At 36.2% G+C, this 115,343-nt stretch carries 104 protein-coding genes (1 of these 104 running past the window's edge); 96 read left to right on the top strand and 8 right to left on the bottom strand.

Features of this window, described 5'->3' with window-relative positions:
• From fliY to GH715_RS03315, 78 genes are all read left to right on the top strand, one after another.
• Positions 1-788: the 3' portion of a flagellar motor switch phosphatase FliY gene (fliY, locus tag GH715_RS03700; RefSeq protein ID WP_153834284.1), read on the top strand. Its footprint begins 391 nt before the window's first position; 788 of the gene's 1,179 nt are visible here — the last part of the coding sequence; its start codon lies beyond the left edge, outside the window; it ends in the stop codon at positions 786-788.
• Between the two features lie 22 nt (positions 789-810).
• Positions 811-1,173: a response regulator gene (locus GH715_RS03695; protein ID WP_018932662.1), complete on the top strand. Its 363-nt coding sequence runs from the start codon at positions 811-813 to the stop codon at positions 1,171-1,173.
• A gap of 106 nt (positions 1,174-1,279) precedes the next feature.
• Positions 1,280-1,840, top strand: a complete 561-nt coding sequence (locus GH715_RS03690; protein ID WP_163578436.1) for a flagellar biosynthetic protein FliO — start codon at positions 1,280-1,282, stop codon at positions 1,838-1,840.
• Positions 1,824-2,498, top strand: a complete 675-nt coding sequence (gene fliP / locus GH715_RS03685) for a flagellar type III secretion system pore protein FliP (RefSeq protein WP_153834308.1) — start codon at positions 1,824-1,826, stop codon at positions 2,496-2,498. Before GH715_RS03690 ends, fliP begins: the two co-directional genes overlap by 17 nt.
• A 25-nt stretch (positions 2,499-2,523) precedes the next feature.
• Positions 2,524-2,793, top strand: a complete 270-nt coding sequence (fliQ, locus tag GH715_RS03680; protein ID WP_163578435.1) for a flagellar biosynthesis protein FliQ — start codon at positions 2,524-2,526, stop codon at positions 2,791-2,793.
• A gap of 3 nt (positions 2,794-2,796) precedes the next feature.
• The gene (gene fliR, locus GH715_RS03675; protein WP_153834281.1) at positions 2,797-3,567 is read left to right on the top strand and encodes a flagellar biosynthetic protein FliR; all 771 of its coding nucleotides are present in this window, start codon (positions 2,797-2,799) and stop codon (positions 3,565-3,567) included.
• A 3-nt stretch (positions 3,568-3,570) separates the two neighbouring features.
• Positions 3,571-4,650, top strand: coding sequence for a flagellar biosynthesis protein FlhB (gene flhB, locus GH715_RS03670; protein ID WP_153834280.1), 1,080 nt, complete (start codon positions 3,571-3,573; stop codon positions 4,648-4,650).
• A gap of 38 nt (positions 4,651-4,688) precedes the next feature.
• Positions 4,689-6,722 (top strand): flagellar biosynthesis protein FlhA, encoded by a 2,034-nt coding sequence (flhA, locus tag GH715_RS03665; RefSeq protein ID WP_153834279.1) that lies wholly within the window; start codon positions 4,689-4,691, stop codon positions 6,720-6,722.
• Positions 6,719-7,828 carry a flagellar biosynthesis GTPase FlhF gene (gene flhF, locus GH715_RS03660; RefSeq protein WP_153834278.1) on the top strand — a complete coding sequence of 370 codons (1,110 nt, stop codon included), beginning with the start codon at positions 6,719-6,721 and terminating at the stop codon, positions 7,826-7,828. The genes flhA and flhF overlap by 4 nt, the downstream gene beginning before the upstream one ends.
• 1 nt (position 7,829) lies before the next feature.
• Positions 7,830-8,684: a MinD/ParA family protein gene (locus tag GH715_RS03655; protein ID WP_153834277.1), complete on the top strand. Its 855-nt coding sequence runs from the start codon at positions 7,830-7,832 to the stop codon at positions 8,682-8,684.
• A gap of 6 nt (positions 8,685-8,690) precedes the next feature.
• Complete coding sequence (locus GH715_RS03650; RefSeq protein WP_153834276.1) at positions 8,691-9,740, top strand: protein-glutamate methylesterase/protein-glutamine glutaminase; 1,050 nt, start codon at positions 8,691-8,693, stop codon at positions 9,738-9,740.
• 7 nt (positions 9,741-9,747) lie between these two features.
• Complete coding sequence (locus GH715_RS03645) at positions 9,748-11,793, top strand: chemotaxis protein CheA (RefSeq protein WP_153834275.1); 2,046 nt, start codon at positions 9,748-9,750, stop codon at positions 11,791-11,793.
• Between the two features lie 10 nt (positions 11,794-11,803).
• On the top strand, positions 11,804-12,274 hold the full coding sequence (locus GH715_RS03640; RefSeq protein WP_153834274.1) for a chemotaxis protein CheW: 471 nt from the start codon (positions 11,804-11,806) through the stop codon (positions 12,272-12,274).
• A 4-nt stretch (positions 12,275-12,278) separates the two neighbouring features.
• Positions 12,279-12,905, top strand: coding sequence for a chemotaxis protein CheC (locus GH715_RS03635; RefSeq protein WP_018932650.1), 627 nt, complete (start codon positions 12,279-12,281; stop codon positions 12,903-12,905).
• Positions 12,902-13,393, top strand: coding sequence for a chemotaxis protein CheD (locus tag GH715_RS03630; RefSeq protein ID WP_153834273.1), 492 nt, complete (start codon positions 12,902-12,904; stop codon positions 13,391-13,393). The genes GH715_RS03635 and GH715_RS03630 overlap by 4 nt, the downstream gene beginning before the upstream one ends.
• 34 nt (positions 13,394-13,427) lie before the next feature.
• A complete protein-coding gene (locus GH715_RS03625) occupies positions 13,428-14,192 on the top strand; it encodes a FliA/WhiG family RNA polymerase sigma factor (RefSeq protein ID WP_153834272.1) in 765 nt (254 codons plus the stop codon).
• A 21-nt stretch (positions 14,193-14,213) separates the two neighbouring features.
• Positions 14,214-15,581: a FapA family protein gene (locus tag GH715_RS03620; RefSeq protein ID WP_153834271.1), complete on the top strand. Its 1,368-nt coding sequence runs from the start codon at positions 14,214-14,216 to the stop codon at positions 15,579-15,581.
• Positions 15,582-15,645: 64 nt separating this feature from the next.
• A complete protein-coding gene (locus GH715_RS03615) occupies positions 15,646-15,951 on the top strand; it encodes a hypothetical protein (protein ID WP_153834270.1) in 306 nt (101 codons plus the stop codon).
• A gap of 10 nt (positions 15,952-15,961) precedes the next feature.
• A complete protein-coding gene (locus tag GH715_RS03610) occupies positions 15,962-16,432 on the top strand; it encodes a DUF6115 domain-containing protein (protein WP_153834269.1) in 471 nt (156 codons plus the stop codon).
• 152 nt (positions 16,433-16,584) lie between these two features.
• Entirely contained in the window at positions 16,585-17,337 is a 753-nt protein-coding gene (gene rpsB, locus GH715_RS03605) for a 30S ribosomal protein S2 (RefSeq protein WP_018932644.1), read from the top strand.
• 79 nt (positions 17,338-17,416) lie between these two features.
• Positions 17,417-18,304 carry a translation elongation factor Ts gene (gene tsf, locus GH715_RS03600; protein WP_153834268.1) on the top strand — a complete coding sequence of 296 codons (888 nt, stop codon included), beginning with the start codon at positions 17,417-17,419 and terminating at the stop codon, positions 18,302-18,304.
• A gap of 151 nt (positions 18,305-18,455) precedes the next feature.
• Positions 18,456-19,178, top strand: a complete 723-nt coding sequence (gene pyrH / locus GH715_RS03595; protein ID WP_018932642.1) for a UMP kinase — start codon at positions 18,456-18,458, stop codon at positions 19,176-19,178.
• Between the two features lie 3 nt (positions 19,179-19,181).
• Positions 19,182-19,739 (top strand): ribosome recycling factor, encoded by a 558-nt coding sequence (gene frr / locus GH715_RS03590; protein ID WP_153834267.1) that lies wholly within the window; start codon positions 19,182-19,184, stop codon positions 19,737-19,739.
• A gap of 131 nt (positions 19,740-19,870) precedes the next feature.
• Entirely contained in the window at positions 19,871-20,638 is a 768-nt protein-coding gene (locus GH715_RS03585; RefSeq protein WP_153834266.1) for an isoprenyl transferase, read from the top strand.
• A gap of 14 nt (positions 20,639-20,652) precedes the next feature.
• Positions 20,653-21,435, top strand: a complete 783-nt coding sequence (locus GH715_RS03580; protein WP_153834265.1) for a phosphatidate cytidylyltransferase — start codon at positions 20,653-20,655, stop codon at positions 21,433-21,435.
• Between the two features lie 24 nt (positions 21,436-21,459).
• Positions 21,460-22,602, top strand: coding sequence for a 1-deoxy-D-xylulose-5-phosphate reductoisomerase (gene dxr, locus GH715_RS03575; protein ID WP_153834264.1), 1,143 nt, complete (start codon positions 21,460-21,462; stop codon positions 22,600-22,602).
• Between the two features lie 30 nt (positions 22,603-22,632).
• On the top strand, positions 22,633-23,889 hold the full coding sequence (gene rseP / locus GH715_RS03570; RefSeq protein ID WP_163578434.1) for an RIP metalloprotease RseP: 1,257 nt from the start codon (positions 22,633-22,635) through the stop codon (positions 23,887-23,889).
• A 52-nt stretch (positions 23,890-23,941) separates the two neighbouring features.
• Positions 23,942-25,642 (top strand): proline--tRNA ligase, encoded by a 1,701-nt coding sequence (locus GH715_RS03565; protein ID WP_153834263.1) that lies wholly within the window; start codon positions 23,942-23,944, stop codon positions 25,640-25,642.
• Positions 25,643-26,288: 646 nt separating this feature from the next.
• On the top strand, positions 26,289-30,575 hold the full coding sequence (locus tag GH715_RS03560) for a PolC-type DNA polymerase III (protein ID WP_153834262.1): 4,287 nt from the start codon (positions 26,289-26,291) through the stop codon (positions 30,573-30,575).
• A gap of 545 nt (positions 30,576-31,120) precedes the next feature.
• Positions 31,121-31,594, top strand: a complete 474-nt coding sequence (gene rimP / locus GH715_RS03555; RefSeq protein ID WP_153834261.1) for a ribosome maturation factor RimP — start codon at positions 31,121-31,123, stop codon at positions 31,592-31,594.
• 14 nt (positions 31,595-31,608) lie between these two features.
• Positions 31,609-32,757, top strand: coding sequence for a transcription termination factor NusA (gene nusA, locus GH715_RS03550; protein ID WP_018932633.1), 1,149 nt, complete (start codon positions 31,609-31,611; stop codon positions 32,755-32,757).
• A gap of 12 nt (positions 32,758-32,769) precedes the next feature.
• Positions 32,770-33,039, top strand: coding sequence for an RNase P modulator RnpM (gene rnpM / locus GH715_RS03545; RefSeq protein ID WP_153834260.1), 270 nt, complete (start codon positions 32,770-32,772; stop codon positions 33,037-33,039).
• Position 33,040: 1 nt separating this feature from the next.
• On the top strand, positions 33,041-33,361 hold the full coding sequence (locus GH715_RS03540) for a YlxQ family RNA-binding protein (RefSeq protein WP_163578433.1): 321 nt from the start codon (positions 33,041-33,043) through the stop codon (positions 33,359-33,361).
• Between the two features lie 4 nt (positions 33,362-33,365).
• Positions 33,366-35,441: a translation initiation factor IF-2 gene (gene infB, locus GH715_RS03535; RefSeq protein WP_153834258.1), complete on the top strand. Its 2,076-nt coding sequence runs from the start codon at positions 33,366-33,368 to the stop codon at positions 35,439-35,441.
• Positions 35,441-35,719, top strand: a complete 279-nt coding sequence (locus GH715_RS03530) for a DUF503 domain-containing protein (protein ID WP_153834257.1) — start codon at positions 35,441-35,443, stop codon at positions 35,717-35,719. The genes infB and GH715_RS03530 overlap by 1 nt, the downstream gene beginning before the upstream one ends.
• A gap of 26 nt (positions 35,720-35,745) precedes the next feature.
• Positions 35,746-36,102, top strand: coding sequence for a 30S ribosome-binding factor RbfA (gene rbfA, locus GH715_RS03525; RefSeq protein WP_153834256.1), 357 nt, complete (start codon positions 35,746-35,748; stop codon positions 36,100-36,102).
• 199 nt (positions 36,103-36,301) lie between these two features.
• A complete protein-coding gene (gene truB, locus GH715_RS03520) occupies positions 36,302-37,213 on the top strand; it encodes a tRNA pseudouridine(55) synthase TruB (protein WP_153834255.1) in 912 nt (303 codons plus the stop codon).
• Positions 37,214-38,167, top strand: a complete 954-nt coding sequence (locus tag GH715_RS03515) for a bifunctional riboflavin kinase/FAD synthetase (RefSeq protein ID WP_338029418.1) — start codon at positions 37,214-37,216, stop codon at positions 38,165-38,167.
• A gap of 126 nt (positions 38,168-38,293) precedes the next feature.
• A complete protein-coding gene (gene rpsO / locus GH715_RS03510) occupies positions 38,294-38,563 on the top strand; it encodes a 30S ribosomal protein S15 (RefSeq protein ID WP_153834254.1) in 270 nt (89 codons plus the stop codon).
• 262 nt (positions 38,564-38,825) lie between these two features.
• Positions 38,826-40,931, top strand: a complete 2,106-nt coding sequence (gene pnp, locus GH715_RS03505; protein ID WP_153834253.1) for a polyribonucleotide nucleotidyltransferase — start codon at positions 38,826-38,828, stop codon at positions 40,929-40,931.
• Between the two features lie 547 nt (positions 40,932-41,478).
• Positions 41,479-42,696 carry a M16 family metallopeptidase gene (locus tag GH715_RS03500; protein ID WP_153834252.1) on the top strand — a complete coding sequence of 406 codons (1,218 nt, stop codon included), beginning with the start codon at positions 41,479-41,481 and terminating at the stop codon, positions 42,694-42,696.
• Between the two features lie 19 nt (positions 42,697-42,715).
• On the top strand, positions 42,716-42,955 hold the full coding sequence (locus GH715_RS03495) for a YlmC/YmxH family sporulation protein (protein WP_194928252.1): 240 nt from the start codon (positions 42,716-42,718) through the stop codon (positions 42,953-42,955).
• Positions 42,956-43,248: 293 nt separating this feature from the next.
• On the top strand, positions 43,249-44,127 hold the full coding sequence (gene dpaA / locus GH715_RS03490) for a dipicolinic acid synthetase subunit A (protein ID WP_153834250.1): 879 nt from the start codon (positions 43,249-43,251) through the stop codon (positions 44,125-44,127).
• A 104-nt stretch (positions 44,128-44,231) separates the two neighbouring features.
• Entirely contained in the window at positions 44,232-44,822 is a 591-nt protein-coding gene (locus GH715_RS03485; RefSeq protein WP_163578432.1) for a dipicolinate synthase subunit B, read from the top strand.
• 94 nt (positions 44,823-44,916) lie between these two features.
• A complete protein-coding gene (gene asd / locus GH715_RS03480) occupies positions 44,917-45,969 on the top strand; it encodes an aspartate-semialdehyde dehydrogenase (RefSeq protein ID WP_153834249.1) in 1,053 nt (350 codons plus the stop codon).
• Positions 45,970-45,982: 13 nt separating this feature from the next.
• The gene (gene dapG, locus GH715_RS03475) at positions 45,983-47,197 is read left to right on the top strand and encodes an aspartate kinase (RefSeq protein WP_153834248.1); all 1,215 of its coding nucleotides are present in this window, start codon (positions 45,983-45,985) and stop codon (positions 47,195-47,197) included.
• Positions 47,198-47,530: 333 nt separating this feature from the next.
• A complete protein-coding gene (gene dapA, locus GH715_RS03470) occupies positions 47,531-48,403 on the top strand; it encodes a 4-hydroxy-tetrahydrodipicolinate synthase (protein WP_153834247.1) in 873 nt (290 codons plus the stop codon).
• A gap of 424 nt (positions 48,404-48,827) precedes the next feature.
• Complete coding sequence (locus GH715_RS03465; protein ID WP_018932616.1) at positions 48,828-49,547, top strand: ClpP family protease; 720 nt, start codon at positions 48,828-48,830, stop codon at positions 49,545-49,547.
• Positions 49,544-49,765: a YlzJ-like family protein gene (locus GH715_RS03460; RefSeq protein ID WP_153834246.1), complete on the top strand. Its 222-nt coding sequence runs from the start codon at positions 49,544-49,546 to the stop codon at positions 49,763-49,765. Before GH715_RS03465 ends, GH715_RS03460 begins: the two co-directional genes overlap by 4 nt.
• A 125-nt stretch (positions 49,766-49,890) precedes the next feature.
• Positions 49,891-52,197 carry a DNA translocase FtsK gene (locus GH715_RS03455; protein WP_153834245.1) on the top strand — a complete coding sequence of 769 codons (2,307 nt, stop codon included), beginning with the start codon at positions 49,891-49,893 and terminating at the stop codon, positions 52,195-52,197.
• A 103-nt stretch (positions 52,198-52,300) separates the two neighbouring features.
• Positions 52,301-53,023, top strand: a complete 723-nt coding sequence (locus tag GH715_RS03450; protein ID WP_153834244.1) for a GntR family transcriptional regulator — start codon at positions 52,301-52,303, stop codon at positions 53,021-53,023.
• A 213-nt stretch (positions 53,024-53,236) separates the two neighbouring features.
• Complete coding sequence (gene yfmF / locus GH715_RS03445; RefSeq protein ID WP_153834243.1) at positions 53,237-54,520, top strand: EF-P 5-aminopentanol modification-associated protein YfmF; 1,284 nt, start codon at positions 53,237-53,239, stop codon at positions 54,518-54,520.
• A complete protein-coding gene (gene yfmH, locus GH715_RS03440) occupies positions 54,510-55,796 on the top strand; it encodes an EF-P 5-aminopentanol modification-associated protein YfmH (RefSeq protein WP_163578431.1) in 1,287 nt (428 codons plus the stop codon). Before yfmF ends, yfmH begins: the two co-directional genes overlap by 11 nt.
• Positions 55,797-55,805: 9 nt before the next feature.
• Positions 55,806-56,525 (top strand): elongation factor P 5-aminopentanone reductase, encoded by a 720-nt coding sequence (gene ymfI, locus GH715_RS03435; RefSeq protein ID WP_153834242.1) that lies wholly within the window; start codon positions 55,806-55,808, stop codon positions 56,523-56,525.
• Positions 56,526-56,711: 186 nt separating this feature from the next.
• Positions 56,712-56,969 (top strand): DUF3243 domain-containing protein, encoded by a 258-nt coding sequence (locus GH715_RS03430; RefSeq protein ID WP_153834241.1) that lies wholly within the window; start codon positions 56,712-56,714, stop codon positions 56,967-56,969.
• A gap of 261 nt (positions 56,970-57,230) precedes the next feature.
• The gene (locus GH715_RS03425) at positions 57,231-58,127 is read left to right on the top strand and encodes a helix-turn-helix domain-containing protein (RefSeq protein ID WP_153834240.1); all 897 of its coding nucleotides are present in this window, start codon (positions 57,231-57,233) and stop codon (positions 58,125-58,127) included.
• Positions 58,128-58,467: 340 nt separating this feature from the next.
• Positions 58,468-59,046, top strand: coding sequence for a CDP-diacylglycerol--glycerol-3-phosphate 3-phosphatidyltransferase (gene pgsA, locus GH715_RS03420; protein WP_153834239.1), 579 nt, complete (start codon positions 58,468-58,470; stop codon positions 59,044-59,046).
• The gene (locus GH715_RS03415) at positions 59,046-60,293 is read left to right on the top strand and encodes a competence/damage-inducible protein A (RefSeq protein WP_153834238.1); all 1,248 of its coding nucleotides are present in this window, start codon (positions 59,046-59,048) and stop codon (positions 60,291-60,293) included. Before pgsA ends, GH715_RS03415 begins: the two co-directional genes overlap by 1 nt.
• A gap of 193 nt (positions 60,294-60,486) precedes the next feature.
• Positions 60,487-61,518: a recombinase RecA gene (recA, locus tag GH715_RS03410; RefSeq protein ID WP_018932605.1), complete on the top strand. Its 1,032-nt coding sequence runs from the start codon at positions 60,487-60,489 to the stop codon at positions 61,516-61,518.
• Between the two features lie 606 nt (positions 61,519-62,124).
• Complete coding sequence (gene rny, locus GH715_RS03405; RefSeq protein WP_018934489.1) at positions 62,125-63,684, top strand: ribonuclease Y; 1,560 nt, start codon at positions 62,125-62,127, stop codon at positions 63,682-63,684.
• A 279-nt stretch (positions 63,685-63,963) separates the two neighbouring features.
• Complete coding sequence (locus tag GH715_RS03400) at positions 63,964-64,761, top strand: TIGR00282 family metallophosphoesterase (RefSeq protein WP_153834237.1); 798 nt, start codon at positions 63,964-63,966, stop codon at positions 64,759-64,761.
• A gap of 124 nt (positions 64,762-64,885) precedes the next feature.
• On the top strand, positions 64,886-65,146 hold the full coding sequence (locus tag GH715_RS03395) for a stage V sporulation protein S (protein ID WP_003468886.1): 261 nt from the start codon (positions 64,886-64,888) through the stop codon (positions 65,144-65,146).
• A gap of 76 nt (positions 65,147-65,222) precedes the next feature.
• Positions 65,223-66,140, top strand: a complete 918-nt coding sequence (locus tag GH715_RS03390) for a dipeptidase (protein WP_153834236.1) — start codon at positions 65,223-65,225, stop codon at positions 66,138-66,140.
• A 106-nt stretch (positions 66,141-66,246) separates the two neighbouring features.
• Positions 66,247-67,824 (top strand): tRNA (N6-isopentenyl adenosine(37)-C2)-methylthiotransferase MiaB, encoded by a 1,578-nt coding sequence (gene miaB / locus GH715_RS03385; protein WP_153834235.1) that lies wholly within the window; start codon positions 66,247-66,249, stop codon positions 67,822-67,824.
• A complete protein-coding gene (locus GH715_RS03380; RefSeq protein ID WP_018934485.1) occupies positions 67,825-68,244 on the top strand; it encodes a YlbF/YmcA family competence regulator in 420 nt (139 codons plus the stop codon).
• Between the two features lie 278 nt (positions 68,245-68,522).
• Positions 68,523-69,218, top strand: coding sequence for a vancomycin resistance response regulator transcription factor, VanR-F/VanR-M family (gene vanR, locus GH715_RS03375; RefSeq protein WP_153834234.1), 696 nt, complete (start codon positions 68,523-68,525; stop codon positions 69,216-69,218).
• Positions 69,211-70,320, top strand: a complete 1,110-nt coding sequence (locus GH715_RS03370) for a sensor histidine kinase (RefSeq protein WP_153834233.1) — start codon at positions 69,211-69,213, stop codon at positions 70,318-70,320. The genes vanR and GH715_RS03370 overlap by 8 nt, the downstream gene beginning before the upstream one ends.
• Before the next feature lie 101 nt (positions 70,321-70,421).
• On the top strand, positions 70,422-71,312 hold the full coding sequence (locus tag GH715_RS03365) for a M15 family metallopeptidase (RefSeq protein ID WP_153834232.1): 891 nt from the start codon (positions 70,422-70,424) through the stop codon (positions 71,310-71,312).
• Positions 71,313-71,581: 269 nt separating this feature from the next.
• Complete coding sequence (gene cotE / locus GH715_RS03360; RefSeq protein ID WP_153834231.1) at positions 71,582-72,145, top strand: outer spore coat protein CotE; 564 nt, start codon at positions 71,582-71,584, stop codon at positions 72,143-72,145.
• A 548-nt stretch (positions 72,146-72,693) separates the two neighbouring features.
• A complete protein-coding gene (mutS, locus tag GH715_RS03355; RefSeq protein WP_153834230.1) occupies positions 72,694-75,297 on the top strand; it encodes a DNA mismatch repair protein MutS in 2,604 nt (867 codons plus the stop codon).
• Positions 75,298-77,148 carry a DNA mismatch repair endonuclease MutL gene (gene mutL, locus GH715_RS03350; protein ID WP_153834229.1) on the top strand — a complete coding sequence of 617 codons (1,851 nt, stop codon included), beginning with the start codon at positions 75,298-75,300 and terminating at the stop codon, positions 77,146-77,148.
• Between the two features lie 67 nt (positions 77,149-77,215).
• Positions 77,216-78,151, top strand: coding sequence for a tRNA (adenosine(37)-N6)-dimethylallyltransferase MiaA (gene miaA, locus GH715_RS03345; protein WP_153834228.1), 936 nt, complete (start codon positions 77,216-77,218; stop codon positions 78,149-78,151).
• A gap of 38 nt (positions 78,152-78,189) precedes the next feature.
• Positions 78,190-78,414, top strand: a complete 225-nt coding sequence (gene hfq / locus GH715_RS03340; RefSeq protein WP_018934477.1) for an RNA chaperone Hfq — start codon at positions 78,190-78,192, stop codon at positions 78,412-78,414.
• Between the two features lie 89 nt (positions 78,415-78,503).
• Complete coding sequence (gene hflX, locus GH715_RS03335; RefSeq protein WP_324186976.1) at positions 78,504-79,757, top strand: GTPase HflX; 1,254 nt, start codon at positions 78,504-78,506, stop codon at positions 79,755-79,757.
• Positions 79,754-80,974, top strand: a complete 1,221-nt coding sequence (locus GH715_RS03330) for a methionine gamma-lyase family protein (RefSeq protein WP_153834227.1) — start codon at positions 79,754-79,756, stop codon at positions 80,972-80,974. Before hflX ends, GH715_RS03330 begins: the two co-directional genes overlap by 4 nt.
• A 119-nt stretch (positions 80,975-81,093) precedes the next feature.
• Positions 81,094-81,489 carry a MerR family transcriptional regulator gene (locus GH715_RS03325; protein WP_153834226.1) on the top strand — a complete coding sequence of 132 codons (396 nt, stop codon included), beginning with the start codon at positions 81,094-81,096 and terminating at the stop codon, positions 81,487-81,489.
• Between the two features lie 25 nt (positions 81,490-81,514).
• Positions 81,515-82,846: a type I glutamate--ammonia ligase gene (gene glnA / locus GH715_RS03320; protein WP_153834225.1), complete on the top strand. Its 1,332-nt coding sequence runs from the start codon at positions 81,515-81,517 to the stop codon at positions 82,844-82,846.
• Between the two features lie 345 nt (positions 82,847-83,191).
• The gene (locus GH715_RS03315; RefSeq protein WP_153834224.1) at positions 83,192-84,004 is read left to right on the top strand and encodes a DUF899 domain-containing protein; all 813 of its coding nucleotides are present in this window, start codon (positions 83,192-83,194) and stop codon (positions 84,002-84,004) included.
• Between the two features lie 880 nt (positions 84,005-84,884).
• Here GH715_RS03315 and GH715_RS03305 read toward each other — a convergent pair.
• The gene (locus GH715_RS03305) at positions 84,885-85,067 is read right to left on the bottom strand and encodes a hypothetical protein (RefSeq protein ID WP_153834223.1); all 183 of its coding nucleotides are present in this window, start codon (positions 85,065-85,067) and stop codon (positions 84,885-84,887) included.
• A gap of 301 nt (positions 85,068-85,368) precedes the next feature.
• Between GH715_RS03305 and GH715_RS03300 the strand changes: the two genes are divergently transcribed.
• Positions 85,369-85,698: an HIT domain-containing protein gene (locus GH715_RS03300; protein ID WP_153834222.1), complete on the top strand. Its 330-nt coding sequence runs from the start codon at positions 85,369-85,371 to the stop codon at positions 85,696-85,698.
• A 687-nt stretch (positions 85,699-86,385) separates the two neighbouring features.
• Here GH715_RS03300 and GH715_RS03295 read toward each other — a convergent pair.
• The gene (locus GH715_RS03295; RefSeq protein ID WP_153834221.1) at positions 86,386-86,949 is read right to left on the bottom strand and encodes a hypothetical protein; all 564 of its coding nucleotides are present in this window, start codon (positions 86,947-86,949) and stop codon (positions 86,386-86,388) included.
• Positions 86,950-87,371: 422 nt separating this feature from the next.
• On the opposite strand from GH715_RS03295, the gene GH715_RS21740 reads away from it, so the two are divergent.
• Positions 87,372-88,145: an N-acetylmuramoyl-L-alanine amidase family protein gene (locus tag GH715_RS21740; protein ID WP_153834220.1), complete on the top strand. Its 774-nt coding sequence runs from the start codon at positions 87,372-87,374 to the stop codon at positions 88,143-88,145.
• 332 nt (positions 88,146-88,477) lie between these two features.
• Here GH715_RS21740 and lexA read toward each other — a convergent pair whose 3' ends face one another.
• The gene (gene lexA, locus GH715_RS03285) at positions 88,478-89,098 is read right to left on the bottom strand and encodes a transcriptional repressor LexA (protein ID WP_153834219.1); all 621 of its coding nucleotides are present in this window, start codon (positions 89,096-89,098) and stop codon (positions 88,478-88,480) included.
• A 262-nt stretch (positions 89,099-89,360) separates the two neighbouring features.
• On the opposite strand from lexA, the gene GH715_RS03280 reads away from it, so the two are divergent.
• The 6 genes from GH715_RS03280 (at position 89,361) to GH715_RS03255 (ending at position 94,373) form a co-directional block, all read left to right on the top strand.
• Positions 89,361-90,008 carry a YneB family resolvase-like protein gene (locus GH715_RS03280; RefSeq protein WP_153834218.1) on the top strand — a complete coding sequence of 216 codons (648 nt, stop codon included), beginning with the start codon at positions 89,361-89,363 and terminating at the stop codon, positions 90,006-90,008.
• A 114-nt stretch (positions 90,009-90,122) separates the two neighbouring features.
• On the top strand, positions 90,123-90,350 hold the full coding sequence (locus GH715_RS03275) for a DUF896 domain-containing protein (RefSeq protein WP_153834217.1): 228 nt from the start codon (positions 90,123-90,125) through the stop codon (positions 90,348-90,350).
• 166 nt (positions 90,351-90,516) lie between these two features.
• Complete coding sequence (tkt, locus tag GH715_RS03270) at positions 90,517-92,517, top strand: transketolase (RefSeq protein WP_153834216.1); 2,001 nt, start codon at positions 90,517-90,519, stop codon at positions 92,515-92,517.
• A gap of 218 nt (positions 92,518-92,735) precedes the next feature.
• Positions 92,736-92,960 (top strand): YneF family protein, encoded by a 225-nt coding sequence (locus tag GH715_RS03265; protein ID WP_018934021.1) that lies wholly within the window; start codon positions 92,736-92,738, stop codon positions 92,958-92,960.
• A 239-nt stretch (positions 92,961-93,199) separates the two neighbouring features.
• Positions 93,200-93,904, top strand: coding sequence for a cytochrome c biogenesis CcdA family protein (locus tag GH715_RS03260; RefSeq protein WP_026287390.1), 705 nt, complete (start codon positions 93,200-93,202; stop codon positions 93,902-93,904).
• 43 nt (positions 93,905-93,947) lie between these two features.
• Positions 93,948-94,373 carry a Na(+)/H(+) antiporter subunit B gene (locus GH715_RS03255; RefSeq protein WP_153834215.1) on the top strand — a complete coding sequence of 142 codons (426 nt, stop codon included), beginning with the start codon at positions 93,948-93,950 and terminating at the stop codon, positions 94,371-94,373.
• Between the two features lie 58 nt (positions 94,374-94,431).
• On the opposite strand, the gene GH715_RS03250 is transcribed toward GH715_RS03255, so the two are convergent.
• Positions 94,432-94,905, bottom strand: a complete 474-nt coding sequence (locus tag GH715_RS03250) for a DUF2621 family protein (protein WP_153834214.1) — start codon at positions 94,903-94,905, stop codon at positions 94,432-94,434.
• A gap of 189 nt (positions 94,906-95,094) precedes the next feature.
• On the opposite strand from GH715_RS03250, the gene GH715_RS03245 reads away from it, so the two are divergent.
• Positions 95,095-96,198 (top strand): ATP-binding protein, encoded by a 1,104-nt coding sequence (locus GH715_RS03245; protein WP_153834213.1) that lies wholly within the window; start codon positions 95,095-95,097, stop codon positions 96,196-96,198.
• A 181-nt stretch (positions 96,199-96,379) separates the two neighbouring features.
• Positions 96,380-99,082, top strand: a complete 2,703-nt coding sequence (gene acnA, locus GH715_RS03240; protein WP_153834212.1) for an aconitate hydratase AcnA — start codon at positions 96,380-96,382, stop codon at positions 99,080-99,082.
• A gap of 152 nt (positions 99,083-99,234) precedes the next feature.
• Here the strand turns inward: acnA and GH715_RS03235 are convergent, their stop codons facing one another.
• The gene (locus tag GH715_RS03235; protein ID WP_153834211.1) at positions 99,235-99,690 is read right to left on the bottom strand and encodes a CBO0543 family protein; all 456 of its coding nucleotides are present in this window, start codon (positions 99,688-99,690) and stop codon (positions 99,235-99,237) included.
• Between the two features lie 283 nt (positions 99,691-99,973).
• Here GH715_RS03235 and GH715_RS03230 point away from each other — a divergent pair, with 283 nt between their 5' ends.
• From GH715_RS03230 to GH715_RS03215, 4 genes are read left to right on the top strand one after another with little or no spacing between them, the layout of a single operon-like run.
• Positions 99,974-100,570, top strand: a complete 597-nt coding sequence (locus tag GH715_RS03230) for a redoxin domain-containing protein (RefSeq protein WP_163578430.1) — start codon at positions 99,974-99,976, stop codon at positions 100,568-100,570.
• Between the two features lie 18 nt (positions 100,571-100,588).
• Positions 100,589-102,874, top strand: a complete 2,286-nt coding sequence (locus GH715_RS03225; protein WP_153834209.1) for an AAA family ATPase — start codon at positions 100,589-100,591, stop codon at positions 102,872-102,874.
• The gene (locus tag GH715_RS03220; protein ID WP_153834208.1) at positions 102,871-103,293 is read left to right on the top strand and encodes an acyl-CoA thioesterase; all 423 of its coding nucleotides are present in this window, start codon (positions 102,871-102,873) and stop codon (positions 103,291-103,293) included. Before GH715_RS03225 ends, GH715_RS03220 begins: the two co-directional genes overlap by 4 nt.
• A gap of 2 nt (positions 103,294-103,295) precedes the next feature.
• Complete coding sequence (locus GH715_RS03215; RefSeq protein ID WP_153834207.1) at positions 103,296-103,595, top strand: hypothetical protein; 300 nt, start codon at positions 103,296-103,298, stop codon at positions 103,593-103,595.
• A gap of 98 nt (positions 103,596-103,693) precedes the next feature.
• On the opposite strand, the gene yidD is transcribed toward GH715_RS03215, so the two are convergent.
• From yidD to plsY, 3 genes are all read right to left on the bottom strand, one after another.
• On the bottom strand, positions 103,694-103,921 hold the full coding sequence (yidD, locus tag GH715_RS03210) for a membrane protein insertion efficiency factor YidD (protein ID WP_083939080.1): 228 nt from the start codon (positions 103,919-103,921) through the stop codon (positions 103,694-103,696).
• Between the two features lie 10 nt (positions 103,922-103,931).
• Positions 103,932-104,855 (bottom strand): GTP cyclohydrolase FolE2, encoded by a 924-nt coding sequence (folE2, locus tag GH715_RS03205; protein ID WP_153834206.1) that lies wholly within the window; start codon positions 104,853-104,855, stop codon positions 103,932-103,934.
• Positions 104,856-104,961: 106 nt separating this feature from the next.
• A complete protein-coding gene (plsY, locus tag GH715_RS03200; protein WP_018934008.1) occupies positions 104,962-105,546 on the bottom strand; it encodes a glycerol-3-phosphate 1-O-acyltransferase PlsY in 585 nt (194 codons plus the stop codon).
• A gap of 219 nt (positions 105,547-105,765) precedes the next feature.
• On the opposite strand from plsY, the gene GH715_RS03195 reads away from it, so the two are divergent.
• The 4 genes from GH715_RS03195 (at position 105,766) to GH715_RS03180 (ending at position 115,118) form a co-directional block, all read left to right on the top strand.
• The gene (locus GH715_RS03195; protein ID WP_153834205.1) at positions 105,766-106,179 is read left to right on the top strand and encodes a CoA-binding protein; all 414 of its coding nucleotides are present in this window, start codon (positions 105,766-105,768) and stop codon (positions 106,177-106,179) included.
• Between the two features lie 71 nt (positions 106,180-106,250).
• Positions 106,251-108,203 (top strand): DNA topoisomerase IV subunit B, encoded by a 1,953-nt coding sequence (gene parE / locus GH715_RS03190; protein WP_153834204.1) that lies wholly within the window; start codon positions 106,251-106,253, stop codon positions 108,201-108,203.
• Positions 108,204-108,342: 139 nt separating this feature from the next.
• Positions 108,343-110,796, top strand: a complete 2,454-nt coding sequence (parC, locus tag GH715_RS03185; protein WP_153834203.1) for a DNA topoisomerase IV subunit A — start codon at positions 108,343-108,345, stop codon at positions 110,794-110,796.
• Positions 110,797-111,515: 719 nt separating this feature from the next.
• Positions 111,516-115,118, top strand: a complete 3,603-nt coding sequence (locus GH715_RS03180) for a dynamin family protein (protein WP_153834202.1) — start codon at positions 111,516-111,518, stop codon at positions 115,116-115,118.
• Positions 115,119-115,343: the final 225 nt, after the last annotated feature.

Raw genomic sequence — 115,343 nt, 5'->3', positions numbered from 1 at the left:
AATCACAGGAGTTAAATGATATCCATTTAAGTGCTGTTCAAGAAGCAATGAATCAAATGATGGGAACTGCAGCGACAAGTATGTCTACTGTTTTTAATAAAAAGGTAGATATTTCTCCGCCAACAACATCTATTATGGATGTAACAGAAGAAGAAACACAATTCTTAACACCAGATGATGATGTCTTAATCAAGGTTTCGTTTCAATTAAAAATTGGAACATTAATAGATTCCAAAATAATGCAGTTGTTACCCGTTACGTTTGCTAAAGATTTAGTAGATCAATTACTGAATTCATCAGAGGAAACAAGTGCATCAAATAATCAAACGACTGATAATACTGAAATCAATCAACATCATGAGGCTACTGAATCTGTGCCTAATACACAACCGGTTCAACAACAAGCACAGAGTAATACTCAGCAGCACCAACCAAAACAATTAGGAACTCAATCAGCAGGAACAAGTCAAGGGGTTCAAGCAGCAGCATTCTCAAGCTTTGAAGATGTACCTTTACAACAAAGCGAAAAACGAAATCTAGACTTATTAATGGATATTCCATTACAGGTAACGGTCGAGTTAGGGAGAACAAAGCGAACGGTAAAAGAGATTTTAGAACTATCCTCAGGTTCTATTGTAGAATTAGATAAACTCGCAGGTGAGCCGGTTGATATATTAGTCAACCAAAAACTGATAGCCAAAGGTGAGGTAGTCGTTATCGATGAAAACTTTGGTGTACGGGTAACAGATATCGTAAGTAAAGAAGATAGATTAAAGCAACTAAAATAGATATTTGAAAGGATGGATAAACATGGCTAAAACAGTATTAATCGTAGATGACGCTGCTTTTATGAGAATGATGATCAAGGATATTTTAACAAAGAATGGGTATGACGTAGTAGGAGAAGCGCAAGATGGACAGGAAGCTGTTGAAAAATATAAAGAATTACAACCTGACTTAGTAACAATGGACATTACAATGCCAGAGATGGATGGAATTGCTGCTTTAAAAGAAATTCAAAGTATCAATGGAGATGCAAAAGTTATTATGTGTTCTGCTATGGGGCAACAAGCAATGGTAATTGATGCAATTCAAGCAGGAGCTAAAGACTTTATTGTAAAACCATTCCAAGCTGACAGGGTAATCGAAGCCATTTCAAAAGTTTTAGGTTAATGAGGTGATTAGCATTAACCTGAAATCATGTATTAGCATATTTTTTATTTCCCTTCTAGTATGGATTTCACCAATAAATCTAGAAGCAAGAATGGTAAATGAAATATTGGATAATCAAGAAGAAATACAACTAGAAGAAGAGAACGAAGTGGATGAAAGTGAAGGAGTCACAGAAACCGATGATCAGCTGGCTGTTGAGTCCCCTAGTTTTATAGGCAGTTTCTTTAAACTCATTCTCGCCTTAGTTGTAGTAATTGGTTTGATTGTGCTGATCTCAAAGTTTTTGCGTAAAAAAAACGGTTTTCTCAAAAAGCACCAAGTAATTGAGAATTATGGTGGTATAACCGTTGGATCGAATAAATCGATTCAAACGATAAAAATAGGGGAGCGTTTTTATGTCATTGGTGTTGCAGATAATATTGAATTGCTAATGGAAATTACGGACCCTAATACAATCGAACAGTTATTAAAACAAGAAGAAACAAATGATTCTTTAGATAAACTCAAGGCGAAATTGACAAAACAACCAGTAGAGTCAACGAAAAATAGCAATCAAAACTTCTCTTCGCTATTTAATAAGGAGCTTAATACAATGAAAGAAGGAAGAAAGAAAGTATATCAAAAACTGAAGGAAAGTAGTCGAAAAAATGATGATACACCTCATTGATGTTTTCTCTGGTACAGATCCTGAGAGTATATCTACATCTGTCCGTTTACTTTTATTATTAACTGTTCTTTCATTGGCTCCTAGTATATTAATATTGATGACTAGCTTTACTAGAATATTGATTGTTTTATCATTTGTGCGGACGTCTCTAGCGACACAGCAAATGCCGCCAAACCAAGTATTGATCGGCCTCGCTTTATTTATGACATTTTTTATAATGGCACCTACATTTCAAGAGGTAAACGAGGAAGCGTTACAGCCATTATTTGATGAAGAGATAACGTTAGAAGAAGCTTATGATAATGCTAGTGTCCCCATTAAAGAGTTTATGTCGAAACATACAAGGGAAAAAGATTTAGCGTTATTCATGAATTATGCAGAAATAGACAGACCGGAAACGGTTCAAGATATCCCATTGACAACATTAGTTCCAGCTTATGCGATTAGTGAATTAAAAACTGCTTTTCAGATGGGCTTTATGATATTTGTTCCATTCCTTGTCATTGATATGGCAGTTGCAAGTGTCTTAATGTCTATGGGGATGATGATGTTACCGCCAGTAATGATTTCATTACCATTTAAAATATTATTGTTTGTTCTAGTAGATGGGTGGTATTTAATTACACATTCATTATTAGATGGTTTCTTACCACTTTGACATAGTTTGAGAGGAGATACTGATAGTGAGTGGAGAATTTGTCGTTTCATTAGCCGAGCAGGGGATATTCACCATATTAATGGTGGCAGGGCCAATCCTTATATTGGCGCTAGTAGTAGGTTTATTAGTAAGTATTTTTCAAGCTACTACCCAAATTCAAGAACAAACACTTGCATTCATACCGAAGATTGTTGCTGTTTTATTAGGTATTGTTATATTTGGTCCTTGGATGTTGGCAACAATGGTAGAATTTGCAACAAATTTATTCGAAAATATGAATCAGTTTGTGGGATAGATTATGTTTGAGTTAATAGATATCAATCGCTTTCCGGCATTTATTTTAATCTTGGTCAGAGTCATATCATTTTTTGCAACAGTACCGATCTTCTCTTATCGAAATATACCAACACAATTAAAAATTGGTATTGGTGTTTTTATAGCATGGATTATGTTTTATACACTGGATGTTCCTGAGCTTGCATTTGATGGCATGTATATTTTACTCATTATGAAAGAGGCGGTTATTGGTTTATTATTAGGTTTAATTGCCTATTTGATTTTATCCGCTATTCAGATTGCAGGTGGCTTTATCGATTTTCAAATGGGTTTTGCGATTGCAAATGTTGTTGACCCGCAAACTGGAGCTCAAAGTCCATTAATAGGACAATACTTTTATACGATCGCTATTCTTTTTTTGTTATCAGTTGACGGTCATCACCTGCTGCTTAATGGGCTGATGTATAGTTTTGAAGAGTTGCCGTTAGATCAGTTATTTCAATTTAATAGTCTAGATTTGATTCTGCAAACGTTCAGCCAAATGTTTTTAATGGCATTTCAATTAGCTCTTCCAATAGTAGGTTGTTTGTTTTTAGTGGATGTAGCATTGGGTATTATTGCCAGAACTGTGCCACAACTAAATGTTTTTGTCGTAGGACTTCCACTGAAAATTTTTGTTTCCTTTGCTGTATTATTTATGTTTGTAACTTTTTATATGATGATTGTGCAACAACTTTTTCAATATACATTAGAAACGATGCAAAGTCTTATTCAAATGTTCGGAGGTGCTTAATAGATGAAATTAAGGCTTGATCTTCAATATTTCGCAGGCGAAAAAACAGAAAAAGCCACTCCGAAGAAAAGACAAGATGCTCGTAAAAAGGGCCAAGTTGCCAAAAGTCAAGATGTAAATACAGCCATTTTACTATTTTTTGTGTTTATTATTTTGTTAGTGACAGGCGATAACCTGAAAAGTACGATGTCAGCCATGTTTAGCAAATCATTTACGGAATATATTCATCATGATCTAACTGAAGAAGAACTATCCCGTATGTTTTTAGATGTTTTGTCCCAAATAAGTATAGCTATCGCGCCCATTATGCTTATTGCAATTGTTGCTGGGCTAGCCTCAAACTTTATGCAAATAGGCTTTTTGTTTACAACTGAACCGCTAAAAATGAAGTTAAATAAAATTGATCCGATTCAAGGTGCGAAGAGGATATTTTCCGCCAGAGCACTGGTAGAATTAGTAAAATCGTTATTAAAAATCGCCGTTGTAGGTGTAATTACATTCTCAATTATATGGATCAATCGAGATGAAATGATGATGCTAGTTGATAAAGACATTCATGGTGCATTAGCTTTCTTTGGACAGATGACAATTCAAATGGGAGTTGCAGCGGCGATCGGTCTACTGATTATTTCGGTGATTGATTATGCTTATCAAAAATATGATTTTGAAAAGCAAAACAAAATGTCAAAAAATGATGTGAAAGACGAACATAAAAATATTGAAGGGGACCCATTAATCAAATCAAAAATTAAAGAGAAGCAAAGACAGATGGCGATGCAGAGGATGATGAGTGAAGTACCTAATGCGGATGTTGTTATTACGAATCCAACTCATTATGCTATAGCAATTAAATATGATGAACGAAAGGCAGATGCGCCATATGTTGTTGCCAAAGGTGTCGATTTTGTTGCGATGAGAATTAAGGATATTGCTCGAAATCATGACGTGGTAATGGTAGAAAATCGACCTTTAGCAAGAGCATTATATGATCAAGTCGAGATTGATGAAATGATAGGTGAAGATTTTTTCCAAGCTGTTGCAGAAATTTTGGCTTATGTCTATCGAATTCAAAAAAAGATTTAAGAATGTTTGTGTGTTTTACGTAAAGGAGTTGTAAGAAGATGAAAGCTAGAGATTTTTCCGTTTTATTTGGTGTTATATCTATTATTATTATGTTAGTTATTCCTCTTCCAGGGTGGTTATTAAGTATATTAATTTTAACCAATATATCTCTAGCATTAATCGTGATTTTAGTCTCCATGAATACAACAGAGGCTTTGCAATTCTCTGTTTTTCCTTCTTTACTATTGCTATTGACATTATTCCGGTTAGGTTTGAATGTATCAACTACTAGATCTATTCTATCAGAGGCAGATGCAGGTGGCGTAGTAGAGACATTTGGTACTTTCGTTATCGGAGATAATCCATTGGTAGGTTTTGTTGTGTTCGTTATTTTAGTGATTATTCAATTTTTAGTTATTACCAAGGGTAGTGAGCGTGTATCAGAAGTTGCTGCTCGGTTTACATTAGATGCAATGCCAGGTAAGCAAATGAGTATCGATGCCGATTTAAATGCAGGAATGATTAATGAACAACAAGCAAAAGAACGACGAGAAAAAATTGAGCATGAAGCTGATTTTTATGGCGCAATGGATGGTGCCAGTAAATTCGTAAAAGGTGATGCGATTGCTGGTATCATTATTGTACTCATCAATATTATCTTTGGATTAATTATTGGAATGGCACAGCTTGGATTGAGTTTTAATGAAGCAATTGATATATATATGCGGTTAACCGTTGGGGATGGATTAGTTAGTCAAATCCCAGCCTTACTAATATCAACAGCTACCGGGATCGTGGTTACTAGAGTTGCCTCAGATGGTAACTTGAGTGCGGATGTCAGTAAACAATTATTGAGATATCCTACACTACTTTATATCGCGGGTGGTACGATTTTCTTCTTAGGTTTAACACCGATCAATTTTCTTCTGACAACGATGATCGCTGCTGTATTAATTGTTAGTGCATATCTGTTATCGAGAAGCACGCAGCTAGATGAAGCTCCAAGTGATGAGCAGGTAGATGAAGCAGAATCGGAAGAAATGCAATCACCAGAAAATGTAGTTGGTCTGATTAATATGGATCCAATTGAATTCGAATTTGGTTATGGCTTAATTCCGTTAGCTGATTCTAATCAAGGTGGAGATTTATTAGACCGAGTTGTTATGATTAGACGTCAATTGGCAATTGAATTAGGTTTAGTTATTCCAGTGGTAAGAATTCGAGACAATATTCAGTTAAACCCTAATGAATATCGGCTTAAAATAAAAGGTAATGAAATTGCTAGAGGAGAGCTACTACTTGATCATTATTTAGCGATGAGTCCAGGTATTGAAGATGATGAATTAGAAGGTATTGATACAGTGGAACCGGCATTTGGGTTACCGGCTAAATGGATTACGGAAGATGTTCGAGATGATGCAGAAATGTCTGGTTATACCGTTGTAGATCCTCCATCTGTTGTATCGACCCATATAACAGAGTTAATCAAACGTTTTGCACACCAATTAATTGGTCGTCAAGAAACACAACAACTGATTGATCATTTGAAGGAGTCTAATCCAATTTTAGTAGAAGAAGTAACACCAGAGCCATTGGCGGTTGGAGATGTCCAAAAAGTATTAGCTAAGTTGTTGCGTGAAAATGTGTCTATTAAGAATTTGCCAGTTATATTTGAAACATTAGCCGATTTTGCCAAAATGACAACTGATACAGATCTACTGACCGAATATGTAAGACAATCATTATCCGTCCAAATTACGAATGATATCGTACAAGGTAAGCAACAATTAAAAGTGATCACTGTTTCAGGTGAAGTGGAAAAATTAATTGCTGAGCACATACAACAAACTGAGCATGGAAGTTATTTAGCAATGGATCCTGATACACAACAACAAGTGATTCATTCTGTTTCGGAAAATGTCGAGAACATGAGTTTACAGGAAGAAACCCCTGTTATCTTATGTTCACCGACCATTCGCATGTATTTCAAACAATTATTAGACCGCTTTTATCCACATGTGATTGTTCTGTCTTACAATGAGATTGAGCCAACTGCAGAAATTCAAAGCATCGGGGTGGTGAACGTAGCATGAAAGTAAAAAAATTCAAAGGTGCAACAATGCCAGAAGTGATGCAAGTCGTCAGAAAAGAATTAGGGTCAGATGCTGTTATTTTAAACTCTAAGGTCATACACGAAGGCGGATTTTTGGGGCTTTTTAAGAAGAGAAAAATCGAAGTCTTAGCGGCAATGGATCAAACAAAACTGCCAAAGAGAAAGAATAACGTGAGTAAACAGGTAACAGAACCTAAATTAAATATTCAATCTACAGTCAAGAACCCAAACCAAGAAGAGGTCTTAAAAGAATTGCGGGAAATGAAACAATGGATGCAAAAGAATACTACAAAAGATATGACATTTAAGCTACCCTATCAAGTGGTTTACGATCATTTAGTCAAGCAAGAAGTAGATGAGGGAATCGCTTATGAATTAATTGAATCTATTCAAGCAAGATTTGATCATGAGGAGATAGCGGAAAGTAAAGTATGGGATCAGCTTTCTTTTGAAGTAAAGCACCGTATTGCAAACAAAGGGACTTTCGGTGGAGAAATTTTTGATAAACAGTTTATTCATTTGGTTGGACCTACTGGGGTAGGAAAAACGACAACGATCGCAAAACTAGCTGCTCATTGCGTATTAAACCGCCAAAAAAAAGTAGCATTTATAACAACAGATACGTATCGAATTGCTGCGATTGAGCAACTAAAGACTTATTCAAAAATCTTAGATGTCCCAATAGAAATCGCATATAATTTGGATGATTATCAAAAAGCGAAAGAAAAGTTTCGAGAGTATGATTATGTTTTCGTTGACACAGCTGGCAGAAATTTTAGAGATGAAAAATATATAAAAGAATTAGGTAAAATAGTTGATTTAAACCACGAGGTCAATACGTATCTAGTCCTTTCCTTAACTACTAGGGCAAAAGATCTAGAAGATATATATCAACAATTTGATAATATTCCAATCAAACAACTTATTTTAACGAAGAAAGATGAAACAACTACTTATGGTCCTGTATTAAATTTATGCTTAAAATATCAAATTGGAATTGCCTATATGACAAATGGTCAGGATGTACCAGATGATATTGAAGAAAGTTCTATAGACCAAATTGCAAAATTAATAGTTGGTGATTAAAATGGCTGATCAAGCAGCAAAGCTTAGACAAAAATTAATAGGGGTACACAGTCATTATCATACAAAAACGATAGCTATAGTTAGTGGTAAAGGAGGCGTAGGAAAGTCTAATATTGCATTAAACTTTTCTTTATCCTTAGCCAGTAAAGGAAAAAAAGTTTTATTATTCGATCTTGACGTTGGTATGGGTAATATTGACATATTATTAGGGAAAAGTACTAACTATTCTATTATAAATCTATTCGAGAATAATTTGTCGATATATGATATTATAGAAATAGGTCCAAACTCACTGTCTTATGTTGCTGGTGGTAGTGGACAAGATCATATTTTCTATCTTGATGCGGAAAGGTTGCAACATTTCCTTGAGCAATTAGAACTACTAATGAGAGAATATGACTACATTATTTTTGATATGGGTGCAGGTGTTACACGAGAAACGATCCATTATATTTTAGCTGTTGATGAATGTATTCTTGTAACAACTCCAGAACCAACTTCGATGACGGATGCATATTCCATGATTAAGCATGTGTTATTGCAACAACCAATAAAGTTTCATTTAATTATTAATCGAGCTAAAAATAAGAAGCAGGGTGTCGATATCATGAATCGGATGAATCGTGCTGTGAAACGATTTTTACATCATGATGTTATCCCGCTTGGAACAATCCCTGATGATTCAGCTGTTACAGATGCTGTATTAGCACAGCAACCTTTTCTTATACATAACCCTAAATCAAAAGCATCAGTGGCAATCGAACATGTTGCTAATCAGTACCTAGGGGAACCATCAACAAAATTAGATGACTCAGGATTTCTAAACAAACTCAGAAGATTAATTACAGAAAGGTAGAAATCTATGAACAGAAAACGTGTATTAGTCGTTGATGACTCAGCATTCATGCGAAAAATGATATCAAATATTGTCCATTCGTCTGCTTATTTGGAAGTGATTGGTACGGCAAGAAATGGTGAAGATGCGTTACAGAAAGTGATGGAATTGAAGCCTGATGTTATTACTTTAGATGTGGAAATGCCTCTTATGGATGGTATATCAACGTTAAAAGAAATCATGAAAAAGATGCCAACACCTGTTGTTATGCTTTCCAGTTTAACGAAATCTGGTGCAGATAAAACGATAGAGGCAATGTCTTACGGAGCTGTTGACTTTATAGCAAAACCTTCCGGATCGATATCTTTAAATATTAAAGACGTTGAATCAGAGATAGTTCAAAAAGTAGAGCATGCATCACGTGCCAATTACAAGTTATCCATCAATACGTCATCTTCTATTAAAAAGAAAAGCTATAAACCTATTTCAAGTAACCGTCCGATTGTCGCGATAGGTTCTTCTACAGGGGGACCAAGAGCATTGCAACAAGTCATCACTAAGTTGCCAGCTGGTTTTCCATCACCAGTTGTGATTGTGCAACATATGCCAAAGGGATTTACCAAATCATTGGCTGAGCGTCTTGATAAATTATCCAATGTCACGGTTAAAGAAGTAGAAGATGGAGATTTAATAGAGAATGGCAATGTTTACCTAGCACCTGGGGGGAAGCAATTTAAAGTAAAAGAAATCGACAGCAGATTGTATGCAGAAGTTAAAACAGAACAGCCGGTTAATGGACACCAGCCATCTGTTGATGTACTGTTTGAATCGATTGCCAATGTAAAAGAGTGTCATCCTCTTGCAGTCATACTTACAGGTATGGGGAGTGATGGATCAAATGGCCTGTTACACCTCAAACAAAAACACCCTAGAACCATTGCAATATCTCAGTCGAAAGAAACCTGTGTAGTTTATGGTATGCCTCAAGCAGCAGAAAAAACTAGTTTAGTAGATTATGTAGAAGACTTGGACAACATTAGTGATGCATTAGTGCAAAAAATCCAAACGAAGAGGTGAAATACCGATGGAAAATAACGAGTATCTAGAAGTATTTATTGAAGAAAGTAAAGAACATATTCAATCTTTAAACGACCAACTATTAATTTTAGAAAACGAACCCGAAAACATGGATACAGTAGGCGAAATCTTCCGGTCTGCACACACGTTAAAAGGTATGGCAGCGACAATGGGTTTTCAAGATCTAGCTGATTTAACTCATAAGATGGAAAATGTTCTAGACGCAGTACGAAATGATCAAGTGAAAATAACTTCTGAGATCATTGATGTGATATTTCAAGCGGTCGACCAACTGGAGGGAATGGTATTAGATATTGCTGAAGGTGGCGATGGTTCCTCAGATGTACAAGAACTTGTGAATACCTTACAAGCAATCGAAAGTAATCAAGGTTTTGAAAAGGTAAATGAATCAACTACCAATACAAACACCAATACAACAAATACAAAGACAAGTGATCAAGCACACTTTGACGGACTAGATCAATTTGAATTAGCAATATTAGATCAATCAAAAGAAAATGGATTCGAGAACTTAGAAGTAACGGTGAAATTAAATGATAATTGTCTATTAAAAGCTGCTCGCGTATATATGGTGTTCGAAGTCTTAGAACAAATTGGTGAAGTAATTAAGGCTGACCCAACAGTTCAAGAATTAGAAGAAGAAAATTTTGATCTGCAGTTTCATGTGTTACTAGTAACGAAGGATAGCGCTGAAGATGTAAAGCAAAAAATTCTAAAAGTGTCTGAGATAGAGGAAGTTATTGTATCAACGTTCGAACAAGTTACGAACGTACAGGAACATCATGAAGAGAAAGAAAATGTTGAAAAACAATCAAATGAAGTTAAGGAATCATCTAAGAATAAAACCGCAGATGATAGCAAGAAAAAGGCTGCCAAAGGTGTTGCAAGTAAGACGATTCGGGTCAATATCGATCGTCTTGATGGTTTAATGAATTTGTTTGAGGAATTAGTAATCGACAGAGGCCGTTTAGAGCAGATTTCAGCAAATCTGAAACATGCAGAATTACAAGAGACTGTTGAGCGCATGTCGAGAATTTCGGGAGATTTACAAAATATTATATTAAATATGCGTATGGTTCCGATTGAACAAGTCTTTAATCGTTTTCCAAGAATGGTGCGTCAGCTTTCAAAAGATTTAGGGAAAAAGATCAACCTTGAAATTGTTGGTGCAGAAACGGAATTAGACCGAACTGTTATTGATGAAATTGGTGATCCATTAGTACACTTGATTCGAAATGCATTAGATCACGGGATTGAAACGCCTGAGAAACGACAGGAAGCAGGAAAAAATGAAGAAGGACATTTATTATTAGAAGCGTATCATAGCGGAAATCACGTCTTTATTGAAATTTCTGATGATGGAGCGGGAATAAACAGAGAAAAAGTGGTAAACAAAGCAATTTCTAATCACGTAATTACAGAAGAGGAAGCTAAGCAGTTAACAGATAAAGAAGTATATCAGTTGATCATGTCAAGCGGCTTCTCTACTGCTGATAAGATTAGTGATGTTTCAGGTCGTGGAGTAGGTTTAGATGTAGTAAAAAATACTATCGAGTCACTTGGTGGAACGATTACGATCGAATCAGAAGAAGGCAAAGGTTCGCTATTCTCTATCCAATTGCCATTAACACTATCAATTATATCTGTTCTATTAGTAGAAGTAGAGAAAGAAAAGTACGCGATTCCGTTATCATCTATTATTGAAACAGCAATTATAAGCAAATCAGAAATTCTAAATGCTCACAACAAAGAAGTAATAGATTTCCGAGGAAAAGTAGTACCATTAATAGATTTAAAGAATGTATTTGAAGTACCAACTGAAGAAGAAGACGATGAACTATATTCTGTTGTTATTATTCGCAAAGGCGACAAGATGGCAGGACTAGTTGTGGATACATTCATTGGTCAGCAGGAAGTTGTTTTAAAGTCATTAGGCGATTATTTAGGCGATGTATTTGCAATATCAGGTGCCACTATTTTAGGTGATGGACAAGTAGCGTTAATTGTGGATACGAACACATTAATAAACTAGGAGGGGTAGCATGGAAGAAACAACTAGCAATCATCAATCGATTATTATCGAATTGGATAAAGAAGAATATGCGATTCCTGTGGAAGTAGTCGGAGCTATCGAACGGATGCAACATATTACGAGAGTACCAAAAACAGCTAATTTCGTAAAAGGTGTTATCAATCTTCGTGGTGTAGTTACACCAATTATCGACTTGCGCGAGCGGTTCGGAATGGAAAGGGCAGAGCATACAGAAAGTACAAGAATCATTATTATTCATATGGAGAACTATGATGTTGGTTTTATTGTAGATGCTGCCTATGACGTTTTATATATTCCAGAAGATGCTATTGAGCCTGCTCCACAGGTTATTGGAACAGTTGACTCAGATTATATAGGTGGAGTAGCAAAAGTCGACAAAAGGTTGATTATGCTTTTAGAATTGGAAAAAGTATTATCCCAAGAATCCTATCAGGCAGCATTTTTAGGACAAGAAGGTTAGATAAATGGTCCAGATGGAAAACTTATCGCAACATCATTTAGACGTATTAAAGGAAGTTGGTAATATTGGTGCTGGGAACGCTGCTACAGCACTCTCAAGCTTATTAGGAAAAAAGATAGAGATGTCTATTCCATCTATTAGGATTGTTGATTTTAATGAATTAATGGATTATGTAGGTGGGCCAGAACAAGTCATAGTAAGTGTATTTTTAAGAATACAAGGTGAAGCACCTGGGAGTATGTTTTTTGTACTATCACCAGAAGAATCAAGTTCATTAGTGGAACAATTGACAGGTACATCAGGAGATAATATCGAAGAAAATGATCTCGCTATTTCAGCTATTTCTGAAATTGGCAATATTCTTTCAGGATCTTACTTATCTGCTTTATCTGATTTTACATCTATTAATATGCAACCAACTGTTCCTAATCTAACGATTGATATGGCAGCCGCTATTTTGATGCAAGGGCTTCTTGAGATTTCGCAGGAAAGTGATTATGCCATTATCATAGATACGATGATTGAGGAAGAAGAACAGTCAAACGAGTCGGTGAAAGGCCATTTCTTTTTATTACCAGACCCTGACTCTTTTGATGAAATTTTCAAAGCACTAGGGGTCGAAGAGGAATGACAATCATAACTACTGTTGTAAAAGTTGGTATAGCAGATTTAAAAGTAACACAAATACCAAACACCTTAAAAACATCTGGACTAGGATCTTGCGTAGGAGTTGTCATCTATGAACAGAAGATAGCAGGACTTGCACATGTCATGTTACCAGATTCAACTGCATCGAAAAAAAGATTAGTAAACGAAATGAAGTATGCAGATACATCGATTGATTTATTATTGGAGCAACTCTTAACGGAAGGTGTTAATAAATCTAAGTTGAAAGCAAAAATAGCAGGTGGAGCACATATGTTTTCTTTTCAGTCAAATAACAATATGTTAAAAATTGGTGAACGTAATGTCGAAGCGGTGCTTACTAAATTAAGAGAACATAAAATTCCGGTGGTAGCACAGGATGTAGGCGGCAATAAAGGGAGAACAATCGAATTCGATATCGAAACAGGCATGCTCGAAGTAAGAACAGTAAATAGTGGAATTATGCAAATTTAATTAGGATTCATTACTTTTGAAATGAGGTGATTCGATGGTCAAAGATACGTCTATGGAAAAAAGTTTGTGGAATAAATGGTTAAGCAACAAAAGTGAAGATAATACGAATGAATTAATTGAAAACTATATGTATCTTGTACATTACCATGTCCAACGAATCGCTGTTAATCTGCCTAAAAGTGTTAACAAAGATGATATCAAAAGTTTAGGGTTATTTGGATTGTTTGATGCGATATTAAAATTTGATAATAGTCGTGATTTAAAATTTGATACCTATGCTTCTTTTCGGATCAAGGGAGCCATCATAGACGGATTAAGAAAAGAAGATTGGCTTCCTCGAACGACAAGAGATAAAGTGAAAAAAATTGATCATGCCATGGAATCGTTAGAACAATCACTTCAACGAGAAGTAACGACAGAAGAGGTTGCTGAATATCTAGGTTTGACTGTGGAAGAAGTAGAGGATTCATTGAAGGATAGTTTTTTTGCTAACTTGTTATCAATGGAGGAGAAAAGTAAAAATAACTCAGAAGATACAAAAGAAGGAATTGGCTATCTTATTCCAGATGATCGAGAGCCGTTACCTGAAGATAATATGGTACGAAAGGAAAACTATCAGGAATTATCGAAGTGTATCCAACAATTAAACGAAAATGAGCAAATGGTATTAAGTTTATTTTATGATAAAGAATTAACATTTACGGAAATCGGTAAAGTATTAGGCTTAACAACATCAAGGATCTCACAAATTCATAAACAAGCGATAGTAAAAGTTCGTCATTTATATAAAAAAATATAAGAGTATAGGCGGGGCTTGATCATGAATGAAATAAAAGAAAAAATAGATATTAATATCTCGAAAAATCGATTAGTGGCAACGCTGTATGTGAAAGATCCAGATGCAATCGAAGACATAACAGAGGAAGATATTCAAGAGTTACTCAAAAGTTATAACATCGAATTCGGAGTTATGAATCTAGCTGAGATAGACTGGAAACAAAAACTAATAGCGGATGAGGAATTTATCATCGCGGAAGGGAAAAAGCCGGAAAACGGTACAGATGGTAAATTAATCGTAAAGCAATCAACAGACAATTCTTTAGCCGAAGAAGAAAAAACGAATTTTAGAGATATTACTAGAATCCCAATGGTTGAGACAAATGACATTTTGGCACAATTAATACCACCAACTGATGGTGAAGAAGGGATAGATATTTTTAATAACCCGGTTAAACAAAGAAAAGGTAAGCCTTATAAGTGTAGATCAGGAGAAAATGTTTCTTTTGATGAATCGACTTATACATTTATTGCCACTTCAGATGGGCAATTATCTGTTGGTGATCAAGTCATAAGTGTGTTTCCACTTTATGAAGTAAATGGTGACTTATCCCTTGAAACAGGTAATATACAATTTAATGGTTCCGTAATGATTAAAGGTAATGTTCCCACTGGTTATAGTGTAACAGCAAATGGTGATGTAACGGTATATGGAATTGTAGAAGCATCCTATATTCATGCAGGTGGTAATGTCTTAATAAGAGAAGGTATTGCAGGTATGGAGAAAGCCATTGTAACGGCTGATGCGGATATTGAAGTAGGTTATATTAATCAAGCTGAAGTAACGGCAGGTAGAGATCTGAAGGTGAAGAAGTCGATCATGCATTCCAACTGTGTTGCGCAACATAATCTTTTCTGTACGAACGGAAGTATCATTGGAGGTAGTTGTTCAGCTGGAAAAATCATGGAAGTAAAGAATTTAGGGAATTTGGCAAATTCAAAAACGGAATTAGCGTTTGGAATCAGTAAAAAAATCTTAGATCGTGTAAGCGGTTTAAAACAAAATCGAAAAGAATTAAAAGAGAACCAACAGAAATTACGAATCTTAGGTGACCAATTGAAGCAGAAAAAAGATGCTGTAGGGGAACTACCAACAAAAGAAAGAATTATGTTATTAAAACAGCGTAATATGCTTAGTAAAACTAATGAAAAGTTACAGTTAATTGAGGACGAATTAAATGAATTAGAATTTGAAATTGGTAATTATGCTGATATGAAATTAATGGTTAAAGGAAAAGCGTATGAGAATGTTGAATTAATGTTTGGTAAATATAAACGGGTTTTATATCAAGAGCATCAATATTTTCAAGCTTACTTAGAAGAAAAAGAAATAACGATTCAATCTTTATAGCTAAACTGTTATACTGGAAACAAATGAAAGTGCGGATATTTATTTCAAATATTGGAGGTATCCCATGAGTTGGAAAGCAGTAGAAATGCAGGTAGCGTTGCCTAGAACACAGGATGCTGGTAAAATTCAGGATCAGATGCAACAACAAGGCAGGATTGATCAGAATCAACTAGCACAATCAATGGCTAAAGAAGACTTGAGAAGACGAAAGCAAGTTTTGGAACAAGAAGCAAGTCAACAACTAAAAAACAACAAGCAAAAAAGGGACAGCCACTTCCAAGAAGTATCGGAAGATAAGAAAAAAGAGAAACAGCATCAACAGCAATACAAACATCCTTACTTAGGAAATAAAGTGGATTTTAGTGGTTAAGAGGTAGATTATGCTATATATATTGTTATTGTTTAGTTTTATCATTCATATTGTAACTTTTGTCATCATCCGACAACTGAAATTAAAACAAGATACATTAGTTGGAGTAGAAGATAACGTGAACCAGCAAGTGAAAAATATCGAAGACACTCTTGCTGTTTATCTGGTGGAATTAAAAGAAGAAAACGAGAAATTTGTACAACAAGTAGAAAAGTTTAATCGTAATAACTCAGATAATAATAATCAAAAACAACCTGAAGTCAGAAAATCTGTTAAGGAAGTCCATACACCTAAACAGTCAACAAAAGAATATCAAGCCATTGCACATGTTGAACAGGTCGAAGATGTTGTAGAACGTTCAACAACAGCTTCTGTGTTACATTTGCATGAAAAAGGTTATACAGTAGATGAAATAGCGAAAGAGCTGGACAAGGGTAAAACAGAAGTTGAGCTATTATTGAAATTTCAACAAAAAAAATGAAATATCGCTTGATTGCAACTATACATTATGGTATATTTGTTTTCGGTGTTAAATACACACGTTTGTGGAAGGTACAAGTGGTGCTATTCACTAGTCCTTGTATCGTATGAAACAAATGGAGGAATAAAAACCAATTTACAGGAGGAAAAATAATGGCAGTTATTTCAATGAAACAACTACTAGAAGCTGGTGTTCATTTTGGACATCAAACACGCCGTTGGAACCCAAAGATGAAGAAATATATCTTCACAGAGCGTAACGGCATTTACATTATTGACTTACAAAAAACAGTGAAAAAGGTAGAAGAAGCGTACAATTTCGTAAAAGAAATCGCTGAAAATGATGGAACTGTTTTATTCGTAGGTACAAAGAAACAAGCACAAGAATCAGTAAAAGAAGAAGCGATCCGTTCAGGAATGTACTTTGTAAACCAACGTTGGTTAGGTGGAACATTAACGAACTTTGAAACAATTCGCAAACGTATCAACCGCTTAAAAGATATTGAAAAAATGGAAGAAGACGGCACTTTCGATGTTTTACCGAAGAAAGAAGTTGTAGGTCTTCTTAAAGAAAAAGAACGTCTAGTGAAATTCTTAGGCGGTATTAAAGAAATGAATAAAATTCCTGATGCTTTATTCATTATCGACCCAAGAAAAGAACGTATTGCTGTTGCAGAAGCACATAAATTAAACATTCCGATCGTAGGTATTGTTGATACAAACTGCGATCCAGATGAGATTGATTATGTAATTCCAGCGAATGATGATGCTATTCGTGCTGTGAAACTTCTTACTGGTAAAATGGCAGACGCTATTTTAGAAGCGAAACAAGGAGAAGTAACAGAAGAAGCTGCTGAGCAAGCAGAAGCTACAGAAGAAGCAGAAGTTGAATCTGTAGAAGAGTAATTAAAGGTTTTGGTGATAAGAGGGAGACCTTTTATCACCTTTTTTTCAGCAATATATGATATTAAAGGAGGAAATTCTAATGGCAATTACAGCAAAATTAGTAAAAGAACTAAGAGAAAAAACTGGTGCAGGTATGATGGATTGTAAAAAAGCACTTCAAGAAACTGATGGTGACATCGAGCAAGCTATTGATTATCTACGTGAAAAAGGTATCTCTAAAGCTGCGAAAAAAGCAGACCGTATTGCTGCGGAAGGTTCTGCGTATGTAGAAGTTTCTGGAAACGAAGCGGTATTATTAGAAGTAAACTGTGAAACAGACTTTGTTACTAAAAACGATCAGTTTAAGACATTAGCACAGGATCTTGCTAAACACATTCTTTCTCAAAAACCAGAAACTGTTGAAGATGCTTTAAAACAACCACTTAACGGTGACGGTGAAACACTTGAAGAATTCATCAACTCCAATATTGCAAAAATCGGTGAGAAAATTTCCTTGCGTCGTTTTACACTATTTAACAAAACAGATAATGATGCGTTTGGAGCATATATCCACATGGGTGGTAATATTGGTGTAGTTACAGTTCTTGAAGGAACAACTGATGAACAAGTAGCCAAAGATATTGCAATGCACGTAGCTGCTGTAAATCCTAAATATCTATCTCGTGATGCTGTTTCAGCAGAAGATGTTGAAAAAGAACGCGAAGTACTTAAAACACAAGCATTAAACGAAGGTAAACCAGAACATATTGTTGAAAAAATGGTAGAAGGTCGTCTTAACAAGTTCTTTGAAGAAATTTGCTTATTAGAGCAAAGTTTTGTAAAAGATCCTGATCAAAAAGTAAAACAAATTGCAAAAAATCACAATGCAACAGTTAAATCTTTCGTGCGCTATGAAGTTGGCGAAGGAATTGAAAAGCGTGAAGATAACTTTGCTGAAGAAGTAATGAATCAAGTAAACAAAAAATAACTTTGATTAAAAAGAGGGGCACATGGTGTCCCTTTTCTTTGAAAAGTAACAATAGTTTTATTAATATATTTTAGGAAATGAGAGATTCTTATCCTTTTACTTGGCTAAAATCTTCGTTTTCTTTATAATATTTACATATATGGAGGTAATTATGGCTACTGCTAACTACAGAAGGATTGTTCTTAAATTAAGTGGAGAAGCTCTGAGTGGTGAACAAGGATTTGGTCTTGAGCCATCTATCATTCAATCAGTGGCAAAACAAGTAAAAGATATAGTTGAATTAGGTGTAGAAGTTGCAATTGTTGTTGGTGGTGGCAATATATGGCGTGGTAAAGTAGGAAGCGAAATGGGGATGGACCGTGCTAATGCTGATTATATGGGAATGTTGGCTACTGTCATGAATTCTTTGGCTCTTCAGGATAGCCTTGAAAATGTAGGCATTCCAACACGCGTTCAAACTTCCATCGAAATGCGTCAAGTAGCAGAACCATATATTCGTCGTAAAGCAATTCGACATCTAGAGAAAAAGCGTGTGGTTATTTTTGCTGCTGGGACTGGTAATCCATATTTCTCAACTGATACAACTGCAGCTTTACGAGCAGCAGAAGTGGAAGCAGATGTTATTCTGATGGCTAAAAATAACGTAGATGGTGTATACACTGCTGATCCAAAAGTTAATAAAGAAGCTAAAAAGTACGATGAGTTATCTTATTTAGAAATTTTAAATGAAGGATTAGGTGTAATGGACTCAACGGCATCATCATTGTGTATGGATAACAACATTCCTTTACTTGTATTCTCCATTTCAGAGGAAGGAAACATTAAGAAAGCTGTAATTGGCGAAAATATTGGAACCATTATAAGGGGGAGCTAAAACATGTCTGAAAAGTTAATGAAAGAAACTCGTGAGAAAATGGATCAAGCGGTAAAAGCATATTCTAAAAATCTTGCAACAGTAAGAGCGGGAAGAGCAAACCCAGCTTTATTAGATAGTGTACAAGTGGAATATTATGGTGCATTGACACCATTAAACCAATTGGCATCTATTTCTGTGCCAGAAGCTCGGTTATTAGTTATAACACCATTTGATAAATCTACCGTTTCTGATATCGAGAAGGCTATTCAAAAAGCTGATCTAGGTTTATCACCATCAAATGACGGAAATGTAGTTCGAATCAGTATTCCTCCACTAACTGAAGAACGTCGTAAAGATTTAGTGAAAGTAGTTGGCAAGTATGCGGAAGAATCAAAAGTGCAAATCCGTAATATTCGCCGTGACACAAATGATCAATTGAAGAAAGATGAAAAGAATGGTGACCTTACAGAAGATGAATTAAGAGGTTTCCAAGATGATGTACAATCAATAACAGACACACACATTCAAAAAATTGATGAATTAACGAAAGAAAAAGAACAAGAAATTATGGAAGTCTAAGCCAAAAAAAGGTAGAATATATGATGAGTGTAGAAGCCCTCTTAATAAGAAGAGGGTTTTTCCACTTTACATAATAGCCATAGATATATGGAGTATTGAATAGAACGGTTTTTTAATGATGGAGGATAATTATGCGTTTGTTTAAACTTCCTTTTAAGAATAGTAAAGACAACACTGTAGAAGTATCACAAACAGTGTCCGAAAATATCCCTAAGCACATTGCTATCATCATGGATGGGAATGGCAGATGGGCACAAAAAAGAGGATTGCCGCGTATTGCAGGTCATCGAGAAGGAATGGATAATGTCAAGCGAATTGTAAAAGCAGCCAATCAATTACAAGTTGAAATATTAACATTATATGCATTTTCAACTGAGAATTGGAAACGACCATCAACTGAGGTAGAATATATTATGAAGTTGCCTATCGATTTCTTGCAGCATTATTTACCAGAATTAGTGGAGGAAAATGTTCGGATCCAAACCATCGGTGAATTCGATGACTTACCTAAAAATACAAAAGCAGCAATTCAGAAAGCTAAAGATCAAACCTCTGATAATAATGGATTAATATTAAATATTGCAATTAATTATGGTAGTAGGTTTGAAATGATTCGTTCGATCAAAGAGATTTGCCAAGAAGTACAAGAAGGTAAGTATGGAATCGAAGAGATTACAGAAACTACACTAAGTGATCATTTATATACTTCTCATATTAAAGATCCTGATCTATTAATCCGCACGAGTGGTGAATTAAGACTTAGTAATTTCTTACTTTGGCAATCCGCTTATACAGAATTATGGTTTACAGATACATTGTGGCCTGATTTTAGTACAGCAGAATTTGAGAAAGCTATCAACGATTTTCAGAAACGAAAACGTCGTTATGGTGGAATATAAGGTGTGAAAATAATATGAAAACAAGAATTATTACTGCGATTATTGCAATTTTGCTTTTCTTCCCATTTATTTTTTTAAGTGGTTTACCCTTTCAAATAATCATGTATATCATTGCCACAATAGGTTTTCTGGAACTTTTACATATGAGAAGGATGACCAAGTATCCAATTCCTACTGTTCTAAGTGTTATTTTATTATGGTCTTTGTTATTTCAAGATGAATACTTATTTTTTTCTACACGCTTAGAGTTACTCATGTTTTTTGTATTAGTTTTACTAGGTTATACAGTGTTAGTTAAAAATAAATTTACATTTGAAGATGCAGGTTTTTTAATTTTAGCATCGATTTACGTCGGTTTAGGCTTTCATTATTTCATCCAAACTAGGGAAGTAGAAGATGGACTAGTTTATATTTTTTATGCTATTCTTGTAATATTGTCAACTGATACAGGGGCTTATTTCTTTGGAAGAGCATTTGGCAAGCATAAGCTTTGGCCGCAAATCAGTCCAAAGAAAACTGTCGAAGGGGCACTTGGCGGAATATTAGTAGCTAGTATAGTAGCCATTATTTTTCAGTATTTTTTCCATGTACATGAATCGATATTGTTAGTTGTTATCGTTACAATTATCGCTTCTATATTTGCTCAGATAGGGGATTTAGTCGAGTCTGCTATCAAAAGGCATTATGATGTGAAGGACTCTGGAAAAATATTGCCTGGTCATGGTGGAATACTAGACCGCTTTGATAGTTGGTTATTTGTTTTTCCTTTATTACATTTTATTCATTTTATATCATAGATATTATTAATAGGAGTACCAGTTATGAAAAACATTACTTTATTAGGAGCAACAGGTTCTATAGGTCTACAAACATTAGATGTTATGAGGGAGCATCCCCATCAGTTTCGGTTATATGGGATCGCTTTTGGTAAAAATGTAGACAAGGCTAAAGAAATTATAGCGGAATTCAAACCTGAAAAAGTTGTAGTTCAAGATGAAAAAATCCGCAATGAGCTGTTAATTAATACTGACCAAAACACGATATTAGTTGGGAAAGAAGGAATGGAAGAGGTTAGTGCTGATCCAGAAACAGATGTATTAGTGAATGCTGTAATGGGTAGTGTTGGATTAGGGGCGACTCTAACTGCGATCAAACACAAAAAGCAAATTGCGATAGCTAATAAAGAAACATTGGTTACTGCAGGTCACCTAGTCATGAAAGCAGCTAAACAGTATGGCGTTGACTTATTACCTGTGGATAGCGAGCATTCGGCTATCTTTCAAGCACTTAATGGAGAATCACAGAAAGACATCAATAAAATCATTTTAACTGCTTCAGGTGGCAGTTTCCGTGATAAAACGAGAGATCAGCTTCAAGGAGTAACAGTAACGGATGCTCTTAATCACCCTAATTGGAGTATGGGTGCTAAAATAACGATAGATTCTGCTACCATGATGAACAAAGGGCTAGAAGTCATTGAGGCGCATTGGTTATTTGATGTACCTTACGACAAAATAAAAGTCATTCAGCATAAAGAAAGTATTATCCATTCCATGGTTGAATATGCTGATAAAAGTATTATTGCTCAATTGGGAACTCCCGACATGCGTGTACCAATTCAGTATGCTCTAACATATCCAGATAGATTGCCACTGTCATCATCCAAAAGCCTTGATTTAGTAGAAATGAGTGCACTTCATTTTTCAAAAATGGATATGGAACGATTTCCGTGTTTAGCTTTTGCTTATCATGCAGGTAATAAAGGTGGTTCATTACCTACAGTGTTGAATGCAGCAAATGAAGCTGCAGTAGATTTATTTTTGCGCGAAAAGATTACCTTTCTAGAGATTGAACAAGTAATCGAGAATGCTATGGAAAACCATAGTTTTGTGAAACAGCCTGATTTAGAAACAATCAATGAGATCGATCAGGAAATAAGAAATAAAACGTACGAAAAATATTAAGGAAGTGTTAGAGGGAAGGAGTGCTCCTAAGTGACAACTGTTATTGCCTTTATTTTAATGTTTGGACTACTTGTATTTGTTCATGAGTTTGGTCACTTTTATGTTGCTAAGAAGACTGGGATGCTAGTTCGGGAGTTCGCAATTGGTTTTGGACCTAAAGTATTTTCTACGGTAAAAAACGAAACGTTATATACCATAAGACTATTACCGATGGGTGGATATGTACGAGTTGCTGGCGAAGATCCGGAAATCATTGATATTAAACCAGGTCAACATATCGGGTTAACTTTTAATAATGATGGCGAAGTAAAAGAAATTATTGTAAACAACAAAGAAAAACATCCCGATGCTTTTGTGATTGAAGTAGAACATATTGATTTAGATCATGCTTTAACCATTCAAGGCTATGAGATTAATGAAGATGAAAAGTATTCCTTCCGTGTCAACAGAAAAGCATCCTTTATTATGGATGAGAAAGCAACCCAAATCGCACCATACGATCGTCAGTTCTCCTCAAAAACAGTTGGTCAAAGAGGTTTACAATTGTTCGCAGGACCTTTCATGAACTTTGTGCTTTCAATAGTGATTTTTCTTGTATTAGCTAATATACAAGGTGTTCCAGTAAAAGAGATGCAGGTCGGGGCTGTCGCAGATAATAGCCCTGCACAAGAAGCTGGTTTTCAAGCTGATGATAAAGTAATTGAGATTGAAGGCCAAAGCATTAGTAAATGGGAAGACTTTCAAGAAATTGTTCAAGAAAGTCCGAATGAAACGTTGGAAATGATTGTGTTACGTGGCGAACAACAAGTTCCGCTTGAAGTCACTCCGGCATTAATCGAATCACCTGAGGGAGATTTTGGACAAGTAGGTGTAATTCAAGCGACAGAGAAATCATTTGTCCGAAGCATTCCTTATAGTTTAGAAGAAACATATCGTTGGTCAACTATGATTTTAACTAATTTAGGCAAGTTGATAACTGGTCAATTTTCTATAGATGTATTATCTGGACCCGTTGGAATTTACGACGCTACAGATCAGATCGTCAAAACAGGCTTTATGAACTTTTTAATGTGGACAGCAGCATTAAGTGTTAATTTAGGAATTATTAATTTATTGCCGTTACCTGCATTAGATGGGGGAAGGCTCTTGTTTGTCGGGCTAGAAGCAGTCCGAGGCAAACCGATCGATCCGCAAAAAGAGGGTGTTGTTCATTTCATTGGCTTCGCATTATTGATGCTACTGATGATCATCGTTACATGGAATGATATCCAGAGACTGTTTTTGTGATGTTAGCTAATCTATATGGGTAATATTGAAATTATCGAGGTGAGTTGAGAAGATGAGACAAAGTCAAACTTTAATTCCTACATTAAAGGAAACACCTGCTGATGCTGAGATTAAAAGTCATCAGTTGTTAGTCCGTGCAGGATTTATAAGACAAACAGCTTCAGGTGTATATAGCTTTTTACCAATGGGCAATAAAGTATTAAAAAATGTTGAGAAAATTGTACGTGAAGAAATGGAAAAAGCAGGAGCTGTCGAGATGTTAATGCCAGCTTTGCAACTATCTGATCTGTGGAAAGAAACAGGAAGATGGTATACGATGGGGCCTGAACTGATGCGGCTAAACGATCGTCATGAAAGAGAGTTTGCACTTGGAGCAACACATGAGGAAGTTGTTACAAGCCTTATTGGTGATGAAGTAAAAAGTTATAAAAAGCTACCGCTGTATGTATACCAAATACAAACGAAATTCCGTGACGAAAAACGTCCAAGATTTGGCCTTTTAAGAGGACGAGAATTTATTATGAAAGATGCTTATACGTTCCACACCGATCAAGGAAGTCTTGACGAGGCCTATCAAAAAATGTATCAAGCCTATTCAAACATTTTTACTCGTTGCGGCTTGAATTTCCGAGCAGTTATTGCTGATTCTGGTGCAATGGGTGGTAAAGATACGCATGAATTTATGGTATTATCAGAGATCGGTGAAGATACAATCGCCTATTCCGATACTTCTGATTTTGCCGCTAATATTGAAATGGCACCGGTCCATGTTACATATGAACAGAGTGATGAAGCTGCCCTTGATTTAGAAATGGTTGATACACCGGGCTATAAAACTATGGTGGAAGTCTCTGAATTTTTAGGTCTACCATTAGAACAAGGGATCAAGTCTTTACTGTTCAAAGTAGATGAACGATTTGTTTTAGTTTTATCTCGTGGTGACCATGAAATCAATGATATTAAGTTGAAGAATGCGTTAGCTGCTAATAATGTAGAATTAGCTTCAGAGCATGAAACAAAACAACTATTGAATACAGAAGTAGGCTCGATTGGACCTATTGATCTACCCGAAGATATCGAAGTTATTGCTGATCATGCCGTTGCTGTTATTCGTAATGGCTATTGCGGTGCTAATAAGAATGACAAGCATTACCAAAATGTAAACCCAGATCGAGATTTTAAAGTGTCTTCTTATCAAGATCTTCGTTTTATTCAAGAAGGGGATCCGTCTCCAGATGGTCAAGGTAAGATTAAGTTTGCTAGAGGAATTGAAGTAGGCCATATATTCAAATTAGGTCAATTCTATGCAGAAAAACTAGGCGCACAATATTTAAATGAACAAGGTAAACAAGAAACGATGACAATGGGTTGTTATGGTATTGGAGTGTCTCGGACTCTAGCTGCAATTGTAGAACAATATCATGATGATAATGGTATTAAATGGCCAAAAGAAATTACGCCATATCATGTCCATTTAATTGCAGTAAATCCAAAAAATCAGGAACAGCAGGTTCTAGCAGAGAATATTTATGAACAACTGCAAGAAAACAATATCTCCGTTTTATTTGATGATCGAAAAGAACGACCTGGTGTTAAGTTTGCTGATAGTGATTTGATCGGATTGCCAGTGAGAATAACCGTAGGTAAAAAAGCTGCAGAAGGATACGTAGAGTGCAAATTAAGAGAGAACGGGGAGCAAGAAGATCTTCACGTGTCAGAATTAATTGATAAAATCAATTCATTACTAAAATAACTACATTCCCTTGTCTCAACATCGCAGGCAAGGGAATTATCTATTTAACAAAAAGACAACCATTCAATTAAACATGTTATAGTTTACACATATACTACGAAGTAACTGGACATGGATTTGCTCTCTTCCGTACTGAATTTTGATGAGTGTTGCCATACGCTTCGGCAGAATACTGCGCTATTTTTGTTCTCTGATTATAGAAAGGAATGAATTCACGGATCTAAATTTTTTGTTTTACTACAGTTCTAATCAGCTGTAATTCTGTTACATATGGTGGAGAAATCGACTGGCTGATTTCGGATAAGTGTTGTGGAGCATATCTTAACGAAGGCCGCCCACTTCCACTCCTGTGGGACCTGTTTGACCTGAAGTTCCACTTTTTCGAGCGGTTTTTGCTCGAAAAAGTTAGCTGAAGGGCAAACCCCACGGAAAGGGAAGTGGGCAGCCGGAGTGGCGGTTAGGATCACGATATCTGTCAAAATTACTTCATAGTTGACTGTGGATTTAGTTTCACAGACAGTATTTTCACTACTTCGCAGTTTGTATCAGTTACGAAGTTTTTTAGGAGAGAAGATGGAACTGGTTTTTACGTGGTTTTGTCTTATGATAAAATAATAGGAAGATTAATAGGTAAAGGAGATCGAAGATGAGTATCTCTAGTCAGGAAAAATTTCAGTTACTAATGAAACAGATTGGTATTGCTGATGATATGAAAAATAAATACTTTCAAAATGGTGCTATTGAAAAGCTGGAAGTTTATCGGTCTAATCCATTATGGCACTTCTATTTTCATCTTGAACAAACGATCCCTGCTGATATATATCAAGCGTTTATTTTGAAACTAACCGAAGCTTTTTCATCTATTGCTAAAGTTTCATGGACGATTAGAGTGGATCAACATGCATTAGACGAACAGGAACGATTCCGCTATTGGCAAATCTTTTTATCAGAATTGATGAGTGAATCTCCCAAATATCGTACTTTTGAAAATAAAAAACCTCTATTTAACGATAATAATATTATGTTAACTGTGAGCAATCAAATTGAGGCTCAGTGGAGTAAAACGATTCAATCACAATTTGATCAATTCTGTCTGAAAGTTGGTTTACCGAAACAACTTATTCAACTTGAAGTAGCCGCACAACAAGAGGAAATTGAAAAATTCCAACAGGCGAAGGCGATGGAAGATCGTAAAAAAGTAGAAGAGGCTTTTAAAGAACAAGAAAAGCGTGCAAAAGAGGCGAAACCAGAAAGTCCATCAGGTCCAGTTCAACTTGGGTATCCTATCAAAGAAAGTTCTATTCCAATGAAAGATGTAGTGGAAGAGGAAAAAAATGTTATTTTTCAAGGGTTTGTTTTTGATGCTGAAATTAGGGAATTACGTTCTGGTAGACATTTGTTAATACTTAAAGTGACAGATTATAGTGATTCTTTTCAGATAAAAATGTTCTCAAAAGGTGACCAAGATGCTGAGAAGTTCAAACAGTTAAAAGAAGGTATGTGGATTAAAGCTAAAGGGATGGTTCAAACTGATAATTTCTCAAATGAACTAACAATGATGGCCAAAGATATTCAAGAGGTAGCTTCGATTACAAGAGAAGATCATGGATATGATGATGAAAAACGAGTAGAATTACATGCACATACATTAATGAGCCAAATGGATTCCGTTGTGTCCGCTTCGAAATTGATTGAACAAGCTAGTAAATGGGGACATAAAGCAATTGCCATTACAGATCATGCCGTAGCTCAAGCTTATCCAGAAGCATATGCTGCTGGACAAAAACATGGTGTGAAAGTTGTCTATGGTGTGGAAGCAAACATAGTCGATGACGGTGTACCAATTGCCTATAATGAATCAGACCGCACCTTAGCAGAGGATACGTATGTTGTATTTGACGTGGAGACAACAGGATTATCGGCAATATATGATACCATTATCGAGCTCGCTGCTGTTAAAGTCCATAATGGAGAAATAATTGATCGTTATGAATCTTTTGCTAATCCCCACCACCCGTTATCTGAAACTACTACTAACCTGACTGGAATAACAGATGACATGGTAAGAGATGCTCCAGAAGTGGAAGAAGTATTAAAAGAATTTCATGAATGGATGGGAGACGCCGTTTTAGTAGCACATAATGCTGATTTTGATATGGGATTCTTAAATACTGGGTTTAAGCGTATTGGTTATGAAGAAGCAAATAATCCTGTTATTGACACGTTGGAATTAGCTCGTTTACTGTTCCCAGAATTAAAAAATCACCGTTTAAATACATTGTGTAAGAAGCTTGATATCGAGCTTACTCAACATCACCGGGCGATTTACGATGCAGAAGCAACGGGTTATTTGTTATGGAAGTTTGTTAAATTGTCAATTGAGCGAGGTATTGTGAATCATAACCAATTTAATCAGCATATGGGAGAAGGCAATGCATATCAACGTTCTCGCCCTTTTCATGCTACATTATTAGCTATAGATCAAGAAGGGTTGAAAAATATTTATAAATTGGTTTCTTTAGCACATATTGATTATTTCTACCGTGTTCCACGAATACCTCGGTCTAAATTACAACAATACCGCGAAGGTATTTTAGTAGGTACGGCATGTGACCAAGGTGAAGTATTCGAAACGATGATGCAAAAATCAAAAGAACAAGCTGAGAAGGTTGCGCAGTTCTATGATTTTATCGAGGTTCAACCTCCTGAAAATTTTGTGCATCTTTATGATCGAGAATTAGTTCAGAATGAAGCGCAGTTATTTGATATTATTCGCAATATTGTTCAACTTGCTGAAGAACTAGGTAAACCTTGTGTTGCTACAGGAAATGTCCATCATTTAGAAAAGAATGATATGGTTTACCGGCAAATACTGATCGCATCCCAAAGTGGTAATCCATTAAATAGACAAACATTACCGAATACGTATTTTCGTACAACGAACGAGATGATGGATGCATTTTCGTTTTTGGGACAAGAAAAAGCAAAAGAAATTGTAATTACTAATCCAAACACACTTGTCGATCAAATTGATGAAGTCAAACCAGTAAAAGAAGATCTTTATACACCAAATATCGAAGGTGCAGAGGAAGAAATTCGTGAATTAAGTTATAACTTTGCTAAATCAGTCTATGGTGAACCAATACCAGAAATTGTGGAGAAACGGGTAGAAAAGGAATTAAAAAGTATTATTGGCCATGGATTTGCGGTTATTTACTTAATTTCGCAAAAGCTAGTAAAAAAATCATTAGATGATGGCTATTTAGTAGGATCACGTGGATCTGTCGGTTCTTCATTAATCGCGACTTTTACCGAGATTACAGAAGTTAATCCATTGCCACCCCACTATGTATGTCCAGAATGTAAGTATAGTGAATTTTTTAATGATGGTTCAGTCGGTAGTGGTTTTGATTTGCCTGATAAGAAATGTCCAAAATGCAATGCAGAATTGAAGAAAGATGGACAAGATATTCCGTTTGAAACTTTCTTGGGCTTCAAAGGGGACAAGGTTCCAGATATTGACTTGAACTTTTCGGGTGAATACCAGCCACGTGCCCACAATTATACGAAAGTACTTTTTGGCGAAGATAATGTATACCGAGCAGGAACAATTGGTACGGTAGCCGAAAAAACAGCTTATGGATATGTTAAAGGATATGCAAGTGACAAAGAATTAACGCTGAAACAAGCAGAAGTTGACCGTTTGGTAAAAGGGTGTACCGGTGCTAAACGGACAACGGGACAACACCCTGGTGGTATCATTGTTGTACCAGATGATAAAGAAATTTATGATTTTACCCCGATTCAATATCCAGCAGATGATCGAAATTCGGAATGGCGGACAACACACTTTGATTTCCATTCGATTCATGATAACTTGTTGAAACTTGATATCCTTGGACACGATGACCCGACTATGATTCGCATGCTTCAAGATCTAAGTGGTATTGATCCACAAACAATACCGACTGATGACGATGAGGTAATGAAGATTTTTTCCGGTCCTGAAGTGTTAGGTGTAACACCAGACCAAATTATGTGTAAGACCGGAACATTGGGTGTACCTGAATTCGGTACAAGATTCGTACGCCAAATGCTCGAAGATACCAAGCCGAAAACATTTGCGGAGTTAGTTATTATCTCAGGTCTAAGTCACGGGACAGATGTATGGTTAGGTAATGCTCAAGAACTTATTAATAATGGTATTTGTGGATTACCAGATGTTATTGGTTGTCGTGATGATATCATGGTGTATTTAATGCACAAAGGCTTAGAGGCATCACTTGCCTTTAAGATTATGGAGTTTGTACGTAAGGGGAAAGGCTTAGAGCCGGAGTGGATCGAAGAAATGAAGAAACACGATGTACCAGATTGGTATATCGATTCTTGTAAAAAGATAAAATATATGTTCCCGAAAGCACACGCTGCTGCATATGTATTAATGGCGATTCGAATAGCCTATTTTAAAGTCCATTATCCGATTTATTTTTACGCAGCATATTTTACTGTAAGAGCTGATGACTTTGAATTAGATACGATGATCAAAGGTTCAGAAGCAATGCGCAAAAGGATCAAAGAAATTCTGGATAAAGGTAATGATGCGCCACCTAAAGAAAAAAGTTTACTTACTGTTTTAGAATTAGCATTGGAAATGAGTGAACGAGGCTACCATTTTCAAAAAGTAGACCTCTATCGTTCTTCCGCGACGGAGTTTTTAGTAGATGGTGACAGTCTGATCCCTCCATTTAATGCAGTCGATGGATTAGGAACAAATGCCGCAATCAATATTGAGAAAGCGCGAGAAGACGGAGAATTCTTATCAAAAGAAGATTTAAGAGAACGTAGCCGTATTTCTAAAACTGTATTGGAATACTTGGATCAACATGGTTGTTTAGACGGGATGGCAGAGAAAAATCAATTATCTCTGTTTTAATAAGGAACTTTTTATTGGATAAATCCAGTAAATCCCTTGCATTATTCCGCCATTCATGCTATATTTTATACAGATTTCATTTGATGCGGACAGAAAGAGTGGGCCTTCCCACTCTTTCTTCTTAGGTATCAACAAAGAGCGATATAGGGTTTTGATAAATCCCTTGCCATTATTGGCAAGGGATTTATCATTCCGACTTCACTAAATGTGAATGGTTCCATGAAACTTGTTGGGCTACATAGATTATTTATCAACTTTAAATTTTTGAACAGCGTTTAGCGGAAAAATAAATGTAATGAACACCCAACATTTGTATTAGAGCCCTTTTATCACAGTGTTAATCGTCCGTAAATGCCTCGCTTCAAGGTCAAATAAATCGAAGAAGTTTGGGAGGATCAGGTGAGATCTAACACTCTGATAAGTTTCGCTAATCCTTAGTCAAGGATAAAAACTCACTGTGGGAAGTCTCACTTTATGTGTGTATCGTTTAATAAATATGGGAAATATATCTTAAAGAACATAATCGCAGTGGAGGAGGTATCAGAATGGCAAACAAGATAGTGCAGCAAACAGAAGAACTAGTTCAACCCATATTAGATGAGCTTTCTTTAGAACTTGTAGATATTGTCTATGAAAAAGAAGGACCAAATTGGTTTTTACGCGTATACATCGATAAGGATGGCGGTGTAGATATTGAAGAGTGTGGTCAAGTCTCTGAAAGGTTAAGTAGCGAGTTAGATGATAAAGATCCTATTAGTGAAGCCTATTTCCTTGAAGTTTCTTCACCAGGCGTAGAACGTCCATTGAAAAAAGAGGCTGATTTCAAGCAGCATATCGGAAAACATGTCTATGTAAAACTGTATGAGCCGATTGCAGGTGAGAAGGAATTCACTGGAGATTTAGTTGATTTCAAGGATGGTTACGCAACTATTCAATATAAAGAAAAAACGGTGCAAAAAGAAGTGGAGATTCCATTTGCCAAAATTGCGAAAGCTCGTCTAGCTGTAACTTTTGATTAAAGGGGGAGAAATTCGTGAACAGAGAATTGTTCGATGCGATGAATTATTTAGAAAAGGAAAAAGGAATTAACAAAGAGATTCTGATGGAAGCGTTAGAAGCTGCCTTAATTTCTGCTTATAAAAAGAATTTTAAATCTGCAACCAATGTTAGAGTGGATTTAAATGAGGAAGCTGGAACGATGGGTGTGTTTGCTCAAAAAGAAATTGTAGAAGAGGTAGAGGATCATAATCAGCAAATTTCGCTTGAAGAAGCACATAATATTAATCCGGCATATGAGATTGGTGATGTAATAGAAATTGAAGTAACACCAAGAGATTTTGGTCGAATAGCTGCTCAAGCCGCAAAACAAGTGGTAACACAGCGAGTTCGAGAAGCAGAACGAGGTATCATCTACAATGAATATATTGACCGTGAAGAAGACATCATGAATGGTACGATTCAGCGTATGGACGGTCGTTTTATTTATGTGAATTTAGGTAAAGTCGAGGCCAAGTTGCCAGAATCGGAATGTATGCCAACCGAGACATATCATGTTCATGACAGAATTAAAGTGTTTGTAACCAAAGTGGAAAATACGAATAAAGGACCTAATATTTTTGTATCTAGAACACATCCTGGTTTATTGAAGCGATTATTTGAAATGGAAGTACCGGAGATTTATGATGGAACCGTTGAAGTTAAATCTGTTGCGCGTGAAGCAGGAGATCGTTCTAAAATCTCTGTTCATGCGGAGGATCCTGAAATTGATCCAGTAGGGTCATGTGTTGGTCAAAAAGGACAAAGAGTACAAACGATTGTCGATGAATTAAAAGGAGAAAAAATTGACATTGTAGAATGGTCTGAGGACCCAGTAGTCTATGTATCCAACGCACTTAGCCCATCCAAAGTGATCCAAGTAAATGTTGATGAAGAGGAAAAGGCAACTACTGTAATCGTTCCAGATTATCAATTATCGCTTGCGATTGGAAAACGAGGGCAAAATGCTAGATTAGCTGCTAAATTAACAGGTTGGAAAATTGATATTAAAAGTGAATCTGAAGCAAAAGAAGAAGGCCTGATTTCAGAAGAAGAAATTGAAGAAAGTCTAGAGGCCTTAGAATATGAGGATAGCTTGGAATATGAAGAATCCTACGAAGATATGGACGAAGATCTGTTTAAGTAAGGAGGTATTCATATGGCTAAAAAACGAAAGGTACCATTAAGAAAATGCGTCGTAACTCAAGAAATGATGCCTAAAGGGTCATTAATCCGAGTGGTGAAAACCAAAGAAGGTGAAGTATTTGTAGATCCTACTAGCAAGCGAAATGGGCGGGGAGCTTATGTGTCAAAGGATTTACAAGTAATCGACAAAGCAGAGAAAAATGGTGCACTAGAAAAACAGTTAGAAATAAAGATTCCACAAGAAATATATGATGAATTAAGAAAACAGATTGAAGGCGAATAATGTGGTCAATCATAAATCTTATCTTAATATAATTGGATTAGCCAATCGTGCTGGAAAATGTACGTTTGGCGAAGAACTCATTGTCAAAGAAATTCAGTCAAAAAAGTCAAAAATTGTATTAATTGCAAGTGATATAGGCGATCAGACTCGAAAGAAATTAACAGATAAATGTACGTTTTATCATATTCCGTATTTCTTCGTAGACGATCGAGAAACACTTTCACAAGCAGTTGGTAAATCAGGTCGTGTAGCTATTTCCATTCATGAAAATGGATTTGCGAAGAAATTAATTGCATTACTTGATGAAAATATTCGGGGGTGAACGTATGTCAAAAATACGAGTATATGAGTACGCTAAGCAAGTAAATAAAACCAGTAAGGAAGTTATTAATAAACTAAAAGAATTAGAGCTTCCGGTTTCCAATCACATGTCGACTATTTCTGATGAAATGAAAGCAAAGCTAGATCAAAGCTTTCAACCAAAGCCAAAAGAGCAACCAAAAAAGGCACAGGATCATAAACAATCCAAAAACACAAAGCCAAATAATAATCAACAATCTAACAAGAAAAAGAATAATAATAAACATCAGAAAAACAATCAAAAAAACAACAAACCAGAGGCTAAGAAGCCAACTAATACTCAACCACAACAGCCTGAAAAAATAACTTACTCAGGTTCTATAACTGTTGGAGAACTGGCAGAAAAGTTAAATAAAGAGCCAAATGAAATTATTAAAAAGCTTTTGTTTTTAGGGGTTATGGCTACCAAAAACCAAGACCTTGATGAAGATGCTTTAGAATTAATTTGTGGTGAATATGGAGTAGAAGTAGAACAAGAAATTGAAATTGATAAAGCAGACCTTGAAACATATATTGAAGAAGATGATCCAGCTAAATTAGAGGAACGTCCTCCAGTAGTAACGATTATGGGGCACGTAGACCACGGGAAAACTACTTTACTTGATTCTATTCGCCATACGAAAGTTACAGAGGGTGAAGCAGGCGGAATCACTCAACATATTGGTGCATACCAAGTAAGAGAAAACGATAAAAAAGTAACTTTCTTAGATACACCAGGCCACGCAGCATTTACGAGCATGCGTTCACGTGGTGCTCAAATTACAGACCTTGCTATTTTAGTAGTAGCAGCTGATGATGGTGTCATGCCTCAAACCGTTGAAGCGATCAACCATGCTAAGGCAGCGGAAGTACCAATAATTGTAGCAGTGAACAAAATGGATAAAGAAGGCGCAAATCCGGATCGTGTTATGCAAGAATTAACAGAATATGAATTAATCCCTGAAGACTGGGGTGGAGATACAATATTCGTACAACTATCTGCGATAAAAGGAGAAGGAATCGATGACTTGTTAGAAATGATCCTCCTTGTAGCAGAAGTGGAAGAATTAAAAGCAAATCCAGACCGTCGTGCTAATGGTACAGTAATTGAAGCACAATTGGATAAAGGTCGAGGTTCTGTTGCATCATTACTTGTACAAAATGGTACACTAAAAGTAGGAGATCCGATTGTAGTTGGTAATACGTTTGGTCGTGTTCGTGCGATGGTAAATGATCTAGGTAAACGTATTAACTCAGCTGGACCTTCAACACCTGTTGAAATTACAGGTCTGAATGATGTGCCATTAGCAGGAGATCGATTTGTTGTATTTAAAGATGAAAAACAAGCGCGACAAATCGGTGAAATGAGACAAGAAAAACAATTGGAAGAAAAACGTGGTACACAGTCTCGTGTCAGCTTGGATGACTTATTCGAACAAATTAAACAAGGTGATATCAAGGACATTAATGTGATTATTAAGGCAGACGTACAAGGATCTGCTGAAGCATTAGCTGCATCATTGCAAAAAATTGATGTAGAAGGTGTTAAAGTCAACATTATTCACACAGGTGTTGGTGCAATTAAAGAATCAGATATTATTCTCGCTTCAGCATCTAACGCTATTGTTATTGGGTTTAATGTTCGACCAGATAATAACGCGAAAAAAGCAGCAGAATCTGAAAATGTTGATATTCGTCTTCACCGTGTTATTTATAAAGCAATTGAAGAAGTAGAAGCTGCTATGAAAGGTCTCTTAGACCCTGAATATCAAGAAAAAGTAATTGGTCAAGTAGAAGTAAGAGAAATCTTTAAAGTGTCCAAAATTGGTACGATAGCAGGAGCTTATGTTACGGATGGAAAAGTAACCAGAGATTCTGGTGTTCGTTTAATTCGTGATGGTGTAGTTATCTATGAAGGTGAGATTGATACATTGAAACGCTTTAAAGATGATGTCAAAGAAGTTGCCCAAAATTATGAATGTGGTATTACGATTAAAAACTACAATGATATTAAAGAGGGCGATATAATCGAAGCATATGTAATGGAGGAAATTGAAATTTAATGATTACCTATGCAGAAGTTGAAATCTTTTTGTATGAATGTCATTCGTTAAAGGATAAACGATCTGTATTAAAAAGAATTAAAAATCGTCTTAGTAAAGATTTAAATATTGCCATCTCTGAAATGGATTATCAAGACTTATGGCAACGATCTAAACTAGGGATAGTCACCGTATCGGAGTCGGGTGAAATTGGTCAGCAAATTATCCAACAAGCACTAGGTATACTCGATTCTTTTACGGAAATAGAACGGACTATAACAAATACTGAAATAAGATGAAGTAAGCTAGGAAAGAGGTGATACAGATGGGAGAACTACGCTCTAATCGAGTCGCCGAACAAATGAAAAAAGAGCTTGGTGATATCATTTCCCGCAAAATCAAAGATCCTCGGGTAGGATTTGTTACTATTACAGATGTAGAAGTTACCGGAGACTTGCAGCAGGCAAAGGTATTTATCTCGGTTTTAGGTGATGAAAATAAAAGGCAAGATACGTTAATTGGTCTTGCCAAAGCAAAAGGATTTATCCGTTCAGAGATTGGCAAACGAATCAGGTTAAGAAAGACACCTGAATTAATATTTGACTTTGACGATACAATCGAACGAGGAAACCGAATTGAGCATATCTTGAGAGAATTAAACGAGTCTGAAAAAGAACAGTAAGAATGGAAAACCCTTGTCTTTCAACAAGGGTTTTCTGACTGAAACAACGAAATCAAACAGTATATATAAACTGCGCAGTAACTTAAGTAAGGATATGCTCTCTTCCATACTGAATTTTTGCTGAGTGCATAACCATCGCTAAGGAAAAAACGATGAATTATACTTTTTTTGTCTACAATATATAGAGTGGAGGTGACGTATGGACGGGATTTTACCATTATGGAAAAGTACAGGAATGACATCACATGATTGTGTTTTTAAGGTAAGAAAATTACTTGGCACCAAGAAGGTAGGGCATACAGGTACATTGGACCCGGAAGTAGAAGGGGTTCTACCTATTTGTATAGGGGAAGCAACCAAAATTGTTCCTTATTTAACAGATACGACAAAAACGTATCGAGCAACGGCAACATTAGGCTACTCTACCGATACAGAAGACCACACAGGTGAAATTCTGCAAGATGAGAACGTTGCAATCGAAGTATCGAAAGAAGCTATTCTTCAAGTATTACAAGAATTCTGTGGGGTCATTACCCAACAAGTTCCTTTATATTCTGCGGTTAAAGTGAATGGCAAAAAGCTTTATGAATATGCAAGAGCCAATGAACCAGTTGAAAGACCGTTTCGTCAAGTGAAGATTCACAATATTCGTTTTTTATCTACTACATATGATAAAGTAAAGAAGACTCAATCAGTAGAATTTGAAGTTACATGTTCAAAAGGTACATATATCCGTACACTATGTGTTGATATCGGAAAAGCTTTAGGATTCCCCTCCCATATGTCACATTTAGTGAGAATAGCTACAGGGAATTTATCAGAACAAGATACAATTACTCTTGACCAAATTCAAGAGTGCTTAGATCAAAACCAACCAGTACCACTTATATCGATCAATAAAGGGCTTGCTCATCTAGATAATTGGGCAATCGACGAAAAAATGATGGAAAAAGTTTTACATGGACAAAAATTACCATTACCAAGCCCAATGCCTAAGACACCTTTTTTTCGAGTAACCTTTCACGATAGAATGGTAGCTATTTATCAAGTACATGATAATAAGAAAGAAATAAAACCAGCACGTGTTTTCAGATTGAATGAAAGAAAGTAGGTGAGACAGGTGGAAGTGCAATCACTTGTATATCCCCATGACTTAAAAAGAGAAAATTTGCCGGATACTGTAGCTGCTATTGGATTTTTTGATGGGGTTCATAAGGGACACCAGGCAGTAATAGAACAAGCAATGAATATTGCCAGCCAATCAAAAAAAGAATCTGCAGTAATTACTTTTGATCCGCATCCTTCTGTAGTATTACAAAAACAAATTGAACAAGTACGGTATATTACCCCTATTGATGATAAAATTAAAAAGATGGAAGCATCAGGGGTGGATCGTTTATATATTATTCGATTTGATCAATCATTAGCGAAATTAACACCAAAACAATTTATTGACCATTTTATTGTAAATCTACATATCTCTCACTTAGTGGCGGGATTTGATTTTACGTTTGGACATAAAGGTTCAGGTAATATGGAAAATATCCATGAGTTTACTGGTAACGAACTGGAGATTACAACAATCAGCAGATTAGATTATCAGGATGATAAAATTAGTTCAACTAGAATTCGTCATGAGTTGAAGCAAGGGAATATGGAAAGAGCAGAGATCTTACTTGGCAGGCCCTATTCTTTAACTGGAGAAGTTATTCATGGCGATAAACGTGGTCGAACAATTGGCTATCCAACTGCAAACATCAAAATAGAGGATTATTATTTTTTACCTAGAATTGGTGTATATGCTGTGGAAGTAGAAGTTGGAGATAAGCATTATTATGGTATGGCAAACCTTGGATATAACCCGACATTTACAGATGATCGGGAAAATACAAAGCTTGAAGTACACATTTTCGATTTTGATGAGAATATTTATGGCGAACAGATAGTCGTCTATTGGAAAAAATTTATTCGAGATGAAGAAAAATTCTCTGGAATCGATGAATTGGTAGAAAAGCTGAGAGATGACGAAGAACAAAGTCGTGAATTTTTTGCAATAAATGAATAAAACCACTTGCATTTTAAGTCGAAAAGTTGTAACCTTTAATACGGAAACCATCCACTTGGCAATTCGAATTCTCCGGCGATTGCTAGGGGATAGGGGTTCAATTTGAAATATTAGGAGGTGAATAGGATGGCTATTACACAAGAGCGTAAAAACGAAATCATCAATGAATACAAAACACATGAGAACGACACTGGGTCACCAGAAGTTCAAATTGCTGTCCTTACTGAGGAAATCAATAATTTGAATAACCACTTACGTACTCATAAGAAAGATCACCACTCACGTCGTGGTCTATTAAAAATGGTAGGTAAACGTCGTAACTTGTTAAACTATTTACGTAACAAAGATGTTGCTCGTTACCGTACACTAATTCAAAAATTAGGTTTACGTCGATAAACCAACTAAAAAGCGGGAGTGATCCCGCTTTTTCTGTATGTAAAAAACTAGTGAAATACAACGTAATACGGAATAAGTATATTTTTTCTTGATGTTGATGAAATAAATGAATAACATATTGATTATTTCTAGGCAAAATAGAAAATACTAATACTATTCCGAATAATGTTTAATCAATAGAACTAGTTACATATGTGGAAACAACATGCTAAAATAAAAAGTAGTCATGTACAAGCATAGTTGTTTTGAGAGGAGTACTATAATGGTAGAAGAAAAGAAAGTATTTTCAACTGAAATCGCTGGTCAACCGTTCCGAGTGGAAATTGGTGAACTAGCCAAGCAAGCAAATGGAGCATGTATGGTGCATTATGGTGATACTGCTGTATTAGCAACTGCAACTGCTTCAAAAGAACCAAAGGATTTACCTTTCTTCCCGTTAACCGTCAATTATGAAGAACGTTTATACGCGGTTGGGAAAATCCCGGGAGGATTCATCAAAAGAGAAGGTAGACCTAGTGAAAAAGCTGTATTAACGTCAAGACTAATTGACCGTCCGATCCGCCCGTTGTTCCCAGATGGTTTCCGAAATGAGGTACAGGTGATTAGTACCGTAATGAGTGTGGATCAAAACTTGCCATCTGAAATCGCGGCAATGATCGGTTCATCGATTGCTTTAAGTGTATCTGATATTCCTTTTGGAGGGCCTATTGCGGGTGTTGTAGTAGGAAGAGTCGATGGAAATTTCGTTGTTAATCCAACATTGGAAGAACGTGAAAAAAGTGATATTGATCTAACAGTAGCTGGTACTAAAGATGCGATTAACATGGTTGAAGCAGGAGCAAATGAAGTACCGGAAGAAATTATGTTAGAAGCGATCATGTTTGGTCATGAAGAAATCAAACGATTAATTGCTTTTCAAGAAGAAATCATTGAAGCATTACAAGTAGAGAAGATGGAAATTCAATTATTCGAAGTTAATGATTCCATCGTAGAAGAAGTAGAAAATAAAGCAAAAGCTCGACTTGTGGAAGCAATTCAAGTACAAGAAAAGCATGCACGCGAGGAAGCAATTGAACAAGTAAAAGCAGAAATAAAAGAAGCGTATGAAGAAGCTGAGGCAGACGCTGATACATTAAAACAAGTAGCTACTGTATTAGACAAGATTGTGAAAGAAGAAGTTCGTCGTTTAATTACGAAAGAAAAAGTACGTCCCGATGGAAGAAAAATTGACGAAATCAGACCGTTGTCTTCAAGAATTGGTGTCTTACCACGTACTCACGGTTCTGGATTATTTACACGTGGTCAAACTCAAGCATTAAGTGTATGTACATTAGGTGCATTAGGTGATGTACAAATCTTAGATGGATTGGATGCAGAGGAATCAAAACGATTTATGCACCACTATAATTTCCCATCTTTCAGTGTAGGGGAAACTGGACCAATCCGTGGACCGGGACGACGTGAAATCGGTCATGGTGCATTAGGTGAACGCGCATTAGAAAAAGTAATTCCAGATGAAAAAGAATTTCCTTATACTGTTCGTCTTGTTTCAGAAGTTTTGGAATCTAATGGTTCAACGTCTCAAGCAAGTATTTGTGCAAGTACATTAGCAATGATGGATGCAGGTGTTCCGATTAAAGCACCAGTAGCTGGTATAGCGATGGGTCTTGTTAAATCTGGTGAAGATTATACGATCTTAAGTGATATCCAAGGTATGGAAGACTTCTTAGGAGATATGGACTTCAAAGTAGCGGGTACTGAAAAAGGTGTTACAGCGTTGCAAATGGATATTAAGATTGAAGGCTTATCACGTGAAATCCTTGATGAGGCTCTAACACAAGCGAAAAAAGGACGTATGCACATCCTTTCTCATATGTTAGAAACGATTCAAGAGCCTAAACATGAATTATCTGATTATGCTCCGAAAATTTTAACAATGGATATTAATCCAGATAAAATTCGTGATGTGATTGGTCCAAGCGGTAAACAAATCAATCAAATTATTGAAGAGACTGGTGTCAAAATTGATATTGAGCAAGATGGACATGTCTTTATTTCTTCAACTGATACAGAGATGAACAAAAAAGCTCAAAAATTAATTGAAGATATAGTCCGTGAAGTAGAGGTTGGACAAATGTACCTCGGTACAGTGAAACGTATTGAAAAATTTGGTGCTTTTGTAGAGTTATTTAAAGGAAAAGAAGGATTAGTGCACATCTCAGAATTAGCCGAGGAAAGAATCGGCAAAGTAGAGGATGTAGTGTCAATTGGCGATCAGATTATGGTCAAAGTAAAAGAAATTGACCGTCAAGGACGTATCAATCTTTCAAGAAAAGCAGTACTTATTGAACAAAAAGAAAACAATTAATCAAAGAAGAAGCTGGCCAACCAGTTTCTTTTTTTAAACCTTCAGGTAAAGGATTACACCATACATAAACTGCGCAGTAACGTGAGTAAGGATAGGATCTCTTCCATAATGATTTTTGATGTGTGAATAATCGTCGCTGTGGAAAAATACTCCCTTTCCGGAGGCGATCTTGAGCTAACTTTACAAAGTGCATCTTCGGCTCGTGCTGTTCCCCCAGGAGTGTCGCATTTTTCCGCAGCTTCGAATAGTGTTCTGGAAAAAAGAGAGGAAAGCAAGTGTATATATTCTAGATGATTATTTCCATTCTAATTCAGAACACTACAATGTAGCGGAGGCAGAATACGGAGACTCCTGTGGGACAGCGAGAGCTGAAGATCCACTTGGTGAAGTGCCTTTCTTCACCAAGTTAGCTGAAGCCGAGCCCACGGAAAGCGCAGTATTCTGCCGGAGCGCATGTGAGCACTCATCATTAATCAGAATGGGAGAATGCCGCACTTTTTCTTACTACGCAAATTAGGTACTAGCATAGTTTTAGGAGGATTTTGATTTGTTACATCGTAAGGAATGCAGTAATGGAATGCGAATTGTATTGGAAGAAATCACATCTGTCAGATCAGTAACTATCGGTATTTGGGTTAAAACCGGTTCAAGAGATGAATCGACAGAACTAAACGGCATATCTCATTTTATCGAGCATATGTTATTTAAAGGAACAGAAAATCGAACATCACAGGAAATTGCGGAAGCATTTGATGGCATTGGTGGCGAAATTAATGCGTTCACTTCAAAAGAATACACTTGCTTTTATGCCAAAGTCCTCGATACGCATAAAGAATTGGCAATAGAAATTTTAGCAGATATGCTACTTCACTCTACCTTTGATCAAACAGAGATGGAAAGAGAAAAGAATGTAGTGTTAGAAGAGATTAATATGACAGAGGATACACCAGATGACATTATTCATGATTTATTAGCTGAGGCAGCATACCAGCAACATCCATTGGCAAAGCCAATATTGGGTACTAAGTCTACCGTTAATCAACTAGCACAACAAGATATATTTCAATATATGCAAAATCACTATGTTCTTGAAAATATCGTTGTTTCGATCGTAGGTAATGCGACTTCCAGTTTTATTAAAACAGTGGAAGAGACGTTAACTGTAGAAAATCAATCATTACCCGATAAAAAAGGTGCAAGCAAACCAGTATTTTATCCTAAGCAAATTTCACAAACAAAAGAAACAGAACAAGCACACCTCTGTCTAGGATATGAAGGTGTAGGGATAGAAGATAACCTTGAATACGCCATGATGATTGTTAATAATGTTTTAGGTGGCAGTATGAGTTCTAGGTTGTTCCAAGAAATAAGAGAAAAAGAAGGGATGGCATACTCCATTTTTTCTTATCATAGTGCCTTTGTTGATAGTGGTCTGTTAACCATTTATGCGGGAACTTCGAAAAATCAGTTGTATATCGTTCAAGATAAAATATCCTATATTGTCGATCAGTTGAGGATGAATGGTTTATCTAATAAAGAGTGGCAAAACAGTAAAGAACAATTAAAAGGACTTTATATGTTAAGTCTTGAAAGTACAAATAGCAAAATGAGCCGGAATGCCAGAAATGAATTATTATTGCAAACTCATCCTTCCCTTGATGAAATGATGAAAAAAATTGATGAAGTCAAATTAGATGATGTTCAACATATTCTTGATACATTACAATCTGATCGAGTTGCAACTGCCATTATTTCACCTGAATAATAGATTGGAGGTGTTAATGATGCGTTTTAACGATTTAAGCAGTAAAGAGTTGATTGACTTAACTACAGGTTCTAGACTCGGTGTTTTGGGACAAACAGATCTTGAAATTGATGAAAAAACAGGTCAAATCATTTCTTTTACCATTCCACAATACAGTATGTTTGGCTTAAGAAAGTCAGAATCCTATTCACGAATTGATTGGAAACAGATTAAAAAAATCGGTGACGATATGATTATTGTGGAAACAGATGATGTGTAAAAAACGAAGCTAATCGGCTTCGTTTTTTATTTTAGATAGAAAATTATATAACCATTGGTATCACAACTTTATTTAGAGGTTTCAATGCCATATTTCAACACTTCTATGAGGATAATAATCTAAGTTTCTAACTTTGGCATATGTTGTAGAGCAGACCTTGCCCTCTTTCACTCCTGGGGGAAAAGCTTTTCTTCTTTCTTAGGATATTTGCCTCTTCACTTCTGTTCCATGTTTTCATATGATAATTTTAGATAAGATTTATTGTTTAGATAGAGAGTTGGTGAGGTGACAAGATGCAGAAGACAAAACATATTGCAATTGTTGGAGGCGATGCACGATATTTGCCTTTAATACATGCACTTAAAACGATTGATCACTTAAGTATTCGCATATTAGGTTTTGAACAAGTAGAGCAAAGCTACACAGGCGTTATGCAGTCAACAATCGAGAATTTGGATACATCTCAATTAGATGGTGTCATATTACCGATTACCGGTATAGATGATGATGGCTTTGTCGAAACAATGTTTTCAAATGAAAAAATACAATTAACTGAGGAATGGTTTCAGTCATTACCAGAAGATTGTATAGTGTTCACCGGCATATCCAATCAAAAGCTGGATCAGCATATTAGCAACAACGGTTTACATTTGATCAAATTAATGGAAAGAGATGATGTTGCTATTTATAATTCCATCCCTACTGCCGAAGGAGCTATTATGCTTGCTATCAAACATACCGATTTCACCATTCATCATTCGAATGTATTCGTATTTGGATATGGGCGAGTTGGTGAAACGACTGCCAATAGCTTTGCTGGTCTTGGAGCTAATATAGCAGTTATTTCCAAGCATGAAACTGATTTGGCACGTGTTTATGAAAAAGGATGGGAAGCGTATCCGTTAGACAAGATCGAGCAATATATAGATAAATGTCAAATTTTAATTAATACGATTCCTGCAAAAGTAGTAGATAAATCTCTTATTGAAAAAATGAATAGTCAGGCGATTATTATCGATCTAGCCTCCAAGCCTGGGGGAATTGATTTTGAATATGCGAAAACCAGAGGGATAGAAGCAATCCATGCTTTAGGTTTGCCGGGGATGGTAGCTCCGACAACGGCAGGCGAAATTCTGGCTGATCGCATAGCCAAAATACTATTCACCTCCTAACAGTAACACACAGATGATCTGGGCATATACTGGGCATATAACGTAAGCCCAATTGGTGAACCCTGTGATTCTGTATAAAGATTACGAAAATAGGAGGTATTTTAGTGGATTTAAAAGGGAAAAAAATTGGATTTGGTTTAACTGGATCACATTGTACTTATGCAGATGTTTTTCCACAAATGGAAAAATTAGTTGAGTTAGGTGCCGAATTAGTGCCAGTTGTTTCCTATACATTTAAAGAGACAGACAGTAAATTCGGTAAAGCTCAAGATCATATGGATCGCGTTAAAGAAATTACAGGTAGAGAACCGATCGCAACGATTGTAGATGCTGAACCGTTAGGACCGATCGAACCATTAGATGCTATGATATTAGCTCCTTTGACTGGTAATTCCATGAGTCGTCTCGCTAATGCCATAACCGACAGCCCTGTTCTGATGGCAACAAAAGCAACGATTAGAAATGGAAATCCAGTTGTCATTGGCGTTTCAACCAATGATGCATTAGGCTTAAATGGTGTTAATTTAATGAGGTTAATGTCTACTAAGCTAATATATTTCGTTCCATTTGGTCAGGACGATCCGATTAAGAAACCAAATTCAATGGTATCAGATATGACACTCATTCCGGAAACGGTAGAGAATGCTCTTGAATATAAGCAAATACAGCCAGTAGTTATAGAAAGAAACAAGTAATTATGATGAAATAATTAAAGAATAATCGATAATATGTTATGATAAAAAAGATAATCAAATTAAACATTGAATCAAATGGAAGGGGACAATAAACATGGCAACAGGACAACAATATAATGTAGCAGTAGTGGGTGCTACTGGTGCAGTAGGAGCAAAAATGCTAGAAACATTGGATAAAAAGAACTTTCCAATCAACGAATTACTATTATTATCTTCTAAACGTTCAGCCGGAAAAGAAATGGAGTTTCAGGGTAAAACATATACGGTACAGGAAGCTACACCAGAAAGTTTCGAAGGTGTTGATATTGCGCTGTTTTCAGCTGGTGGATCAGTCTCTAAAAAGTTAGCACCGGAAGCAGTAAAACGTGGTGCAGTCGTTGTTGACAATACAAGTGCATTCCGAATGGATCCTGAAGTACCACTAGTGGTACCAGAAGTAAATGAAGAAGATATCCAGAAGCATAACGGAATCATCGCAAACCCAAATTGTTCTACCATTCAAATGGTAGCTGCTCTTAAACCAGTTCAAGATAAGTTTGGTATGTCTAGAGTAATTGTTTCGACATATCAAGCAGTATCAGGAGCTGGAAATGAGGCCGTCGAGGAATTGCATTCTCAGTCCAAAGCATTTTTAGATGGTGAAGAATTAAAGCCAGAATTATTACCTGTATCTGGGGAAAAACATCACTACCCAATTGCATTTAATGCATTACCTCAAATTGATGTTTTCCAAGAGAATGGATACACATTTGAAGAGATGAAAATGATCAATGAAACAAAGAAAATCATGCATGATGAATCTGTTCAAGTTGCAGCAACTTGTGTACGATTACCATTCTTTACATCTCATGCAGAAAGTGTATATGTTGAAGTTGACAAAGATGACGTAACCGTTAATCAATTTAAAGAAGCGATTAGTAACGCGGATGGTGTTGTCTTAGAAGATGACCCAGCCAATCAAGTATATCCTACCCCATTGGAAGCAGCAGGTAAAAGTGATGTGTTTGTAGGACGTATCCGTAAAGATTTGGATAATGAGAAAGGGTTCCACTTATGGGTAGTCTCTGATAACTTGTTAAAGGGAGCTGCTTGGAATTCCGTGCAAATTGCTGAATCTCTAATTAAAAATAACTGGCTCAATAAATAAATGAGGTGGGAACATGCGGGTATTGGTACAAAAATTTGGTGGTACGTCTGTTAAAAATAAAGAATCCAGAGAATACGCGATTCGCCATATAAAAGAGGCGTTAGCTGAAGGCTATAAGGTAGTTGTAGTTGTTTCAGCAATGGGTCGTTACCCTGAACCTTACTCAACAGATGCACTATTATCATTAATCGATGGAAATCATTCTATGTTAAGTAATAAGGAGAAAGATTTATTATTGTCTTGTGGAGAAACAATTTCTGCGACAGTTTTTTCGCATGATTTACTGGAACATCAAATTGATGCTATTGCAATGACTGGTGGAGAAGCTGGTATTATTACGACAAGTAACTTTTCCAATGCACAAATTAAAACAGTAGATACCAAACATTTATACGATGTTTTAAGTAACCATCAAGTAGTAGTTGTAGCTGGATTTCAAGGAAAAACGGAAAATAATGAAATAACAACCATTGGCAGGGGTGGGAGTGATACCTCTGCCACTGCATTGGCAGCAGCTTTACAAGCGGAATATGTAGATATATTTACGGATGTGAATGGCATTATGACAGCAGATCCACGGGTTGTTACCAAAGCACAAAAATTAGATACTATTTCCTATACAGAAATATGTAATTTAGCGTATCAAGGAGCAAAAGTAATCCATCCTCGTGCGGTAGAAATTGCGATGCAAGCAAATGTTCCGATTAGAGTGCGTGCTACTAAACTGAATGATAAAGGAACACTTATTACCAATATTCCTGAAACTGATTATTCGGAGAGTATACATGATCGTTTGGCTACAGGGATTGCATATGTTAATCAGATTACTCAGATAAAAATTCAAGAGGTGAAAGAACCTCAACAAATACACGTGAAAGTCTTTAAAGCGATGGCTGAGGCGGGTATTTCTGTTGATTTTATCAATATATCACCAAATGGTGTAATATATACGATATTTGAACGAGACGAAGATTTAGCGAAGCAAGTTTTAGAGTCATTAGAGCTTGAACCGATTTTTACGAAAGATTGTGCAAAGATTTCATTAGTTGGAGCAGGTATGTCAGGAGTGCCTGGAGTTACATCAAAAATCGTACAGACGTTAACTAATAAAAATATTCCGATTTTACAATCAGCAGATAGTCATCGAACTATATGGGTCTTAATTCAAAATGTTCATTTAGAAACAGCACTTAATGCATTACATGAAGCTTTTCGATTAGAAAAATAAAAAATTGTAATTTTCTATTGATGAAATCGTATATTCATGGCATAATTATGTTCGCCATTTTTCGATATAAGATGTTGTTCAAAAAGTCACCAAATGATAAGCGGTGAATCTCTTCGTTAGTTTGTTTCTCCGTTGCTCACGTATTAAATGCATACGTTCAGCTACTCGAAACTGCGCCGCCTCGACCTTCTTGCCTTTTAATTTGGCAACTTTTTGAACACGCACTTTAGAGCGTATTGTAAAATAAAACCACTAAATGAAGCAAAATTATACTAATCAATGTTTAGCATTTGCAAATCAGGTGAAGGAGATTGGAAAGGAGATGGTGACATTATGGATTTCGGAAGACTGTTAACTGCAATGGTGACACCTTTTGATGAAAATAATCGTATCGATTTAAATATAACGACACAATTGATCGAACATTTGATTGCTACGGGATCAGATGGACTTGTTGTAGCAGGTACAACAGGTGAATCTCCAACATTAAGTCATGAAGAAAAGATCACTTTATTTAAACACGTCGTGAAAGTGGTGGCTGGTCGAGTACCTATTATTGCTGGGACTGGAAGTAATAATACACAAGAGTCGATCGAACTAACCAAAGAAGCAGAACAAATAGGGATTGATGGTGCTCTAGTTGTAACCCCGTATTATAATAAACCCAATCAAGAAGGGTTATACCAGCACTATGCTGCAATCGCTAAAGAGACCAAATTACCAATTATGTTGTACAATATTCCTTCAAGAGCAGTCGTGCGCTTGAATGTAGAAACAGTTGTTGCTTTGTCCCAAATCGATAATATTGTGGCGGTTAAAGATTCTACTGGTGATCTGGACGGAATTGCTTCTATATTAGAACAAACAGAGGATGGCTTTTCTGTATATAGTGGTGATGATTCATTAACCCTCCCAATCCAATCTATTGGTGGTTCAGGGATTGTTTCCGTTTCTTCCCATATTATTGGTAAAGAAATGAAAGAAATGATTGAATTATTCGAACAAGGTAAAGTGAAAGAAGCAAGTCGACTTCATCGTAAGTTACTTCCGATCATGCGTGCATTATTTATGGCACCTTCTCCTTCACCAGTCAAGTCTGCCTTGAACTACCAACAAATCAATGTAGGTTCTGTACGTTTACCATTAGTACCGTTATCGCCATTTGAGGAACAAAACTTATTTAGAGTAATTGAATCATTTCAATAATGGTTAGAACCTGTTTCCATCACGATGAAACAGGTTCTTTTCAACTGCAAAAAATGAATCAAATACATAAACTATAAAACAACGTAACCATAGCATATACCGAACTGAGTGCGGACATTTGTTCCGTTATTGGCAAAAGTATCGTTTTTCGGTTGCCTGCGGACATCTATTCCGCTATTCACCAAAAATAGTGTTAATTGAAGTCGAAATGAAGCAAATAAGGGATTAAATGTCTGCCAATACCGAAAGTTGGTTATTATTCCGACCAATAACGCACTAAATGTCCGTTCACGAATTATTTTTCAAGGTTGCAATCAATAGGTTTCGAATCGAAAAATTTTTTCCAGAACAGTTAAGGGTACAGAATGAAATAAGCTAGGTGGTTCATACTAATTACTACTATGATGAAAAGGGGTAATTAGGTATGAAACAACAAAAACAAGAAACAAAAGAAAAAGAATCGCAATCATCATCACTTGTTGAAAAGATTCAACAGTTAGGACAATCCACCATACCGAATGCACCAGACTCTAATATTCATGTGTTATCCATCATCGGTCAAGTGGAAGGGCATGTTCAATTACCGCCACAAAATAAAACAACCAAATATGAACATCTCATCCCACAGATAGTTGCAATCGAACAAAACCCGAAAATAGAAGGGCTAGTTGTGGTATTAAACACAGTCGGTGGTGATGTCGAAGCAGGTCTTGCTTTATCAGAAATGATTTCATCACTATCTAAACCAACTGTTTCTGTTGTGTTAGGTGGAGGTCACTCCATTGGTGTTCCGATCGCTGTATCAACCGATTATTCTTTCATCGCTCCATCAGCAACAATGACGATTCATCCTATTCGTCTTACAGGGCTTGTGATTGGTGTACCACAAACATTTGAATATATTGATAAGATGCAAGAACGAGTCCTTCAATTTGTAACTAGTCATTCCAATATTAAGGAAGACAAATTAAAAGAATTAATGTTCGAAAAAGGAAATTTAACAAGGGATATTGGTACAAATGTAGTCGGAGAAGATGCTGTGAAGTACGGTTTAATTAATGAAGTTGGCGGTATTAGTGGAGCAATGTCAAAACTTAATGAGTTAATTGAAGGGAAAAAGGATTCTCAGGAGTTGATCCAATGATATTATATACACCGCTTAGTTATGAGGATATTCATTATTCCGAACAAGATTACCAGCAATATGAAATAATTAGCTTCCAAAGCAAACCATGTTGTATCCAAAGGTTAGAGAACGGTGATATGCGAATTGTTCAATTAATATCTACAGATCCAAATGATTATTTAGCGGAACATTTCTCACCGGGAACGATTATTCCGAGTCATGAAAATCTTCAATAGAATATTCGTTCTATTTTTGATTCTATGCTATAATAGAAATCAGAAATAGAGCCTAATTAGACACCCTTGCTTACGAACAGCAAGGGTATTTCATACATATTAAAAGGGACTTGAGGAGTGTTTATATGGCAAAAAGAAAAAAAAGAAGAAAAAAACAACCCTTAAAAAATAATATAAAAAAAGAATTGCTCGGTTTATTATTAGTGTTTTTAGCTATTTTCGGTAGTGGAGCTACTTTGATAAGCGATGGAGCCGTTTCATCATTATTGGAAAATATCTTTAGGTTTTTCTTCGGAAATTGGTATTTCCTTGTATCACTTTTTTTATTAATTGTTGGGGTATTTCTGATGGTGAAACGAAAGTGGCCAAAGTTATCAACCCGCAAATGGATAGGTACGTACTTAGTTTTGGCAGGTCTTTTGTTGCTTACTCATATTCTTACGTTTCAAGAAGCGTTTAGTCGTACAACTGATTATCCTTCGATTATAGGTCAAAGTTTTACATTTTTCACAGATTATATTCAAGGCGACCGAGATACCTTTTTTCTAGGTGGAGGAATGATTGCTGCAATCATGTTTGCGATTAGTTACTTTCTTTTTTCTTTTTCTGGCGCAATGATTGTTTCTGCTTTTCTCATGTTAATAGGGATAATTGTGTTTAGCAATCTATCAATCGGGGATGTATTTTCAAAGGCTTTTCATAAATTACAAGAGAAGCTAGAACACAGTAAACAACGATTGGTAGAATGGAAGGAGAAAAGGCAAGAAAAAGAACAGAAAGAAAATAATGATACGTTACTTGAAAGTGACAAGGATGAAAGTGAACTACCAGCTATTGCATACGCAAATGAAGATCTAGAGATGACAGAGCAGGCAAATAATGAAGAAGTGATAGAGACAATAGATACAGATGAATTAGAAGTTAACGAAGAGGTTAAAGAAGACAATTGGAATACACCTGAGCCAGAGCAACTACCGACAACAGTATTTGAGAACGAGGATTATCAATTACCAACAATGAACATACTAGAGCTTCCTAAAAACTTTGGTAAACAACAAGAAAAAACATATATACAACGAGTTGTTCGCAAATTAGAAAAAACCTTTCAAAGCTTCGGTGTAAAAGCACGAGTTACCAAAGTACATGTTGGTCCATCGGTAACAAAATATGAAGTATACCCAGAAGCAGGTGTGAAAGTTAGTAAAATTGTTAACCTACATGATGATTTGGCACTTGCTTTAGCAGCTAAGGATATTCGTATTGAAGCACCTATTCCAGGGAAATCCGCTGTAGGAATAGAGGTGCCGAATGAAGAGACAGCTATGGTTACATTACGTGAAGTGCTAGAATCTAAAAAGAATCACATTCAGAATAAGCTGGCATTTGCTCTAGGTAAAGATATTGCTGGTGAATCTGTGATTGCAGAATTAAATAAAATGCCACACCTATTGGTTGCGGGGGCAACAGGAAGTGGTAAAAGTGTTTGTATTAACGGTATTATTACAAGCGTGCTAATGAGAGCTAAACCACACGAAGTAAAAATGATGATGATTGACCCTAAAAAGGTTGAATTAAATGTCTACAATGGCATCCCGCATTTACTGACTCCTGTGGTAACAGATCCTAAAAAAGCTTCAAGAGCACTAAAGAAAGTCGTAGCCGAAATGGAAAGACGTTACGATCTGTTCTCAGAAACTGGTACACGAAATATAGAAGGGTATAATGAATATATTAAGCGACATAATGCAGCAGAAGAGGATCAACAACCTCAACTTCCTTATATTGTCGTCATTGTTGATGAGTTGGCTGATTTAATGATGGTTGCATCGAATGAAGTGGAAGATGCTATTACAAGGCTTGCTCAAATGGCCAGAGCAGCTGGAATTCATTTGATTATTGCAACGCAACGTCCGTCTGTTGATGTCATTACCGGAGTTATCAAGGCGAATATTCCGTCACGTATAGCATTTAGTGTTTCATCACAAACTGACTCCAGAACCATTCTGGATTCTGGTGGAGCTGAGAAATTGCTAGGACGTGGGGATATGCTTTTTATCCCAGTTGGTTTATCCAAACCAGTCCGTATCCAAGGTGCCTTCTTATCTGATGAAGAAGTCGAGCGTGTTGTGGATCATTGTGTTGAGCAACAAAAGGCACAATATCAGGAAGAGATGATTCCAGAAGAAGAAACAGAAGTGGTCCAAGAGGTAGATGATGACCTCTTTGATGATGCGGTACAGTTAGTGCTGGAAATGCAAAGTGCCAGTGTTTCCATGCTACAAAGGCGTTTTCGGATTGGTTACACACGTGCAGCTCGATTAATAGATGCTATGGAGGATAGAGGAATTGTAGGCCCATACGAAGGTTCAAAACCTCGAACAGTTTTACAAAGTCAGGCATCAGATGACATGACAGCAAATTCGTCATCCTAGTACTAAAAATGCAAAAGAGACAAAATATTCTTTATTATTCGATCTAAAAGTGTTATATTTGTTTGTAATAAAAACAATGGATATAGATTGGTTGGGGGAAGCTATGTTATCTAATTTAAATAATGGATCTACCATTTCTGCGGTACATTATATAAAAAATTTAATAGAGGACGGGCATTATAAAGAAAAAGAAAAATTACCTACTGAGTATGAATTGGCAAAAAGCTTAGGTGTAACACGTAAAGAAATTCAAGATGCCATTACAATTCTAGAGGAAGAAAATATTTTGATTCAAAGACCAGGTGTAGGTGTTTTCGTACACGCAAAACCGATTCTATCTTCTGGTATTGAGCAGCTAGGTAGTGTTACCGAAATGATACAAAAGTCAGGAAAAAAGCCTGGTGTACAATATATATCTGCAGAAATTACAGAACCAACTGATGAAGATAAGCGGCGCTTTGACCCATTGGAAATTGAAAAATTTGCCCAGCTAGAACGAGTACGTACAGCAGATGGTGATCCAGTAGTTTATTGTATAGATAGAGTAGATCAACGTATTATGCCATTAGAATTAATTCACAGTCAGGAATCTATATTTCAAGCTTTAAAAACATATGGCAAAAAAGAAATAGATTATGCTGTAGCTTATATTGAACCAATCGGTTATCATGAAAGAATTTCGCCTATTTTAAATTGTGAACCGGATCAGGCGCTGTTATTATTACGACAAATGCATTATACAAAAGAAAACGAACCAGTCTTATATTCAGCTAACTTTTTTAGAGCGGATGTATTTAGTTTTTACGTCTTAAGAAAAAGATTATAAAGTGAGCCTTCTCTAGAAAAGTAAGAAGTCCAATAAGCAAGCTTAAAAACCCGTTTAAACTTAACAAGACGGGTTTTTAAGCTTTTCAAATAGTTTGAAATGCGATCATTTGTTTAAAATACTTTGGAGACAACTTCCCTATTTAGCATAATATTTGGATTTTTTTGATAGAATATAGAAGACAACAAAAATAAAATTCAAAGGAGTAGAGTTATGGCTGAAACTTTAGAGCGAATCATCCCAAGAGAAGGGTATGATTTACATCTTATACATACAAAGAAATTTAAAACGATTCACTTATCATTAAAGTTTACGTCAAATTTAACAAGAGATAATATTACGAAAAGAGCGTTACTTCCTTATATTTTACAACAAGGTACAGAGAATTATCCTACCGCTATACAATTACGACAACACCTGGATGAATTATATGGTACCGTATTAGCGGTTGACAGTAGTAAAAAAGGGGAGAATCATATCTTTACGATTCGGTTAGAATTGCCGAATGAGCAATATATTGCTGGTTCGCAGGATTTATTAGATAAAGGAATTGCTTTTCTTCGGGAAATTATTTATCAACCAAAATTAGTGAACCAAGCATTTGATCCTAAAATTGTTGCTCGTGAAAAAGAAACATTACGCAGCAAGATAGAATCATTAAAAGAAGATAAAATGAGTTTTGCGAATACACGGATGATAGAGGAAATGTGTAAAGAAGAGGCATATCGTTTACGTGTGCATGGTTATGAAGAAGATTTGGATGAGATTACAGCAGAAGATCTTTATTCTTATTATCAGCAAATTTTGAATCATGATCACCTTGATGTTTTTGCAGTTGGTGATATTGATGGCTTAGATGTTGAGGAAAAAATTACAGCACTCGTAGAAGAGCGACAACAGCAACCAATCGAAAAAGCGATGAGAGTAACAAAAGATAGTGAACAAACACTGATAGAAGAAGATGATATCAAGCAAGCTAAATTACATTTTGGTTATCGCACAAATATTACGTTTAATGATGAAGATTATCCAGCATTACATGTTTTTAATGGTTTGTTTGGCGGATTTCCAAGTTCTAAATTATTTATGAATGTGAGGGAAAAGCATAGCTTAGCTTATTATGCAGCATCCCGAATTGAAAGTCATAAAGGATTAATGTTTGTCTTTAGTGGAATTGCGCCTGAACAGTATGAAAAAGCTAAAACGATCATATTGGAACAAATGGAGCAAATGCGTAATGGTGAGTTTAGTGATGATCAACTAAGCGAAACGAAAGAAATGACTGTTAATCAGTTACGGGAAACATTAGATAACCCCCAAGGGATGATCGAATTACATTATCAAAGTGTATTGGCAAAATCATCGATCACACCAGAACAATTGTTACAAAAAGTAAACACTGTTACGAAAGAACAAGTAATTAATGTTGCAAATAAAATTAAGCTTGATACGATATATTTGTTGACGAGTAAGGAGGCGGAACAAAGTGAAGCATAAACATTATCAGCAAATTGAAGAAAATATATATGCAGAAACACTTTCAAATGGTTTACGCGTTTTTATTTTACCGAAGCAGGAAATGGCAAAAACGTTTGCTATTTTTACAACTAATTACGGTTCGATTGACCAAAGCTTTGTTCCTTTAAATGAACAGGATTTACAGACCGTTCCTGATGGAATTGCTCATTTTTTAGAGCATAAATTATTTGAAAAAGAAGATCGTGACGTATTTCAGGATTTTTCAAAACTTGGTGCCTCCGCAAATGCATTTACTTCTTTTACTAAAACAGCTTATTTATTCTCGGCAACATCAAAGGTTCGAGAGAGTTTACAAACACTTGTAGATTTTGTACAGGACCCTTATTTTTCTGAACAATCTGTTGAAAAAGAGAAAGGGATTATCGCCCAAGAAATACGTATGTATGATGATCAACCAGATTGGCGAGCATTTTTCGGAACGATTAAAAGTCTCTATCACCATCATCCCGTGCAAATTGATATCGCTGGGACAGTGGAATCGATTCATAACATTACAAAAAATGATTTATATACGTGTTATCACACCTTTTATCATCCTAATAATATGGTATTGTGTATTGCTGGAAATGTCGATCCAGAAGAAACAATGGCTTTTATAAAGGATAACCAAGCCAAAAAAGCCTTTGAAGCACCACAACCGATCACTAGAAAATTTCCAGATGAACCAAAGGAAGTCGCGGAAAAGGAATTAACGATCACCATGCCAGTTTCTGTTCCGAAAGCCTTGGTAGGAATAAAAGAAAATGTTATTCCAGAAGATCCAAAAGAATTTATGGAAAAAGAATGGTTAATGGATATCGTATTAGATCACTTATTCTCTAAAAGTGGTGTAGCATATGAACGGTTATATGAAGAAGGGCTAATTGATCAATCATTTAGTAGTGAGTCGCATTTAGAACGTAATTTTGGTTTTAGTATTATAGGTGGAAATACCAAAGATCCAGAAAAATTAGCACAAAGGATAAAACAAGAGTTGTTAAATCTCCAATCCACTTCCATGGATCATCAAAGTTTCGAGCGGATAAAACGCAAGAAAATTGGCCAACTATTACGTGCAATGAATTCATTGGAATTCATTGCTAATCAATACACGCATTATCAATTATTAGGGATTGACTTCTTTGACAGTATCGATTGGTTGGAAAAGCTAACACATGCTGATATGCTGGATTTCACTCGAGATTGGATTAAAGAAGAACAACTTTCTACTTGTTTTGTCAAAGCGGATGAATAGAGGATAACAATGGAGAAGAGAACGATCATTACTGGTGCAAGTGGGGAAATTGGAATGGCGGTTGCCAACCAATTAGCAAATCAAGGCCATTCGCTTTTTTTGCATTATAACCGAAACAAAACAGCAATAGAGCAACTACTGGAGCAAATACCGAGAGATCAAATATTGGATGTGATTCAATCAGATTTAGCCACGAGTGAAGGCTTAGCTCAATTTACCAAACAAGTACCGCATGATATGGATCATCTAGTTTATACGAGCGGAAAGGCTTATTATGGCTTATTTCAAGATATGGATGAACATGATATGGATGAAATGCTCCAATTACATGTGAAATCTCCTTGGAAAATAACACAGGCATTAATTCCTGCTATGGTACGTAATAAATTTGGACGGATTATCTTGATTTCTTCGATATGGGGGGAAATTGGTGCGAGCTGTGAGGTAGCCTATTCCACCGTGAAAGGCGCTCAAAATGCTTTTATCAAATCCTTAGCCAAAGAGTTAGGTCCAAGTAATGTTTATGTAAATGGTGTTAGTCCTGGTTTTATTGATACCAAAATGAATCAAGCTTTGAGCGCGGAAGAAAAACAAAAGTTGATTCAAGACATTCCCTTACAAAGAGCAGGCAAACCAGAGGATGTTGCAGATGCTGTACAATTTCTGTGCAGTAACCAATCTAAGTATATACAAGGTGAACTCATTCGAGTTAACGGTGCATGGGGATGATTATTGATTATCATCGTGCTAAAACTTCTCTATGACCGATACTTCAAGTACGGAGAACCACGTGATAATTTAGTTTATAATCAAAACCCATTGATGATAGTTCACTTTATCTTCCTATTGTTAGTATGCATATTTTAATCAAAATATCGAAAGATACTAATGTATGCTGATAAAGGAGGAATGAACATGTCTGTAATTGACAACTTTGAGTCATGGAAGGATTTTTTAGGAGATCGATTGCATGATGCACAAAATAATGGTATAAGTAATCAAGCAATTTCAGAGCTTGCCTATGATATTGGTAACTATTTATCAACAGAAGTGCAAGCTAAAAACGATCAAGAGAAAATGTTACGTGACTTGTGGAATGCAGCAGATGAGAGAGAACAGCATGCCATTGCAAATATTATGGTAAAGCTTGTTCAAAACGAAGGTACGAAATAACGTAGAATGATACCCTATAAAGCATATTTATATGTTTTATAGGGTTTTTAACTTCGTGGTCGCGTCTTTCTTTATTAAAATTTCTTTAATTTGTAAGATTTCATGTATATTATCACTTTTCAATCGTTTTATTTTAAGATATGATTAAGATATGTTGTTTAAAATGAAACATATTAGAGTAAATAAACGTCAACTATTATAGAGTACGTTATCATATACAATTCGATTAATATAGATTAATGATTGATGGATGGTGTTAAGATGGGAATCGGAGAAAGACTAAAAGAAGAACGTGAAAGTAAAAATATGTCACTAGATGATGTTCAAAATCTTACCAAAATACAAGTAAGATATTTGGATGCGATAGAACAGGAACGATTTAATGTTATGCCTGGTTCTTTTTATGTACGGGCTTTTATTAAGGAATATGCAACAGTACTTGGCTTAAATCCGGATGAATTAATGGAAGAGTACAAAAGCGACTTACCTTTTGAGAAAGAGGAAAGTATAGCACTTTCTCGAGTGAAGAGCAGTAAAAAAAATAAACCAACAACTAAAACACCAACGATTTTTTCGTTATTACCAAGTGTAATTGTGGTATTATTGATCATTGGTATTGTCGTATTGGTTTGGTTATTTAGACAAGGTTTTTTTGCCGGAGATGAAGGAGATCCGACACCGGCAGATAATGATGATAATACGGCGGGAGAGTCCGTGCAATTACCGCCAGCTCAAGGCACGTCTCCAAGTGAAGAAGAGGATAGTGAAGACAGTGAATCCTCAGGCGAAGAACAAGTAGAAGAAGAGGAGCCTGAAGAGCCAGAGCAGGAAACTGAGATATCCTTGGATAACTATGAAAATAACGAGTCTTACTATAACTTGACAACAACTGAAGAGAATGTCAATTTAGTGATCACTACTGAAAATAGAAATTGGCTTGAAATAGAAGATGAATCAGGTAACAGTCTATATGAAAAAACGTTTAGTACTGATGAAAGCCCATTAGAACTTGATGTTTCAGATGTTGAAGAGTTATATTTAAGGTTTGGGGAACCACAATCGATCAATATTGAATTGAATGGTGAAGAACTTGAGTTATCTGACGAAATACAAGCATCCCAAATTCAAAGAGCTTGGATTACGATTGAAAAACAATAAACACTATTTCATAACCCTCTTTTGATTGATAAAGAGGGTTATGTTTTCAGAAAATAAAACAATGTACATAAATCATAAAATAAGAAGTAACGCGAATTACCAGATTCTGGATTGAGCGGACATTTGATCCGTTATTTGTGACAAAAGTGGGATCTTTAGACTGTTTGCGGACATCTATTCCGCTATTCAGCATAAATAACGTAAATTTTGGGTAAAAAGACTTGAATAAGGGATTAAATGTCCGCTCAATACTAGTTCGCAGTTGTAACCTGTTCCGATCAGTGATGAGCTGAATCTGCCGGGTTTAGTTTTTTTTCTAAAAATGAAGGAGTGTTAAGTAATGAATATACCTAATCGAATAACTTTATCTCGCATTATGCTGATACCTTTTTTTATTTTATTATTATCTTATCCATTTGATTGGGGAGTATGGCAGGTTGCTGACGAGTCTATCCCTGTTGCCCATTTAGTTGCTGTCATTATATTTGCGGTAGCATCAGCAACGGATTGGCTAGATGGATATTATGCTCGGAAATATCAGTTAGTGACAAACCTCGGGAAATTTCTTGATCCAATGGCAGATAAGTTATTAGTCTCTGCCGCATTTATATTGTTAGTTGCTTGGGACATGGCTCCTGCTTGGGTAGTGATTATTATAATTAGTCGTGAATTTGCAGTTACAGGGTTACGACTTGTGGCTGCAGGCGAAGGAATTGTACTTGCTGCTGGTCAACTGGGCAAATTAAAAACGGTTCTGCAAATAGCTGCGATCATTTTCTTGTTGCTCCATAATGTACCATTTTCTGCACTTGGATTACCAATCGATACTATTTTGTTATATGCCGCTTTAATCATTACGATTGTTTCAGGAGTAGAATACTTTGTGAAAAATTGGCATGTAATGGGAGAATCTAAATAATGACAGAAGTAAAAGCAGAACTTATTTCAGTAGGTACAGAGCTATTGTTAGGACAAATTGTCAATACAAATGCAGCCTGGATCTCAGAACAATTAGCGGATAAGGGAATCTCTGTTTATTATCATTCAGCAGTAGGTGATAATTTTAATCGCTTAGCCGACGTTTTTCGTGAAGCAGGAAAAAGATCTGATCTTGTTTTTATAACAGGAGGTCTAGGTCCGACAGAAGATGATCTGACAAGAGAGGCATTTCAACATATATCAGGTGTAGAAATCATAGAAGATCAAGATACATTAAATAAAATGGAAGCTTTCTTTGCCAAAAACAATCGTATGATGACACCGAATAATCGTAAGCAAGCGCATGTGTTTAAAGGTTCCAAGGTGTTGCATAATTCTGTCGGAATCGCACCAGGAATCATCGTAGACTATAATCATACACTTTGGGTGTTTATGCCAGGTGTTCCACGGGAAATGAAAGCAATTATGACAGAAGGAGTATTACCCTTTCTAACTGATACATTAGCTTTAAATACAGTGATCAGATCTCGCATGTTACACTTTATTGGGATTGGCGAATCACAATTAGAATATGAGCTTAGAGATTTAATATCGAGTCAAACTAATCCTACGATTGCTCCTTTAGCATCTGAAGGAGAAGTAGCTTTACGACTTACTGCTAAGGCGGAAAATAATCAAGAGGCAGAGCAACTGATTGATCAGATAGAAATAAAGATAAAAGAACAAGTCGGACAATATCTTTATGGTTATGACAATATTGGTATCGAAAAGAAAGTATTTGAACTATTGAAGCAAAAACAGTTGACGATTGCTAGTGCTGAAAGCTTGACGGGAGGAGCGTTTGCCTCTAAAGTAGTGGACCAAGGTGGAGCATCAGCAATATTTAATGGTGCAGCTGTTGTATATCAACCTTTTTCCAAGATTTCGGCATTAAAGATGAGTGAGGAGCTTATTACAGCTTATGGAACCGTTAGTGAACAGTGTGCCGAAGCTATGGCGTTACACGTAAAGAAAGTCTATCAGTCAAAAATTGGTATTAGTTTCACTGGAGTAGCAGGACCGGAAGAATTGGAAAATCAGCCTGTTGGCACCGTTTATATCTCTATATGTGATGCAAGTGATCAGCACTACACGGAAAAATTTCAATTTAATGGTGACCGTCAGGCAATTCGAAATCGGGCAGTTAAAAAAGCATTTGAATTGTTATTTTATCATCTTAAACCATGAAAATATTTATTAACATAAACAGAAAAGCATTTTTTCTAGAGGGTTAAAGAAAGGAAAAATGCTTTTCATCTGGCGTTTTATCGATAATCGTTTTTATTGTTATGAAAATAATGGGAACATTTATTCGTTTTTCACTTGTGAAACGAGCCAAAAGATTGTAAGATAGTAATAGTGATATGAAGGAGGAATTAATGTGAGTGATAGAAAGCAAGCCTTAGATATGGCGTTAAAACAAATTGAAAAGCAGTTCGGTAAAGGCTCCATTATGAAGCTTGGTGAACAGGCAGAACAAAAAGTAGCAACCGTTTCAAGTGGATCCATTGCAGTAGACGTTGCATTAGGTGTTGGTGGTTATCCACGTGGACGTGTAGTTGAAATATATGGACCAGAATCGTCTGGTAAAACAACAGTATCTCTTCATGCGATTGCTGAAGCACAACGAGCAGGTGGACAAGCTGCATTTATCGATGCGGAGCATGCACTGGACCCGGTATATGCAAGAAAATTAGGTGTTAATGTGGATGAGCTGTTGTTATCTCAACCTGATACTGGTGAACAAGCTTTGGAAATCGCTGAAGCACTTGTTCGTAGTGGTGCCGTTGATATTATTGTTATTGACTCTGTAGCTGCCTTAGTACCAAAAGCGGAGATCGAAGGGGAAATGGGTGATGCTCACGTCGGTTTACAAGCACGTTTGATGTCACAAGCGTTACGTAAATTATCAGGTGCAATCAATAAATCCAAGACAACGGCTATATTTATCAACCAAATCCGTGAAAAAGTCGGTGTGATGTTCGGTAATCCGGAAACAACTCCTGGTGGTAGAGCATTGAAGTTCTATTCTTCCGTTCGATTGGAAGTAAGACGTGCAGAAACGTTAAAAGTAGGAAATGATATGGTTGGTAACAAAACACGTATTAAAGTCGTGAAAAATAAAGTAGCACCGCCATTCAAACAAGCTGAGGTTGACATTATGTATGGCGAAGGTATATCTCGCGAAGGGGAAATACTAGATATAGGATCTGACTTGGATATCGTGATGAAAAGTGGTGCCTGGTACTCTTATAACGATGAAAGACTTGGCCAAGGGCGTGAAAATGCTAAACAATTCTTAAAAGAAAATCCTGCTGTAGCAGAGGAAATCTATCGCTCTATTCGAGCTCACTATGATATAGAAGATGGTAACGAAGAAGAAGAGCTTCAAGAAAGTTTACTAGAGGAATAAAGAAAAACTCTGTAGTCTGTAAATAGACTACAGAGTTTTTCTTCTTTTAAAACCATAGGTATCACAATTTTTTAGATTCCAATGACATATTTTAGTGCTTTCATGAAATAATATTCTAGGTTTCTACCTCTGACATAGGTTGTAGAGTAGTACTTAACGTAGGCCGTCACTTCCACACCTGTGGGAATCATTTGGCCTGAAAATCCATGTTTTCGAGGGGTTTTTGCTCAAAAAAGTTAGCTAAAGGACAAAACCCTCGAAAGGGAAGTGGGCAGCCGAAGTGGTGGTCAAGCTGTTCAAATATTTCAAAATGGATGCTAGAGAAATGGTAAACCTTTAGCTTTTTAGTCATCTCGAAGGAAGAGAAATAAGAGATGTTAGTTTTATTTTCCAGTGACAAATGAATAAGATTATAGATTCGGGTAAATATTCCTAATTTCACTTATCTGTGCAAAAACTTTACAATCCTTGACATCTAAGTAATAGAAGATTAAAATTAACATGTATAATTCATATATTATTATACATTTAAATTTCCAAAAATGTATTATTGTACATGCCGACTTAAAAAAATTGTACAAGTTTATAGCAAGAGGAGGTGAAAGTATGGATACTGTAGCGATCATCATCTCCATTTTGCTTACATTTGTCGGTATTGTTGTTGGTTATCTGATTAGAAAGAAAATTGCAGAGAAGAAAATTTCGAGTGCAGAAGAATTAGCAAAACAAATTGTGGAAGAGGGCTATAAAAACGCTGAAGTTGCGAAGAAAGAAGCATTACTAGAAGCGAAGGACGAAAACCATAAAATTCGTCAACAAGCAGATGAAGAGCTTAGAGAACGTCGAGCAGAAATTCAAAAGCTTGAAAGTCGTCTCATGCAAAAGGAAGAAAACCTCAATCGTAAGGATCAAACTTTAGACAAGCGTGAGTTATTGTTAGAAAAGAAAGAAGGTTCGCTTACAGAAAAACAACAACAAATTGAAGAAATGGAAAGCAAAGTTGGAGCAATGTTAAGCGAGCAACAAGCAGAATTAGAACGGATATCAGGCTATACCACGGATCAAGCAAAACAAATTATTTTGCAACGTGTGGAAGAAGAAGTTACTCATGAATCAGCAATGATAATTAAAGAGGCAGAAAATCGCGCGAAAGAAGAAGCAGATAAAAAAGCGAAAGATATCTTATCTCTCGCACTACAACGATGTGCGGCTGATCATGTTGCAGAAACGACTGTTTCCGTTGTCAATCTTCCGAATGATGAGATGAAAGGTCGAATTATTGGGCGAGAAGGGCGCAATATTCGAACTTTAGAAACACTAACAGGTATTGATCTAATAATTGACGATACACCAGAGGCAGTAATTCTATCTGGTTTTGATCCAATTCGTCGAGAGATTGCTCGAATTGCATTAGAGAAATTAGTGCAGGATGGGCGAATTCACCCCGCCAGAATTGAAGAGATGGTGGATAAATCAAGACGTGAAGTCGATGAATATATTCGTGAATATGGAGAACAGACAACCTTTGAAATAGGAGTTCATGGTCTTCATCCTGATTTAGTGAAGATATTAGGGCGATTGAAATATCGAACGAGCTATGGACAAAATGTTTTAAAACACTCAACGGAAGTAGCTTATTTATCCGGTCTATTAGCTGCTGAGCTCGGAGAAGATCAAACACTAGCTAGACGTGCCGGTTTATTACATGACATTGGAAAAGCAATCGATCATGAAGTGGAAGGCAGCCACGTAGAAATCGGTAAAGAACTAGCAACGAAATACAAGGAAAATGATGTCGTTATTAATGCAATTGCTTCACACCACGGAGACGAAGAAGCAACATCTGTTATTTCGGTAATCGTTGCTGCAGCAGATGCACTTTCAGCTGCTCGTCCAGGTGCAAGAAGTGAGACATTAGAAAATTACATTAAACGTTTAGAAAAATTAGAAGAAATTTCAGAATCATATGCAGGTGTTGAAAAATCATTTGCAATTCAGGCTGGTAGAGAAATTCGTATCATCGTCAAACCAGACGAAATTGATGATGCAGAATCTACCAAGATCGCAAGAGATATTCGTAAACGAATTGAAGATGAGTTGGATTATCCAGGTCATATAAAAGTAACCGTAATCCGAGAAACTCGTTCAGTAGAATACGCGAAATAGAGAGGCTTTCATAGTCTCTCTATTTTTATGTTTATTATGGAACTATACATCTCAAGAGATCGATTTCAAGGTTGAAGTAACACAAGGATAATAGACGCTTATCCCCTGATAAGCATAGCTAATGATTAGTAAGGATGAATCATAGATTCACTTTATATTGCATATTCTTTACTATATCAATCATATGAAATAAGTCTCGGCGAGGTTTTGCATCAAACTTTGACTTTTAGAAAATAATGTGCAAAACTATGGGTACTTAAAATAGAAAGGTAGACGTAGATGAAGATTTTATTTATTGGTGACATTGTAGGTTCACCAGGAAGAAATATGGTACAAGAGTATTTACCAAAATTAAAAGCAAAGTATCAACCACATGTAACGATTATTAACGGTGAAAATGCAGCAGCAGGAAAAGGCATTACCGAGAAAATTTATAAAAGCCTACTTGAGTGGGGGGCGCAAGCACTTACTATGGGCAATCATACCTGGGATAAGCGTGAAATTTTTAATTTTATTGATGATGCCACTTACATGGTTCGACCAGGTAATTTACCGCCTGATACACCCGGAAATGAAATTGTCTACATTAAATCAAATGGACAAGAGATTGCAGTTATCAATTTGCTTGGCAGAACGTTTATGCAGCCAGTTGATGATCCGTTTCGGAAAATAGATGAGTTGATTAATGAGGCAAAAAAACGTACTAATATTATTTTTGTTGACTTTCACGCAGAAGCCACAAGTGAAAAGCAAGCTTTTGGATGGTATGCTGATGGTAAAGCAAGTGTAGTTGTAGGTACACATACCCATGTACAAACGGCAGATAATCGCATATTACCTAATGGTACAGGCTATATAACTGATGTTGGGATGACTGGGCCTTATGACGAGATATTAGGAATGGAGAGAGAAGCTGTGATCAAGAAATTCCTTACTGGATTGCCTGTCCGTTTTGAGGTACCAAAATCAGGACGTGCCCAATTAAGTGGTGTATTAATCGATATCGATAATTCTACAGGAAAGGCAGTAAAAATCGATCGAATCCAAATAAATGATGATCATCCATTCTTCTCCTAAGCCTTGTCACCAGCGAAAAATTTGAAATTTCGACGACTATCCTTCATAATAAAAAGGAATATATTGCAATATCATGAATATAGTAAAAGTGGAATAACAATAGCAATTGAAGGAGGTACCAGGAATGGACATATTAAAAGTTTCAGCAAAATCAAACCCGAATTCTGTAGCAGGCGCACTTGCAAATGTATTACGTGAACGTGGTTCAGCGGAAATCCAAGCGATAGGTGCCGGTGCACTTAATCAGGCAGTGAAAGCAGTTGCAATCGCACGTGGTTTTGTTGCTCCAAGTGGAGTGGATCTCATTTGTATTCCAGCTTTTACTGATATTATGATTGATAATGAAGAGCGTACAGCTATAAAGTTAATTGTCGAGCCGAGATAATACGGAATATTAGTAACCTGTTTGTTAATAGACAAACAGGTTTTTAAATGTCTATTTTTAGTAGGGAGTGGAGCAGATGATTATCGATTGTCATTGTGATGCATTGTCTAAAATGTGGTTGCACCAAGTCGATTTTGACGATGATTCCGTTCTAGATGTAAATTATCAGAAATGGATGCAAAGTCCAGTAAAAGTGCAGTGTTTTGCTATTTATATTCCTGAACACACTCCTACAGAATCGAAATTTGCTGTGGCATTACATATGGTAGACCTTTTTTTTGAGAAAATTATTAAACCGTTTTCTAATATTCGTTTTGTTCAAACGAAGGAAGATATAGAAAGCCTGAAACCAAATGAAAAAGGTGCGATGCTAACCTTAGAAGGACTAGATTGTATTGGGGCGGATCTGTACAAACTAAGAATACTTCTTCAGCTAGGCGTGAAGATGATTGGTATGTCCTGGAATCATGCAAATCTAGCTGTAGACGGGATAGAAGAGCCAAGAGGTAGTGGGATTAGTTCGCTAGGGAGAAAAGTTATTGAGTTGGCTAATCAACATAAGATATGGATCGATCTCGCACATATTTCGGAGCAAGGATTTGATGAAGCAGTAGAACTTAGTGACCATTTGATAGTCTCTCATGCAAACAGTCGATCTGTTTGTGCACATTCTCGTAATCTAACGGAACAACAAGTACGTAAAATCACTAATCACAACGGGTTAATAGGTGTTACTTTCGTCCAATATTTTGTAACAGTCAATCATCGTGCTACTATAGATGACCTTTTGCGACATATATCTTATTTTATAAGTGTTGGCGCAGAAGATCATCTCGTATTTGGGTCTGATTTCGATGGAACAGACCAATTTGTAGAAAATCTGTCTTCTATCAATCAGTATCACTGCTTACAAGCTGCAATGAAACGAAAATTTCCTGCGTCCATTGTAGAAAAAATTAGTTATCAAAATTTTATCAACCATTTTCCAGAATAATTGCTAAAATATCAATTAATTCGCTTTGTATTTACACGGTTTTTCCCCTATAATAGATGAAGTAGTTTGTTAAGATTGATTAGGGGTAAGAAAGGAGATAAATAGCATGAACGAAAAACAACGATTAGAAAGTCAACAAATTAACCAAAAGAGTTCGGCGGACGTAAAATCCGATGCGAACGATAATTTAGATCGTTTAAAAAACATGTCAAGCGATGAGTTAATTTCGAGATATTTCCAAACAACTTATGAACCACCAAACATGCGTAAAGCAAAGAAACGATTGAAAAAAGATGTAGATATTCATTATGATTTTGACATTCCATTAGAGATGAGAGCGATTGGTAAAGGGAAAAAATTCCTTATCCGAACATATGGATGTCAAATGAATGAGCATGATACCGAAGTGATGGCTGGTATTCTTACCCAAATGGGGTACACTCCAACAGAAAATACGAATGATGCAGATATTATTTTATTAAATACTTGTGCAATCCGTGAGAATGCAGAGAATAAAGTATTTGGTGAAATTGGTCACTTGAAACCACTAAAATTAGAGAATCCGGATTTAATCTTAGGTGTTTGCGGATGTATGTCCCAAGAAGAGTCAGTAGTCAACCGTATCTTGAAAAAACATCCATTTGTTGATTTGATTTTCGGTACACATAATATTCACCGTTTACCACAACTCATTAATGAAGCGATGTTCGGCAAGGAAATGGTTGTCGAGGTATGGTCTAAAGAAGGCGACATTATTGAAAACCTTCCAAAGCAACGTAAAGGTAAAATTAAGGCATGGGTTAACATTATGTATGGTTGTGATAAGTTCTGTACGTACTGTATCGTGCCATATACTCGAGGTAAAGAGCGTAGTCGTATGCCGGAGGATATTATCCAGGAGGTACGTCACCTTGCCGCTCAAGGATATAAAGAGATTACCTTATTAGGACAAAATGTCAATGCTTACGGAAAAGACTTAGAGTTTGAGTATGGTCTCGGTGATTTGATGGAAGAGATCAGCAAAATTGATATTCCGCGTGTGCGTTTTACAACTTCACACCCTCGAGACTTCGACGATCGCTTAATTGAAGTCCTTGCAAAAGGTGGTAACTTGCTAGATCATATTCACTTACCAGTACAATCAGGTAGCTCTGACATTCTCCGGGTAATGGCGCGCCGTTATACAAGAGAAAGCTACTTAGAATTGGTAAGAAAAATTAGAGAAGCCATGCCAAACGCTACATTAACTACTGATATTATTGTTGGTTTCCCTAACGAAACAGATGAACAATTTGAAGAAACAATGACGCTTGTCGAAGAAGTTGGATTTGAAAGTGCTTATACCTTTATTTATTCACCTAGAGAAGGTACACCATCTGCACGTTGGGAAGACAATATTCCAATGGAAGTGAAAAAAGAACGTCTGCAACGATTGAATGCACTAGTGAACAAGCAATCAGCAGAAGCAATGAAAAAATATCAAGGTGAAACAGTAAAAGTATTGGTAGAAGGCGAAAGTAAAAAAGATCCTGATGTCTTATCTGGGTATACTGAGCGCAATAAATTAGTAAACTTTAAAGGACCAAAATCTGTCATTGGAGAAATTGTTGAAGTGAAGATCACGAACACCAAAACATGGACTCTAGATGGAGAAATGGTTGAATCAGCAGTTGAGGTGAAATAAATGGCAAAATATACGAGACAAGAAGTGATGGAAGAAGCACATAAATTAGCTAACAAAATGGCTAACATCGAAGAAATCGATCGTTTCAAGCAATTAGAAGCTAAATTAAATGAAAATAATAAAATTCAAAGCTCGATAAAAAAAATCAAAGCCTTACAAAAACAAGCCGTTAACTTTCAAGCTTATGGTAAGCATGAAGCATTAAAACGTGTGGAAGCAGAAATCGACCGCTTGCAAGAAGAAATTGATGAAATTCCAGTTGTGCAGGAATTTAAGGAATCACAAGTTGTCATTAATGATCTTCTTCAACTTGTAACCAATACTATTGCTAGAGAGATCACAAATGAAGTGATTCGCTCCACAGGTGGAGATGTACTCGCTGGAGAAACAGGGTCTAAAAAAGGACAAAGTCATTGTTAACAATCAATAAAAGCATGATCAGCCAATAGAGTTGATCGTGCTTTTTCTGTTTTGCTGAAAGGAGATAGCCGATTTTTTCAATTCCTTCCACCTTCTCGAATACTACAATGTTCGAATTAACTAAATTATATTTTTGAACAAGTAAAGGAAATAAAGAAAATAAAAATAGAATTAATTTATCCTCTAATTACTATTTATTATGTAAAATAATGTAAGTTGTGTTAAGGTTGTTCATATCTACCGACTTAATTCAACTATGCATTCAAGGAGTGAAATAGATGAAACGTATCTCAATTTTAATAGTTGATGATGAACAGGAGATTAGAGATTTAATTGCCATCCATCTAGAAAAAGAAGGATATGATATTATCAAAGCTTCTGATGGACAAGAAGCCATTCATATTATCGAGACAACAGAAATTGATTTGCTAATTTTGGATATAATGATGCCAAAAATGGATGGATATGAAGTAACACGGCAAATACGTGGTCAACATAATATGCCTATCATATTTTTGAGTGCTAAAACATCTGATTTCGATAAGGTTCAGGGACTTGTTATCGGAGCTGATGATTATATGACTAAACCATTTTCACCTATGGAATTAGTAGCTCGTGTAAATGCTCAATTAAGACGATTCATAAAGTTAAATCAAACACAAGCAGATAATAAATTGACCTTAGAATTTGCTGGACTAGTAATTATTCCTGATCAACGAGAAGTTATGTTATACGGTGAAAACATTGAGCTAACGCCAAAAGAATTTGATATATTGTATTTATTAGCTAGTCACCCAAAGAAGGTTTATAGTGTGGATAATATTTTTCAACAGGTATGGGGACAAGCATATTTTGAAGGTGGTAATACGGTTATGGTCCATGTGAGAACTTTGCGGAAAAAACTGAAAGAAGATAAGCAAAAAAATAAATGGATTAAAACAGTTTGGGGAGTGGGGTATACTTTCAATGGTTAATAGGGTGCGCAAATTTCGTTCAAAAATGGTGTTACTTTTTGGTTTGAGTTTATTTTTTTCTGGACTGATAACATATTTTATCTTTAAAGTACTACAACTTTATTATCACACTATGGTAGATTATGGAGATCCATTATTTGAAGTTCGTTTATTCATCGGAAGGGTTGGGGACATTAATTTCTTTTTACTTTTTTTCATTCCACTTTCCGTCTTGTTTTTCTATTTCTTTACGAAACCTTATTCTGGCTATTTTAATGAGATATCAAATGGGATTCATTATCTTGCTCGTGGTGACTTTACAAATACTGTTCAAATTCAAACAAATGATGAATTTAAAGACATTGCACAGGACATTAATTTGGCAAGTAAAAAATTGCAACAAGCTATAGAAAGAGGAGATTTCTCTGAAAGTAGTAAAGATCAGTTAGTCATAAATTTAGCTCATGATTTGCGTACACCTCTTACCTCTGTATTAGGCTATATAGATTTAGTCTTAAAGGATAACAATTTGACACAAGAACAGATTCATCATTTTTTAATGATTGCCTTTACTAAATCTAAGCGTTTAGAAGGACTTATTGATGAATTATTCGAAATAACTAGACTGAACTATGGTAAGTTACCAATTAATAAAAAAGAAATTGATTTATCTGATTTACTGCATCAATTAAAGGAAGAATTGTATCCTATCTTCGAAAATAATAATTTAGTTTGTCGAACAAAATTGAGTTCGCCATTACCAATTTTAGCTGATGGGGATCTGTTAGCACGTGTCTTTGAAAACCTTCTGACGAATGCAATTCGATATGGATATGATGGTCAATATATTGATATCAATGGTTTTATTGATTCGGGGGAAGTTGTTATTCAAATCATCAATTATGGGGATAGTATTCCACCAGATGAACTTCCGTATATTTTTGCCATGTTCTATACTGGGGATAAAGCTCGCACTCATCAAGAAAATAGTACCGGCCTTGGCTTGTTCATTGCCAAAAATATTGTCGAACAGCACAATGGAATGGTCCATGTTGATAGTGATTTAATACGGACAATATTTGAAGTGCGCTTACCACAGGAAATTGTACCAGTAAATGAATAAAATCAATGTACAAATTTAAGAAAAATTTAAACTTTACCCTACTTTTTATTTAAGAAGTTTTTCCTATACTTTAATCAACTAGAAAGTAGGAGGAACTAAAAATGAAAAAGTGGCTAGTTTTATTGTTTTTTTTCGTATGCTTGGGTATCTCAATTGTTTATATCGTACCCGATCCCCAGGAAATTCCAGATGTAGAGATTAAACCATCTAATCAAAATAACGATGATCCATTAGATGGTGAATTTTCATCTGAAAATACTCTACAGGAAGAAATTACAGAAGATCAAATCAAGCGCGGTAATCTACTTTTGGTCAATAGTGAATATCCTGTAGACCAAGACAGTATAAAATCAGATATCGTTAATTTATTTACAGATAACGAGTTAACACAAGGATATGTGTTGTTAGAGTCTGAAATGTATTTATCCAAAGATGTCGCACTTAGATTTTCTAAGATGGTTGCAGCTGCCCAAGAAGACGGTGTTAATCGTTTTTTAATAAGTAGCGGTTTTCGAGAATTTGAAAAACAAAAAGCTCTTTATCAAGACAAGGGAAATGATTATGCTTTACCACCAGGACATAGTGAACATAATTTAGGTTTAGCACTTGATGTAGGTTCTACCGAAACTTCGATGTATAATGCATCAGAAGGAGAATGGATAAAAGAAAATGCTTGGAAACATGGATTTGTTTTACGTTATCCAGAAGATAAAGTGGACGTCACTGGGATCGAATATGAACCTTGGCATATTCGGTATGTAGGTTTACCACATAGCGCGATTATGAAGAAGAAGAAGTTTGTGCTAGAAGAGTACTTGGATTATCTGAAGGAGAAGCAGAAAGTTTCTATCGAGTATAAGGATGAGAAATATACTGTTACACATTATCCTTTTTCCGAAAACCTAACAATTAATATACCGCAACATAAGGAGTATGAAATTTCTGGAAATAATATGGATGGGGTAATTGTGACTGTATACGAAAATAGATAATTAAAAATTTCATGACCTTATAATGAAGTAAAGAATTGAGCAAATTGAATATTATCTGCAAACAGTTTTGTCAATAACACTGTAAATAGGCTAGCTTTAGGAAGGGTTGTAACGAATTTATAATCCCTCATTTTACATATGTACACATTCCTAGGCAACTGCATAGGATGAAGTAGGCGCTATGGCTAACATTTTTTATACGAATGAAGGCACTATAGACGAATATCTCGCATATGATGAAATTGAAATAAGAGGGAGGTTATAATTCGATGTCTTATCTAGACCAAGAATACCGAGAAATTATAACAAAAGCGGTCATTGGAAAGGGTAGAAAATTTAAGCAAGAAACGAATACTATCACACCAGCCCATCGTCCATCAAGTATTTTAGGTTGTTGGATTATCAATCATAACTATCATGCAAAATTAGTGAAAAAGGATACAGTAGAGATTAAAGGAACTTATGATGTAAATGTGTGGTATGCATACAATGATAATACAAAAACAGAAGTAGTAACAGAACGAGTAGAATATTGCGATCATGTACCGTTATCGATTCGAGATAAACAACATATTGGTGATGAGTGTGAAGTAATTGCAAAAGTCATTCAACAACCGAATTGCTTAGAATGCAGTATTGATACGAAAGGGAATAAAATTAAAGTGGATGCAGAAAGAGAATTCCTAGTAGAAGTAATCGGTGAAACAAAGATCTCTGTTAAGGTAGATCCTAAAGGTAAAGTCTATGATGATGAAGATTGGGATCTAGCAATTTCAGATGATGAATTCGATGACATTGACCCTGATTTCCTAGACGATCATGAAGAAGAATAACGTATACAGTGTGGGGAATGCTCACACTGTATTTTTTTTATAGAAAGAATAAAATCAGCGCAGGAGTCTCCGTAATTAGTCTTCGCTAGAGGAGGTGCAACAATTCTTATAAGAGGTAATAGGTTAACTTTTTACAATGGACAAGGTGAAAATCGCTATTAGTAAGGGAAAACAACCTTGTTACCTCATGCTATCGTTGTAGAGCATGATAATAGCGGAGGCCGCCCACTTTCACTCCTGTGGGAATTGTTTGGGCTGAAGATCCACTTTTTCGAGCGGGTTTTACTCGAAAAAGTTAGCTGAAGGACAAACCCCATGGAAAGGGAAGTGAGCAGCCGGAGCGGTTGTTAAGCTGTTCATATATTTCATCATTACTACCAAAGTAATAACGATCCGGCGGGGGATGCCGTTTTTTCTTATCTTACTCCCTTTCCACTTTTAAAAATAGGGAGAATGATACGGGGTGAGGTAATTTCTTAATTGTTTATCTGCATTCTGCTTCTATGCTATAATGTTACAAGAAATGAAAGATGTTGGGGGATACTAGAATGAGTTATACGCCAATGATACAGCAGTATCTAAAAATAAAAGCAGATTACCAGGATTGCTTTTTATTTTTTCGTTTAGGCGATTTTTATGAAATGTTTTTTGAGGATGCAAAAAAAGCAGCATTAGAACTAGAAATAACACTAACGAGCAGAGATGGTGGCGGCGATGAAAGAATTCCGATGTGCGGTGTTCCATTTCATTCAGCTGAAAGCTACATCAAAGCATTAATTGATAAAGGGTATAAAGTGGCGATTTGTGAACAAGTGGAAGATCCAAAAGCAGCAAAAGGTGTAGTCAAAAGAGAAGTAGTTCAACTTATTACACCTGGTACTGTGATGGAAGGGAATATGTTGGATGATAAAGAAAATAATTATTTAGCAGTAGTGACAGAAACGACCGATCAGAAATTTAATCTAGCCTATACCGATATGTCGACAGGTGAAACCTTCGTCATGGAAATAAAACGTGGCTGGAGTGCGGTGTTAAGCGAGTTATATAACCGTCCTATTAAAGAGGTAGTTGTCGAGAAAGATCTAGCTGCTACATATATTGATGAATTAAAAGAAAAAATGCAACTAACTGTTTCGTACGCTAAAAAAACAACACCAGATCAAGCCATAGCTGAACTTGTCAATGATATTACGGATGACCGTCTTAGAGAGACTTGCATGGTGTTATACCAATACTTATACCATACACAAAAAAGGGCAATTGATCACTTGAAGAAAGCCCAAGTGATTGAGCTTGCTGAATATATGACATTAGATATGTATTCTCAACGCAATTTAGAAATTACTTCCTCATTATTGCGAAAAGAAAAGTATGGCAGTTTATTATGGGTAATCGATCGCACTGTTACTGCTATGGGAGCACGAAAGCTGAAGAAATGGCTAGAGAGACCATTGCTGACACAATCGTTAATTGAAAAACGACTGGATTTAGTTAACGGTTTCTATGAACAGTTTTTCGAACGAGAGGAAATTAGAGAGGCCTTGCAATCTATTTATGATATGGAACGGTTATCAGGCAGGGTATCATTTGGAAATGTCAATGCAAGAGATTTAATTCAATTGAAGAGATCATTGGCAAAAGTTCCGTATATCAAAGATCAGTTAAAACAATTTGATAGTAAGGCAGTACAAGCGCTTTCCGATAGGATGGACCCGTTACCCGAACTTTACGAGCTTCTTGAAAACAGTATTGCTGAAGATCCGCCCATTTCGATAACAGAAGGTAAGCTTCTCAAGGATGGCTACAATCAAGAGTTAGATCAATATCGAGATGCGTCAAGGAATGGAAAGCATTGGATAGCAGAACTGGAACAAAAAGAAAAAGCTGAAACGAATATTAAGTCGTTAAAAATAGGATTTAATAAAGTATTCGGTTATTACATCGAGGTAACTCGTCCAAACTTGCCGATGATTCCAGAAGGTCGTTATCAACGTAAGCAAACTTTAACAAATGCTGAACGATTTATTACCGAAGAATTAAAAGAAAAAGAAACATTAATATTAGAAGCAGAAGAAAAAAGTGTTGAATTAGAGTACCAACTCTTTCTTGAGATTAGAGAAAAGGTAAAAAGATTTATTCCTGACTTACAGCAATTAGCAGAAACATTAAGTGAAATTGATGTATTGCAAAGTTTCGCAACGGTAAGTGAAGAAAATAATTATGTCAGACCTAACTTTACAAAAGATCATCATATTTACTTAGAAGAAAGCAGGCACCCAGTCGTTGAAAAAGTGATGAAAGGTGAACAATTTGTTCCTAACACCATTGAATTGGCTGATGATAAGCATCTGTTATTAATCACAGGACCGAACATGTCAGGTAAGAGTACGTATATGCGGCAGTTAGCTTTAACGATCATTATGGCTCAAGTCGGCTGTTTTGTTCCTGCCCAACGCGCCGAACTTTCGATAACGGATCAGATTTTTACACGAATTGGTGCAGCTGATGATCTTGTATCAGGTCAAAGTACTTTTATGGTAGAAATGCTAGAAGCTAATCACGCGATTCAACATGCTACGAATGATAGTCTCATATTACTTGATGAAATCGGAAGAGGTACAAGTACATATGACGGGATGGCTTTGGCACAAGCGATTATTGAATATATTCATGATCATATTAAAGCTAAAACACTGTTCTCTACTCACTATCATGAATTAACAAGTTTAGAAGATAACTTATCCGCACTAAAAAATATTCATGTTAGAGCCGAAGAAATTGAAGGAAAGGTAGTGTTTCTTCATCAGATTCACGAAGGAGCTGCAGATGAAAGCTATGGAATTCATGTAGCTCAATTAGCAGGATTACCAGATGAATTAATCAAAAGAGCTAATATTATTTTGTCTCAGTTAGAAGGAAAGTCATGCGATCAATCATCATCCCCAGTAGACAGGGACAAGGATGACATGACAATGGAACAAATAGCCTTTTTCGCACCGGAAGAACCTGTTAAAAAGAAAGAACCTTCTGCATATCAAGAAATAGTAGAGAGTTTACAGAAGATTAAATTATTGGAAATGACGCCGATGGATGCGATCAATGAGCTCTACCAATTGCAAAAGAAAGCGCAAGGAATAAAGGGGCGAGAATAGATGCAAATCAACGAACTTCCGGATTATTTAGCCAATAAAATTGCCGCGGGTGAAGTCGTAGAACGCCCTGCCTCTGTTGTCAAAGAGTTAGTTGAAAACAGTGTTGATGCAAACAGCAGTTGGATAAAAATCGAGATTAAAGAAGCTGGATTACAAGAAATCAAAGTAACAGATGATGGGAATGGTATTCCTCATGATCAATGTAAGAAAGCTTTTTTACGACATGCAACGAGTAAGATAAATAATGAAAACGACCTTTTTCATGTGAGAACACTAGGGTTTCGAGGTGAAGCCCTTGCAAGTATTGCAGCGGTTAGCCGGTTAGAAATTAAAACATCTACAGGCGATGAAGCAGGAACAAGAATGCTTTTAGAAGGTGGCCATATTAAAGAAGAGGGAAGAAGTGATGCTAGACAAGGTACTGAAATTACTGTTCAAGACATCTTCTTTAATACTCCTGCTCGACTTAAGTATTTAAAGACTGTTCATACAGAGCTAGGTCATATCACAGATATTATTAACCGCATGGCATTCTCTCATGCTGATATCCGTTTTGAGTTAACCCATAACGGTAAGCGAATATTCCAAACGACAGGTAAAGGAGATTTACGACAAATTGCAGCTTCCGTATATGGGATGTCAGTAGCAAAACAAATGATTCCCGTGCATACCGAAACATTAGATTACGAAATAACCGGATATATTGCAAAACCAGAAGTCAACAGAGCTTCAAGAAACTATATTACGACGATAGTAAATGGCCGTTTTATTAAAAGTATTGGTCTGGCGAAATCTATTACCAATGGTTTCCATACCTTTCTTCCAATTGGCAGACAGCCGGTTGTCGTGCTGAATATTTCGATGGATCCGTATTTAATCGATGTTAATGTTCATCCGACTAAATTGGAAGTACGATTTAGTAAAGAAAAAGAGTTATTTCAAGCAGTGGAAAAAATGATTAAAGATGCTCTTCATCAACAGACGCTAATACCTGCTGGTCAGAAAAAAAGTACTCCAAAAGAGAAATCAGATCAGCCACAATTTGATTTTGACAGACATCAGCCAAGTGCGAGCGCACCGATGCAGGAACCCTTTCAAGAGAAGTCAGATCAGGACTCATTAGACGATATCGGAATGGTTCGTGAGGCAGAACATATCAGCACTAGTATGACAATGGAAAATAATGAACATAATAGTAGCAATAACTTGGAAGAAGTAGTAGAAAGTAATTCACAAGAACAGCAACAGGTAGTGAATAAAGAAGTGACTCGAGTGCCTGTCATGTATCCAATTGGTCAGCACCATGGTACGTATATTTTAGCTCAAAATGAAGAAGGGCTCTATATTATTGACCAACATGCAGCACAAGAGCGAATCAAATATGAATATTTCCGAGATAAAATAGGTGAAGTAGATGGGCATGTGCAAGACTTATTAGTCCCGTTAACCTTTGAATTTACGCAGCAAGAAGCACTCTATATTGAACAATATAAAGAAGAATTACAAAAAGTAGGGTTATTTTTAGAAGCATTTGGCCAAAATGCCTATATAGTAAGGTCACATCCACACTGGTTTCCAAAAGGTGAAGAAGCAGAGATAATCCGAGACATGGTAGATCAATTAATTCAAGAAAAGCAGCTCAACTTGCACAAGTTAAGAGAGGAAGCAGCTATTCTAATGTCGTGCAAACGATCGATCAAGGCTAATCATTATTTAAATACAGGGGATATGCAACGACTGCTAGATGATTTGCGAAAATGTGAGGAGCCTTTTACTTGTCCACATGGCAGACCGATTATTATCCAATTCACTAAGTACGAAATGGAAAAAATGTTCAAACGAATCATGTAAATAGATGAAGTAACAGGTAATATAAGGTATACTGTAAGAAAGCATAGTCATCATTGGAAGTGATAACTTGAAAGAGAAATTAGTAGTCATTGTCGGGCCAACCGCTGTAGGGAAGACGGCGTTATCTATTGAGGTTGCTAAAAAATTTAATGGTGAAGTAATCAGTGGAGATTCCATGCAGATCTACAAAGGCCTAGATATTGGTACAGCCAAAGTAACCGAAGCAGAAAAAGCAGGAATCCCTCACTATATGATAGATATATTAGACCCGGTCGATTCCTTTTCTGTTGCTGATTTTCAAAAACAAGTGCAAGAAAATATTGATAGGATTCAAGAGAAGGATAAACTGCCGGTCATTGCTGGCGGAACTGGTTTATATATACAATCTGTATTATATGATTATCAATTCGCAGCCAGTGAAAGATCTAACGAATATCACGAGCAAATTGAGATGGAAATGGAACGTGATGGAATTGATTCAGTTTATCAGCGATTGATGCAAATAGACCCTTTGCAAGCGGAAAAAATACACCCTAACAATCGCCGGCGCCTTATTCGAGCACTTGAAGTCTATGATCGTACAGGTATGACAATGACAGAGTACCAGCAAAAGCAACAGGAAGAATCTCGTTACGATTTTCGCATCATAGGTTTAGAGATGGATCGTCCACTATTGTACGAACGAATCAATCAACGTGTCGATCAAATGGTGGAAGAAGGTTTAATCGAAGAAGTCAGACGCCTTTATCAAGCAGGTCTTGAGAATACTCAAGCAATGCGAGGTATTGGTTATAAAGAAATACTTCCCTATCTAAAAGGGGAACAAAGCTTGGAAGAAGCAATTAACAATTTGAAAAGAAATTCCCGTCGGTTTGCTAAACGACAATATACTTGGTTCAAGAATAAGATGCCTGTAGATTGGTACTCCATTACAGTAGAAACGAAGAATCAGGTTTTTCAAAATATTTTAGCAGATTTAGAAGGATTCTATAAAGAAACATAGAATATAAAAAACATAGAGAAATTAGAGGAGGTACTACCATGTCTCAATCAGTTAATATTCAAGATCAGTATTTAAATCAACTTCGAAAAGAACGTATTCCGGCAACTGTATTCTTAACTAATGGATTCCAATTACGTGGAGTCATTAAAGCATTTGATAATTTTACGGTGTTGCTTGAGACAGAAGGAAAGCAACAGTTGATTTTCAAGCATGCTATATCCACCTTTGCTCCATCTAAAAATGTTACGCTTGATAAGGAATAATGAAGCATGATTGGCGCTATTCTTTCAGTAGCGCCTTTTTTATGCATTAAAACATATGTTGTTGTTACACTAATAAATAAAAATAGTAGGTGATCGATATCGAGAAAGTATTATTAATTGCTATTATGCATGAACATAAAGATGAAGAACAGTTTTATTATTCATTAGATGAATTAGAAGCTCTTGTACAAACTGCAGAAGGCGAAGTAGTAGAAACAATCGTTCAAAAACGCCCTGCACCACATCGGAAATATTATGTAGGGGAAGGTAAATTAGAGGAGATCAACCAACTTATAGAAGAGAAAAATATTGACATTGTCATAACGAATGAGGAACTGTCAGGTGGGCAAATCAGGAATTTGCAGGAACAGTTGGATGTACGTGTAATTGACCGAAGTCAACTAATACTTGACATATTTGCAGCGAGAGCACGTACTAAAGAAGGTAAACTGCAAGTGGAGCTTGCTCAATATGCGTATATGTTGCCAAGACTGCATGGACAAGGTGCGGATTTATCGAGGCTAGGTGGTGGAATTGGTACCAGAGGACCTGGTGAAACAAAGCTTGAAACAGATCGTCGTCATATTCAAAATCGAATGGATGATATTAAAAGACGTTTAAAACAAGTGGTCAATCAACGGGAACAATATCGTGGTAATAGACGTAAACAACAACTATTTCAAGTTGCAGTTGTAGGATATACCAATGCTGGTAAGTCAACTTTGTTCAATAGTCTGACTAAAAGCGATTCTCTCTATGAAGATAAATTATTTGCAACATTAGACCCGTTATCCCGGAGAATGAAACTGCCGTCCAACCTCGAAGTGTTGTTAACCGATACAGTTGGGTTTATTCAGGATTTACCAACAACGCTTATAGCGGCGTTTCGCTCTACATTAGAAGAAGTTCGTGAAGCAGACCTGATCCTGCATGTGATCGATGTCGCTGCACCGAATAGACATGATCATGAAAGCACAGTTTATCGATTATTATCAGAATTAGAAGCAGATACTATTCCGATTTTAACCATTTATAATAAAAAGGATTTAATTGAAGCAGATGAGTTTGTTCCATCATCTCATCCATATTTAATCATTAGTGCCCTAGAAAGTGAAGATATTTCTGGTGTGAAACAGGACATCGAAAAACTAATTAAAGAACAATGGACATATTTCTCAGGTTTTGTACAGGAAGATAAAGCAAGCAAACTAGCAAAAATACGTCAATATGCTATTTTGGAAAAACAGACATATATAGAGGACAAATCAGGCTATCATGTGGAGGGATTTGTCGATCCAAATCATGCTATTATGAAAGAAATAAAGGAGTTCCATCAAGAATGAATCAATCAATAATAAGGGAAGTCGAGAAACAAATAGAACCAATTTTCTATAAAATCCAAGAGGTGGAATACTATAATCAAGAAAAAGTGTTAAATGCTTTTCGAACACATCAAGTCAGTGACAGTGATTTTAATCCGACAACCGGTTATGGATACGATGATTATGGAAGAGATAAGTTAGAAGCGGTCTATGCTTCTGTATTTGGAACAGAGGATGCACTTGTCCGTCCTCAAATAACCTCTGGCACACATGCGATAAGCACAGCTTTGTTCGGAGTTCTTCGCCCAGGCGATGAATTATTGTATATTACCGGAAAACCATATGACACGTTAAATCAAGTGATCGGCCATGAAAAATTTGTATCGGGATCACTTACTGATTTTGGCGTACAATATCACCATACGAATCTGAATGATGGTTGTATTGATTTCAAGCAAGTGAAGCATATGATAAACGATCAGACGAAAGTTGTTGCTATTCAGCGATCCAAAGGTTACGATGACAGACCTTCGATAACAATAGAGGAAATGGAGAATGCAATCAAACAAATTCGCCATTTAAAAGAAGAGGTCATTATTTTTGTTGACAATTGTTATGGGGAATTTGTGGAAATGAAAGAACCAACTGATTTAGGTGCAGATCTTATCGCCGGTTCTTTAATTAAGAACCCAGGTGGCGGTATAGCCAGAATGGGAGGTTATATTGCTGGGAAGAAAGCCTATGTGGAAATGGCAGCTAACCGGTTAACAGCTCCAGGAATTGGGAAAGAAGTTGGTGCAAGTATTGGTATGTTACAAGAAATGTATCAAGGCTTGTTTCTTGCACCACATGTTGTAAGTGAAGCATTAAAAGGAGCGGTATTTACTTCTGCTTATTTGCAAAAACTTGGATATAATACCACGCCCGCTTTTGATGCTCACCGTACAGATTTAATCCAATCGGTTACTTTCCATACTGCTGAAGAAATGATTGCTTTTTGTCAGGCAATTCAAAGACAGTCACCTATTAATTCACATGTACTGCCATATCCTGCATCAATGCCAGGTTATGAAGATGATGTGATCATGGCAGCAGGTACCTTTATACAAGGAGCAAGTCTAGAGCTAACAGCAGATGGTCCGATAAGAGAACCATATACAGCTTTTGTTCAAGGTGGATTAACTTACAATCATGTCAAATTAGCAGTTATCAATGCGGCAAACAAGTTGAAATCATGAGGATTAACGACCAAATTATTGCTGATGATTTTTTATGTTAACTTACCTAACATATCTTGACACTATATTTACAAAGTGTATAATAGAGTTATAGAAAACAGACGGAAGGGGTGATTGAGATGAGTGATTTAGATAGACGTTCCATGCCCTTGTTTTCTATCGGAATTGTTAAATCACTTACAGGATTAACTGCACGGCAAATCCGATACTATGAACAGCATCAATTGATACATCCATCTCGAACAGAAGGAAATCAACGGCTATTTTCGTTTAATGATGTAGATCGTCTATTAGAGATTAAAGAATTAATTGAAAAAGGTCTCAATTTAGCAGGCATTAAACAAGTGCTTGAAATGAAAAGCATGCCGAAAACAGAAAAGTCCGATTCAGATGCAAAATCGTCTGAAATATCTGAAAAAGAACTACGGAAAATATTGCATAAAGAATTATTGGATGCTGGCAGATTAGGCAAAACTTCGTTAAGACAGGGAGAATTATCACGATTCTTCCATTAAAATTATAAAGGAGAGAGTTTAATCAATGGGATTAACTAAAGAAGAGATTAAGCAAAGAATCAAAGAGGAAAATGTAAAATTTATCCGCTTGCAGTTCACAGATCTACTTGGAACAATCAAAAACGTTGAGATTCCATTAAGCCAATTGGATAAAGCGTTGGACAACCAAATGGTATTTGATGGTTCCTCAATCGAAGGTTTTGTACGTATTGAAGAATCTGACATGAAGCTTTATCCAGACTTAGATACTTTCGTTGTATTCCCATGGACTTCTGAAAAAGGGAAAGTAGCGCGTTTTATCTGTGATATCTATAATACAGATGGTACTCCATTTGAAGGTTGCCCACGTTACAACTTAAAACGTAACCTGAAAAGAGCAGAAGAGCTTGGTTTCACTGCCTTTAACATTGGTACAGAACCAGAATTCTTCTTATTCAAATTAGATGAGAAAGGTGATCCTTCTCTAGAGCTTAACGATAAAGGTGGTTATTTTGACCTTGCACCTACAGATTTAGGTGAAAATTGCCGTCGCGATATCGTACTTGAATTAGAAGAAATGGGATTTGAAATCGAAGCATCTCACCACGAAGTTGCTCCTGGTCAGCATGAAATTGATTTTAAATACTCTGATGCTATTAAGCACGCAGATGATATTCAAACATTTAAACTAGTTGTTAAAACCATTGCACGTAAACACGGTTTACATGCTACATTTATGCCAAAACCACTTTTCGGTGTTAACGGTTCTGGTATGCACTGTAACATGTCATTATTCAAAGGAAAAACAAATACATTCTTAGATGAAAATGGACCACTTGAATTAAGTGAGACTGCATATCAATTCATTGCAGGTATCATTAAGCATGCTCTTTCATTTACAGCAGTAACGAATCCTACTGTAAACTCTTATAAGCGTCTTGTACCTGGCTATGAAGCACCTTGTTATGTAGCTTGGTCCGGGTCTAACCGTAGTCCATTAATCCGTGTACCAGCTTCTCGTGGTTTAAGTACACGTGTTGAGGTTCGTAGTGTAGACCCATCTGCTAACCCATACTTAGCACTATCTGTACTTTTAGCGTCTGGTTTAGACGGCATTGAAAATAAATTAGAAGCTCCAGAAGCAATAGACCGCAATATCTATGTAATGGATAAAGAAGAGCGTGAAGCTAATGGAGTAAAAGATTTACCTGCTACGCTAGCCGATGCATTAGATGAATTGAAAAAAGACGAAACAATTATAGAAGCTCTTGGTGAGCACTTATTCGAACATTTTATCGAATCAAAAGAAATCGAATGGGATATGTTCCGTACGCAAGTACACCCTTGGGAAAGAGAACAATATATGTCTAGCTATTAATAAGTGGAAGCCCTTGGCACTGTTAGTGTCGGGGGTTTTTCTTTTTGTTTTAAAATCAGTGTGGTCTTTGTCCACCCCAAGTCGTACCCCAAAAACACTCCCAAAAAATTAATCTTTATTAAAAGATATGATTTGATTGAAATAAGATTCATAATTAGCGATTGAAGGAGTTAAGTTACAATAAAGTAAGAAAAAAACGTCAGTCATGCTATTCAAAAATGGGCCAATTAATTGAATGAAAAAGCGATGAAAATGAAATAAAGGTAATGTTTTTAGCAATCGAGAAGAAGCCCATAGCCATTGTGCGTGATAAACTTAAGAAAGCAAAAGAAAGGAGATGACTATATGAAAAAAACGCAAAATCATCTGCAACTACCAAATGTCGTGTCACGAGATGAATGGCTTGTGGCTCGTAAGAGATTACTGGCCAAAGAAAAGAAGTTCACTAGGGAACGGGATGCGTTGAATACCGAGCGCCGCCGACTCCCTATGGTAGAGATTAATAAGGACTATGTCTTTAATGGTCCGAATGGTAAGACAAGTCTGCTTGACCTGTTTGAAGGGCGTCCTCAACTTATCGTTCATCACTTCATGTTCGATCCTGATTGGGAAGCAGGTTGTCCGGCTTGCTCGCTGGCTGCGGACAATATCGGTCATCTTGCGCATCTGCATGCACGCAACACTTCACTGGCTCTGATCTCCCGTGCTCCGTTTCCAAAGCTCCAACACTACAAGGAGCGCATGGGTTGGAATATTCCTTGGTACTCGTCCTACGATAGCGACTTTAACTATGACTTTCACGTTACGCTGGACGAATCCATCACTCCGATTGAATACAACTACCTGACAAAAGACGAGCTTGTTCAGAAGGGAATCCCCGTTGATTCGGGACAGTCAATGGAAGTGCCTGGCGTGAGTAGCTTTCTTCGCGATGGCGAAAGAATTTTTCACACCTATACGACTTACGCCCGTGGAACTGACCTAATACTTGGTATCTTCAACTACCTTGATTTAACAGCTCTTGGCAGGCAGGAGGACTGGGAACAGCCACCTGGACGAAGTGATGGCAATGGCAAGACATGGCTCCGTCGTCATGACGAATATGATCACTCTGAAGAGTCGGACTCCTGTTGCCATTCAAAAAAGAGCGATTTGTGATCAATGTAGCTCATCAGTATATAATTATTAGTTGACAAATGTTTTAGAAACTGGGGATGAACGGAAATTTAAAGGGCCGTGAGTATTGACGATAGTACCTTAGGAAAAGATTATTTTAATAAATCACCTACCGATTAAGTGGGTGCTAACTTTTTAATCAACAGTTTATTCAATTAAAACACACCCCAAAAAACACCCCGAAAAATTTAAAATAATTGATTTAGGTTGATTTTATTAAAATATAAAAAGGTTGCTTTTTAAATCATTTGAATTAAATTTACCGTGTTTCTTCCTATTAAGTTATAATCCGTACGCAAGTACACCCTTGGGAAAGAGAATAATGTAGCTATTAATAAGTGGAAACCCTTGACACTGTTGGCGTCGGGGGTTTTTGTTTATCATGAAAAATTGTGCGTGTTTTAGTTACCCCACGATTGCCCCACAAACGCCCCACTTTTTACAGGAGTAATCATTAATTACTGTCATTGAAGGAAGACTCATATGTTTCCATCGATTCCTTGTCCGATCGTTTCGAGGTATGTGAGTATACGTCTGCAGTAATTTGATAACCTCCATGTCCTAGGCGTTCTTGAATAAATTTTAGGTCGTACCAGCCTCCAATTGGCATGATGAACCAAAAGAAACCGCGCTAATCCATAGTGAAGTATCTGAAGCACTGGAAGCTGATCGTAAAGAAATCAAGAAGGGTTAGAAAAGAAGTAGCTGATGTCTACATTAAATTTTTGGATTTATGCGGAAGTAGAAATATTGATCTCGAAGTCGCGATTATTTTCAAGATGGAGTTGAATAAAGCTAGATCTTACAATCACGGCAATAAGGAATAGTAATTTGAAGATAAAAAAGACCGCAAGAGCAGTCTTTACAATTTATCTTGATGATTAGTCTTTTTCAACTCATTAGATATTTCAGATAAAATTCTATTCTTTTCTTGCAATGTCTTTATCAAAGTAAGAGCAAACCAAATAATAAAAATAATAGCAGCGATTGATAAAATTATTGGAATTAGAGTTAAAAAAATACCAAAAACATTAATTGAAGTCATTACTTAAATTCACCTCCTATACACTAGGAACATAATAGCATCTTTAACTTTATTTAACAATTATAAATGAGAATGCAGAATTGGTATAAATCAGGATGGAATAGATTTAGCAATGAAAAAGTTTAAAATTCAAATTATAAGCTTTTTATATGAAGAGAGGGAGACTAATTAATCGCAATATGTTATTTTATGGTATAATTTCAGTATGGAAATTATGGTATTGTTAATATATTCCCTTAAACTAACGGTTAAACAAAGGAATAGAAATTGTCAAAATAACAAATTATTTTAGGAGGTCATTATGACGGAAGATTTTTATTGTGATGAAGTATTAAGTGGCAAAACCCAAGTCAATAAAGTGTTAGAAACAGAAAATGTCTTAGCCTATCATCATACGAAACCCTTTTGGCCAGTCCATGTAGTTGCAATACCTAAGAGGCATATACATTCTTTAATTACGTTGAAAGAAAGTGATAACGAGTTATTATTAGAACTATTGGGAGCAATTAAAAAGGTTGCAACGATGGTTACCGAGGAAAATGGTGCATGTAGAGTAATTACCAACTTAGGGGATTATCAGGACTCAAAACATCTACATTGGCATATAGTTTCTGGAGAACCGTTGAGATAGTTATTAAAGTAACAGGGAATGGGGGAAGTTAATAATGTCTGATAAAAAATAGCAGAGAGCTTTTGGAAGATATGGTATCTGTGTAGATATCCATCATGCCTCTGTGAATCACTGCCATTGCTCTACGCCTGTGGTAGGGATTTTTTTATTTATAATTTCATCTGAAGAAATTTTTTATAGCTTCCATTCGTATTCTATGGCCACAATCTTCAGCCAAAAGACACCATACCTATTTTGCTTATACTGGTTGTGCTTTAAACTTCCTTCGTATACATTAAACTCTCTTTTACAGTTATAATGTAACATTTCACCTTATAATAAAACTTTTGATTTTCCATTTACCTATTCCTTTCCAAAAAAATGAAAAGTATTTTTCTAAATAGTTTATTATTAGGGTTTCATTCTACAATAGGTATTTATATCATGGTGAAAATTCCTGCAAAAAAAGTAGCCTTAGCTACCGACTTTCTCATTTAATTCTATTAACTCTTCTTAATATGGACATCGAGGAAGGTAAGGTAATTTACAACCTGATATTCAACGAAGAAAAAAATAGCACCTTCCGAGTAAGGAGGTGCTAATAATTTTATTGCTCCACCAGATGCTCCACATTTGCCCCACTTTTTTGAAAAAAGCTAAATATTTTTAATACATGTCAACTAAAACAAAACGTCCATAATAGAGTATTTATCTCTGATTATTTACGATTCTGCTGATGAATTTCGTAAACCAAAAAGAAGTAAATGCTATGACTATATCGATTAGGAACAGATAAAATTGATTCATTCCTTTATCGAATATTACCAATCCAAAATGGGCTTCTATGCTTCCAAAACCAAATGCAAAGACTGCACTTAAAATTAGAGTATACAAATAGAAGTTTTTCTGATTATTAGTACAATATTGATACACAAGTAAGAAGCCTACTGGAAGCGCGGAAGCTGTCATATTTAGTGCTAGCGGCAATGCTGGTACGAGAAAGTATGGGTGAACAAAATAACCGTAGCTTTCGAGCATAATATCAATATATGCCCAAAGCATATGAGCGGTGTATCCGAAGAAAAACAATTCAAACAACCTTTTTCTATCCACTGTAAAGTAGAGCAAGAATAGGGGGAATAGCAATAAAAAAATTACAACCCAAAATTGCCAAGTCCCCATGTGGGAGTAATTATTCCAATAAGATGATATTATCGAATTTAACTCTTCATGTTTTTCGTATATCTGCTCCCAATATTCCCTGTATGTCATAAAATGCCCTCCTATGCTTATCACAATGTTCGACATCATATTTTAATGTATCCTTAATTGGGACGTTAATACAAGAGGATTTAATTTCTTCCTAAATACCAAATACCCTTGTGAAAAAAATCACAAATATTTAGGGATAAGCAAAAAATTATACTGCACCAGGACTGACAATGAAAATATCTAGGCCATACAATAATGGATCTGTTGCGAGAGTAGCTCCATTATTTATAATAGCTAAAATGGAACTTTTTAATCTTAAAAATAGATAAAAGAGTCATTCTATTGATTTTAAGAATCGTAATTTTGCTAATGTGTTGGTACCGTCCAACCTAGCAAATAAGCTAAAGCATATAAATGAAGTAAGTGGCAAAAACTTGACGGAATTATTACGAGAAGAGTTTGGTGATCAGAGGAGGATAAAGATGGTTAAAATTTATATTGATCCCGGGCATGGTGGTAGAGATTCTGGCGCTACAGGTAATGGACTAAGGGAAAAAGATTTAAATTTAGCAATATCATTGAAAATCAGAGAAAAGTTAAATCATTATCAAGGGGTTACTGTTCGTCTAAGTCGTATTAAAGATAGAACATTATCATTAAGACAACGTACGAATGATTGTGTAGTAGTTAACTCACTTGTAGGAACAAAGTCTGTTCAAAAAGTTGCAGAACTAACATTACCTATAACTGCTTTTGCTGGTTTAGACGTTTTAGATGATCTTGTAGCTGTTGACGTTGTTCCAAATCTAGACGAAGTTACGCAAAATGCTCGTATTATACGAGATAAAGTAGTGAACATCGGTGTTCTTCCAGTTACAATTACGGTTACTATTGCAGGTGTTGATTTACCAGTGACATTGTCAACTTCAATTCCTTTCCAGGAGCACACTGACTTCCCGGGCGCTTGTCCAGAAGATACCTTACAAGAGACTCCACTTGAAGTGGAAGGAATCTTCACTCAACCTGGGGTACCAGTAATAACTGGTCCTGTAGTGGGTGACTTGGTTACAGGTATATTGTTTAAAGTAGTTTTACGAACTAATATAACGGTTACACGACCAGTTATACAAGATGCGCAAGGAAATATTTGTGATGTGAATCCAAATCGTTGTAATAATATTGGAGATGCACCTTCCTTCACATTACCTGCACCAGAAAATGCTAACGGTGGAATAATTCCATTAAGTAATAGCTAATAATCATAGTTAATTGCTCTATGATAACCAAGGATTATGTGAGTTACAATTAATATGTAAGTGTAGCATAAAGAAACCGGACCATATTCTAAATCTATGAAAATACAAGGAGACCCTAGAACTTTTTAAAGTCTGAGTCTCCTTGTACATCCATTTATTACTGGAGAAAAACAAAAAAGAGGTATAGAATATAAGACAATCTACAATGGAAGTATCACTACAATTGTCCTTAGTATACATAATAAGATTATAGTAAACAATAACTTATGGTATTGAAAAAAGAAAAGTGCGACTTATATAAAGTACGCACTTTTTTATTATGACTAACTTATTTAGATACTGCGATACAAGCCGACTACTTTTCCTAAAATACTGACATTATCATAGATTAGCGGATCCATCGTTGCATTTTCAGGTTGCAAGCGAATATGATCTTTTTCTTTAAAGAAACGTTTTACAGTTGCTTCACTGTCTTCTGTCATTGCAACGACAATATCTCCATTTTCTGCTGTGTTTTGTTGTTTGACAATTACCTTGTCTCCATCTAATATTCCTGCTTCAATCATACTGTCTCCCTCAATAATCAATACAAATAATTGTTCGCTTACATGCATTTCATTGTGCGGAATTGGAATATATTCTTCAATATTTTCGACTGCTGTGATAGGAAGACCAGCCGTTACTTTCCCGATAACTGGTGCAAATGTAGCTTCTGTTTGCGGAATTTCCAGTTCTCCATCTTGTGGAAGTACTTCTATCGCTCTTGGTTTAGTAGGGTCACGTCTGATATAACCTTTCTTCTCTAATCTGGCTAGATGACCGTGAACGGTTGAACTTGATGCTAAACCAACTGCTTCTCCAATCTCACGAACAGATGGCGGATATCCTTTTAGCTCTACTTGTTCTTTAATATAAGCTAATATCTCCTCTTGTCGTTTTGATAGATTTGTCATATTTAAATCTCCTTATACGTATTATTTATTAATCAAAGTATAGCATAGTAAGATCAGATTTACAAACATTCGTTCGAGAAAACTGTTGACATGAACATCTGTTCGTGTATAATTAAGATACGAACAAAAGTTCTGTGGAGGGATTTATCATGTTAAAAAATATTTCTAAGATTGACATTTTCTATTTGGTTGCCTTTATACTAGCTATTGTCTTTTTTTATGTTTCAGCAGTAACTAGTTTATAAAATGAAGGAGTAAATTTATGACGAAAGCAATCATTTATTGTCGTGTGAGTACAGAAAAGGAAGCGCAAGAAACTTCTATTAAACGGCAGCAAGAAGAATTGCAATTGTTTGCAAATAAATATAATTTCGAAATCATCAATATAATAGAAGAAAAACAGAGTGGATATGAGATTGAACGAGAAGGTATTTTTGAAATGTTAGAGGAGTTTCAAAGCGGAAAGGCAGATACACTACTCATTCAAGATGAAACAAGACTTGGAAGAGGAAATACAAAGATAGCATTACTTCATCAGTTAAATCGCTTAAATGTCAACATATATACACTTTCACACCATGGTGAGCTACAACTATCCGAAGGCGATTCAATGGTGCTACAAATTGTCTCGATAGTAGAGGAATATCAAAGGAAATTACACAATGCGAAAATTAAAAGAGGGATGAAGAAGGCAGTAAATAATGGATTTAATCCAGCCGAAAATCTTTCTAATCAGCATCTCGCCAAAGGTAGAGAACGAAAAGAATTTCCGATAGAAGAAGTAGTCCGGTTAAAAGGGAATAATTTAACCTTCCAAGAGATCGCGTCGATTTTAAGAGGAATGGGTTACGATGTATCTAAAGCAACTGTGCATCGCCGTTATCAGGAATACCAATCACTTGAAAACTGATTAAATCAAGATTAGAATAAAGAGAGAGTATACGATTCGTGTATACTCTTTTTTCATTGTAAACTAGGATAAATCAACCGTTATTATGGTATAGAAAAGAGGTGTCAAATCTCTATGTTATCAAAGGAAAAAATTGCTCGTATTAATGAATTAGCAAATAAAGCGAAAACAGAAGGTTTATCAGATGAAGAAAAGCAGGAACAAAAATCTTTGCGTGAAGCCTATCTGAAAAATGTTAGAAAGTCATTTAAAAATCATATGAAGGGGATGACTGTTGTTGACCCGAATGGTAATGATGTCACTCCGGAAAAATTAAAACGATTAAAAGAGAAGAAAAAGTAGAGAATTCTACTTTTTCTTCAAAAATTATAAAAGTTTAGCAAAAACTGATATTTCTAAAGAAATTACGCGCTTTTTGTCTTGATATACTTGTCTTTAAATTGATTTCGTTATAGGATTATAAATGTGCGTACATATTTTGCAATTTTGAAAGGGGACAAATGAAAAGATGGCAAATCAAATTGAACAAATGTCTATTAATGCAATAAGAACATTGTCAATAGACGCGATTGAGAAAGCTAATTCTGGTCATCCAGGGTTGCCAATGGGTGCTGCTCCAATGGCATATACGCTTTGGACACAACACATGAATCATAACCCGAAAAGCTCTAAATGGTTTAATCGTGACCGTTTTGTATTATCTGCAGGTCATGGCTCTATGTTATTGTACAGCTTACTTCACTTGTCAGGTTATGATGTAACAATCGATGATCTAAAAGGATTCCGTCAATGGGATTCCAAAACTCCAGGTCATCCAGAAGTACACCATACCGATGGGGTAGAAGCAACGACAGGACCATTAGGTCAAGGTATTGCGATGAGTGTAGGTATGGCAATGGCTGAAAAACACTTAGCAGCTAAATACAATAAAGATAAATTTAATGTAGTAGATCACTATACATTTGCAATTGTTAGTGATGGGGATCTAATGGAAGGTATTTCACATGAGTCTGCATCTCTAGCTGGTCATTTAAAATTAGGTAAGCTTATTGCTTTATATGACTCTAATGATATTTCATTAGATGGTGAGTTAAACAAAGCATTCTCCGAGAATGTAGAAGACCGTTTTAAAGCTTATGGATGGCAAGTAATCCGTGTTGAAGATGGTACGGATACAGAGTCCATTTCACAAGCTATTGCAGATGCAAAAGCAAATACGGATCAACCAACATTAATTGAAGTAAAAACTGTAATCGGCTATGGTTCTCCTAATAAATCTGCTTCAGCTGCGTCACATGGTGCACCACTTGGAGAAGATGAAGTTAAATTAACCAAAGAATTTTATAATTGGGAACATGAAGATTTCCATGTACCTGATGAAGTATATCAGGACTTTAATACGAAAATTGTTGAAAACGGTAAAGCAGTAGAGCGAGAATGGAATGAATTGTTCGATGCTTACAAGAAAGCATACCCTGAATTAGGTCAGGAATTAGATGAGGCTATTAACAATCAATTACCTGAAGGTTGGGATAAAGACTTACCAGTATATGAAGCAGGTAAAGACGAAGCTGCTACTCGTGCTACATCAGGTGAAGTTTTAAATGCTATTGCGAAAACTGTACCTTCATTATTCGGTGGTAGTGCCGACTTAGCAGGTTCTAACAAAACGAATCTAAAAGATGCTGGAGATTTCTCAGCTGCAGAGCCAGACAAACGTAATATCTGGTTTGGTGTACGTGAATTTGCGATGGCAGCTGCGTTAAATGGTATGGCATTACATGGAGGACTTAAAGTATTCGGTGGTACTTTCTTTGTATTCAGTGACTACTTACGTCCAGCTGTTCGTCTGTCTGCTATTCAGAATCTCCCTGTAACATACGTATTAACACACGATTCAATTGCGGTAGGAGAAGACGGACCAACTCACGAACCAGTAGAACAACTAGCTGCGTTTAGAGCTATGCCAAATCTTTCTGTTATTCGCCCAGCAGACGGTAATGAAGTACAAGCTGCATGGCGCTTAGCAATGGAATCTACATCACAGCCAACTGCATTAGTGCTTACTCGTCAAGGACTTCCTACGTTAGAAGGAACTGCTGAAAATGCATACGAAGGTGTGAAAAAAGGTGGTTATGTAGTAAGCCCTGCTTCGAAAGAAACTCCAGATGCGATTCTAGTTGCAACTGGTTCTGAAGTACAACTTGCAGTGAAAGCGCAAAAAGCTTTAAAAGAAGAAGGAAAAGATGTAAGTGTTGTAAGTATTCCTTCATGGGATCGCTTCGACCAACAAGATGTAGCATATAAAGAATCTGTATTACCAAGTGCTGTAACGAAACGAGTTGCTATTGAAATGGCTTCTTCATTAGGCTGGGAGCGTTATGTCGGCCTTGAAGGAAAAATCATTGCAATCGACACATTCGGAGCATCTGCGAATGGAAACAAACTTATTGAAGAATACGGCTTCACTGTAGAAAATGTTGTTAAACACGTAAATGAATTATTTTAATTAAACTAAAATGGGACAGAGGAGCAGGTTCCTCGTCCCATTTTTTTGCCATTAGAAATGTGTTTCAACAAACTTAAATATATAGTAAGTGCGAACGATTATGATATGATATTAAGCTAAAGTTTTTTTGCGTAGACAAATTCACAAGCAAGTGCTTGTATTATTAAAGGACTTTTACTATACTGTATAAGAGACAAGTTGAAGGAGGAACAAAACGAATGAGCACTGTTCTTTGGATTATATTTATCGTGGTTGCTCTTTTAGCCGGGATTGCCCTAGGCTTTTTTATCGCGAGAAAGTATATGATGAACTATTTAAAGAAAAACCCACCCATTAATGAACAAATGTTAAGAACATTAATGATGCAAATGGGCCAAAAACCATCGCAGAAGAAAATCAAGCAAATGATGCGTTCTATGAACAACCAAATGGATAATAAATAACCATAGGTTGTAACATAATTGTCGAATTAGAATCCTTGCTAATAAACAGCAAGGGTTTTATTATATTTATAGAGAAAGAAATTCTATAAAATGATCCTTTGATCAGACGGTTTGATCCCCATTGATCATTAACTAAACTTATCAGGCTGTGAGCGTCTGTTGCTTACTTATGTTAACTTGAAGTAGGGCTTACTGACGTTAGCATCGTGATGAATATTGAGGAGTCTGGAGTGACCAACTTGAATGAAGTAAATATTTTTATTGCATTTGGAGCAGGTTTTTTATCATTTATCTCCCCATGTGTATTACCACTTTATCCAGCATTTCTTTCGTACATTACTGGTATGAGTGTCAATGATATAAAAGAAGAAAAAGCAATGTTTAACTATAAAAGCATTCTACATACTTTATTTTTTCTTTTAGGTTTTTCTAGTATATTTATTCTCCTTGGATTTGCGACAAGTTTCATTGGTGAATTTTTAAATTACTGGGAAAATTTAATTCGTCAAATAGGTGCGATTTTAATTGTCCTTTTTGGTTTAATTATCATTGGAGCTTTAAATTTTGATTTTTTAATGAAAGAAAAAAAAGTACATTTTAAAAACAGACCAGCTGGTTTCGTTGGATCATTTATTATTGGTATGGCATTTTCATTGGGGTGGACTCCGTGTACAGGTCCGATTTTGATGGCAGTCATTTCGCTTGCAGCAACAAACACTGAACTGGGGATACTATTAATGACTGCTTATTCATTAGGTTTTTCTATTCCGTTCTTTATTCTTGCCTTTTTTATTGGTAAAATGAAATGGATAAAAAGAAATTCACAAAAGTTAGTGAAAATCGGTGGCTATGTGATGATTTTTATGGGGTTCTTCTTGTTTTTTGATTTAATGACGAAGCTCACATCATTTCTTGCTGGATTTTTTAACTTTCAAGGATTTTAACAAACAGATAGAGATATACTAACAATATCCGGAGGGGAAGTCTATGGCAAAAACGAATGATTTAATTTTAAAAACAATGACAGTATTAATTGCGTTTATTTTGTTTGGGTTTGCAGTAAATTTATTTTTTGCAGGGCACAATGAACCAGGTGGAGGTTTTATTGGAGGTTTGATGACTGCGGCTGCAATTGTTTTGATGTATATGGCTTATGGTGAGAGAGCCGTTAATAAAGTATTGCCAGTTAATTATCGTACCATGATTGCAATTGGGCTGATTATTGCAATTGCTACAGGAATCGGCTCTTTCCTATTTGGTCAACCATTTCTTAGCCAAACATTTGATTATTTCCACTTTCCTGTTTTCGGAGAGGTGGAGCTGGCAACAGCACTATTATTTGATTTAGGTGTTTATTTAACAGTAATTGGCGTAACCATGACGATTGTCTTAACTATTTCTAGTGATCGATAACATGAAACTCTACTTTCAGGGTAATTAAAAACGCAGCAAGACACGTTTAACGTAGATATTAGCGTGTTTTTGCTGCGTATTTTTTATTCCGGTAATCTTCAGGTGAATATTGAAAGAAAGGTTCATATTGGTTAATATCAATAGATTTTTCTTTCAGTTTCTTGCGTAAAAATTTATGATCTCGTTTAGGAGTTGCCATTATATAGCCTTGAATTAATGTTTCTTGTGTAATTTCCGATTCATTCTTATCAAGAGCCAGTTGGCCAATTTTGCCGGCAATCTTCTGTCTTGCTACATCACGAAACAATTCTGGGACAGGTGATACTAACTCTTCAAGAAAAGCTTTCTCATCATCTCTCCATAGATGTTTAGATTGTTCTATGTAATATTTTTCCCAATCTAAATCAGATTTTCCATCATCTTTAGGCAAACTCTTTAAAAATTTGCGAAACATAAAATATCCACCAATCGCAATCAGACCTAATAAAATAAAAGTCCATATCATGATAAATAGCATAAAGCTAAAGGACATAAAGGTGACACCTGCCATTCAATTTATTATCATTTTATTTTTATGTAAAATATAGTAATATAACTATGAATCGTATATTTAGTCATGATTATTTATATTTCTCATATAATTTACTAGATCGTTGATATTATAGCATGATTAGACTTTTTAACAAAATATTTTTGATGAAAAAAGTTAGGGGGTAAGGCCTTGCTTAATTATGTCGATCAGCCAGATAGCACGAGTGTAAATGACGAAGTGGAAAAAACTATCATGCTTTCGGATTTACCAAAAGAGATACTGAATAAGGTTGAAGCTAATGGATTTGATCTTATAAGTATTAATAATTATTCTGGAAAGATTGAATATATATCGGAATCAGTTAGAAGAGTTTTAGGCTTTAGCAAAGCACAACTAATTGGGAAGTCAGTGTTTCGTTATATCATGCGTGATGATCAGAAATATGTCAGAAAATTTTTTAATGTAAACAGTTCCGAGGAGCAGAAATTTTATATACATATTCGTAATCAAATAGGCAGATTTATTGTGTTTGAAACAATTTTGCAAGTAATTAACTGGAACGGTGAAAAAAAGATTCTGTCCCTTTCTAGAGATATTTCTGATAAAAAACAAGCAGAAGAAATGTTAATACGATCTGAGAAAATGTCAATCGCGGGTCAATTAGCTGCAGGTATAGCTCACGAAATAAGAAATCCTCTTACCTCATTGAAAGGTTTCGTACAGTTATTGCAAGGCGGTATTAGTAGTAAAGATGAGTATTATAAAATCATGATGGATGAAATTGACAAGATAAATACGATCACATCGGAGTTATTGTTTATTTCTAAACCGATGACAGACGATAAAAGCGATGAAAACATAAATAAAATGCTACATGATGTGATAACACTTTTGAAAACACAAGCTAACTTGTATGATATTGATTTAGTATTAGAAGCAGATGATGATGATGACTGTATGGTGTACTGTGATCGTTCTCAAATTAAGCAGGTTTTTATTAATTTAATAAAGAATGCCATTGAGGAAATGACTGACGGTGGCATGATCCATGTTCTAGTCAAAAATGATGGGGAAGAGTGTATGATTGCGATAAAAGATCAAGGTCCAGGAATCCCTAAGCATCTTATTCATAAGCTGAAAGAACCTTTTTTTACAACTAAGAAGAATGGTACTGGTTTAGGGTTAATGATTTCCAACCAAATAATTGATAATCATAGTGGAAGATTAGAGATTGAATCAGAAAATGGCCAAGGAAGTACTTTCAGTATTTACCTTCCTTTTAACGGAAATTGACACTAATATTTGGTATCGAACTCATAGATTGATAGATTTAATCGATTTTTTTGCTGTGAATCATTTTACTTATAAACCGATTTCATTTAAAATAGTATGGTGCATACTATGTTACATAGTATTTAGAGATATGAGAGATCAGATTTCGGTCTAACATTTTTTAAGGGGGTAACTGGGCGAAATGACTAATCAGAATCCATTTCAAGCAAAAAAGCAATTTGATCTGAACGGTAAAAAGTATAACTATTACCAGTTAAAAGCATTAGAAAATGCAGGGATTGGTAAAATCGATCGTTTACCTTTTTCGATTCGTGTTTTATTAGAATCGTTAATTCGTCAACACGATGGACATGTTATTAAAGACGAACACGTTAAGAGTCTAGCAAACTGGGGGAAAGAGAAAGGTGAAGACGTACCATTTAAACCTTCTCGTGTTATTTTGCAAGACTTTACTGGTGTACCAGCAGTAGTTGACCTTGCTTCTCTACGTAAAGCAATGGTAGATATGGGTGGATCACCAGATAAGATTAATCCAGAAGTACCGGTTGATCTTGTAATTGACCACTCTGTACAAGTAGACGAATATGGTACAAAGAATGCTTTACAAGCAAATATGGAATTAGAATTTGAACGTAATGCAGAACGTTACGAATTCTTAAACTGGGCACAAAAAGCTTTTGATAACTATCGTGCAGTTCCACCAGCAACAGGTATCGTACACCAGGTAAATCTTGAGTACCTTGCGAATGTTGTACATGCGGTGGAAAATGAAGACGGAAATGTCGATGCTTTTCCAGATACACTAGTCGGTACTGACTCACATACAACCATGATTAATGGTTTAGGCGTACTAGGTTGGGGTGTTGGTGGTATTGAAGCAGAAGCTGGTATGTTAGGACAGCCTTCTTACTTCCCTGCACCAGAAGTTATCGGTGTGAAATTCACAGGAAGCTTCCCTAATGGTACAACAGCAACTGACTTAGCATTAAAAGTTACACAAGTATTGCGCGAGAAGAAAGTTGTAGGTAAGTTCGTTGAATTCTTTGGACCAGGTCTCCAAGATATGCCATTAGCAGACCGTGCAACAATCTCTAACATGGCGCCAGAATATGGTGCTACATGCGGTTTCTTCCCTGTAGATGAGGAGTCATTAAACTATCTTCGTCTAACTGGTAGAAGTGAAGAGCAAATTGCGCTTGTAGAGAAGTATTGTAAAGAAAACAGCTTGTGGTATTCACCAGATCAACCAGATGCAGAGTTCACTGAACTAGTGGAAATCAATCTGTCTGAACTGGAACCTAACTTATCTGGTCCAAAACGTCCACAAGACTTAATTCCACTATCAGAAATGAAGAAGTCATTTAATGAAGCTATTACAGCTCCAGCTGGAAACCAAGGTTTTGGTCTAGATGCTTCTGAATTTGATAAAGAAGTAGAAATCAATCATCCAAATGGACGTAAATCTGTAATGAAAACAGGTGCGGTTGCAATTGCTGCGATCACATCTTGTACCAATACTTCTAACCCTTACGTTATGCTTGGAGCAGGTTTACTTGCGAAAAAAGCAGTAGAAAAAGGACTCGAAGTACCAGGTTATGTGAAGACTTCCCTTGCACCTGGTTCAAAAGTTGTTACAGGATACCTAGAGGATGCTGGTTTAATGCCATACTTAGATCAATTAGGCTTCAACTTGGTAGGATACGGATGTACAACATGTATCGGTAACTCAGGTCCGTTGCGTGAAGAAATCGAAAAAGCAATTGCTGATAATGATTTAACCGTTTCTTCTGTACTTTCTGGTAACCGTAACTTTGAAGGTCGTATCCACCCGTTAGTGAAAGCTAATTACTTAGCTTCACCGCCATTAGTTGTGGCATATGCTTTAGCAGGAACTGTTGACGTTGACCTTAAGAACGATCCAATTGGTCATGACAAAGATGGTAATGCAGTTTACTTTAATGATATCTGGCCATCTATGGATGAAGTACGTGAACAAGTTGAAAAAGTTGTAACACCAGAAATTTTCCGTGAACAATACAAAAATGTATTTGATTCAAACGAAAAATGGAATGCAATCGAAACAACTGATGAACCATTATATTCTTGGAACGATGACTCTACTTATATTCAAAACCCTCCGTTCTTTGAAGGACTTTCAAAAGAACCTGGTACTGTAGAGGAATTATCCGGCTTACGTGCCATTGGTAAATTTGGTGATTCAGTAACAACTGACCACATTTCACCAGCAGGTGCGATTGCAAAAGATATGCCAGCAGGTAAATACTTGCAGGATAAAAATGTTTCTCCTCGTAACTTTAACTCTTATGGTTCTCGTCGTGGTAACCATGAAGTTATGATGCGCGGTACATTTGCGAACATTCGCATTAAGAACCAATTAGCGCCTGGTACAGAAGGTGGCTTCACAACGTACTGGCCAACTGGCGATGTAATGCCTATCTATGATGCAGCAATGAAATATCAACAAGATGGAACAGGTTTAGTTGTACTTGCTGGTAATGATTATGGTATGGGAAGCTCTCGTGACTGGGCTGCCAAAGGTACAAACCTATTAGGTATTAAAACAGTTATTGCACAGAGCTTTGAACGTATTCACCGTTCCAACTTAGTAATGATGGGTGTGTTACCTCTTCAATTCAAAGAAGGTGACAGCGCAGATTCACTAGGTTTAACTGGTAAAGAAACATATGAAGTACAAATCGATGAGTCTGTTAAGCCTCGTGATGTAGTAAAAGTGAAAGCGACAGACGAAGACGGTAAAGTAACAGAATTTGAAGTAATCGCGCGCTTTGAAAGTGAAGTAGAAGTGGATTACTACCGTCATGGCGGTATCCTTCAAATGGTACTTCGAAACAAACTAGCTTAATAGATTTTAGAAGAAAAGATAGTCCTATGATGGGCTATCTTTTTTGTTGTTGCTTTGATAAGTTTGATTTATTCTACCGTTTATCTTCGTCAATTACAGTCGTTTGCGGCAAAGCAATTAACTAGTGAGAATCAGTATTTTTATTGATTTCTTCAGGAATTTCTCCGACTAAACCAGTGAGCAAGTAAATACATGAAGAACAAAATAATAAATGAATAGGTGAGTGACCAATCAATTTTCTTATATAAATCCATCATACTTAACAATGGCAGACCTACATATGCACCAAATCCACCGAAGATAATTGCTTTTATAAATGGATTAAGTTGAGGCTTAAATTGTAACAATAGCATTGCAAACACAGGTAAAACAGATAATCTGAAGGAAAAGCTGACCGTAGCCAGTGGAATAACTTTTATAGGATAGGCCCATTTTCCATAACTAACACCAAACGCGTCCAAAATTTCAGATATAACCATCATCAATAAACCAGCCGAAAATATACGAGCAGAATTTCTACGGTCACGGAATATTGCCCAGATAATCCAAGGAACAATCATCATAGCTAATGCGACCCACCATTGCCAAGTAAATAAGAAAGCGTTCATAACAGATTCAATAGTTAATTGATTTGTTCAGTCATTTTTTGAGTAGCTTTATCTATTTGATCTAACCCTTCCTGGAAAGTCATTTATAGTCCACCTTCTTTGACTTTATATTCTTAGGATTTTAGTATTTACTACATCTCCTTACGCTATACTTTATCTGTTTATTTCATTGCATTGCCTTTAACGTGAATATCTAGCAGTTAAGAGATTGAATTTTATAATTAGACGCTGTGGTTGTTATCTTATATAATAGGCTTTAGTGCTATTGTAAAGGATGATCGTTATGTGGAAGCGTGTTTTATCGGTATCGGTTGTGTTGATTTTGGTCGTTATTTTGATAGTTACCAACTTCACAAATATTGGAATCGATCAATCTGAACCGAATATTATAGATGTTACAGATGATACGTCTGTAGATGGTGTAGGCATTACAGCACCAAATGTTAAACAGTTACAAGCAGGTGACAAGGCACCTAATTTTAGATTACCTGATCTTTCAGGAAGTGAAGTTGAGGCATTTGATGTGGAACAAGACTATATCTTGTTGAATTTCTGGGCAACTTGGTGTAAACCTTGTCTCGACGAAATGCCTGATTTGCAGACATTCGAGCATGAGAATAGGGATACTGTTAAGGTTATTGCAGTAAACACTACAAATACAGAAAGTTCCATCGCCAAAGTAAAAGAATTTGTAAATGAAGGAGATTTTCAGTTTACAGTTTTATTAGATGAAGATGACACAGTGTATGATCATTATTCCATTATTGGCATGCCTACATCATTTATCATTCGAACTAGTGATCAAAAAGTTATGAAACGAATCAATGGTGCCATGTCATTAGAGCAAATGCAAGATCATTTGAAAGAAATACAGAGTTAGAAATGATTGGGGAGGAGTATGTTGGTGTCAACAATAGAATGGCAAGAAATTGAAGAAAAAATCCAGAGCTGGAATTCACTTGATGAGAATCCTCCATACACCGAGGTAGAAATATTAAGGATCCTCGACAAAGTTGAGCAAGCTAGCTTTATATTACAATTAGATTCAGAAGCATTACTGTATAGTATGCTTACTTTTTATCGCTTAAAAAGAAACGTCACAGATGATCATTTAAATAAACATCTTGAGCAGCTAAAAAAAGAAAGCAATCACCCGATGGTTGCAGATGTACAAGCATTAAAACACTATTTGTCCATCTATAATGACTTACAAGAAACTGATCTTGCTCAATTTACCATTCGGGAAACAGACTTTGATCCAGTTAAACTGAAGAAGGCTAAAGGCCTTTTAACAGAAATGGAACGTCTGTCAAAATTGAAATCTATTCATACAGCATCAAATAATCGAATTAAAAAGACATATGATCAGATTTTTGAACAGGTGGAATATATAGAGGATGTCGCCGAAACCGTTGTGTATACGTTGGAACAACGTAAATCAACGAAAGACATTCAACCTTACAATGAGGCAGTTGAAAAATTAAGTTATTATATCACTCTTTTTTATGATGCTTTACCTTCTTTCATTAAGGAAGAAACAACCTCCGATCCATTAGATGAATTAACGAAAATGATTGGTCTAGATGAAGTGAAGGATTATATAAATCATTACTATCACTATTTAAAATATCAGCAAAAACGAAAAGAAGCTGGATTTCAAATGGTGGATGAGCAAGGGTTAAATATGGTGATTACCGGAAATCCTGGTACTGGTAAAACAACGATTGCTCGGTTACTAGCAGATATCTACTATCGGCTGGGGCTTTTGGAAACAAATGAGGTAATTGAGGTAAATCGCTCGCAATTAGTCGGTTCCTTTATGGGGCAAAGTGAAGAGAACACATTAAATTATGTAAAAAAAGCCCTAGGAGGCGTACTGTTTATCGATGAAGCTTATAATTTAAAGCGTGAAGACCAAACAGGCAATGATTATGGCCAAGCAGTCATTGATACGCTCGTATCCAGTATGACCAGTAAGGAATATGCTAACAAATTTGCGGTTATTATGGCAGGATATACAGATGAAATGCAGCATTTTTTATGGTCGAATCAAGGGTTAAGAAGCCGTTTTCCTGATGGGAATTATATTAAGTTACCTGATTTTTCGAATGAAGAATTATTACAAATTGCTGAGGATACAGCATTACAAAATGATTATTTTTTCACAGAACAGGCACGCCATCGCTTTCTCTCATTAATTGAAAAGGCCCGTGTGGATGAATCATTTGGTAATGCTCGTACTGTTAAAGATTTAGTACTTAAAGTAATTTTTCATATTGGTGCAAGCCACGAGTTGCCGTTAGAAGAAAACTGGCTAGCTCATATGCGCATATCTGAAGAAGATATTGCTGCACTGGATGATCAGAAGGATTCTACTGAACCAATGGAACAATTGGAACAACTTATCGGTCTTGATAATGTAAAAGAGGAAGTCAAAAAATTATCTGCTTTCGTCCAAATACAACAAAAGCGCAAATCATTACAACTTCCAACTGTGCCAGTTCAATTACATTCGGTCTTTTCAGGTAATCCGGGAACTGGAAAAACGACAGTAGCTAAATTGTTTGCACAAATTTTAAAGCAATGTGGTTTACTAAAACGAGGTCACTTAGTTGTGGCTTCAAGAAGTGATCTTGTCGCTGGATTTGTGGGCCAAACCGCTACGAAAACAAAGAATAAAATTCGAGAAGCATTAGGTGGCGTATTATTTATTGATGAAGCGTATGCGTTATATCGTGGAGAAAAGGACTTTGGGAAAGAAGCGATAGATACGATAGTGGACGAAATGACCAAGCATAACGAAAATATCGTGATTATTCTTGCTGGATATAAAAATGAAATGGAGCGGTTTATTGCCAGTAATCCAGGATTGGAATCTAGGTTTAAGAAGTACTTCCATTTTCAGGACTATATCAAAGAGGAACTTCTGGAGATGGTAAGCTATCATGTACAAGAATTTCAGTATCAATTAGATGTTGACGTGGTTGATTATTTATCCAAGCAATTTGAAGATACAACGATCAATGGAAATGGGCGATTTGTTGTTAACTTGATAAACGAAGCGATTCAGTATCAAGCATTACGATTAGATATGGAAACTGCTGAAATGGAACAGCTCGAACTTTTAACGAAAAAAGATTTTGAATTAGCATGGAAATCAATTAGGGGGACGAATCAACAATGAAAGTAACTACACCAATTAAAGTAAGATATCAGGAAACAGATCAAATGGGTGTTGTCTACCACGCCAATTATTTAATTTGGTTTGAGATAGGAAGAACCGCTTTTATTGAAGAGTTAGGTTTCGAGTACCATGAAATGGAAGCAAAAGGGGTCGTATCCCCAGTGGTTGATGCCAATATTCAATTTAAACAGCCAATTCGTTATGGAGATGATGCCTATGTGGAGACATGGCTAGAGAAATATAATGGCATTCGTACAACATATGGTTATCAAATCATTGGGCAGGATGGAGAAGTTGCCGTTACAGGGGAAACCCAACATGTTATTGTAAAAAAAGATAATTTCCGTCCGCTATCGTTGAAAAAACAATTTCCAAACTGGCATGAAGCATATCAAAAAGCGTTGAAAGTAAGTGAATAATGATGGCTTTTGGAATTGACAGAAACACGTTAAGAACGTGGAAAGCAGATGTCCGTTATGGGAAAATAGCTTTCCTAACACACTACTGGATTGATGATCGATTTCCGGGATGTACAACTGTTACCAAAGTAGGTTGTGCTGATTATCAGAAATTAATAGAATGGGGTAAAAAATACGGGCTGAGGGAGGAATGGATTCACCAAGATCCGAATTATCCACATTTCGATTTATTTGGATACAGACAAAAAGAAATCTTAACCAATGAACAACAATGGGAACAGATAAAGAAATTCCATTTGTAAAAGTAACGTTTAAACAGCGCAGCGTATCTTTGCTCATTAATTAAGATAGATGAGAACTGCCCTGTCTATAGATTTTTTTACACAACAAAGACCAAGCGTTAATGCTCGGTCTTTTTAGTAGGGACGGGATCGAAACCACCTGGGTGAAACGGATGACATTTTAGTATTCTTTTCACAGATAAATAGGTAGCTTTACATATATTAAATTGGCGAAAACACTCTAAACTATAATGAGAACAAGTTGGCTGAAACCGGCAACTTGGTGGAAACATTGGACTGATAAAACGTTGATAAAAACGAATAAATGATATAATCAATGTTTTCAAATTACTCACCTCAGCGATGAAGTGCCTTATCATACGTTATCGAAGCAATGGCATCATGTAAATGGATGGATTCTTCATTTTCACATGTTACGGTAAACTTCTCTATAAACGGTAATTCATATAAATCCGCTGCGACTAATCGAACCATGTCTTCTACAAAGCGAGGATTTTCATACGCTTGTTCCGTGACCATTTTTTCATCTGGTCGTTTTAAAACGGGATGGATTCGTGCGCTTGCATTGCTTTCGGCTGCTTCTAATAATGCTTGTTTCCAGTCTACATCATCTTCATTGTAGTCATGTGATAATTCTGCAGTCATTTTCACATTACCACGTTGGTTATGTGCACTATATTCACTAATTTCTTTTGAACAAGGGCACAAAGTAGTAATCGTACCTTCCAGTGATACTGTGATGTTATAACCAGCATTTTTATCATAAATCATGGTGATTTCTGCATTGGCATAATTCATGCCAGCCATGTCTGAAGCTGGTCCACTGCGTTCAAAGAACCAAGGAAATGAAACCGTGATTTGATTATCATCCTGTTCTAGTCGATCTGCCATTTCTTTAGTAAATTGTTTTAATGTTGAGACAGACAACTCGAACGGATTACCATCACTATAGTGCTGCATCATTTCTGTAAAGCGGCTCATATTTGTCCCTTTATGACTTTTCTTAATGGAAGAAGTCATTTTAAAAGTTCCGATAGTTGTTTGCGTTTCTGGCTTTACTTTACTGTGCACTTGTATGGGATGTTTGACATTGGAAATTCCCACTTGATCTATATCAAATAAAAAGTCTTTCTGTGTATTTTGTAAATCAGGCATTTTTTCTTTTTCAGTTGGTTTTGTTTTCTCGCCTGGTTCAACTGAGCCAAACAATTTGTGTCTTTCTGTTTTGTTTGGAAGTTGTTTGATGCTAAAATCTTTCATGATTAGACCCCTTTCGTCTTCAACTATTTCAAAGTATACTTAATCTGCGTTTAATATTCAATTTAAAAAGCTTGAAAAAAGGATCTAACGGTACTGTTAGACCCTTTTACATCCATTTAATTTTAGGCTCGGTTTTGTTGATAATTCTTTTTATATTTGCTTGGTGTCGATATATCACAAATGCTGTTAAAATAGAAATGACAATCGTTAAACCAATATCTTGCTGCACAATGGTAACGATAATGGTAATAATACCAGTTAACATAGAAGCTAGTGATACATATTTTGTTAAATAAAGGATAACTAAAAAGCTGCAGACCATAATGAGAAATAATAACGGATTAACACCTAAGATTACCCCTGAGGAGGTTGCTACTGCTTTCCCACCTTTAAATTTCGCAAATATTGGGAACATGTGCCCTATAACGGCAAAAATTCCGACTACCAGTGGGTAAACTGTTTCTGCTTGAAAAAGAACCGGTAATACAGCAGCTAAAGTACCCTTTAAGATATCAACTATGGTTACCGTAATACCAGCTTTCACACCGAGCACCCGAAACGTATTAGTAGCACCTAAGTTGCCACTACCGTGTTCTCTGATATCTTTTTGAAAGCCGACCTTACCTACGATTAGTCCTGTAGGTATTGAACCAAGTAAATAGGCAAGAATGATAAAAATAATATACTCCATCATCAAACTCCTTAAATATAATGTTATGATTGGTATTGTTGACTTTATTTTAGCACGATGTTTGCAAAAGAGATACATGCAATATTTAAATTTTTGTCCAACTATGATAAAACAGAAGAATAACTAGCAAGAAATGGATGAAATCAGGAACATTTTTTACGTGTTTACTTGCGTCAATTCCTATTAAATGGTTTAATCAATAAAAATGAGGTGTAACAAATGAGTAATGAAAATGAACAACCATTAATGCGCGAAATGTTAGAAAAAACGAAAACTATTGCGGTGATCGGACTATCAGATAAATCATATCGAACCTCGTATCAAATTGCAAAAGCGATGCAAAATGAGGGATATCGAATTATTCCGGTGAATCCTAATGTGGAAGAAGTGTTAGGTGAAAAAGCATATGACTCCATAGAAGACGTGCAAGAACCTTTTGAGTTGATCAATATTTTCAGACGATCTATTTACTTAAAAGAATTAGCGAAAGAAATCGTAAAAACGGATGCTGATTATGTTTGGATGCAACAAGGTGTGATGGATCATGAAGCATACGACTATTTAACCAAACATAACAAACAGGTTATTATGGACCAATGTATAAAAGTCGCACATGCCGTTTTAATGAAATAACTTTACAATCAGGAATGTATGTTCTATATTCTAGTATAGAGGTAGTGTAGGGAAGGAGTATCGAGAAAGTAATGAGCAATAATACAACGTATAGTGATGATTCGATTCAAGTTTTAGAAGGGCTCGAGGCCGTAAGAAAAAGACCAGGGATGTATATAGGCAGTACTGATGCCAGAGGCTTACATCACCTTGTCTTTGAAATAGTAGATAATTCTGTTGACGAGGCATTATCCGGTTATGGCGAACACATTAAAGTAACCATTCATCCGGATCAAAGTATTACCGTATCTGATAATGGCCGTGGTATGCCAACAGGTATGCATCAAACAGGTAGACCGACTCCAGAAGTCATTTTAACTGTCTTACATGCAGGTGGGAAATTTGGTCAAGGCGGATATAAAACAAGTGGTGGTCTACATGGTGTAGGTGCATCAGTTGTAAATGCTCTATCAGAATGGTTAGAAGTTACGATTGAAAGAGACGGCGCCGTTTTTTATCAGCGATTTGAGAACGGTGGTAAGCCGGTTACAACACTTGAGAAAAAAGGCAAAACGAAAAAAACGGGAACGACGATCACGTTTAAACCGGATCGTTCGATTTTTTCTACGGATATGTTTCAGTTTGATATATTGGCAGAGAGATTAAGAGAAGCAGCTTTCTTATTAAAAGGAATTACCATCGATCTGATTGATGAAAGAAATGATGGTGTAGAAGAGTCCTTTCATTATCCAGATGGATTAAAAGAGTTTGTCTCTTACTTAAACGAGGAAAAGGATGCGCTTCATGAGGTAGTTGCTTTTGAAGGTGAGCAGCAAGAAATGGAGTTGGATTTTGCTTTTCAGTTTAATGATGGCTTTGCTGAGAATATATTGTCTTTTGTTAATAATGTTCGAACAAAAGATGGCGGGACACATGAGTCTGGTGCGAAAACTGCCATTACAAGAGTTGTCAACGATTATGCAAGAAAAGTCAATCTGTTAAAAGAAAAAGACAAAAACCTTGAAGGTAACGATATTCGTGAAGGCTTTACAGCGGTTATTTCCGTGAAAATCCCAGAGGAAAAGCTGCAATTTGAAGGGCAGACTAAAGGGAAGCTAGGTACAGCTGAAGCACGGTCTGCTGTCGATACGGTTGTAGCTGAGCATTTACTATACTTCCTAGAGGAAAACCCTGACATTGCTTCAATGCTGATTAAAAAGGCAATTCGTGCAAAAGATGCCCGATTAGCTGCTCGAAAAGCAAGGGAAGAAGCAAGAAGTGGTAAGAAAAAACGTCGTAAAGATGCCTTGTTAAGTGGTAAATTAACACCTGCACAGTCCCGCAATCCAGACAAGAACGAACTTTACCTTGTCGAGGGTGATTCTGCTGGCGGATCGGCAAAACAAGGAAGAGATCGAAAGTTCCAAGCTGTATTACCTTTAAGAGGTAAAGTGGTCAATACGGAAAAAGCAAAACTAGTAGATATTCTCAAGAATGAAGAGATTTCCACGATTATTCACACAATTGGTGCAGGTGTTGGCAGTGAATTTTCTCTTGATGATGTCCAGTATGATAAAATCGTTATTATGACCGATGCCGATACAGATGGTGCTCATATTCAAATATTATTGCTTACTTTTTTCTATCGTTATATGAGGCCGTTAATTGAAGCAGGAAAAGTATTTATTGCTTTACCACCTTTATATCAAGTATCTAAAGGAAAAGGTGCCAAAGCACAGATAGAGTATTGCTGGACCGAAGATGAACTAACAAAGGTAACCAAAAATTTTAAAAATGGTTATCACCTGCAGCGATATAAAGGTCTGGGAGAAATGAACGCTGACCAGTTATGGGAAACGACGATGAATCCTGAAACTCGAACGTTAATTCGTGTAACCATTGATGATTTAGCTAGAGCGGAACGAAGAGTAACTACATTGATGGGGGATAAAGTTGAGCCACGTCGTAAATGGATAGAATCGCATGTTCAGTTCAGTTTAGAAGAAGATGAAAATATTATTGATAATGAGAATATTCAAATGTAGGACTTTTAACGGTGCTAATTGTCCGTCATATCCACAGGAAGCATAGCGGGGAAACGGGCGTTAACACTATGATTCTTTTTGCTAACCAACAGTGGGGAACCTCCATTGTTGGAAGTCTTACTTTATAGGAGGAATTTCGTTGGCAGTAGAAGAAAAGTATTTAGATCTCCCTCTAGAAGATGTAATGGGAGATCGTTTTGGACGTTACAGTAAGTACATTATCCAAGATCGTGCACTACCCGATGCACGTGATGGACTAAAACCAGTACAACGCAGAATTCTGTTTGCAATGCACGAAGAAAAAAATACCCATGATAAACCTTTCCGAAAATCAGCCAAAACAGTAGGTACCGTAATCGGTAATTATCACCCACATGGTGATTCATCTGTATATGAAGCGATGGTACGATTAAGTCAAACATGGAAACTACGTAATGTGTTAGTAGAAATGCATGGTAACAATGGTAGTGTTGATGGTGACCCACCTGCAGCGATGCGTTATACCGAAGCGAGATTATCTGCTATCGCATCAGAATTGATTCGTGACATTGATAAAGGGACAGTTGATTATATCCCGAACTTCGACGATACGATTGATGAACCAGTTGTACTACCAGCAAGAATTCCTAATTTATTAGTGAATGGATCAACTGGTATTTCTGCTGGTTATGCGACTGAAATACCACCTCATAATTTAGGTGAAGTCATCGATGCCATTATTAAACGTCTGGATAAACCTTCAGTAACCGTAGAAGAATTACTGGAGATTGTTAAAGGACCAGATTTTCCTACTGGTGGGATTATCCAAGGTTATGAAGGATTAAAGAAAGCTTATCAGACCGGAAAAGGAAAAGTTGTCGTACGTGGAAAGGCTAATATAGAATCGGTGAAAGGAAATCGCGAACAAATTGTGATAGACGAGATTCCTTATGAAGTGAATAAGGCTGTCCTAGTTAAACGAATGGATGAGCTAAGAATTGATCGCAAAGTTGAAGGAATTGCAGAAGTTCGCGATGAAACAGACCGAACAGGTTTACGAATTGTTGTTGAGTTAAAAAGAAACGCAGACAGTCAAGGTGTACTTAATTATTTATATAAAAATACTGACTTACAAATTACCTATCACTTTAATATGGTGGCAATCAAGGATAAAACACCGCAATTATTAAATTTATTACAAATGATTGATGCGTATATCGAGCATCAAAAAGAAGTCGTTACTAGGCAAACAAAATTTGATTTAAATAAAGCGGAAAAAAGAGCACATATTGTCGAAGGTCTAATCAAAGCTGTTTCCATTTTAGATGAATTAATACAAACGATACGTTCATCTAAGGATAAACAAGATGCCAAAAAACGGATTATGGAAGCATATGGTTTTACGGAACCACAAGCAGAAGCAATTGTGACCTTGCAGTTATACCGATTAACCAATACAGATATAACAGCTTTAGAAAAAGAAGCGAATGAACTTCAAAAAGCGATAGCTGAATATCAGGCGATTCTTGCAGATGAAAAGAAATTGTTATCTGTTATTAAAAAAGACTTGAGAAGTATGAAAAAACAGTATGCAGAAGCGCGTCGTACAAAAATCGAAGAAAAGATTGAAGAATTAAAGATTAATGTAGAGGTAACAGTAGCCAGTGAAGATGTCATTACGACTGTCACGGAACAGGGCTATGTAAAACGAACTAGTATCCGGTCATATACTGCTTCAAGCAATGAGGATTTTACGATCAAAGAGAATGACCATTTAATCTCTTTATTGGAACTTAACACGACAGATCATTTGTTGCTGTTTACCAACAAAGGTCGTTATGTGCCGATACCAGTTCACCAGCTTCCTGATATTCGTTGGAAAGAACTGGGGCAGCATTTGTCTAATATAGCTTCTATTGATAAAGATGAGACGATTGTTAAAGCCATACCAATTCGCGAATTTGCCAAAGATAAATATCTCATTTTCTTTACGAAAAATGGTATGGTAAAGAAAAGTACGTTAGATTTATACTATTCACAGCGTTATTCCCGTCCATTGATAGCTTTGAATTTGAAAAAAGGAGACCAGTTAGTCAATGTGTATGAAACAGACGGTAATCAGGACATATTCGTAGCTACTAATAAAGGTTACGGACTTTGGTATCATGAATCAGAAGTGTCCGTAATTGGTCAACGTGCTGCAGGGGTGAAAGCAATCCAGTTAAAAGCGGATGAATTTGTTGTTAATGCGGTTCTAATGGATGAACTGCAAGAAAATAGACATTTGTTTGTGACTACGCAGCGTGGTGCTTGTAAACGTATGACGATAGATCGCTTTGAGAAATCTTCACGAGCAAAAAAAGGATCGGTTATGCTAAGGGAGTTAAAATCAAAACCACATCGAATTGTTGGCTTTGATTTAGTGGATAGTGAGGATGTTATCACTTTAGTAACTGCGAAGGATGAAATCCATGAAGTAAAACCGATGGAGCTTCCAATAAGTGATCGATACAGTAATGGTTCATACGTAATAGACAGCGACCTTGCCGGTGAAGTAACAACCATCAAATCCAAAATGGAACTAACTAAAGCCTTTGACGAAGAAAAAGAATAAAATACCCAGATACCCAGCCTCTCGTTGGGTATCTTTTTTACATAAAACATGAATTATAAACTTTGAATAATCATAAACTGCAAAGTAACTTAGACATGGACTTGCTCTCTTCCATACTACATCTTGGTCGGTGCTGCATTACGCTTCGGCAGAATACTGCGCTTTCCGTGGGCACGGCCTCAGCTAAATTGGTGAAGAAAATCACTTCACCAATTGGATCTTCGGCTCGCGCTGTTCCCACAGGAGTCTCCGTATTCTGCCTACGCTATTTTGGTTCTCTGATTATAGAAAAGAAATGAATTCATGGAACTAAACTATCTGTTTTATTACAGTACTAATCGGCTGTGAATGCCCCTGTAGCATACTCGAACCCTATGCTATATATAGCGGAGAAATCAACGGACTGATTTCGGATAAGTGTTGTGGAGCATATCTTAACGAAGGCCGCCCACTTCAACTCCTGTGGGACCTGTTTGTCCTGAAGATCCACTTTTTCGAGCGGTTTGTGCTCGAAAAAGTTAGCTGAAGGGCAAACCCCACGGAAAGGGAAGTGGGCAGCCGGAGTGGTAGTTATCATCACTATATAATTCAAAAATTATGTCTCGCAGTTTGTAGCTAAAATTCAGGTTTATCGTTGGAAAAGGAAGAAAACTATTAGCCATAATTGTAAAAAATCAGTATAATGGGAAAATAGAATGATCAATCAAGGAGTTTAGATAATGTTGACAACAAGTAGCCAAAGGGTAGATAAGCAACAGTTAGCGGACTTATATCATTTTTACGAACAAAATAAGGAACTAACACAACAAGAGCAAGTACTTGATTACTATGCTAAATTACAGCAACAAATGGTACATATTTGTTTTAGTGGACATTTTTCAGCAGGAAAATCGACGTTAATTAACTATTTAATGAGCGAAGCATTATTACCTCAAAGCCCGATCCCAACCAGTGCTAATATCGTCGAGATAAAAAAGGGAGAAGACGGGGTTATTGTTCATTTTGCTGATCAGCCAGCAATTAAAATGAAAGCTCTTCCGCCGATGGATCAACTGCATCAATTATGTCGCGATGGTGATGAAGTCAAAAAAGTGGAAATATTTAAAAACATGGAGACATTACCTCAAGGGGTAACCTTTATGGATACACCAGGTATTGATGCAGCCAATGATGCTGATCGCTTAATGACCGAATCCGCACTCCACCAAGTCGATGTGTTGTTTTATGTGATGGATTATAACCATGTTCAATCAGAGGTAAATGCACGCTTTTTGAAAAGAATAGATGAAATGAATAAGCCATACTATGTGATTATTAATCAGATGGATAAACATGATGAAACAGAAATAACGTTTACTGATTTCCAAACTAGTTTAGAGCAAGTTTTTCAGCAATGGGCTATTACTCCTGAGCAAGTCTATTATACGTCCATGAATGGTACAGACAAGACAATCAATCAATTTAATGAATTAAGAGCAACGATCAATCGTTTAATAACGACTAATCACCAGCAGGTTTTACAGGACACTTTATGGAATGGTACAGCATACACGGTTTATCAAAGTATCCAGGAAAGACAAAAGCAAATGGATGACAGACTCAGTGATTTAGAGGAAGAACTAGAAGTGATAGAATTGCCAGCAGTGTCCTATCAAGAGGCTCAAGAGCAATTTCAAACCTTACGAGAAAAGAAACACCATTTGGAAAAGGATTATTTACATGAGGTTGAACAGACTACGAGAAATGCACAACTGATTCCATTTGAAATTCGCGAAAAAGCAAAGAATGTACTTCAAGCCTTTGATCCCAAATTTAAAGTTGGGCTATTCCGCAATCGCAAGAAGATAGAAGCCGAACGTAATGACCGGTTAGCTGCTTTCTATCAAGCGATAAAAGAAAAAGCAGAAGTAAGTCTAGAGTGGAAATTACGAGATAAAATGTCGGAATTTTTAAAACCTTATCTATCAGTTCACTTTTCAGAGGCTATCTTTGAAGAGCACTTCCAAACAAATGAACTAGTGAAACTAATGAATGATGGTGCAACGGTAAATGGCGATTATATACTTGTTTATACAGACCAGGTCGCAGCAGCAATAAAGAAAATGTATCGTCAGTTTTATAAAAACAAGTGGCATGAATTAAAAGAAAAAATTCTTAAGCCAATTGAAGTGCAATTAACTGAAAAGAAAACAGAGTTAGAAACAATCGAAAAGTATCAAGCCATTCAGGAAGAAATAGATCAAATGAAGCAAGATTTTCATCTCTATAAAAATAACGCTGAATCTATTGTAAGAAAAGAGCTTACTTTTGGTGAAGATGTATTACAGGCGCTGGAGAAGGAATCAGATGCCAGAATTATCGACAAAGTAATCGATATAGCAGAATTACCAGACAATAAAAAAACAGAAGAGAAAAAACAGCAACACCTACAGACTGATAGCGTTAAAGACACAACCTTGTTTTCTTTTAACGAAACGGTTAAAGATGTAGAAGAAGCTGACCAAATGTTTGAAGGAATCAACGGCTTAGATTCGATTCGTCAAGAAATACACAGAAAAAAAGATCGACTGCATAACCGATCTTTTACGATTGCACTATTTGGTGCCTTTAGTGCCGGTAAGTCTTCCTTTGCTAATGCATTAATCGGAGAGAAAGTATTGCCTGTTTCACCAAATCCGACAACGGCAGCCATAAATAAGATTAGTCCAGTAAATGGAAATTATCAGCATAAAGATGTATATGTCGTGATGAAACAAGAACAAGAACTTTTAGCAGATATAGAGGAAATGGTGGAAGAGGAATTCCAAAGTCTTTCTAAAGCTTTTAAATGGATGCAAAAAACCAAACTGGACAAATTAGATATTGCCGACCAACATAAGTCATTTCTAACCGCATTTTACAATGGATTTAATGAGATGCACAAAAAAATTGGCACCGAATATGTTATTGGTTTTGATGACTTTCATTCATATATTCGTGAAGAAGAGATTGCATGTTTTGTTAAGGAAATGGAGCTTTATTATGACTGTCCGTTAACAGAAAAGCAAATTACGTTAGTTGATACACCAGGAGCAGATTCCGTTAATGCGCGACATACAGATTTAGCATTTTCCTATATCAAAGATGCTGATGCAATTTTGTTCGTCACTTATTACAATCATCCCTTTTCCAAGCCTGATCAGCAATTTTTAGAACGACTCGGAAAGGTGAAGGATGCGTTTGAATTAGATAAAATGTTCTTTATTATTAATGCGATTGACTTGGCAAAAGATGAACAAGAAGCTCAACTAGTTTTGAATTATGTCCGTAATGAATTATCTCAATTTGATATTAAAGACCCGAGAATGTTTTCTGTTTCCAGTAAAAAGGCAATGGAAGAAAAAAGTGAAAAGGCTGGATTACCACAATTTGAGCAATCGTTTTATCGATTTGTGAAAGAAGAATTAACTCAGATGAGTATGCGTTCTATCTACACGGATCTGCATAGAGCAAATGCTCTAGTATCGAACTGGCTATCGATTATCAATGGAGATCAGGCGGAAAAAGAACATCTAGTAGAACAAGGTAAAACCAATCAACTAGAAATAGTGAAGGAAATCAAACAACGAGATAATCGCTCCTATTTCGATCAAGTCAAGCAAAAATTAACCAAACAAACCTTTTATGCAAAACAGCGGTTTTCGATTCAATATGCTGATGTCTTCAAGGATTATATTAACCCAGGTGCTATTCAATCGAATGGTCGCAAGGGCAAGAAAGAAGTGGAAACAGCTCTTTCTGCACTATCAAAAGCAATAGACACACGCTTACAACATGAATATGAAGCTATTTCCATTCGTTTGGAGCAAAGTTTTAATCAAGCGTTACAGCAAATGCGCCAGGAAATCCAAACGAAAGTAAAACAAGTGGACCCACAATTTTCGTTATCGGAGCTAGAGGATATTCATTTACCACAGCCAGATATACAGTTGGAACAAACAGAAGTAGATAAAGGTTTGTTATCCAAGTGGAGTAATACTTACAAAGATTCAAAAAGTTTTTTTGCTGAGAATGGAAGAAAGGATCTTGAGGAATATACTGGTAAATATTTCGACAAGACTTGGGATGAAGCTGTAACCAAAATGGAACAAGACATGGTTAGCTTTTACCAAAAACAATGGGAGCACTATGATCAAGAGATTTGGAATCACTATCAAGAAGAAACGCAAGCGTATTATCATCAAATAATAGCAGGTATCGAAGATCAAGAAGAAAATAAAGAGCAATTGCTTGCCATTAAAGAACATTTAGATCAAGTCTTAGATTCAAAACTATCAGTTTGAAGTTCATATACAAATGAAGGACAAATCCTAAGAAAAACCGGCAAAGCCCGCCGGTCCTGTCCAAAGTAGTCATTTTGACATGAATAATAGGCGTAACAACCGCTGCGGCTTGCCCACTTCGCTTTCCGTGGGGCGTGTCTTCAGCTAACTTTTGTAAAGAAGATCGCTTCACAAAAGTGGATCTTGAGATCACGCTGATCCCACAGGAGTCGAAGTGGACGCCTA

The organism is Gracilibacillus thailandensis (genome assembly GCF_010994055.1).
GTDB classification, from domain to species: domain Bacteria; phylum Bacillota; class Bacilli; order Bacillales; family Amphibacillaceae; genus Gracilibacillus; species Gracilibacillus lacisalsi.
The sequence above is the reverse complement of the archived record's forward strand: the minus strand, read 5'-3'. Positions and strand labels throughout refer to the sequence as shown.

Bases quoted from the DNA above. Each gene is read 5' to 3' on its own strand.
- GH715_RS03305 (WP_153834223.1), bottom strand. From the start codon at position 85,067: ATGACTTCAATTAATGTTTTTGGTATTTTTTTAACTCTAATTCCAATA.
- asd (WP_153834249.1), top strand. From the start codon at position 44,917: ATGGCAACAGGACAACAATATAATGTAGCAGTAGTGGGTGCTACTGGT.
- GH715_RS03450 (WP_153834244.1), top strand. From the start codon at position 52,301: ATGTTATCTAATTTAAATAATGGATCTACCATTTCTGCGGTACATTAT.
- GH715_RS03430 (WP_153834241.1), top strand. From the start codon at position 56,712: ATGTCTGTAATTGACAACTTTGAGTCATGGAAGGATTTTTTAGGAGAT.
- mutL (WP_153834229.1), top strand. From the start codon at position 75,298: ATGCAAATCAACGAACTTCCGGATTATTTAGCCAATAAAATTGCCGCG.
- glnA (WP_153834225.1), top strand. From the start codon at position 81,515: ATGGGATTAACTAAAGAAGAGATTAAGCAAAGAATCAAAGAGGAAAAT.
- rny (WP_018934489.1), top strand. From the start codon at position 62,125: ATGGATACTGTAGCGATCATCATCTCCATTTTGCTTACATTTGTCGGT.
- acnA (WP_153834212.1), top strand. From the start codon at position 96,380: ATGACTAATCAGAATCCATTTCAAGCAAAAAAGCAATTTGATCTGAAC.
- lexA (WP_153834219.1), bottom strand. From the start codon at position 89,098: ATGACAAATCTATCAAAACGACAAGAGGAGATATTAGCTTATATTAAA.
- ymfI (WP_153834242.1), top strand. From the start codon at position 55,806: ATGGAGAAGAGAACGATCATTACTGGTGCAAGTGGGGAAATTGGAATG.
- GH715_RS03400 (WP_153834237.1), top strand. From the start codon at position 63,964: ATGAAGATTTTATTTATTGGTGACATTGTAGGTTCACCAGGAAGAAAT.
- GH715_RS03230 (WP_163578430.1), top strand. From the start codon at position 99,974: ATGTGGAAGCGTGTTTTATCGGTATCGGTTGTGTTGATTTTGGTCGTT.
- fliR (WP_153834281.1), top strand. From the start codon at position 2,797: ATGTTTGAGTTAATAGATATCAATCGCTTTCCGGCATTTATTTTAATC.
- GH715_RS03565 (WP_153834263.1), top strand. From the start codon at position 23,942: ATGAGACAAAGTCAAACTTTAATTCCTACATTAAAGGAAACACCTGCT.
- GH715_RS03695 (WP_018932662.1), top strand. From the start codon at position 811: ATGGCTAAAACAGTATTAATCGTAGATGACGCTGCTTTTATGAGAATG.
- rimP (WP_153834261.1), top strand. From the start codon at position 31,121: ATGGCAAACAAGATAGTGCAGCAAACAGAAGAACTAGTTCAACCCATA.
- rpsO (WP_153834254.1), top strand. From the start codon at position 38,294: ATGGCTATTACACAAGAGCGTAAAAACGAAATCATCAATGAATACAAA.
- dapG (WP_153834248.1), top strand. From the start codon at position 45,983: ATGCGGGTATTGGTACAAAAATTTGGTGGTACGTCTGTTAAAAATAAA.
- GH715_RS03295 (WP_153834221.1), bottom strand. From the start codon at position 86,949: ATGACATACAGGGAATATTGGGAGCAGATATACGAAAAACATGAAGAG.
- GH715_RS03275 (WP_153834217.1), top strand. From the start codon at position 90,123: ATGTTATCAAAGGAAAAAATTGCTCGTATTAATGAATTAGCAAATAAA.
- GH715_RS03300 (WP_153834222.1), top strand. From the start codon at position 85,369: ATGACGGAAGATTTTTATTGTGATGAAGTATTAAGTGGCAAAACCCAA.
- GH715_RS03370 (WP_153834233.1), top strand. From the start codon at position 69,211: ATGGTTAATAGGGTGCGCAAATTTCGTTCAAAAATGGTGTTACTTTTT.
- GH715_RS03640 (WP_153834274.1), top strand. From the start codon at position 11,804: ATGGAAGAAACAACTAGCAATCATCAATCGATTATTATCGAATTGGAT.
- GH715_RS03395 (WP_003468886.1), top strand. From the start codon at position 64,886: ATGGACATATTAAAAGTTTCAGCAAAATCAAACCCGAATTCTGTAGCA.
- dpaA (WP_153834250.1), top strand. From the start codon at position 43,249: ATGCAGAAGACAAAACATATTGCAATTGTTGGAGGCGATGCACGATAT.
- GH715_RS03315 (WP_153834224.1), top strand. From the start codon at position 83,192: ATGAAAAAAACGCAAAATCATCTGCAACTACCAAATGTCGTGTCACGA.
- GH715_RS03330 (WP_153834227.1), top strand. From the start codon at position 79,754: ATGAATCAATCAATAATAAGGGAAGTCGAGAAACAAATAGAACCAATT.
- dapA (WP_153834247.1), top strand. From the start codon at position 47,531: ATGGATTTCGGAAGACTGTTAACTGCAATGGTGACACCTTTTGATGAA.
- pgsA (WP_153834239.1), top strand. From the start codon at position 58,468: ATGAATATACCTAATCGAATAACTTTATCTCGCATTATGCTGATACCT.
- GH715_RS03415 (WP_153834238.1), top strand. From the start codon at position 59,046: ATGACAGAAGTAAAAGCAGAACTTATTTCAGTAGGTACAGAGCTATTG.
- dxr (WP_153834264.1), top strand. From the start codon at position 21,460: ATGAAAAACATTACTTTATTAGGAGCAACAGGTTCTATAGGTCTACAA.
- GH715_RS03255 (WP_153834215.1), top strand. From the start codon at position 93,948: ATGGCAAAAACGAATGATTTAATTTTAAAAACAATGACAGTATTAATT.
- GH715_RS03195 (WP_153834205.1), top strand. From the start codon at position 105,766: ATGAGTAATGAAAATGAACAACCATTAATGCGCGAAATGTTAGAAAAA.
- flhB (WP_153834280.1), top strand. From the start codon at position 3,571: ATGAAATTAAGGCTTGATCTTCAATATTTCGCAGGCGAAAAAACAGAA.
- infB (WP_153834258.1), top strand. From the start codon at position 33,366: ATGTCAAAAATACGAGTATATGAGTACGCTAAGCAAGTAAATAAAACC.
- pnp (WP_153834253.1), top strand. From the start codon at position 38,826: ATGGTAGAAGAAAAGAAAGTATTTTCAACTGAAATCGCTGGTCAACCG.
- GH715_RS03460 (WP_153834246.1), top strand. From the start codon at position 49,544: ATGATATTATATACACCGCTTAGTTATGAGGATATTCATTATTCCGAA.
- rbfA (WP_153834256.1), top strand. From the start codon at position 35,746: ATGGGAGAACTACGCTCTAATCGAGTCGCCGAACAAATGAAAAAAGAG.
- vanR (WP_153834234.1), top strand. From the start codon at position 68,523: ATGAAACGTATCTCAATTTTAATAGTTGATGATGAACAGGAGATTAGA.
- GH715_RS03615 (WP_153834270.1), top strand. From the start codon at position 15,646: ATGAGTTGGAAAGCAGTAGAAATGCAGGTAGCGTTGCCTAGAACACAG.
- miaB (WP_153834235.1), top strand. From the start codon at position 66,247: ATGAACGAAAAACAACGATTAGAAAGTCAACAAATTAACCAAAAGAGT.
- GH715_RS03455 (WP_153834245.1), top strand. From the start codon at position 49,891: ATGGCAAAAAGAAAAAAAAGAAGAAAAAAACAACCCTTAAAAAATAAT.
- rnpM (WP_153834260.1), top strand. From the start codon at position 32,770: ATGGCTAAAAAACGAAAGGTACCATTAAGAAAATGCGTCGTAACTCAA.
- rpsB (WP_018932644.1), top strand. From the start codon at position 16,585: ATGGCAGTTATTTCAATGAAACAACTACTAGAAGCTGGTGTTCATTTT.
- GH715_RS03530 (WP_153834257.1), top strand. From the start codon at position 35,441: ATGATTACCTATGCAGAAGTTGAAATCTTTTTGTATGAATGTCATTCG.
- GH715_RS03250 (WP_153834214.1), bottom strand. From the start codon at position 94,905: ATGTCCTTTAGCTTTATGCTATTTATCATGATATGGACTTTTATTTTA.
- mutS (WP_153834230.1), top strand. From the start codon at position 72,694: ATGAGTTATACGCCAATGATACAGCAGTATCTAAAAATAAAAGCAGAT.
- GH715_RS03495 (WP_194928252.1), top strand. From the start codon at position 42,716: ATGCGTTTTAACGATTTAAGCAGTAAAGAGTTGATTGACTTAACTACA.
- folE2 (WP_153834206.1), bottom strand. From the start codon at position 104,855: ATGAAAGATTTTAGCATCAAACAACTTCCAAACAAAACAGAAAGACAC.
- parE (WP_153834204.1), top strand. From the start codon at position 106,251: ATGAGCAATAATACAACGTATAGTGATGATTCGATTCAAGTTTTAGAA.
- GH715_RS03580 (WP_153834265.1), top strand. From the start codon at position 20,653: ATGAAAACAAGAATTATTACTGCGATTATTGCAATTTTGCTTTTCTTC.
- GH715_RS03625 (WP_153834272.1), top strand. From the start codon at position 13,428: ATGGTCAAAGATACGTCTATGGAAAAAAGTTTGTGGAATAAATGGTTA.
- GH715_RS03620 (WP_153834271.1), top strand. From the start codon at position 14,214: ATGAATGAAATAAAAGAAAAAATAGATATTAATATCTCGAAAAATCGA.
- GH715_RS03365 (WP_153834232.1), top strand. From the start codon at position 70,422: ATGAAAAAGTGGCTAGTTTTATTGTTTTTTTTCGTATGCTTGGGTATC.
- fliP (WP_153834308.1), top strand. From the start codon at position 1,824: ATGATACACCTCATTGATGTTTTCTCTGGTACAGATCCTGAGAGTATA.
- GH715_RS03325 (WP_153834226.1), top strand. From the start codon at position 81,094: ATGAGTGATTTAGATAGACGTTCCATGCCCTTGTTTTCTATCGGAATT.
- hfq (WP_018934477.1), top strand. From the start codon at position 78,190: ATGTCTCAATCAGTTAATATTCAAGATCAGTATTTAAATCAACTTCGA.
- GH715_RS03560 (WP_153834262.1), top strand. From the start codon at position 26,289: ATGAGTATCTCTAGTCAGGAAAAATTTCAGTTACTAATGAAACAGATT.
- GH715_RS03235 (WP_153834211.1), bottom strand. From the start codon at position 99,690: ATGAACGCTTTCTTATTTACTTGGCAATGGTGGGTCGCATTAGCTATG.
- GH715_RS03635 (WP_018932650.1), top strand. From the start codon at position 12,279: ATGGTCCAGATGGAAAACTTATCGCAACATCATTTAGACGTATTAAAG.
- GH715_RS03380 (WP_018934485.1), top strand. From the start codon at position 67,825: ATGGCAAAATATACGAGACAAGAAGTGATGGAAGAAGCACATAAATTA.
- GH715_RS03630 (WP_153834273.1), top strand. From the start codon at position 12,902: ATGACAATCATAACTACTGTTGTAAAAGTTGGTATAGCAGATTTAAAA.
- GH715_RS03610 (WP_153834269.1), top strand. From the start codon at position 15,962: ATGCTATATATATTGTTATTGTTTAGTTTTATCATTCATATTGTAACT.
- GH715_RS03215 (WP_153834207.1), top strand. From the start codon at position 103,296: ATGGCTTTTGGAATTGACAGAAACACGTTAAGAACGTGGAAAGCAGAT.
- GH715_RS03650 (WP_153834276.1), top strand. From the start codon at position 8,691: ATGAACAGAAAACGTGTATTAGTCGTTGATGACTCAGCATTCATGCGA.
- yfmF (WP_153834243.1), top strand. From the start codon at position 53,237: ATGGCTGAAACTTTAGAGCGAATCATCCCAAGAGAAGGGTATGATTTA.
- GH715_RS03585 (WP_153834266.1), top strand. From the start codon at position 19,871: ATGCGTTTGTTTAAACTTCCTTTTAAGAATAGTAAAGACAACACTGTA.
- tsf (WP_153834268.1), top strand. From the start codon at position 17,417: ATGGCAATTACAGCAAAATTAGTAAAAGAACTAAGAGAAAAAACTGGT.
- GH715_RS03390 (WP_153834236.1), top strand. From the start codon at position 65,223: ATGATTATCGATTGTCATTGTGATGCATTGTCTAAAATGTGGTTGCAC.
- flhA (WP_153834279.1), top strand. From the start codon at position 4,689: ATGAAAGCTAGAGATTTTTCCGTTTTATTTGGTGTTATATCTATTATT.
- frr (WP_153834267.1), top strand. From the start codon at position 19,182: ATGTCTGAAAAGTTAATGAAAGAAACTCGTGAGAAAATGGATCAAGCG.
- GH715_RS03220 (WP_153834208.1), top strand. From the start codon at position 102,871: ATGAAAGTAACTACACCAATTAAAGTAAGATATCAGGAAACAGATCAA.
- GH715_RS03265 (WP_018934021.1), top strand. From the start codon at position 92,736: ATGAGCACTGTTCTTTGGATTATATTTATCGTGGTTGCTCTTTTAGCC.
- truB (WP_153834255.1), top strand. From the start codon at position 36,302: ATGGACGGGATTTTACCATTATGGAAAAGTACAGGAATGACATCACAT.
- GH715_RS03465 (WP_018932616.1), top strand. From the start codon at position 48,828: ATGAAACAACAAAAACAAGAAACAAAAGAAAAAGAATCGCAATCATCA.
- cotE (WP_153834231.1), top strand. From the start codon at position 71,582: ATGTCTTATCTAGACCAAGAATACCGAGAAATTATAACAAAAGCGGTC.
- GH715_RS03645 (WP_153834275.1), top strand. From the start codon at position 9,748: ATGGAAAATAACGAGTATCTAGAAGTATTTATTGAAGAAAGTAAAGAA.
- GH715_RS03655 (WP_153834277.1), top strand. From the start codon at position 7,830: ATGGCTGATCAAGCAGCAAAGCTTAGACAAAAATTAATAGGGGTACAC.
- pyrH (WP_018932642.1), top strand. From the start codon at position 18,456: ATGGCTACTGCTAACTACAGAAGGATTGTTCTTAAATTAAGTGGAGAA.
- GH715_RS03280 (WP_153834218.1), top strand. From the start codon at position 89,361: ATGACGAAAGCAATCATTTATTGTCGTGTGAGTACAGAAAAGGAAGCG.
- GH715_RS03180 (WP_153834202.1), top strand. From the start codon at position 111,516: ATGTTGACAACAAGTAGCCAAAGGGTAGATAAGCAACAGTTAGCGGAC.
- plsY (WP_018934008.1), bottom strand. From the start codon at position 105,546: ATGGAGTATATTATTTTTATCATTCTTGCCTATTTACTTGGTTCAATA.
- GH715_RS03425 (WP_153834240.1), top strand. From the start codon at position 57,231: ATGGGAATCGGAGAAAGACTAAAAGAAGAACGTGAAAGTAAAAATATG.
- GH715_RS03225 (WP_153834209.1), top strand. From the start codon at position 100,589: ATGTTGGTGTCAACAATAGAATGGCAAGAAATTGAAGAAAAAATCCAG.
- flhF (WP_153834278.1), top strand. From the start codon at position 6,719: ATGAAAGTAAAAAAATTCAAAGGTGCAACAATGCCAGAAGTGATGCAA.
- GH715_RS21740 (WP_153834220.1), top strand. From the start codon at position 87,372: ATGGTTAAAATTTATATTGATCCCGGGCATGGTGGTAGAGATTCTGGC.
- tkt (WP_153834216.1), top strand. From the start codon at position 90,517: ATGGCAAATCAAATTGAACAAATGTCTATTAATGCAATAAGAACATTG.